The 88,725-nt window shown below is 42.7% G+C and carries 76 protein-coding genes; 33 read left to right on the top strand and 43 right to left on the bottom strand.

Annotated elements, in window-relative coordinates; genetic code table 11:
• Positions 1 to 258: 258 nt before the first annotated feature.
• From fusA to JFC10_RS12495, 4 genes are all read right to left on the bottom strand, one after another.
• Complete coding sequence (fusA, locus tag JFC10_RS12510; RefSeq protein WP_193011377.1) at positions 259 to 2,385, bottom strand: elongation factor G; 2,127 nt, start codon at positions 2,383 to 2,385, stop codon at positions 259 to 261.
• Between the two features lie 348 nt (positions 2,386 to 2,733).
• Entirely contained in the window at positions 2,734 to 3,207 is a 474-nt protein-coding gene (gene rpsG / locus JFC10_RS12505; RefSeq protein ID WP_021814163.1) for a 30S ribosomal protein S7, read from the bottom strand.
• 207 nt (positions 3,208 to 3,414) lie between these two features.
• The gene (gene rpsL / locus JFC10_RS12500) at positions 3,415 to 3,789 is read right to left on the bottom strand and encodes a 30S ribosomal protein S12 (protein ID WP_011281154.1); all 375 of its coding nucleotides are present in this window, start codon (positions 3,787 to 3,789) and stop codon (positions 3,415 to 3,417) included.
• Positions 3,790 to 4,247: 458 nt separating this feature from the next.
• On the bottom strand, positions 4,248 to 5,435 hold the full coding sequence (locus JFC10_RS12495) for an EcsC family protein (RefSeq protein WP_198333102.1): 1,188 nt from the start codon (positions 5,433 to 5,435) through the stop codon (positions 4,248 to 4,250).
• Between the two features lie 522 nt (positions 5,436 to 5,957).
• Between JFC10_RS12495 and JFC10_RS12490 the strand changes: the two genes are divergently transcribed.
• Both JFC10_RS12490 and JFC10_RS12485 read left to right on the top strand, forming a co-directional pair.
• A complete protein-coding gene (locus JFC10_RS12490; protein ID WP_193011379.1) occupies positions 5,958 to 7,193 on the top strand; it encodes a beta-ketoacyl-ACP synthase II in 1,236 nt (411 codons plus the stop codon).
• Between the two features lie 2 nt (positions 7,194 to 7,195).
• Positions 7,196 to 8,902: an anthranilate synthase component I family protein gene (locus JFC10_RS12485; protein ID WP_198333101.1), complete on the top strand. Its 1,707-nt coding sequence runs from the start codon at positions 7,196 to 7,198 to the stop codon at positions 8,900 to 8,902.
• Between the two features lie 124 nt (positions 8,903 to 9,026).
• Here JFC10_RS12485 and hisC read toward each other — a convergent pair whose 3' ends face one another.
• The 8 genes from hisC to JFC10_RS12445 all read right to left on the bottom strand — a co-directional run bounded on the left by hisC (position 9,027) and on the right by JFC10_RS12445 (position 17,355).
• Positions 9,027 to 10,160 carry a histidinol-phosphate transaminase gene (gene hisC, locus JFC10_RS12480; RefSeq protein ID WP_198333099.1) on the bottom strand — a complete coding sequence of 378 codons (1,134 nt, stop codon included), beginning with the start codon at positions 10,158 to 10,160 and terminating at the stop codon, positions 9,027 to 9,029.
• An 88-nt stretch (positions 10,161 to 10,248) separates the two neighbouring features.
• Positions 10,249 to 11,544, bottom strand: a complete 1,296-nt coding sequence (gene hisD / locus JFC10_RS12475; RefSeq protein ID WP_198333097.1) for a histidinol dehydrogenase — start codon at positions 11,542 to 11,544, stop codon at positions 10,249 to 10,251.
• Between the two features lie 276 nt (positions 11,545 to 11,820).
• Positions 11,821 to 12,516, bottom strand: a complete 696-nt coding sequence (hisG, locus tag JFC10_RS12470; protein WP_198333095.1) for an ATP phosphoribosyltransferase — start codon at positions 12,514 to 12,516, stop codon at positions 11,821 to 11,823.
• A 91-nt stretch (positions 12,517 to 12,607) separates the two neighbouring features.
• Positions 12,608 to 13,876 (bottom strand): UDP-N-acetylglucosamine 1-carboxyvinyltransferase, encoded by a 1,269-nt coding sequence (gene murA / locus JFC10_RS12465; RefSeq protein ID WP_193011924.1) that lies wholly within the window; start codon positions 13,874 to 13,876, stop codon positions 12,608 to 12,610.
• Between the two features lie 106 nt (positions 13,877 to 13,982).
• Complete coding sequence (locus JFC10_RS12460) at positions 13,983 to 14,228, bottom strand: BolA/IbaG family iron-sulfur metabolism protein (protein ID WP_025652491.1); 246 nt, start codon at positions 14,226 to 14,228, stop codon at positions 13,983 to 13,985.
• Positions 14,229 to 14,356: 128 nt separating this feature from the next.
• On the bottom strand, positions 14,357 to 15,364 hold the full coding sequence (locus tag JFC10_RS12455) for an alpha/beta hydrolase (protein WP_198333093.1): 1,008 nt from the start codon (positions 15,362 to 15,364) through the stop codon (positions 14,357 to 14,359).
• A 277-nt stretch (positions 15,365 to 15,641) separates the two neighbouring features.
• Complete coding sequence (locus tag JFC10_RS12450) at positions 15,642 to 16,481, bottom strand: BON domain-containing protein (RefSeq protein ID WP_198333092.1); 840 nt, start codon at positions 16,479 to 16,481, stop codon at positions 15,642 to 15,644.
• 388 nt (positions 16,482 to 16,869) lie between these two features.
• On the bottom strand, positions 16,870 to 17,355 hold the full coding sequence (locus JFC10_RS12445; protein ID WP_198333090.1) for a YraN family protein: 486 nt from the start codon (positions 17,353 to 17,355) through the stop codon (positions 16,870 to 16,872).
• A 150-nt stretch (positions 17,356 to 17,505) separates the two neighbouring features.
• On the opposite strand from JFC10_RS12445, the gene rsmI reads away from it, so the two are divergent.
• Together rsmI and JFC10_RS12435 are read left to right on the top strand one after the other, a co-directional pair.
• Positions 17,506 to 18,474 (top strand): 16S rRNA (cytidine(1402)-2'-O)-methyltransferase, encoded by a 969-nt coding sequence (rsmI, locus tag JFC10_RS12440; protein WP_193011932.1) that lies wholly within the window; start codon positions 17,506 to 17,508, stop codon positions 18,472 to 18,474.
• Positions 18,475 to 18,525: 51 nt separating this feature from the next.
• Positions 18,526 to 19,545: an adenosine kinase gene (locus JFC10_RS12435; protein ID WP_198333088.1), complete on the top strand. Its 1,020-nt coding sequence runs from the start codon at positions 18,526 to 18,528 to the stop codon at positions 19,543 to 19,545.
• A gap of 106 nt (positions 19,546 to 19,651) precedes the next feature.
• On the opposite strand, the gene JFC10_RS12430 is transcribed toward JFC10_RS12435, so the two are convergent.
• Positions 19,652 to 20,938, bottom strand: coding sequence for an O-acetylhomoserine aminocarboxypropyltransferase/cysteine synthase family protein (locus JFC10_RS12430; protein WP_198333120.1), 1,287 nt, complete (start codon positions 20,936 to 20,938; stop codon positions 19,652 to 19,654).
• 282 nt (positions 20,939 to 21,220) lie between these two features.
• Positions 21,221 to 21,904: a Fe-S biogenesis protein NfuA gene (gene nfuA / locus JFC10_RS12425; protein ID WP_193011937.1), complete on the bottom strand. Its 684-nt coding sequence runs from the start codon at positions 21,902 to 21,904 to the stop codon at positions 21,221 to 21,223.
• A 502-nt stretch (positions 21,905 to 22,406) separates the two neighbouring features.
• On the opposite strand from nfuA, the gene JFC10_RS12420 reads away from it, so the two are divergent.
• From JFC10_RS12420 to JFC10_RS12410, 3 genes are all read left to right on the top strand, one after another.
• A complete protein-coding gene (locus JFC10_RS12420) occupies positions 22,407 to 23,456 on the top strand; it encodes a bifunctional nicotinamide-nucleotide adenylyltransferase/Nudix hydroxylase (protein ID WP_198333086.1) in 1,050 nt (349 codons plus the stop codon).
• A gap of 133 nt (positions 23,457 to 23,589) precedes the next feature.
• Positions 23,590 to 24,987, top strand: a complete 1,398-nt coding sequence (locus tag JFC10_RS12415) for a nicotinate phosphoribosyltransferase (protein WP_198333084.1) — start codon at positions 23,590 to 23,592, stop codon at positions 24,985 to 24,987.
• Positions 24,981 to 25,823, top strand: a complete 843-nt coding sequence (locus JFC10_RS12410; protein ID WP_198333083.1) for an SGNH/GDSL hydrolase family protein — start codon at positions 24,981 to 24,983, stop codon at positions 25,821 to 25,823. The genes JFC10_RS12415 and JFC10_RS12410 overlap by 7 nt, the downstream gene beginning before the upstream one ends.
• A gap of 124 nt (positions 25,824 to 25,947) precedes the next feature.
• On the opposite strand, the gene JFC10_RS12405 is transcribed toward JFC10_RS12410, so the two are convergent.
• Positions 25,948 to 26,226: a type B 50S ribosomal protein L31 gene (locus JFC10_RS12405; protein ID WP_193011946.1), complete on the bottom strand. Its 279-nt coding sequence runs from the start codon at positions 26,224 to 26,226 to the stop codon at positions 25,948 to 25,950.
• Positions 26,227 to 26,697: 471 nt separating this feature from the next.
• Here JFC10_RS12405 and JFC10_RS12400 point away from each other — a divergent pair, with 471 nt between their 5' ends.
• On the top strand, positions 26,698 to 27,315 hold the full coding sequence (locus JFC10_RS12400) for a YceI family protein (protein WP_198333082.1): 618 nt from the start codon (positions 26,698 to 26,700) through the stop codon (positions 27,313 to 27,315).
• Positions 27,316 to 27,549: 234 nt separating this feature from the next.
• Complete coding sequence (locus tag JFC10_RS12395; RefSeq protein ID WP_198333081.1) at positions 27,550 to 28,638, top strand: peptidoglycan bridge formation glycyltransferase FemA/FemB family protein; 1,089 nt, start codon at positions 27,550 to 27,552, stop codon at positions 28,636 to 28,638.
• 113 nt (positions 28,639 to 28,751) lie between these two features.
• Here the strand turns inward: JFC10_RS12395 and JFC10_RS12390 are convergent, their stop codons facing one another.
• On the bottom strand, positions 28,752 to 29,186 hold the full coding sequence (locus tag JFC10_RS12390) for a COG4315 family predicted lipoprotein (RefSeq protein ID WP_198333080.1): 435 nt from the start codon (positions 29,184 to 29,186) through the stop codon (positions 28,752 to 28,754).
• A gap of 498 nt (positions 29,187 to 29,684) precedes the next feature.
• Between JFC10_RS12390 and JFC10_RS12385 the strand changes: the two genes are divergently transcribed.
• A complete protein-coding gene (locus tag JFC10_RS12385) occupies positions 29,685 to 31,301 on the top strand; it encodes an FAD-dependent oxidoreductase (protein WP_198333079.1) in 1,617 nt (538 codons plus the stop codon).
• A gap of 119 nt (positions 31,302 to 31,420) precedes the next feature.
• Here JFC10_RS12385 and JFC10_RS12380 read toward each other — a convergent pair whose 3' ends face one another.
• Complete coding sequence (locus JFC10_RS12380) at positions 31,421 to 32,098, bottom strand: LOG family protein (RefSeq protein ID WP_193011955.1); 678 nt, start codon at positions 32,096 to 32,098, stop codon at positions 31,421 to 31,423.
• A gap of 287 nt (positions 32,099 to 32,385) precedes the next feature.
• Between JFC10_RS12380 and JFC10_RS12375 the strand changes: the two genes are divergently transcribed.
• The 3 genes from JFC10_RS12375 to JFC10_RS12370 are packed head-to-tail and all read left to right on the top strand — an operon-like array spanning position 32,386 to position 33,549.
• Complete coding sequence (locus tag JFC10_RS12375) at positions 32,386 to 33,021, top strand: alpha/beta hydrolase family protein (protein WP_265089983.1); 636 nt, start codon at positions 32,386 to 32,388, stop codon at positions 33,019 to 33,021.
• A gap of 10 nt (positions 33,022 to 33,031) precedes the next feature.
• Positions 33,032 to 33,259: a hypothetical protein gene (locus JFC10_RS15045; protein WP_265089984.1), complete on the top strand. Its 228-nt coding sequence runs from the start codon at positions 33,032 to 33,034 to the stop codon at positions 33,257 to 33,259.
• Between the two features lie 8 nt (positions 33,260 to 33,267).
• A complete protein-coding gene (locus JFC10_RS12370; RefSeq protein ID WP_198333077.1) occupies positions 33,268 to 33,549 on the top strand; it encodes a hypothetical protein in 282 nt (93 codons plus the stop codon).
• Here the strand turns inward: JFC10_RS12370 and JFC10_RS12365 are convergent.
• A complete protein-coding gene (locus JFC10_RS12365; RefSeq protein ID WP_198333075.1) occupies positions 33,533 to 34,216 on the bottom strand; it encodes a putative quorum-sensing-regulated virulence factor in 684 nt (227 codons plus the stop codon). The two genes, JFC10_RS12370 and JFC10_RS12365, sit on opposite strands and share 17 nt — an antisense overlap.
• Positions 34,217 to 34,411: 195 nt before the next feature.
• On the opposite strand from JFC10_RS12365, the gene JFC10_RS12360 reads away from it, so the two are divergent.
• Positions 34,412 to 35,014, top strand: coding sequence for a M23 family metallopeptidase (locus JFC10_RS12360; protein WP_198333112.1), 603 nt, complete (start codon positions 34,412 to 34,414; stop codon positions 35,012 to 35,014).
• On the opposite strand, the gene phoR is transcribed toward JFC10_RS12360, so the two are convergent.
• From phoR to dtd, 3 genes are all read right to left on the bottom strand, one after another.
• The gene (gene phoR, locus JFC10_RS12355) at positions 35,011 to 36,114 is read right to left on the bottom strand and encodes a phosphate regulon sensor histidine kinase PhoR (RefSeq protein WP_198333073.1); all 1,104 of its coding nucleotides are present in this window, start codon (positions 36,112 to 36,114) and stop codon (positions 35,011 to 35,013) included. The genes JFC10_RS12360 and phoR overlap by 4 nt on opposite strands.
• Positions 36,115 to 36,194: 80 nt before the next feature.
• The gene (phoB, locus tag JFC10_RS12350; protein ID WP_193011963.1) at positions 36,195 to 36,899 is read right to left on the bottom strand and encodes a phosphate regulon transcriptional regulator PhoB; all 705 of its coding nucleotides are present in this window, start codon (positions 36,897 to 36,899) and stop codon (positions 36,195 to 36,197) included.
• 156 nt (positions 36,900 to 37,055) lie between these two features.
• Entirely contained in the window at positions 37,056 to 37,511 is a 456-nt protein-coding gene (gene dtd, locus JFC10_RS12345) for a D-aminoacyl-tRNA deacylase (protein WP_198333072.1), read from the bottom strand.
• Between the two features lie 112 nt (positions 37,512 to 37,623).
• On the opposite strand from dtd, the gene asd reads away from it, so the two are divergent.
• The gene (gene asd / locus JFC10_RS12340; protein ID WP_198333071.1) at positions 37,624 to 38,460 is read left to right on the top strand and encodes an archaetidylserine decarboxylase; all 837 of its coding nucleotides are present in this window, start codon (positions 37,624 to 37,626) and stop codon (positions 38,458 to 38,460) included.
• 115 nt (positions 38,461 to 38,575) lie between these two features.
• Here the strand turns inward: asd and JFC10_RS12335 are convergent, their stop codons facing one another.
• The 6 genes from JFC10_RS12335 to fadB form a co-directional block, all read right to left on the bottom strand.
• A complete protein-coding gene (locus JFC10_RS12335; RefSeq protein ID WP_198333070.1) occupies positions 38,576 to 39,181 on the bottom strand; it encodes a DUF1287 domain-containing protein in 606 nt (201 codons plus the stop codon).
• Between the two features lie 116 nt (positions 39,182 to 39,297).
• Positions 39,298 to 39,927, bottom strand: coding sequence for an HD domain-containing protein (locus tag JFC10_RS12330; protein WP_227685953.1), 630 nt, complete (start codon positions 39,925 to 39,927; stop codon positions 39,298 to 39,300).
• Between the two features lie 461 nt (positions 39,928 to 40,388).
• Positions 40,389 to 40,964 carry an isochorismatase family protein gene (locus tag JFC10_RS12325; RefSeq protein ID WP_193011973.1) on the bottom strand — a complete coding sequence of 192 codons (576 nt, stop codon included), beginning with the start codon at positions 40,962 to 40,964 and terminating at the stop codon, positions 40,389 to 40,391.
• A 202-nt stretch (positions 40,965 to 41,166) separates the two neighbouring features.
• Positions 41,167 to 42,885 (bottom strand): rhomboid family intramembrane serine protease, encoded by a 1,719-nt coding sequence (locus JFC10_RS12320; RefSeq protein WP_198333068.1) that lies wholly within the window; start codon positions 42,883 to 42,885, stop codon positions 41,167 to 41,169.
• Between the two features lie 214 nt (positions 42,886 to 43,099).
• Positions 43,100 to 44,272 carry an acetyl-CoA C-acyltransferase FadA gene (gene fadA, locus JFC10_RS12315; protein WP_198333067.1) on the bottom strand — a complete coding sequence of 391 codons (1,173 nt, stop codon included), beginning with the start codon at positions 44,270 to 44,272 and terminating at the stop codon, positions 43,100 to 43,102.
• A gap of 247 nt (positions 44,273 to 44,519) precedes the next feature.
• A complete protein-coding gene (gene fadB / locus JFC10_RS12310; protein ID WP_198333066.1) occupies positions 44,520 to 46,679 on the bottom strand; it encodes a fatty acid oxidation complex subunit alpha FadB in 2,160 nt (719 codons plus the stop codon).
• Positions 46,680 to 47,437: 758 nt separating this feature from the next.
• Here fadB and JFC10_RS12305 point away from each other — a divergent pair.
• The 3 genes from JFC10_RS12305 to JFC10_RS12295 are packed head-to-tail and all read left to right on the top strand — an operon-like array spanning position 47,438 to position 50,169.
• The gene (locus JFC10_RS12305) at positions 47,438 to 48,508 is read left to right on the top strand and encodes a polyprenyl synthetase family protein (protein WP_198333065.1); all 1,071 of its coding nucleotides are present in this window, start codon (positions 47,438 to 47,440) and stop codon (positions 48,506 to 48,508) included.
• A 41-nt stretch (positions 48,509 to 48,549) separates the two neighbouring features.
• The gene (locus JFC10_RS12300) at positions 48,550 to 49,368 is read left to right on the top strand and encodes a DUF72 domain-containing protein (RefSeq protein WP_198333064.1); all 819 of its coding nucleotides are present in this window, start codon (positions 48,550 to 48,552) and stop codon (positions 49,366 to 49,368) included.
• Positions 49,369 to 49,428: 60 nt separating this feature from the next.
• Entirely contained in the window at positions 49,429 to 50,169 is a 741-nt protein-coding gene (locus JFC10_RS12295; RefSeq protein ID WP_198333063.1) for a DUF4145 domain-containing protein, read from the top strand.
• 82 nt (positions 50,170 to 50,251) lie between these two features.
• Here JFC10_RS12295 and JFC10_RS12290 read toward each other — a convergent pair whose 3' ends face one another.
• Positions 50,252 to 50,881: a superoxide dismutase gene (locus JFC10_RS12290; RefSeq protein WP_198333062.1), complete on the bottom strand. Its 630-nt coding sequence runs from the start codon at positions 50,879 to 50,881 to the stop codon at positions 50,252 to 50,254.
• 541 nt (positions 50,882 to 51,422) lie between these two features.
• On the opposite strand from JFC10_RS12290, the gene rdgB reads away from it, so the two are divergent.
• The 6 genes from rdgB (at position 51,423) to JFC10_RS12260 (ending at position 58,858) form a co-directional block, all read left to right on the top strand.
• Positions 51,423 to 52,091, top strand: a complete 669-nt coding sequence (gene rdgB / locus JFC10_RS12285; protein ID WP_198333061.1) for an RdgB/HAM1 family non-canonical purine NTP pyrophosphatase — start codon at positions 51,423 to 51,425, stop codon at positions 52,089 to 52,091.
• A gap of 396 nt (positions 52,092 to 52,487) precedes the next feature.
• Positions 52,488 to 53,831: a trigger factor gene (tig, locus tag JFC10_RS12280; RefSeq protein ID WP_198333060.1), complete on the top strand. Its 1,344-nt coding sequence runs from the start codon at positions 52,488 to 52,490 to the stop codon at positions 53,829 to 53,831.
• Positions 53,832 to 54,298: 467 nt separating this feature from the next.
• Complete coding sequence (gene clpP / locus JFC10_RS12275) at positions 54,299 to 54,946, top strand: ATP-dependent Clp endopeptidase proteolytic subunit ClpP (RefSeq protein ID WP_287045549.1); 648 nt, start codon at positions 54,299 to 54,301, stop codon at positions 54,944 to 54,946.
• A 116-nt stretch (positions 54,947 to 55,062) separates the two neighbouring features.
• A complete protein-coding gene (clpX, locus tag JFC10_RS12270) occupies positions 55,063 to 56,337 on the top strand; it encodes an ATP-dependent protease ATP-binding subunit ClpX (RefSeq protein WP_193011994.1) in 1,275 nt (424 codons plus the stop codon).
• A 254-nt stretch (positions 56,338 to 56,591) separates the two neighbouring features.
• A complete protein-coding gene (locus tag JFC10_RS12265; RefSeq protein WP_198333110.1) occupies positions 56,592 to 57,578 on the top strand; it encodes an SDR family NAD(P)-dependent oxidoreductase in 987 nt (328 codons plus the stop codon).
• Between the two features lie 329 nt (positions 57,579 to 57,907).
• Positions 57,908 to 58,858 (top strand): c-type cytochrome, encoded by a 951-nt coding sequence (locus JFC10_RS12260; RefSeq protein WP_198333059.1) that lies wholly within the window; start codon positions 57,908 to 57,910, stop codon positions 58,856 to 58,858.
• 105 nt (positions 58,859 to 58,963) lie between these two features.
• Here the strand turns inward: JFC10_RS12260 and JFC10_RS12255 are convergent, their stop codons facing one another.
• The 3 genes from JFC10_RS12255 to argS form a co-directional block, all read right to left on the bottom strand.
• Positions 58,964 to 60,058 carry a PTS transporter subunit IIC gene (locus tag JFC10_RS12255; protein ID WP_198333058.1) on the bottom strand — a complete coding sequence of 365 codons (1,095 nt, stop codon included), beginning with the start codon at positions 60,056 to 60,058 and terminating at the stop codon, positions 58,964 to 58,966.
• A gap of 146 nt (positions 60,059 to 60,204) precedes the next feature.
• The gene (locus tag JFC10_RS12250) at positions 60,205 to 61,020 is read right to left on the bottom strand and encodes an SPOR domain-containing protein (RefSeq protein WP_198333057.1); all 816 of its coding nucleotides are present in this window, start codon (positions 61,018 to 61,020) and stop codon (positions 60,205 to 60,207) included.
• Between the two features lie 102 nt (positions 61,021 to 61,122).
• A complete protein-coding gene (gene argS, locus JFC10_RS12245; protein ID WP_198333056.1) occupies positions 61,123 to 62,952 on the bottom strand; it encodes an arginine--tRNA ligase in 1,830 nt (609 codons plus the stop codon).
• 716 nt (positions 62,953 to 63,668) lie between these two features.
• Here argS and JFC10_RS12240 point away from each other — a divergent pair.
• The gene (locus JFC10_RS12240) at positions 63,669 to 63,887 is read left to right on the top strand and encodes a DUF2788 domain-containing protein (RefSeq protein ID WP_045448016.1); all 219 of its coding nucleotides are present in this window, start codon (positions 63,669 to 63,671) and stop codon (positions 63,885 to 63,887) included.
• A gap of 156 nt (positions 63,888 to 64,043) precedes the next feature.
• On the opposite strand, the gene JFC10_RS12235 is transcribed toward JFC10_RS12240, so the two are convergent.
• The 4 genes from JFC10_RS12235 to cmoA form a co-directional block, all read right to left on the bottom strand.
• Positions 64,044 to 65,162 (bottom strand): DUF1176 domain-containing protein, encoded by a 1,119-nt coding sequence (locus tag JFC10_RS12235; protein ID WP_198333055.1) that lies wholly within the window; start codon positions 65,160 to 65,162, stop codon positions 64,044 to 64,046.
• Positions 65,163 to 65,196: 34 nt separating this feature from the next.
• Positions 65,197 to 66,246, bottom strand: a complete 1,050-nt coding sequence (gene cmoB, locus JFC10_RS12230; RefSeq protein WP_198333054.1) for a tRNA 5-methoxyuridine(34)/uridine 5-oxyacetic acid(34) synthase CmoB — start codon at positions 66,244 to 66,246, stop codon at positions 65,197 to 65,199.
• A gap of 194 nt (positions 66,247 to 66,440) precedes the next feature.
• The gene (locus tag JFC10_RS12225) at positions 66,441 to 68,828 is read right to left on the bottom strand and encodes a hypothetical protein (protein ID WP_198333053.1); all 2,388 of its coding nucleotides are present in this window, start codon (positions 68,826 to 68,828) and stop codon (positions 66,441 to 66,443) included.
• A gap of 117 nt (positions 68,829 to 68,945) precedes the next feature.
• Positions 68,946 to 69,734, bottom strand: coding sequence for a carboxy-S-adenosyl-L-methionine synthase CmoA (cmoA, locus tag JFC10_RS12220; RefSeq protein ID WP_198333049.1), 789 nt, complete (start codon positions 69,732 to 69,734; stop codon positions 68,946 to 68,948).
• A 203-nt stretch (positions 69,735 to 69,937) separates the two neighbouring features.
• On the opposite strand from cmoA, the gene msrA reads away from it, so the two are divergent.
• The 4 genes from msrA (at position 69,938) to JFC10_RS12200 (ending at position 73,773) form a co-directional block, all read left to right on the top strand.
• Positions 69,938 to 70,459, top strand: coding sequence for a peptide-methionine (S)-S-oxide reductase MsrA (gene msrA / locus JFC10_RS12215; protein ID WP_193008512.1), 522 nt, complete (start codon positions 69,938 to 69,940; stop codon positions 70,457 to 70,459).
• A gap of 170 nt (positions 70,460 to 70,629) precedes the next feature.
• On the top strand, positions 70,630 to 71,283 hold the full coding sequence (gene tmpT / locus JFC10_RS12210; protein ID WP_198333042.1) for a thiopurine S-methyltransferase: 654 nt from the start codon (positions 70,630 to 70,632) through the stop codon (positions 71,281 to 71,283).
• A gap of 61 nt (positions 71,284 to 71,344) precedes the next feature.
• Positions 71,345 to 72,058, top strand: a complete 714-nt coding sequence (locus JFC10_RS12205; protein WP_198333040.1) for a DUF1499 domain-containing protein — start codon at positions 71,345 to 71,347, stop codon at positions 72,056 to 72,058.
• A gap of 233 nt (positions 72,059 to 72,291) precedes the next feature.
• Entirely contained in the window at positions 72,292 to 73,773 is a 1,482-nt protein-coding gene (locus tag JFC10_RS12200) for a lytic murein transglycosylase (protein ID WP_198333039.1), read from the top strand.
• A gap of 104 nt (positions 73,774 to 73,877) precedes the next feature.
• Here JFC10_RS12200 and JFC10_RS12195 read toward each other — a convergent pair whose 3' ends face one another.
• The 4 genes from JFC10_RS12195 to JFC10_RS12180 form a co-directional block, all read right to left on the bottom strand.
• The gene (locus tag JFC10_RS12195) at positions 73,878 to 74,177 is read right to left on the bottom strand and encodes a hypothetical protein (RefSeq protein WP_198333038.1); all 300 of its coding nucleotides are present in this window, start codon (positions 74,175 to 74,177) and stop codon (positions 73,878 to 73,880) included.
• Positions 74,178 to 74,564: 387 nt separating this feature from the next.
• On the bottom strand, positions 74,565 to 75,563 hold the full coding sequence (locus tag JFC10_RS12190; RefSeq protein ID WP_227685955.1) for a DUF4062 domain-containing protein: 999 nt from the start codon (positions 75,561 to 75,563) through the stop codon (positions 74,565 to 74,567).
• Between the two features lie 165 nt (positions 75,564 to 75,728).
• Positions 75,729 to 76,763, bottom strand: coding sequence for a glutamate racemase (gene murI, locus JFC10_RS12185; protein WP_406947332.1), 1,035 nt, complete (start codon positions 76,761 to 76,763; stop codon positions 75,729 to 75,731).
• Between the two features lie 141 nt (positions 76,764 to 76,904).
• Positions 76,905 to 77,633, bottom strand: a complete 729-nt coding sequence (locus JFC10_RS12180) for a DUF1285 domain-containing protein (RefSeq protein WP_198333033.1) — start codon at positions 77,631 to 77,633, stop codon at positions 76,905 to 76,907.
• Between the two features lie 547 nt (positions 77,634 to 78,180).
• Here JFC10_RS12180 and JFC10_RS12175 point away from each other — a divergent pair.
• A complete protein-coding gene (locus JFC10_RS12175; RefSeq protein ID WP_198333103.1) occupies positions 78,181 to 79,884 on the top strand; it encodes an electron transfer flavoprotein-ubiquinone oxidoreductase in 1,704 nt (567 codons plus the stop codon).
• 113 nt (positions 79,885 to 79,997) lie between these two features.
• Here the strand turns inward: JFC10_RS12175 and JFC10_RS12170 are convergent, their stop codons facing one another.
• Positions 79,998 to 81,494, bottom strand: a complete 1,497-nt coding sequence (locus JFC10_RS12170; protein WP_198333031.1) for an alanine/glycine:cation symporter family protein — start codon at positions 81,492 to 81,494, stop codon at positions 79,998 to 80,000.
• Positions 81,495 to 82,604: 1,110 nt separating this feature from the next.
• Here JFC10_RS12170 and JFC10_RS12165 point away from each other — a divergent pair.
• The 3 genes from JFC10_RS12165 to JFC10_RS12155 all read left to right on the top strand — a co-directional run bounded on the left by JFC10_RS12165 (position 82,605) and on the right by JFC10_RS12155 (position 85,472).
• On the top strand, positions 82,605 to 82,865 hold the full coding sequence (locus JFC10_RS12165) for a DUF4212 domain-containing protein (RefSeq protein ID WP_198333029.1): 261 nt from the start codon (positions 82,605 to 82,607) through the stop codon (positions 82,863 to 82,865).
• 4 nt (positions 82,866 to 82,869) lie between these two features.
• On the top strand, positions 82,870 to 84,738 hold the full coding sequence (locus JFC10_RS12160; RefSeq protein WP_198333027.1) for a sodium:solute symporter family protein: 1,869 nt from the start codon (positions 82,870 to 82,872) through the stop codon (positions 84,736 to 84,738).
• 188 nt (positions 84,739 to 84,926) lie between these two features.
• Positions 84,927 to 85,472, top strand: a complete 546-nt coding sequence (locus JFC10_RS12155; protein ID WP_198333026.1) for a hypothetical protein — start codon at positions 84,927 to 84,929, stop codon at positions 85,470 to 85,472.
• A gap of 89 nt (positions 85,473 to 85,561) precedes the next feature.
• Here the strand turns inward: JFC10_RS12155 and JFC10_RS12150 are convergent, their stop codons facing one another.
• The 3 genes from JFC10_RS12150 to JFC10_RS12140 form a co-directional block, all read right to left on the bottom strand.
• The gene (locus JFC10_RS12150) at positions 85,562 to 86,167 is read right to left on the bottom strand and encodes a rhomboid family intramembrane serine protease (RefSeq protein ID WP_198333024.1); all 606 of its coding nucleotides are present in this window, start codon (positions 86,165 to 86,167) and stop codon (positions 85,562 to 85,564) included.
• Between the two features lie 39 nt (positions 86,168 to 86,206).
• Positions 86,207 to 87,259: a 5'-nucleotidase gene (locus JFC10_RS12145; protein WP_198333021.1), complete on the bottom strand. Its 1,053-nt coding sequence runs from the start codon at positions 87,257 to 87,259 to the stop codon at positions 86,207 to 86,209.
• Positions 87,260 to 87,580: 321 nt separating this feature from the next.
• On the bottom strand, positions 87,581 to 88,725 hold a 1,145-nt coding region (locus JFC10_RS12140; protein ID WP_198333020.1), incomplete at its 5' end, for a TRAP transporter large permease.

Here is an 88,725-nt window from a genome sequence, read left to right as displayed (position 1 = left end):
GTGGCTTTACGCGTTCAAACTTGGCCTTTGCCATGGGTATTTCCTCTTTTTTTGGGGTCAAATGCTCAGCTCGTATAAATACGATAACAAAGACGATCTTGACCACATTAAGATAATTGTTAAAAGGGTGCACATACTAATGTGCAGATATTATAAGAAAATCACCGCCAATAACAAGTCTTTTAACCAGTTATTGGCGTATTCTTCTATGACAACATAGAGATAATAGCTACATTGTCATATTTTATAGACGATTACTTACTCGTCATCATCTTTATTGTTGAATTTAGAGATGATGTCAGCAGCAACTGATTTTGGAATCTCAGCGTACTTTTGGAATTCCATTGAATAAGTAGCACGGCCTTGTGACATAGAGCGCATTTGCGTGGCATAACCAAACATTTCCGCTAATGGTACTTCAGCACGAATCTGTTTAGTACCGCCAGGTAAATCTTCCATACCCTGTACCAAACCACGACGACGGTTAAGATCGCCCATGATGTCGCCCATGTAGTCTTCAGGCGTTTCAACTTCAACTTTCATGATTGGCTCAAGTAGCGCTGGATCCGCTGCCATGAAGCCTTTTCTGAATGCCATAGAACCAGCCATCTTAAATGATAGCTCATCCGAGTCAACGTCATGGTAAGAACCGTCATACAATGTCGCTTTTACGCCAACCACTGGATAACCAGCAAGTACGCCATTTTTCATGCGTTCTTGGATACCTTTATCAACAGCACCATGGAATTCTTTCGGTACAGTACCACCAACAACTTCTTCAGCGAATTCATACTCAACGTCGCCCGCTGGATCAAGTGGCTCAAGACGTAACCAAACGTGACCGAATTTACCACGACCACCTGTTTGACGTACGAATTTGCCTTCTTGCTCAACCGTGTTACGGATCGTTTCACGATAAGCAACCTGCGGCGCACCGATGTTCGCTTCAACGTTAAACTCACGCTTCATACGATCAACAAGAATCTCTAGATGCAGCTCACCCATACCACTGATGATCGTCTGACCAGACTCTTCGTCAGTATGTACACGGAAAGATGGATCTTCTTTTGCCAAACGACCTAAAGCGATTGACATTCTTTCTTGGTCAGCTTTGGTCTTAGGTTCAACCGCTAGGCTGATAACTGGATCTGGGAATTCCATGCGCTCAAGCGTGATGACATTGCTTTCGTCACATAGTGTATCACCAGTCGTTACATCTTTCATGCCGACCAATGCAGCGATATCACCAGTACGGATTTCTTGCAACTCTTCTTGAGAGTTCGCCATCATCTGTACGATACGACCAACGCGCTCGCGCTTCATTTTAACTGGATTATAAACACTGCTGCCTTGCGTCAAAACACCTGAATAAACACGAACGAAGGTTAAGTTACCAACGAATTTGTCATTCATGATTTTGAATGCTAAAGCTGAGAATGGAGCTTCGTCTGACGCTTCACGAGTGCCTTCAGTTTCATCTTTGTCATCAAGGATACCTTTAATAGCAGGTACATCCATTGGTGCTGGAAGATACTGAATAACCGCATCCAACATCTTTTGTACACCTTTGTTTTTAAAGGCAGTACCACAAAGTAATGGAATGATTTGGTTATCAATAGTCAACTGACGAATAGCAGCGTTGATCTGCTCTACAGACAACTCGCCATTTTCTAGATACTCATTCATGAGTTCTTCTGAAGCTTCAGCCGCATTTTCTACGAGATGTTCGCGATACTCTTCTGCTTTTTCTTGTAACTCAGCTGGTATTTCACGTTCTTCAAACTGCATGCCTTGAGATGCTTCATCCCAATACAGAGCTTTCATCGTAACTAGATCAACAACGCCTTCGAAGTCATCTTCTTTACCAATTGGAATAACCAATGGCACAGGATTACCACCTAGACGAGTTTTGATCTGCTCGATAACGCGATAGAAATCAGCGCCAACGCGATCCATTTTGTTTACGAATGCAAGACGTGGAACTTTATATTTATTTGCCTGACGCCATACGGTCTCAGACTGTGGCTGAACGCCGCCTACTGCACAGTAAACCATGCAAGCGCCATCAAGTACACGCATAGAACGTTCAACTTCAATCGTGAAGTCAACGTGACCTGGGGTGTCAATGATGTTGATGCGATGTTCGTCAAACTGTTTTGCCATACCTGACCAAAAACAAGTTGTCGCCGCTGAGGTAATAGTAATACCGCGCTCTTGTTCTTGCTCCATCCAGTCCATGGTGGCTGCGCCATCATGTACTTCACCAAGTTTGTGACTAACACCGGTATAAAATAAAACACGCTCAGTAGTGGTTGTCTTACCAGCATCGATGTGTGCTGAGATACCAATATTGCGATAGCGTTTTAGGGGAGTTTTACGAGCCATAGTGTTTTCCTAGGAAAAGTCGTGTATATAATAATGTATTGTGTCTCTACCTCATACTCTATGACAAAGCGGTCAGCTTCGTAATATTACTTACTGATTATTGAGCCTAATACGGACAAAAAAAGAGCAAATACTAAGAATAGTGCGGCATCAAATTTGGGATGCTCTCTAGTGACAAGCATACTTAGTTAAGAGAGACATCTTGATAGATGTCCGCCATCTCATTGTGAATAGTGAAAAACTACTTACAACTAGATAGACGATGGCGGCAATCAATAGAATAAATAACAATGTAAGACTAGCTGACTTTAGCCAACTAATCTAAAGCTACTACTAATAGACAGTAGCTTAGAAGCGGTAATGAGAGAATGCTTTGTTAGCATCTGCCATGCGGTGAACTTCGTCACGCTTTTTCATAGCAGCGCCCTTGCCATCAGCAGCATCATTCAATTCGCCTGCTAAACGCAAAGCCATTGATTTTTCAGAACGCTTAGCAGCAGCTTCAGCTAACCAACGCATAGCCAAGGCAGTACGACGGGAGGGGCGTACTTCCATTGGTACTTGGTAGGTTGCACCACCAACACGGCGAGCTTTCACTTCTACCATTGGGCGTACATTTTCTAAAACTTCTTCGAAGAAAGATACTGGATCTTCGATCTTACGTTTTTCGCTTACTGTTTCAAGTGCACCGTAAACGATACGCTCAGCAGTAGATTTTTTACCATGACTCATTACATGGTTGATGAATTTTGCAACAGTTTGGCTACCAAACTTAGGATCCGGTAGGATCTCACGGGTAGCAACGACGCGACGTCTTGGCATAATAATAATCCTTTTCTTCAGGAGTGTCTGACATTCACAATCTCGCACCAATTAATATTGATGGCGTTATATCGAGTTGTCAGTCAGCCTTACTGCATGGCGGTGTGTGATAAAGGTTAATGACTCATTTGGTCAAAAATTACTCACATCAGACCCATGCACAGTTAATGTTTGATACAAAGAAACTTATTTAATAACGGTTAGTTATTAAACTTTAGGCTTCTTAGCACCATATTTAGAGCGACCTTGCTTACGGTCTTTAACGCCTGCGCAATCTAATGCACCACGAACGGTGTGATAACGTACACCTGGTAGATCTTTTACACGACCACCACGGATAAGAACAACACTGTGCTCTTGTAGGTTATGACCTTCGCCGCCGATGTAGCTTGATACTTCATAGCCTGAAGTCAAACGTACACGACATACTTTACGCATGGCTGAGTTAGGTTTTTTAGGGGTAGTAGTATATACGCGAGTACATACACCACGACGTTGTGGGCACGCTTCCAACGCAGGAACTTTTGACTTTTCCTTGATGGTTTTGCGACCTTTACGAATCAATTGGTTAGTTGTTGCCATGAGGCATCCTTCTCCCGTTTGGTATAAAACAAAAAAATAGGGAAACGCACCATCCATCTGACTTTAACGACAGATTTTGGCACACCCATTTTTAGGACAGTGTATTATAAAGAGTTGTTGCTGCTATTTCAACCACTTATGCGTGGTTGTGCTTTACAACATTTGATAGATATGCATTCACCCTACTACTATAACACTTTATCTATTTTCAGTTAAAAATCAGCTAAAAAGTAGGTTGTCATACAGTACATCGAAAGTAGCGTGACGAATGACTTATGATAGGATGTTTAATTATAAATAAATAGCAATTTATAAACACTAAATGGCGATACTATCTAGTTTTTCAAGAGACAGAAGACAATATCGCCAAAATTAGCAGTAGATATCCAGATCATGATCATTAATGACATAAGCTGGCTTAAGAAAGAAAACACTTAGAGGTGATTGTTTAGGTATTCTTATTTACTTTTCTTGTTAACCGTCTTGTTTGCTTTGCTGTCAGAGGATTTATTCTGACTGCTTTTCTTATCATTGTCGTCGTTTTGCTGCGCTTCTTTTACGACCTTTTTATCAGCTTCTTGATGACTGTCTTTTTCTTCGGCAGTATCTTTCTTGTTATCTGTATCCTTGCCTGACTCTTTCTCAGCATCTTTCTGCTTATCGTTGTCAGCGGTTTTGTTTACCTTAGCTTCACTACCGCTATCATCAGTGATTGCACGGTTGGCAAGCTTGGCTTCTGGTGCAAAAGTCGCTTGAGCCACGCCAATCACTTCATCAATGAGCTGGCTATTATAACGCATACCGATAATCACTGCAGTGGCTGGTAAGAAGCGGCGTATCCACGATAAGTTAATTTGATCCAAGTCGATACCGACCTGACTGGCAATACTGTCAACTTGCTCTGCGTAGAAATTTACGTTTTTATTTTTTAGACCTAGGTTTTTGAGCTCATTGTGTAGACCACTGCTTTGGGCATTATCCAGTAAGCCTTTACCGATACCAATACCTGCCAGTAATGCTTGTTTTTCTTGCATCTTGCTCAGATCAGCATTTGCTAGCAGCTCATAAGCCATCTTGACGCCTTGCTTACCTGTGAGGGGTTTATTGTAGACAGCACCCAACTGATAGACGGTACGTAATGACACCAATAACAGCCACAGTGTATCAGCCAGTAAACCAGGCAGCCCAGCCAAACCTGTTAAACCCCCTATTGTTGCCAATGCACGATTCTGATTGGCGATATCAGTGGCTAGTGCATAACGCTCTGCATCGTCTAAGTTTGCGATATTGGCGAAACGATGCTCATCAGGTAAATCAATCTGACTCCAATTAGAGGCAAGATTTGCCAATTGTGCAAAAGCACCATCGACCGTCGACTGAAAAAAACTATTCGGTACTACTTTTTTGGCATATTTACCGTAAGTGGCAAAACGTGGTCCTAATAATTGCTGAGTGGCTTTTAACGTTTGCTCACGGAACAAATCCTGCTGATAATCTTCATCGCCTAGGTTGACGGCTTTGTATTGACGCGGTTTGCCAGTCTTAGCATTCATGCTATCAATCATAGCGCCCATGCGCTCTAAGTTATTGCGAGTAAAAGAGCCAACGGTAGTGATACCTTTAGAGAGAGTGCTACGCTTCGCCATCGTGATGTCCTTAATGTGATGATTCATTTTGTTTTATTGTGAGCGGTTTATAATAATAGATGTGCCATTCTAGTCAATCACTATAATCGATGTCAGTGCGAACAATGTTATTGCAATCACAAATTTTGTATCCAAAAGTATCGCTTAATCTATGATTGGCACCATTATGCCAGCTGCCTTAAATCAAACTTTCTTTTTAGGTAGCTCTAGACAGCAAGTGCGATTTTGTCGTTATTTTGCACTTGTACAAAGATTTTGGGCGCTCGATACGTTATCATGTGCCATAACTCAAAGTACACTTGTACTTCTATTTATAGACAATCAGTTTATAGCTAATCAGTTACAAAGCATATCGTTTTACTATGATCGTCATAATGATTGTAAAATAAGGCTTTGACGCTCAAGACGCTCTTTGAAGAGAAATTATCCTTAAAGAGACTTAATATTAAATAATAGAAATAAATACCTAAAAACGATTACTAAAAGTAATTGTGAAAAATCGTTACTCATAAGGAATAGAATATGCGCCGCGTTGTTATCACTGGAGCAGGGATCGTCTCTTGTATCGGACATGATATGGCCACAGTTACTGCCGCTCTTAAGCAAGGGCAGTCTGGCATTACATTTAATGAGGCCTATGCTGAGCATGGGTTTAAATCACACGTTAGCGGTAGTATCGACCAGTCAACGCTTGATACCAGTGGTATCGATCGTAAATTGAAACGGTTTTTTAGTGATGCCAGTCTATACGCTTATGTCAGTGCTTTAAACGCCATTGAGCAGTCTGGTTTGTCGCTTGAAACTGTCAATAATAATCCACGCGTGGGCGTGGTCGCAAGCTCGGGCGGCGCATCGACAGAGAATATTGTCAATGCCATAGATGCCATGCGTGAAAAAGGTCTGCGCGGTGTCGGCGCGATGGCTGTGCCAAAAACGATGGGCAGCTCAGTATCAGCGGCACTGGCAACAGGTTTAAAAATCCAAGGCGTCTCCTACTCTTTAACCTCTGCTTGTGCCACCTCAACCCATTGTATCGGTCATGCGGCTGAACTTATTCAGTTAGGCAAAGCCGATGTGATACTCGCGGGTGGTAGCGAAGCGGAACATTGGACACAGTCTTGTATGTTTGATGCGATGGGTGCAGTCAGTACGCAGTATAATGAGACACCGCAGCGCGCCTCAAGAGCTTATGATAAAGACCGTGATGGCTTCGTAATTGCTGCTGGTGGTGCGATGGTAGTGGTTGAAAGTCTAGAGCATGCACAAGCACGTGGTGCCAACATATTAGCTGAAATCGTCGGTTATGGTGCCAGCTCTGATGGCGCTGAAATGGTTGCGCCAAGTGGTGAAGGTGCCGTCCGCTGTATGCAACAAGCACTAGCCGAAGCTGGTTTGCAAACTGTCGATTATATCAACAGCCACGGTACCAGCACGCCGTTAGGTGACATCACTGAGCTTAAAGCAATAGCCAAAGTATTTAATAACGATATCAGTAAAGTACCTGCGATCAGCTCTACCAAATCTATGACAGGTCATAGCCTTGGTGCCGTTGGTGCGCAAGAATTAATCTATTGCTTATTGATGCTACAAGAAGGCTTCATTGCGCCCAGTATCAATGTTGATAATTTAGACCCTGCGGCTGAAGGCTTTGATATTGTTACCGAAATGCGTGAAGCCAAGCTTGAGACGCTAATGAGCAACAGCTTTGGCTTTGGCGGTACTAATGCCACATTAATCATCAAAAAGTTTGACGCCTAACTATGCTCGCAGCACATCCTCTCAAAACTGAGCAGACAATTTCTGACCCATCGCCAGCTACTAAACCTAGCTGGCGTTTTGGTGACCTATCGGCTGCAGAATTACTGCCTGTGCTACAGCAGTATTTAATCGCACAAGATACTGAGGCAAACTGGCAATTGGTTTGGCTCAACAATGATGGTCGACCAGTGATTGGCTTATTGCCAAGAGTAAGCTGGTCTGTTTATGATTGCGCTGAAAAAACGTCAAATTCGAACGAACAAGCAGCCCTTTATCAAGTCACAAAGACCTGCCGTGACGCCGTTCACAATGATATCACTATCACTTATATGAGTTATAGCGACTGGCAAGATGAATTAATCAGTTATAGTCAAATGTATGACGGTGCTGCTAACAGTCGCCTTTTAGCTAAAAAAACTGATAAAGCGTCGAATTATCATCATGGCTTGATAGGTTTTATTGGTTATGATATTGCGGCTTATGAGCTAAGCCCAGCCGCCAAAATTGAACGGGCAGCACAGCCTTGTGCCGTATTAGGACATTATGATATTTATCTAACACCTGAAGAAAATCATGGCAATGCGGGTTGGAAATTAACGATAAATGCAACTGTTAACGACTCTGAAAACGACTTTGATGATCAGCAAAAAAACAAAATGATCACGGCACTTGTCTCTTATTTAGATATAGCAGAGAAAAAGCTGGCTGATGACTGTCTCAATAAATCGCAACTTACAACATCACCACTGCCTGCTCCTTTAGTATTAAAATCACGATGGCGCAAACAAGACTATCAACAAGCATTCAATCAAACCCAAAACTATCTACAGCAAGGCGACTGTTATCAAATCAACCTAACCCAAGAATGGCAAGGTTTTTTTGATCATAATCCCAGCGATAATGGCACTTTGCCGATGCTGATTGATTATTTACCTGCTTTGCATCGTAACACCCAAGCACCTTTTGCCGGATACTTAGCGGTTAATCACTTTAACCATGAAATCAAAGACAATACCTCCCAGCATCCGTTTGAATTACTAAGCTGCTCGCCTGAGTTGTTTTTTACATTTACCAAGGATATCGATACTGGCAAGCACCATATCATCACTAAGCCCATCAAAGGGACCATGCCACGCAGCACCAATATTCAACAAGACAATGCTTATAAACAGCAACTGACCAATAGTGAAAAAGATCGCGCCGAAAACGTGATGATTGTCGATTTATTGCGTAATGACTTGGGTAAATATGCCAAGATAGGCAGCGTAAAAGTGCCGAAGTTATTCGCGATTGAAAGCTTTAGTAATGTACATCATATGGTCAGCACCATTACCGCAGAATTACAGACGAACACTCACCCACTCGCCGTTTTGTTTGGTAGTTTGCCTGCTGGCTCGATTACTGGCACACCAAAAAAGCGGGCGGTTGAAATTATATCTGAGCTAGAAACTGCACCGCGCGGTGCTTATTGCGGCACATTAGGCTATATGAACTTTGATGGTACTGGTCAGTGGAATGTACTGATTCGTACGCTGCAAGCTAACACCATGCCAAATAATGAGTTGGATAAAAAAAGACATATCAGCTTATGGGCAGGTGGTGGCATCACTGTCGCCTCTGACTGTGATGCTGAATATCAAGAGTGTTTGGATAAAGTCGGTAACCTGTTAAGTGTTTTAACTCAAGACAATATCAACAAATACACTTAAGGTTTTTCTAAAAGTATGACCAAAGAAATCCATCAAAAAGCCTGCACAACATGAATGTTGGCAGGCTTTTTATCAATACAAGCATCGTAATTCAATTATCAAAATTTAAATCACGAACGAGATACTAATCAGCAATAATATCAGCCTCTTTCTGCAACGCTTGTAAAGCATCTATCAAACGGCTGTTTTGCTCTGCTGTACCGGTAGTGATACGCAAATACTCATTGATGCGTGGTTTGTCAAAATGACGGACGATGATGCCTTGCTCACGTAACGCATTCGCTACCGTATTGGCATTACCATCTTTCGGACGAGCAAAAACAAAGTTGGCATGCGATGGCAACACATCAAAACCTAACACTGTCAGCTCTGCTGTCAGAGAGTGGCGTAAATCGATGACTTGCTGGCAGGTCTGGGTAAAATACTGGACATCCAATACACTGGCAGTCGCACCTGCTTGAGCCAGCTTATCCAGTGGATAGCTATTAAAGCTGTTTTTCATACGTGTTAAGGCTTCAATCAATGAGGCATTGCCAAAAGCCATACCGACACGTAATCCAGCAAGCGAACGTGACTTTGAAAAGGTTTGTGTCACAAGAATGTTGTCAAACTCATTGATTAAACTCACTGCTGAAATTTCTACATCTGAACTGCCGTCAGCTGCCCGCGCAAAATCAATATAAGCTTCATCAATTACAATCACAGCATTGGAATGCTCACTAGCCAGCTTACGAATATCGGCAAGCGATAATAGCAGTCCAGTTGGGGCATTTGGATTGGCAATAATGATACCGCTACAAGGCTGGCGATAAGCATCAGGATCAATACTAAAATCTTCTTCCAAGGCAATTTGTATCAGCTCGATACCAAAGGTCTGCGCATATACGGGATAGAAACTATAGCTGATATCGGGTGCTAAAACAGGTCGCTCTTTTAAGAAAAAGCTGGCAAATACTAGTGCCAATACTTCATCAGAGCCATTGCCAACGAATACTTGGTTGATATCAATATCATAGAGTTGTGCCAATGCGGCACGCAAATCATCAGACTCAGGCGCTGGATATAAACGCAGATCATCCGCTTGCTGCTCTAGAACCTTTGCAATTGCCTCGCCTACTTTTGGTGACGGTGGGAATGGGTTTTCGTTGGTATTTAGTTTGCATAAATTTTCATGTTGAGGCTGCTCACCAGGAACGTAAGGTGACAAATTACGCGCTTTAGATGACCAAAGTCTGGTGTCTATCTTTAACTCACTCATAAGTTATCCTACTATTAGCCACATAAATTATTAAATATAAATCTCAAAAGTACAATTCAAAAGTAAATGCTAAATCACACCACATACATCACTGATAACGATAACGGGCTGAGCGTGCATGGGCTTCTAAGTCCTCACGTTGCGCTAAAATATCTGCGGTCTTTGCCAATGGTTTACTACCAGCTTCAGTACAATAAATAATAGAGGATTTCTTTTGGAAATCATAAACACCAAGCGGTGAAGAAAAACGCGCGGTGCCAGATGTTGGCAACACGTGATTGGGTCCTGCGCAGTAGTCACCAATCGCCTCAGGCGTGTGACGTCCCATGAAAATAGCACCTGCATGACGAATGTCATTGAGTAGCGCATCAGGATGATCAACAGACAACTCTAAATGTTCAGGAGCAACCCGATTAATCACGGCCATACCTTCCGCGCGGTCTTTGACTAAAATAAGTGCGCCACGGTTTTTTAGCGAATCACGAGCGATATCAGCTTTTGGCAATTCTGCTAGCGCTTTTTCAATTTCTGCCGCTACGTCTGCAAGCTGCTGTTTACTGGTCGTAACAAAGATGGCTTGGGCAATGCGATCATGCTCAGCCTGTGACAATAAATCCATCGCCAGCCAATCAGCACGGTCTTGCGCCTCGCCCTCTGCATAGACCAATACTTCAGAAGGGCCAGCAATCATATCAATCCCAACTTGACCAAATACTGCGCGCTTGGCGGCAGCGACATATTTATTGCCAGGGCCAGTGATTTTATCCACGGCTGGAATCGTTTCTGTACCGTATGCCAATGCAGCAACTGCTTGCGCACCACCAATGGTAAAGACACGGTCGACTTGGGCCAAATGTGCGGCGGCTAACACCAATGGATTGAGCACGCCTTTTGGCGCTGGCACCACCATGATGACTTCAGTAACGCCAGCCACTTTAGCAGGAATGGCATTCATCAATACAGAAGACGGATAAGAGGCCAGACCACCAGGTACATAGATGCCTACTCGATCAAGTGCCGTGACTTTTTGACCCAAGCGATTGCCAAGCTCGTCTTCATACTGCCAAGTTTCTTGCACTTGGCGCTCATGAAAAGTCTGCACACGCGTCGCTGCGGTGGTCAATGCTGCTTTCACTGTATCGTCAAGACTCGCAAACGCTTCAGCAAGCGCCTCTTTAGACAGCTCTAGCTCTTGCATCGTCGTTGCTGGATGCTGATCGAATTGCTGAGTTAACGCCAGTACGACCCGATCGCCATCATGACGAACTTGCGCGATGATGTCATCAACGGTCTTTAATAAATCGGCATCATTGACGGTTTCAAAGGCAAGTAACTCTGTCAATTGACTGTCAAAATCGGCATCTTGGGTACTTAGTTGGCGCATGACCTAATCCTATATCTAAGCTGAAAATTAACGATGTAAAAACAAGGCGTATTGAGTATTAATAATAACTGCAAGGGCTGATATACCAGATTTTTATGGTTAGCTGCTTCAGATTATACTAACCTCATACTTTCTGGCAAGCAAATATAACAAAACCAGTTTAGCACGCTATATCTATCTTATAGCGCTAAACTGGTTTAAAAATTTGCATGACAATACTTAAGACTACCAATGATTGACATCGTTCCATAAGGCATTGATTCATTAAGAATTAATTTATGAAGTGCTGGCAATACTGTTTTTGAAGCTATCTAAAATCGGCTCAAGTAATACAAATTTACGCTTGTAGCTGACTTGATTGACGATCAGGCGTGAGGACACATCACAAATATGATCGCGAGCTTCAAGACCATTTGCGCGTAACGTATTACCTGTATCAACCACATCGACAATTAAATCACCCAATCCGACCAACGGCGCAAGCTCCATAGAGCCATACAGTTTAATCACATCGACTTGCTGACCTTGGCTCGCAAAGTAAGCACGGGCGACATTGACGTATTTAGTCGCAATCCGTAGGCGACGATTGGGTAGCGGCGCATCTTTTACACCAGCGGTCATCAGCTTACACTGAGCAATTTTCAAATCAAGCAGCTCATAAACGTGATTGGCACCATGCTCAAGCAACACATCTTTACCCGCCACCCCAAAGTCAGCCGCGCCATGTTCAACGTAGGTTGGCACATCACTGGCACGCAAAATCAATACACGTACATTCGGGTTTGAGGTTGGAAAAATAAGTTTGCGTGAGGCTTCAGGATCTTCTAACAACTCAACACCAGCTGCGCGTAGCAGTGGCATAGTTTCTTCTAGAATACGGCCTTTTGATAAGGCCAGTGTTAAGCCTGAAAACTCATCATTTACTTCATTTAATAAACCATCATTTGGTAGGCTATTGCTTGCGTAAGTCATAATGACATCGTGTCCATGTGCAGTTAACACCCCCGCTGAAGGGGGCTTTTAGTGGTATGTGGCTAAACTTTCCGTATTAGGCCAATCGGTATTAATCGTTAGTATTGATACGTTCGATATTGACCCCAAGCGCACGCAGCTTTTCTTCGACATGCTCATAGCCACGATCGATATGATAAATACGGTCGATCAAGCTTTCACCCTCAGCAGTTGCCGCTGCCATCACCAATGACATAGACGCACGTAAATCAGTCGCCATCACAGGGGCTGCAGTGAAGTTTTCGACCCCTTTTACCACAGCTGTATGACCATCTACTTGGATAGAGGCGCCTAGACGATTAAGCTCAGGGACATGCATATAGCGGTTTTCAAAGATATTTTCGATAAAAGTACTCGTGCCATTCGCTAAACATGCAATCGCCATAACTTGCGCTTGCATATCAGTTGGAAACCCAGGGTGTGGCTGGGTACGAATATCAACGGGTAACGGACGACCTTTCATTTGGGCTCGAATCCAATCATCACCAGTGGTAATCACCGCACCCATATCTTCAAATTTTTCTAACACGGGGGTTAGTAATAGCGCCGACGTGTTTTTGGTCAACACATCGCCACGCGTCATGAGTGCGCCAGCAAGGTAAGAGCCAGTTTCGATACGATCCGGTACCACTGAATATTCACAACCGTGTAAGCGCTCAACGCCTTCGATGGTCATGATAGAGGTACCAATACCGCTGATTTTAGCGCCCATTGCGACCAACATATTGGCCAAATCAACGACTTCTGGCTCAAGTGCACAGTTGCCTAAGACAGTCGTACCTTTGGCAAGTGCGGCTGCCATAATGACGTTTTCAGTACCGCCAACGGTAATCATATCAAAAGAGTAGTTACAGCCAATCAGCTTGCCGCCTTTTGGTGCTTGTGCTTTTACATAGCCATTTTCGACGCTAATCTTAGCACCCATCGCCTCAAAGGCTTTTAGGTGTTGGTCGACAGGACGTGAACCAATGGCACAGCCGCCTGGCAATGACACTTCCGCCTCACCAAAACGTGCCAGCAATGGCCCAAGTACTAAAATCGAAGCACGCATGGTCTTTACTAAATCATACGGTGCATAGAAATTGTCGATACTTTTGGTATCGCACGTGACAGTATCGTCCTGCTTTTGGATTTTAATACCCATACCACCGATCAATTCAATCAACGTGCGCACATCTTGTAACGATGGCACATTGTGCAATGTCGTTGGGGTTTCTGCCAATATCATAGCTGCAAGTAAAGGCAAAGCAGCATTTTTGGCGCCTGAAATAGTGACTTCCCCTGCGATACGACTACTACCAGTGATTAAAAATTGATCCATAGAAGTGACAACCTAGCGATGAGTATTAAAAATAGTGAAAATCAGACCAATCAAACCACGCCAATGTAATGGCCAGTCTAACAAGCCCAATCATATGTATAACGGTCTAGCCTTTTGACTGAACGTCCCATTCAGCAGGCGTCAATGCTTGAATATTGAGCGCATGAATATCGCCACTGGCAATCTTATCATTGACTAACGCATAGATCGCTTGCTGACGTTGCACGGCACGCTTACCTTCAAAACTGGCATCAACCACGCGTACATCAAACTTATTACCTTGATTGGCAGCTTGAATAAAAGCGTCTGGGAAGTGAGTCTGTAAAAATGCAATCAAATCGTCAGCGTTCATGCTCATAGAATATTCTGCCTTAAAGTGTCAGATAGGGTATAGATTTAAAGTGACGACATTATAACAAGAGTTTAAGCATCTTACAGTACTGTCTTACGCAACTGCACCTAACTTCTGATTGCCATCCATTATTTGAGCATTTTATCCAAGTACGTCAGTACTTGCGCGCGTACATCATTGACCCAACGTAGCGGCGGTGCCATCGCACCAATACTGGTCGCATGACTGGCACCTTTTATTTCACCGTTTTCCACGGTGACGCCAGCCTCTTGCAACGCTTTGGTCATTTTAGTAGTGTTGGTCGCATACACCACTTTGTCTTTTTCGGCAGTCAACAATAAATACGGTGGCTGCTCACCTTTAATTTGACGGTCTGGCATCACCTCATCTGGCGTAGCATCAGCAGCAAAGGCGGTGGCGCTATCAAATTTACGGAAGTCATAACTATAAGGACCAGCAATACCAACGACCGCTGTAATATCCTTTGGCTTAATACCATAAGGCGCTAAAAAATCTTCATTGGCGACCGCTGCAACCGCGTTAAATGCACCAGCAGAATGTCCCATTACCGCCAAGCGTTTAGGATCAGCATGTAAGCTAGGAGCATTATTGATACTCCAAGCAATCGCTTGCGCCGTATCTTTGACATAATCAGGGTATACATGCTCAGGCGCTTTACGATAATTAATCACAGCGGTAACATAACCTGCTTGCGCCAAACTCTGACCGACAAAGGCATACTGTTCTTTATTACCACTCTCCCATGAGCCACCGTGGACAAACACCACCATTGGATAGCTGTCGTTAATCGCACTATCAGTGATAGCGTTTTGGGCTTTCATCGCTTGTGCTAATGGCTTGGGATAATAAATATCCAAATCTTGATTGGGTTCATCACCATAGAGAATGTTTTTGCTGACGCCAACGCCGCCACTAGAAGTAATGCCATTGACGATAGCGAGTGGCGATAGGGCCTGTGCATTCTGGGTAGCTAGCGCAACGCTACCTAATGCTAAGGCAGCGACGCCCATGAATTTTAAGATCCCTACTTTGCTAGCAGTATTATTAACCACGCTTTCATTATTTATTTTTTGACTGTTTTTATTATATTGTGCGTGCTTATTTGCATCCTTCATGGCCAGTATTCCTATTATATTTATATATTGATCAAAATTAATAGCATTGCGACAGCGGTTTTATAGAATAAACATTAGGGTCTGTCTTGTCTATTCTTCGCTTTTTATATCTTACTGGCTGGCTCAGGATTTCTCGTGTTTTTCCTGTTAACAGTGTTTAGGCTTCTTGTCATTAAACACGGTTTAAACTGACGGGCCAAATAGCTTACGCTAAAAGCTATTTAGCCACTGTCTTTTTGTTTTACTGGTAAATAATCGCTGTATTTTAGAGCGCTTTTTACTGATCTTCATACAGGTCTATATATGGACTTGATGATGGTTGCTCAACGATTGTTCCATCTTCGGTCACGACAATGGGAGTCGCTGTACCAACGGACGCTGGCGCTTCAGAAGTGTTAATGCTAGCAGCAACCACTCCGTCCACAACGACTGGCGCTAAAGCAGGATTTACCAAGTTATTTTCAGACATAATGTCGTCTTTACCTATCTTTACGCCCCTATCATCAACGACGGTCGTCAGCAATACCAGCTCGGTCACACCAACGGTGCTGTTGGCAATATCGATTAAGTGGCTCTGCTGAGTCGGTGTCATACGTCCCATGATATAAACCACGCCATCATTGGTCACTGCTTTTATCTGGGAAGCTTTGATGCCATCACTCGTGGCTACTTTTGCCAGCAACTTTGAGGTGATATAGCCATCATGAACCGTCGAACTATAGCCTTTAGAAGCGCTGACGTTTAGCTCATTATAGACATGGCGCACATCTGGCATAGAGCTGACGACTTTTTCGACTTCTGCTTTGATGGCCTCAGTTGGTACTTCGCCTGTCAATAACACTTCACTATTAAAGCTATCAATACCCATACGACTGGTTTGTTGCAGGTCTTCTTTTAACCCATAAACATTGATTTTGACGGTATGTTCAATACTGCGATCCAGTAGGCGCTGCGGGATGGTGCGCTCTGTCATCGGTACACCATACGTACCTTCTGTACTGTTGGTCAAATAATTGGTGGTACAGCCCGTAGTGACGATGCTGGTCATTAGCATAACGCCTATCGCGGTGCGGCGTGATGAGCCAAAAATAGCAGTGCGCAAATGCATCCGTGTCATGATTTACCTCTTAGAACATGAGTGTGACGATCGTATAAAATCAATTGATTGAGCCAGTGTTAATCTAATAACGTTTGTTTTGACAACTATTAATTCAGTTAGGGCGTGTCCTTATTTTGAAAATGGTGATAAAAATGAGATAAGTTGCCGTCAAACAAGGAAAATAGCGCAGATAATATCGAGATATTGGTAAGCTATTTGACAATGTTTGGCAAAATTTAGCCATTTTTAGCCCATTTAGATAGTAATCCATTGAATTGAGGACAAGCCCTAATAATAACTTAGCTACTTTACTTAATTTTTACTATCAGCGGTTAGGTTTTTGGTAACGCTCACTCGGTGACAAGTACTTACTACCCTCTAGCTGGGTAGCTTTTACAACCTATTATCACGTATCTGCTATAAAAGCACCTTTGAGCCATTGTGGTTGATTTTCTATATTTTGACCACTGAGCTTAATATGATTACTTACCGTATCATAAGCGATGACATCGAACCGGCAGTCATAATCCTCATATTCAGGATGCTGTTGCAGAAAGTATTGAGCCGTTTTAATCACTTTACGTTGTTTGCTTGTCGTCACGCTCAGTGCAGCACCACCAAAACCTGAGCGCTGCCGTTGACGAACTTCAATGAATACCAATGTCGACCATGCTGAACCTGTCTCCAGCATAATCAAATCCAGCTCACCCACTTTTGGCTGTTGCCAGTTTTTTGCAATTACTGTCAATCCTTGCGATTGTAAAAACTCACATGCCTGATGCTCGAACAGACTGCCTTGGCGCTGCTTTGGTGAAGTGAGGGTCAAAGGTGTATGACTGGACATAAGCTCGATGGGTCTGGTTAACATTTCAGAATTATCATAGCACATCATGCTAAACTAGCCACTTTCACGCGCTCTATCTGTTGTCTGTCGTCAATCTAATCACTCGCTATTTATTTGCGAAAGACCATAGATAGCAACAGTATAAGCAGTGACGCCACATTATATTTTAATTTCCGCTTTTAATACTCCGAGGTTTTCATGTCCAGCCCTACCGCGATGCCAGCTTGTCTATATATCGTTGCCACGCCGATTGGCAATTTAAGCGATATGACGCCGCATGCAATTGATGTTTTAAAGCAAGTCGCCATCATTGCCTGTGAAGACACCCGTACCTCAGGTAAGCTTTTGTCACATTTTGGCATTGATACCAAAGGCAGTAAAGCTGACGATGAAAAAGACTCAGAATCTCCTAACACTAAAAATAATATCGACAATAACGTGACAGGAGCTGATACCGCAACCAAGCAAAAAGGTCATAACAAGCTTTGGGCATACCATGAGCACAATAGTGCCATTCAAACACCCAAAATTATCGAGATGATCGAGCAAGGTCATTCGGTTGCTTTGATTAGTGATGCCGGTACGCCACTCATCAGTGACCCAGGTTATCAACTGGTACAGGCCGCTCATGCCGCAGGCGTTAGAGTCTCTCCTATCATTGGTGCCTCTGCTGCGATTGCCGCACTATCAGTCGCAGGATTGCCCTCAGACCGCTTTAGCTTTATTGGTTTTTTACCCGCCAAAACCCACGGTCGTCAAAAACAACTAGCAGCATTAAACTCACGTACTGAGACATTGATATTTTATGAAGCGCCGCATCGTATTATCACCAGTTTAGAAGACATGGCGGCGGTATTTGGCGCAGATCGTGAAGTCACTTTTTGCCGTGAATTGACCAAAACCTTTGAGACCGTCCATAAAAGCACCCTTGGCGATTTGGTGGAATTTGTCAAAGCTGATGACAATCAGCAACGCGGTGAGATAGTCGTGGTCGTCGCTGGCGTGAATGTGGCGCAGGATGCGGACGACATCAGTATTCATGATAAATTGTTACAACGCTTGCTTGAGGACTTATCGGTTAAAAAAGCCGCTGCATTGGGCGCTGATATCACTGGCGTAAAAAAGAATGCGCTATATCAGCGTCTGCTTGAACTACAAGCTGACTAGTTTTAACTATAAAAAATAGGCATTTATAACTTAATTGAGGAGAAGTGAGCAATGTACAATGTAATGGCAATAGGCAACGCATTGGTCGATCACGAATATGTGCTGTCAGATGCGGCACTAGATGAAACTGAATTGACCAAAGGCAATATGACGCTGGCAGGTATCGACGAGCAACAGCAATTATTGGCGTATTTTAAGCTGGCAGAAATTGAGCCATCAAAGCAGGCTGGTGGTGGCTCAGCGGCCAATACGATGTATGCCTTTGCCAGTTTAGGCGGCAAGCCATTTTATGCGTGCCGCGTCGGTGACGATCAACAAGGCGAGTTTTACCTCAAAGACTTACATGAAGCAGGCGTTGCAACTTCAGAAAAGTCTATCCATGCAGGCGGTGTAACGGGTTCATGTGTGGTCGCAGTGACCGAAGATGGCGAGCGTACCATGCAAACTTATCTCGGTACTTCAAGCGAAATCACCGCAGAGAATGTCGATTTTGATGCGCTGACACAAGCTGACTGGTTATATATAGAAGGCTACTTGGCCATGACTGAAAGTATTCAGCCAGCCATGACTCAGTTGCGTCAACAAGCAGGGATTCATGCTGCAAAAATTGCCATAAGTTTTGCTGATCCTGCCGTGGTAAAGTTTGCTAAAGACGGTTTACTCAACATGTTGGGTAATAAAGTGGCAGTGATATTCTGTAATAGTGAGGAAGCCAAGCTCTTTACGGATAAAAAACAAGTCAAGGCCGCCGCACGCGCACTGCTTGAGTATTGCCAAACGGCAGTCGTCACTGATGGTGCCAATGGTGCAACGATCGCCCATAAAGCTGATGACACATCAGAGATTGAGATTTATGAAGTTGCTACACCAGTCGTTACTAATGTGATTGATACCAACGGTGCCGGTGATAATTACGCAGGCGCATTCTTATACGCGTTGTCGCAGCACTATAGCTTGCCTGAATGTGGTCGCCTTGCCAGCGAAGTGGCGGCGCAGGTGATTCAACAGTTTGGGCCAAGATTAGCCTCACAAGATTATAGAGATATTGCAAAGCGTGTACTATCTGCTTAATCACTGATTACGTCTTTTTAACGCTAATAAAAAAGCCCATATTAAATCGATGTGGGCTTTTTCTTTCTCAACTTAGGGTACTGCTAATAGATTAGAAACTTACAAATTAAGCCGAGGCTAATGCTTGCGCAAGATCTTCTTTAATATCTTCGATGTGTTCGATACCAATTGATAAACGAACCATATCGGTACTCACGCCCGCATTTTCGAGCTCTTGCTCATTGAGCTGGCGATGCGTCGTCGTCGCTGGATGACAGGCTAGTGATTTGGCATCACCGATATTCACCAGACGAGTAATCAATTGCAGCGCATCGATAAAGCGCGCCCCTGCTTCTAGACCACCTTTTACCCCAAAGGTCAAAATAGCAGAAGGCGTACCTTTCATATATTTTTTGGCAAGTTCATGCTCAGGATGATCCGGTAAACCGGCATACTTCACCCACGCCACTTTATCATGGTCACGTAGATATTCTGCGACTGCTTGGGCGTTTTGGACATGGCGCTCCATACGCAAGCTTAGCGTCTCCATGCCTTGCAAGATACCAAAAGCATTTAACGGGCTAAGTGCCGCGCCTGTATTACGCAGAGGTGCCACACGAGCACGAGCGATAAATGCCGCTGCGCCCACGTCTTTGACAAAATTCACTCCGTGATAACTATGATCTGGCGTGTTCAATAAGGGAAAACGCTCAGGATAATCGCCCCATGCGAATTTACCACTATCGACAATCGCCCCACCAATCGACGTGCCTGTACCACTCATATATTTGGTCAATGAATGAATCACGATATCCGCACCAAACTCAAAAGGACGACATAACGCAGGCGTGGCAACCGTACTATCAATCACCACTGGCACACCATATTCATGTGCGATATCACTCAGCGCTTGAATATCAACGATGTTGCCTAATGGATTACCGATACTTTCGGCAAAGACCATCTTGGTTTTATCATCGATCAAATTACGAATCGCTTCTGGGTTTTTATGGTCAAAGAAACGGACTTCGATCCCTTGACGCGGCAACGCATGAGCAAATAAATTATAAGTACCGCCATATAAGGTCGATACAGCAACGATATTATCACCCGCTTCACAGATGGTTTGAATCGCATAAGTGATGGCTGCCATGCCAGACGCCACTGCAAGGGCACCGATACCGCCTTCAAGCGCCACGACACGTTCCTCCAACACAGCGTTGGTCGGGTTCATAATACGGGTATAAATATTGCCCGCGACTTTTAGATCAAACAAATCAGCACCATGCTGAGTGTTATCAAAGGCGTACGAGCTGGTGTGATAAATAGGCACTGCGACCGCTTTGGTCGTTGGCTCAACGCTATAACCGGCGTGAATCGCCAAGGTCTCAAGACGCGGAGTATTGGTCTGCATAGCTGGTTTTCCGTCACTCATACTGTGCTCCTGTTATTCATTTATTCGTTCATTATTAAGTAAATTTTTTATGATTGAGAAATATCTTAAGCAATCCATATTAAGATATTTATCGCTAAACGACAGACATAAAAAAAGCTGAGTTAATCATAACTCAACTTCTTTATGAAAAGAATAGCAAATTATTCATCGCTTAATGACAGAAATTCATAAGCGACAAAACCATTGGTAGACTTGTCAGATTTATGACGATTATTTAGCTTTTAATCATAAAGTCATTTTTTATTTATAGTAAGCGTTTTCAGTACGGGTATGATCCGTCTCATCAATGACTTGCGTCAACTCTGGTATTTGCTGCTTAAGTTGCACTTCAACGCCTTGACGTAAGGTCATGTCAACGGCTGAACACCCTTGGCAACCACCGCCAAATTTTAGTACGGCAGTCAGACCAACGCCTTCTTCATCAATCAACTCAAGCAACTGTACGTCACCGCCATGCGCCGCTAAGCCAGGGTTAATCTCTGACTGCAAGACGTAGTTGATACGCTCTTCGACACTGGCATCCGCACCCACTTTAGGTACTTTAGAATTTGGCGCGCGGAAGGTCAGCTGACCACCAAAACGGTCTTTATTATAATCAATCACCGCGTCTTCTAAATAAGGAACTGACGCCGCTTCGATAAAGGCAGAAAAACTGTCATACGTAAAACGCAAATCAGCGCTGTCCTCTTCGCCAGGTTGGTTATAAGCCATACAGCACTCAGCACGCGGTGTGCCCGGATGTTCAACAAAAATACGGACACCGATACCATCCGTATCCTGCTTGGATAACAAATCTGCTAAGTAGCCTTGGGCTGACTCAGTAATAGTAATATTGCTTTTTGCTTCAGTTTGCTCAGTATCTAGCGCTGATTCATAGTCTGCTGACTGGTCTAGTTGGCTTTCAGCTTGGTTGTGCTCACTCATAATATGTCCTATGCGTTATGACACAAACGCTATATTTGTCATGGCTACTGTGTCGTGAATTTGGATTTTTAAAATTTTTACGGCTTATATCAGTTTGAGAGCCATCAGTGATTGAGGTTTATTATTGTAATGCACTGACAGCAATGGTCATAAATTCTAATCCGTCTATAATGGTCATTATACCTGAATCAGGCAGTAATTCCGACCGCGCTACTATGAATTGAACCGCGACCGTTGCAAATGGTTGTCATTGATTTTTTTAATGGCGCTACTAATCAGTAGATTAGGCATTGTTGGTATAATGACCGATAAGCTACCCTCTATATAAAGACAGCTCTATTATTTATCAAGCAGACTAAATGCAAATAATGCCTACCAAGGATACACCCCTAAACATCTTTATACTTGTCAGCGAGTGATAGGCTGTGTCAGTATTGGCGTCATTACTTTTTACTCAATAAATTTTAACCAATGAAATATCCGTAGTAGGAAAGTGGCGTATATGAGCGAATCATCAGAGCAAAGTTCAGCTAAAAACAATAAACACTATCGTTATTTGGTTTTCATTGGGCGTTTCCAGCCCTTCCATCGTGGACATAAGGCGGTGATCGACGAAGCATTGAAGCGTGCTGATAATGTCATTATGTTGATAGGCTCTGCTAACTTACCGCGTAGTTTACGCAATCCATTTAGCGTCGCTGAGCGTGCTGCGATGATTAAGGGCGCGTATTCAGCAGCAGAAGCGGCACGTATTCACTGCGTTGGTCTAGATGATGCGCTCTACAACGACACGCGCTGGCTACAGTATGTGCAAGCAGGGGTGAAATCTGTCACTGGTGATTTGCAAACTGATATCGGCTTGATTGGTCATTCCAAAGACAGCTCCTCGTATTATTTATCGCTATTCCCCAACTGGGCATCCGTCTCAGTGCCGAACTATCACAACTTATCCGCCACCCCTATTCGTGATAGCTATCTAATGGGCGCGACCCCGACCCCTGAGCGTACCCCTGAATCGACGCGCAAGGTTCTGAACGATTTCAAAAAGACAGACGAATATCAAAATCTGCACGAAGAAGCGGACTTTATTGATAAATATAAAAGACAATGGGAATCAGCGCCTTATCCACCAACCTTTATGACAGCAGACGCACTAATTGTCCAGTCAGGACATATTCTATTGGTTGAGCGCCGCAGCATGCCAGGGCGCGGGCTATGGGCATTACCAGGCGGCTTTTTAAATCCAAAAGAGACATTATTCGATGCCTGCATCCGTGAGCTACGTGAGGAGACTCGCCTAAAAGTCCCTGAGCCAGTATTGCGCGGCTCTTGTCATAGTCAGCATACCTTTGACGACCCATATCGCTCAGCACGTGGTCGTACGATTACCCAAGCCTTTTATTTTCAGCTTAAAAATGATCCAAAAGGTCTGCCGAAAGTAAAAGGCAGCGACGATGCAGCCACAGCTTTTTGGCTACCACTAGCTGAGCTTGATGCCACCATGATGTTTGAAGACCATTATGCGATTATTACCAAAATGGTTGGTTTGTAGGATTTTATCAGACGACTATCTCGTCTTCTATTAATAGTTTTCCATGCCCCAGCTGATAGACAGCAAGGGCTAACCGCCGCAACTGTTCTTTCATTAAAGCAGCTGCGGCATCTCAAAGCAGAGGAGTTCTGTGATGTACACCAGCAATTTAAATAATTTGATCTTAAATAGTGACAGCTATAAAACCTCACATTGGGTGCAATATCCAAGCGGTAGTGAATATCTATCGAGCTACATTGAGGCACGTAAAGGCAATTACGATGTGGTATTTTTTGGTCTACAAGCCTTTATTAAAGAATATCTAAGCACGCCAATCACTCATCAAGACATCGATGAAGCCGAAATGCTCATTCAAGCACATGGTTTAACCTTTAACCGTGCTGGCTGGGAGCGTTTGGTTGATAAACATGGCGGTTATTTACCACTACGTATCGAAGCCATCCCTGAAGGCAGCATCGTTCCAGTATCCAATGTCGTCTGCCAAATTATCAATACCGATCCTGAGTTTTACTGGCTACCAAGCTATATCGAGACTGCCTTGCTTCGTGCCATTTGGTATCCATCAACCGTTGCAAGCGTTTCACACTATTGCAAAGGCATCATTCGTCAAGCGCTGGAAAAATCAGCAGACAATACCGAATCACTCACTTTTCGTTTGCATGATTTCGGCTCACGCGGAGCATCTAGTCAAGAATCTGTCGCGCTCGGCAGCTTAGCGCATTTGGTGAATTTTGCTGGTACCGATTCGATGACAGCGTTGGTCGCTGCCAGCCGTTGGTATCACATGGATAAAGACATGCCTGCCTTTTCTATCCCCGCCGCTGAGCATAGCACCATGACCGCATGGGGTCGTGATGGCGAAACAGCTGCTTTTGCCAATATGATTGAGCAGTTTGGTGGTGCAGGTAAGAGTTTTTCAGTGGTCTCTGACAGCTATGACTTATGGAACGCCATCGATAATATTTGGGGTGGTAGCTTAAAAGATGATGTAAAAAATATGGGTGGGACGCTAGTCATCAGACCCGATAGTGGCGAGCCTGCCAAAGTGGTTCGCGAAGCCTTGGAGCGCTTGGCAGTCAAATTTGGAACGACGATTAATAGTAAAGGTTATAAAGTGCTGCCTGATTATGTACGTGTTATCCAAGGAGATGGTATCAGTCCGCAAAGCTTAAGTAAGATCATTGATGTGGTCATGAAAGCAGGCTTTAGCGCAGATAATGTGACATTTGGTATGGGCGGCGGTTTATTACAGCAAGTCAACCGCGATACCATGAGCTGGGCAATGAAAGCCAGTGCTATCTCTATCAATGGCATATGGAAAGACATCTATAAAGACCCTATTACCAGCCGCTCAAAACGCTCAAAGAAAGGACGTTTGGCTTTGGTTAAAAACAACAATGGACAGCTAAAAACCATCAAGGCTGAAGATCTATCTGCAGACACAGACAACTTACTGCGTGATATTTATGTGGATGGTAAATTATTAATTGAAGACAATCTCACCACGATTCGGGAGCGTGCAGGATGGTAAATACCTATAAAATAGCCTCAGTGGCAAGAGATGTACTGCTTGCCCCTGTATATCTTTATCAAGGTCGCAAAATTAAGCGTGATACGGTACGTCTACCTGAACCCAATGGAGAAAGGCATGGGCAAGTTCAATTAAGTAACGTGCTTGAGTCGCCAAAAGATGCGCGCAAGCAGACATTAAATCTAATGATTGTTGGAGACTCGGCGGCGGCTGGCGTCGGTAGTGAGACGCAGCAAGAGGCTCTTGTCGGTAACTTAATTCCTGTTTTGACGCAGCAGTCTGCTATCCAAAACCAGTTTGATACACTGAACTGGTCATTGCAAGCGACAACGGGGCATACCAGCTTTGATATCTTGCGTAGGCTTTATGTCCTACCCGCGCCTAGCCAGCCTGTTGATATGATGGTGCTAAGTGTCGGCGTTAACGACACCACATCCAAAGTCTCTGTGGATAAATGGCAACAGCAAATTGAGGACATTATCGCTATCGCTCAGCGTAAATTTGGTGTACAAGAGCTGATTTTTTTAAGCTTACCACCGATGGCACAAATGCCTGCGATACCTGCACCATTGAATAACTTTGTTGGTGCTAAAGCCTCTATCCTTGATAAAATATTGCAACAAGTATGTGCGGCTGATGACCGTGTCACTTATATGGCAACTGATTTTCCACGGATGATAGAAGAGCATGCTAATGGTACACCAATCGATATCAAGGTGATGTTTGCCAGTGACGGTTTCCACCCCAGTAGCCTCATGTATGGTTATTGGGCGCAGCAATTATCGGAGTTGATTATACAGTTGTTAGATGCGCCCACTGCATCGTTTACCGATTAGCCTAGTGAGGGAAATTGTTTAGCACAGGCACTTGTCCTACTTCTAAAATTTAAACAAAAAAAACCGCTGATTACTCAGCGGTTTTTTATTGCTTAGCGAAATACATTTACACCATAAGGGTAAATTATTCAGCAGAATCAGCAGCTTTCTTGTTACGGCCACCAAACGCAGCAAAGCGTTTGTTGAAGCTAGCAACACGGCCTTCAGTAGAAGTTTTACGCTGCTCGCCAGTATAGAATGGATGCGACGCACTTGAAATATCAAGTGGGTAGTATGGATATTCTGTACCTTCATATTCACGAGTCGCTTTAGTCTTAACCGTTGAACGAGTTAAGAAAAACACGTCAGCGTTAGTGTCATGGAATAAAACTTCTTGGTAATTAGGATGGATATCTTTACGCATAATAAACTCTCTATGTCCGATGTATATATGACGCTCTTGAACACCATCTTAGACGATGTGTCAAACCAGTCATGACATACGTAACTGAGGCACTAAGGACATTTATAAGTATGGCAGCTGCGTCACTGGCTTATTCCAGCACCCAACACCACTCCTCTGCTCACTTAGCCTTTCCCCAGCGGGAAAATCAAACCGCGATTTTAACGGTTTTTATCACTCGACGCAAGCAGCAGTTGTGAGTGATATATGTGATAAGTTGTCACCAAAACCTCTATTCTGTTGAGACACACACATGATATTAGTATAATATTAAGTTAGTTAAAATAATCAATAGATATATTTACTTTAGATTAATTTAATAGTTAATTTTTAATATTCATCATCTATAAATGATGATGGATACCGTTCTACTTGGCCTCATTAATCAAGCATCCACTATTAACGAACATTCAATTCAATAAGGACAATATCATGATGAATACTGTTATGAAAAATAGCGCAAAAGCACTTCTTATCAGCTCAGCACTGGCACTCACTACTGTTGCAAGTGCGGCTTTACCTAGCCAATGGCAATTAGATAACTCGCACACTCGTGTTGGGTTTTCTGTCAATCATCTAGGGTTTTCGACCACAATGGGTCATTTTAATGACGTCAAAGGGGTCGTAAATTATGATGTCAAAGCACCCAGTAAAACCAATATGAATTTCACCATCGCAACTGATAGTATCGATACCAATTGGGATGCACGTGATGAGCATTTAAGAAAGGCTGAATTTTTTAACGTCGCCAAATATCCAACCATGAGCTTTAAATCAACCAACGTGAAATTTATAAATCCGCAACAAGCCAAGGTCACAGGTGACTTTACTATGCTGGGTCAGACCAAACCACTAACGCTAGATGTGACTTTAAATAAAATCGCTAACAGCCCTCTTACCAAAGAGCCTGTTATCGGTTTCCGCGCAACGGGTAATATCGATCGCGCAGCCTATGGTATGACTGCTTTCGCGGATGGTATCACCACCAATGTCCCTATCCAAATCGATGGTGAACTGGTAGAGAAAAAAGTCAATACGACAAAAAAATAAAATAGCGCTGATTTTAGCAGCAGAAAAAAAGCCTACCCCCTCCAAACATTTAAAAAAAGCAGCCACCAAATGGCTGCTTTTTTGACGATATTGCAGCCACTCCTTTATTGTTGTTGGCATATATTTAATAAATCGCATAAATACGTTCCATTTGCTTGTTAACCTCAAGTTTTATTGTTATATTCATATATACGGATTTACGAATATAACACATAGCGCTGAGGGAGCAGAAAGATGAATACAGTACAGGTAGACTTTACCGAGATAAATACCGAATGGGATCAAGATATCGCCGACTACCACTTTGATATTTATCATTTATCTGGTTGGATTGCTGCATCAGCTATTGTAGATAAAGGAACTCCTCAAGGTGTGATTGCCACTTACAACAATAAAAAGATCTTCTTGCCTATCATCATACGGGAAATTGATTCAGAGCATTGGGATGCCACGTCCACTTATGGTTACGGCGGTCCTGTGATGGATAAGTCTCTAACTGATGCTGAGTTGGACATAATATTGGCAGAAGTAAAAGCCTTTCTCTTGGCAAAAGGTTGCGTGTCTTTATTTATGCGATTGCATCCAATCATCAATAAAGAGTGGCTGCCAACGGTCGGCAAAGCACTCACTCATGGATTGACATTGATGTCTGACTTGAGTAAATCTGAAGAAGAGCACTGGAGTGAGACTCAGAATCGTCATCGCAGAGGTATCAAAAAAGCCTTAAAAATGGATGTCGTGACAAAAATTGAGCGTTTAACCAGAGAAAGTGCGGTGGTCTTTTCTAACATTTATAAAGAAACGATGGCGCATGTGAAGGCCGACCAGTACTACTTTTTTGATGATGATTATTTTTTTAATTTGCTCGAAAATCTGCAAGACAGAATACTACTGATAACTGCCTATCAAGATAATAAAGCCATTGGTTCATCTATCTACACGATCTGCAAAGAATCGGGCATTATGCAGTTCCATCTTGGAGGCACGCTCAACGCCTATACACATCTACAACCTTCCAAACTCATTACTCATGTGGCTCGTGATTGGGGCAGAACCAATCATTATAAATTGCTACACCTTGGTGGCGGTGTAGGCTCCAATCTAGATTCTTTATACGAGTATAAAAAAGGGTTTAGCTCACAAGAGTTATTATTCAAGACTTATAGACTCGTCGTAAATCCAACAAAATACGCAGCGTTAGTCGCCGATAGCTGGTTTACTGAAAATGATTTACGCTCAGACTTTTTCCCTCTATATAGAAAAGAGCCTGCGAAAGAAGGCATCTTGGAGACTGAGCAAGCGGAAGCCTTGGCAGAAGTTTGATAGCTTTATTTTACTAGTCTAACCATTCGCTCAAGCCAATAAAAAAGCAGCCATTACAATGGCTGCTTTTTTGATGCTAATCGTCTTTAACTTCACTACATAATAGGGTTGCTTTACTTGATTTTGACGATATGCCAAACGCCAAGTTTATTGTCGCCATCTTTATCGCCCACCTTTGTATCATTGGCATAGAAATATAAAGGCTTGCCATTCATCGCCCATTGATACTTGCCATCTTCGCGTTGGAACGCCGCAAACTGCCCTGATGCTTTGGCATTACTCGGTGCCATAAATGCTGGCCAAACGAGCAGACAGGCGCTACCGCACTCTGATTTATTCATCGCGTCTTTGTCAAAGGTATATAAGGTCATGTGATTGCTAGCATCGACTAACATGCCGTTTTTACTTGCGACGGGTGCGGTGTTTTTATTGGTGGCTTGCACATCATGCATGCCAGAATCATCCTTACCGACCATATTATTTAGTGTTGAACAACCAGTAAGCGCCAAAACACCGGTGAGAGCCGATAACATAAGCATACGTTTCATAATAACTTCCTTGTCATTGTGATTGTCATCATAAATTTCTATTTAGATTTTTTTCATCGTTTGACGATTTAAGCGGCAAAAAAACACAGCACTGACTTCAAGCAGTTTTAATATAGCATATGCAACAGCGCAGTCGTTTCTATCCATCTATAAATTTACAAATTGGATAAATTGGCACAGTTACTGCTATCAAGCGCCATAGCCATCCATTGACAAAACTCACGTATCTACTTACGTATTTGCCATCATATTAGTTATCATTTTTCGTAGAATACCCCTATAGATATTAAGAATTACTACACAATGACAAATATGACCGTTGCGGCTTCATATACATATTGAACTTGATGCACTTTGCACGCATATCAATAGTTATAAACGGCTTAGAACAAGATCCATTAGAACAAAATTTTTAAAATTAGATTTTTAGAATAAAACATTTAACAAATACACCGAGCATGACCTGCTGTAAATGCTATTAAGGATATAACAACGACAATGACTCACTCTTTCATTAAAAACCCAGTGAAAAACCAAGCGCACTCTGCCAAACGCGTCGGTATTCTTGGTGGTGGTACGGCAGGCGCAACCATTGCTATTCGCCTTGCGGCATTGGGGCTTGAAACTTATGTATTTGAAAAAAACAAATCGCTGATTGATGGCCCACCGATGTGCCACTTGCATGCTGGCGGCAATCTATACCGCGAAATTCCTGATGAAGATTGTGTGGCTCTCCTCAAACAATGTATCGATATACTGCGCCTTTATCCTTATACCATCGATGTTCGCCCGACGGTATTTGCCGTGCCAACCCGCGATGAGGGCTTGCCAGAAGACTTGCTACCACGTCTTGATATCTTGACCGATGCGTATCGTAAGCTTATCGCCGAAGATGCCAATAACAAAGTGTTGGGCGAACCTGAAAACTACTATCAGCTTTATAGTCATGAGCAACTCATTGCGCTGTCTGAACGTGAGCAAGTCACCGTGCCGCAGTCGGTTGATGAATGGTTGATACCAGTCGCTAAGTATTTAGACTTAAATAAAGTCAAGTTTCCACTGATTGTCGTGCAAGAATATGGCTGGAATATTTTTCGCTTGGCAGCCTCTGCGCAATTAGCATTAGCAGATTATGAGCATGCTCACGTCTTTACAGATACGCAGGTTAAGCAAGTCATGCCGGTCGATTGTGAGAATTGCTCAAACGCTGACCACCACGTCACTAAATGGCGTATTGATTATCAGCAAGCTGCCAGCTCTAAAACTAAGCTTGCAACCGAATCTGAGACCAAAAATACAACTGAATCTATCGAAGTGGATTACCTAATCAACGCTTGCGGTTTTCGTACTGGCGTCATCGACGACATGGTTGGGGTAAAAGTCACGCGTATGGTCGAGTTTAAATCTTCTTATATCACCCACTGGGATGATACTGGCGGACAGATACCAGAGATTATCGTTTATGGCAGTCGTGGTACGCCAGAAGGCATGGCACAACTCACGCCTTATCCCGGTGGTTACTTTCAAATACATGGCATGAGTAAATTTATCACGCTATTCGATGATGGCTTGGTCGCCTCGAGCAAAAACAGTGCCCAACCTAAATTGCCGCCGCAGTATGTACACTACATCGAAGATGGCTGGGATAAAGCACCGTTACAAGCACGTAGTCAGCAAGCGATTGATTATGTGGCTGAGTTTGTACCGACTTTCCATAGCGCACGTACGGTCGGTAACGCGCTATATGGTGGGCAGCAAATACCCGGTCAAGACGATACGCTGCGAGTGGCTGATGTGAGCTTGTACTCTAATATTCGCTATGCACGTGCAGAAAACGTCAAAGCCTCATCGACCTTGATTGCTGCCGATCAAATCGTTGATGAATTGACTGAACTTGGCTTAATTGATCATGACACGCCAGCCAATCGCAATCGTTATGCTCATGAGTGGGCGTATTTGACAAAACACGATAGCGTGGCAATTGATGAAGTCGCGCGCACACTCGCTGAGCAACGCGGCTTTCCATTAGCTATGGCTGATGTGAATCACGGTATTGATGAGACACCTTTAGATGATTTAAACGTTGATAATGATTCAAGTGCTACTGAGATTTAACAAACGTTCTATTAAAAATTGAAAAAAAAGGAGAGAACGGCTAACAATCAGCCCTTCTCTCCTTTTTTATGGATAAAGCATTTATAGATAAAAGCATTTATAAATAAAAATATGTGCTCTTAACTACCAGCCATTTTTTCGGTATCGACTGCATCGTCTATTTTTACGACTGTTTTTAATAGGTCAATGGCTTCGTTAATCGTGTTACATACCACCAAACGTTCCAAATCTTCTTGCTTCATAAAACCTTGGTCAGCCGTATATTTTAAGTGCTCGATCATACGATCATAGAAACCATTAATATTCAGAATAATCATCGGTTTTTCATGTTGATATAGCTGACGCCACGTGGCGATTTCCATAATTTCTTCCAATGTTCCAAGCCCACCCGGCAAGGTAATAAAGGCATCTGCGTACTCTGCCATCACGGTTTTACGGGTGTGCATGGTATCGGTTAAATGCAGACGAGTCAGCTGCTCATGGGCAATTTCGTGCTTGAGCATAAAGGTTGGAATCACACCGACCGCTTGCGCGCCGCCTTGAATCACCTCATCTGCAACGGCACCCATCAGCCCGATGCTCGCACCGCCGTACACCAAACCCATGCCATTGTCGGCGAGCGCACTACCCAGCTCGCGGGCTGCCTGCTCGTAGACTTCATTATTGCCCAAACGCGAACCACAATAAACCGCTACCAACGGCATCGTTAATGTTGATTTATCTACTGCTTTTTCAATATTGGTAATGTCTTGACTGGTAATGACTTCATAAGTGTCATTATTAATTTTCATTTGCATATAGCTTCCTTAATTTTTATATCGATTGTTTTTTGTTAAATACTCGTTAAAACCCTGATGGATAGTATCACCCAAGATAAATAGCATAGAACTTGGAAGTCACAATTGAGCGCCTTGCTTACCAGCATTTATCTTAACATAAGCGATGCTATCAGGTGGCTATCAGCTTATTTAAGCTGTTTATCACTACGTAATGACTACATTTTAAGAACGGATTATTGATAAATAATTGCAAATAAATAGCCACTCCATACCGCAAAAAACCATAAAAATATGAAGGTTAAACCATGGAAAATAAACAGCATCAAACGGATACTTATTCACTGAGCATCATGACTGAGCGCAATCGAGCACTGGCAGCGACTGTCTATCGTCCTAAAAATGAGGTGAAAATAGCAGTTATGATAGCACCAGCAACAGGTATCAAACGCCAGTTTTATCACAATTTTGCCACTCACTTAGCAGAAAATGGCTTTGGTGTACTAACCTTTGACAATGAAGGCATCGGTGAATCGCTGTCGTCTGAATTGGCTAAATGCGATGCCTCTTTAATCAGTTGGGGTCGCCATGACATGCCAGCCGTCCTTGATGCGTTGCAAGACGAATTTGCCGACGCTACTTATCATGTAATTGCTCATAGTGCGGGCGGTCAGCTGATTGGTTTGATGCCAAATTATAGTACACTCGCTTCAGTATTCAATGTCGCTTGCTCATCAGGTCGTATCAGAAATATGGACATGCCCTATAAACTCAAAGCGATGGGGTTTATGGATGCCTTTATTCCACTCACTAACTTGATGTTAGGGTACACGCCGTCAGATAAAATTGGTATGGGCGAGCCGCTACCACGCGGCGTGGCTCGGCAATGGCGCAGGCTATATCAAGACCGCTTTTGGCAAAAGCATTCATACCCATTTTTATGATGAGCTTGGCATGCCAGCATTATGGCTTGGCTTTAGCGATGATGATATCGCCAATAGCGAAAACATGGATGACATGATACGGGTATTTACGAACATGCCAATCGAAAAGCGGTTTTTGAATCCTGAAGATTTCGGATTAAATCATATCGGTCACATGCGCTACTTTAGCAGTAAAACCAATGCTAAAGCGCCCGAGCTTTGGCAAATGGCAGTAGACTGGTTTAGTAAAGATGAATAGGATACTTTATGCAAAAGCATACGCAATTTATTAAAGTAGCAAATTCGTGTTTAGATACTTTATTTCTAAATAACGATCCCAAGCTTTTTGATTTACCTTATAAGTTGGAAGCATTATCTAATAGTATTTGGGAAATTGAAGACAATATCGAAACTAAACTTTATAATATTCGTGTAAACAGATTAAAAACGAATTTAATTAAAGAAAGTGATGTTGTAGCTACTTACATTGTTTATTTAGATGAAAACTCAGAATTTGTAGATGAGTTCTTTATTACTCAGCACTTTTAATTTTTTCTGCTTCTATACGCTTTTTTAATGCAGAATACAGTGACGGCTGCATATTATGAATATTACCCAGCATCCATTTTACGTAGCTGATTGGCACGTCTTTGATCAGCGTACCCTTATGTTTACCAAAGGGCATTTTGCTCACTGGATTGGCTTTATTGGCGATAGCATGGACAGCAGCAAAATCCGTCGGTGCAATTGCTAGGCGCTCGCAGCACGCCTGATAAAGCAGATAACACATACGCGCATCACCCAGCGCATCATGAGCGGCAATCGTCATCTTACATGCTTGTTCTTTGCCTAATAATTGCTCGATACATTTGGACTGACCGTAAGCGCTCCATTCTGGAAAGGCGGCACGCGCGAGTCTCACGGTACAAATCAGCTTAGCAGACGGACTGCCAATCACTCGCCAATCAAAGCGGACATTATGACCGATCAAATACTGCGGCAACTCAAACGCCTCTAAATCGAAGCGCTCAAGATCGGCAACACCATCATCGGTGATGCCGTGAATTTTAATCACGACTGGTGATATCGAACGACCACTATTAAAGTACTTCATCCACTCAAAACCCGTCACCACATTAATAGTCGCCACTTGAATCGGACGCGGATCACGACCTTGGTCGGTTTCGGTATCGATAATCAGCGCAGTGTCAGTCATAAAGATTCAGCCATGGAGAGCAACAATAGATAGCAACATTGGTATTTTATATAACGTTTTAAAAACACGTAAACTTTAAAAGAAACGTTATATTTATGGGGATAAAAACCAGAGATAACAATGGTATACAAAGAATAGACAACTTCACTTATATAATATCAATTGAAGTCCATGCAAAAAACTAAAGAGAAATCGATGCTAGCAGATGGCAATAACCCGCAATCGAAACCAAAGAAGAAGCCAACCTTTTTAAGTCGTGTACTCAGTGTGCTCATTAAGGCGGCTGTATTGTTGATGCTATTATTTGTATTTGATAGGCTATTACCCAGTATCAGCCAGCAAACTCAGTCATTTGTGATAGCAAAATGGCAACAGCTCAGTTTATTACAGCAAGAACTACCGACGGAAAACAGCTTACCCAGTCCACTTCCAGAACAACATCTAACAGATACATGGGGCGCTGCACGCAGTCAAGGGCGCAGTCATGAAGGTATCGATATCTTTGCCGCACGAGGCACACCGATACAATCCACAACACAAGGCATCGTCAGCAAAGTTGGTGAAAATACATTAGGCGGTCGTGTGGTGGTCGTGGTTGGACCAGGCGGCGCAGGTCATTATTATGCGCATTTGGAGGATTATGCAGATATTAGCCTGAACGACTGGGTCGATGCTGGTGATATCATCGGCTATGTCGGCGACAGTGGTAATGCAAAAGGCACGCCACCACATGTGCATTACGGTATTTATATCAGCGGCAGTGCAGTGAACCCCTATCCACTTTTACAAAAAAATTAAGGTATCGCAGCTGATCTAACGTGGGCAGCTGGAAATACCATACTGAACGTCGAGCCAACCCCTTCTACTGATTCAATTTTCAGATTAGCCTCATGCTGATATAAGACGTGTTTAACGATTGCCAAACCTAGCCCTGTACCGCCGGTCGCCCGACTACGACCTTTATCAATACGATAAAAACGCTCTGTTAACCGTGTGATATGCTCAGGCGCAATACCAATACCGTTATCTTCAACGGCAAATCGACAACCTTCTGATGTTCTTGTCCAGCTAATGGCGATATTACCGCCCTTGGGCGTGTATTTGATAGCATTAATCACCAGATTGGAGAGCGCACTATTTAGATACATCTCTGAGCCATACAGTCCGTCATAAGTGTCTATCTGCAAGTGAATGGTATGTCCATATTCTTGGTTATACGCTTGCGCATCATCATAGACATGGGTCAGCAGCTTGGTCATGTCAATATAACTGAGCTCATGGGTTTCTTCGATTTCGATGCGAGATAACAGCAATAAGTCATTCACAATTCTATTCATACGCGCAGTCTGTTGGCTCATCAGCTCAAACCCGCGCTTCCAATGCGGCGGCATATCTGGCTGATCCGAAAAATTTTCCAGATAGCCCATCATGACGGTCAACGGTGTGCGTAACTCATGCGAGACATTCGCCACAAAGTCGCGGCGCATCTCCTCCAAATGATGCAAGCGCGTCACATCATAAATGATAAGCAGCTTCTCATCACCAAAAGGCGTGAGCTCACACTTTAGATAACGCTTGGGCTCACGCCACGAGACAATGTGCACACCATCCTGAACCTCATCGTTAGAGTTCGTTGTCGCCTGATAGTACTGAAGAAATTCAGGCGCGCTAATAAAGTCAAAAATGCACTTACCTTTATCTGACAACTGTAACAACAATAAATCTTCAGCGGCCTGATTCCACCATTCAAGCCCATCATTGTCATTGAGCAAAACCACTGCATCACGCAATGCGCGTAGTGCGCTCCTAATTTTTTTGAGTTGATCCGTTGTATTCTGCTGAGTCGCCAGTACTGACTTATCTTGTTGGTCGCCTTGAGCCGATATTAGGGTGTTCATTCATCATCCTTATCACTATTCGCTGTTTTTCACTGTGCTGCGATTAACATGCTGCTTTTATAGCGAATAGAAACCGTCAGTCAAATTGGTTCAATAAAGCTAGAAAATCGATAGCCTGTCCCACGCACTGTCTGTATCAACGTATCACATTGATGCGGTCGTAGTAATGTCCGCAATCGTTTGATATGAACATCAATGGTTCTATCTTCGATATATACATTACCGCCCCATACTTGGTCCAGCAGCTGCGTTCGCGTATAGGCACGCTCTGGATGACTCATGAAAAATGCCAATAATCGATACTCCGTAGGTCCGACATCAACCACTTTACCAGCCGCTGTCACCCGCTGACTTTTGGGATCAAGGCTCAGCTTGCCGATTTCGATAGGTTTATCGCTACTGAGCGCGTTACTACGCCGCAATACTGCTTTGATTCTGGATATCAACTCACGTGTCGAAAAAGGCTTAGTCATATAATCATCAGCACCAGCATCGAGGCCATGCACCTTGCTGTCCTCTTCACTTTTGGCTGTCAACATAATGACTGGTATCTCAGCAAGTAGCTCATCGTTTTTGAGCAACCGGCAAAAATCAATGCCGCTTTTATCTCCGGGCAGCATCCAATCTAGCAAAATCAGCGCAGGGCGGTGATCGACCACTTGTTGGTGCGCCTCAGATACATCCGCTGCCTGCAAACTATCAAAACCCGCCATCTCTAGCGTCATGACGATCATTTCACGAATCGCAGGTTCATCTTCAACAATCAAAATTTGCTCATTATACATACGGCATTCTCAGTGTTAGAGGACCACATTTGGCTGACAAAAAAGGCGATAAATGCTCGCCTGCTGCTCCCTATTAAACGGGGTAATTATGACAGTTTAATGACATTCAACTTTTAAGCTATTCATATTTCTCGTGACGGCTAGTATTTAGTTCACTCAATTCACTTCTAATAAAAAGTTTAGCGGCCCGTCATTGACGCTCGACACTTGCATATCAGCGCCAAACTGACCAGTTGCCACGTTTGGGTGTTGCGTGTTGGCATAAGCAACCAATTGCGCAAACAATGCTTGAGCCGCATCGGGCGCCATCGCACCACCAAAGTCTGGGCGACGACCCTTGTCTGTTTTTGCCATTAGCGTAAACTGTGATACCAATAATAATCCACCACCAACTTGCTGGACATTTTTATCCAGTTTGCCGTACTTGGCAGGATCATCATCATTGTCAAAAATACGATAGGTGAGGATTTTATCCACCATTCGCTGAGCGCTTTTTAGATCGTCATCAGGCCCCAAACCAATATAAGCCAATATGCCTTGCTCAATCATACCAACACACTGCGCATCGACGGTGACACTAGCACCGCGTACGCGCTGTATAAGTGCTTTCATTTACGGATTCCTTACCAATTATGCTCATACAATAAGACGCTGTCCATGATAAAATACGGCCATTCTCTTGCTTATTAATTATTACATCACACCCTATTTTGGTAGCCTCATTATGAATGTATTCACTACTTTACAACAGCTTGTCCCGCAGCAGCAACTGAGTAAAGTTGCTGGGCGTCTAGCCGCTAGCCGCCACCCTTATGTTAAACGCACGTTTATCCGTAGCTTTGCCAAAGCTTACAACGTCAGCTTAGACGAGTATGAGCGCCAAAGTCTCAACGCCTATGAGAGCTTTAATGATTTTTTTACTCGTGAGCTAAAAGAAGACGCGCGCCCTATCGACATGACTATTCATGGTATCGTCAGTCCTGCCGATGGTATTATCTCGCAATTGGGTCAAATTGACGACCATAAATTGCTCCAAGCGAAAGGTCGCTATTATGACGTGGGCCAACTGCTTGCTGACAGTGAAGATGGTCGCTATTTTGCGGATGGGAGTTTTGCGACGGTGTATCTTGCCCCTAGTAACTATCACCGTGTACATATGCCCTTCGCTGGTACTTTGACCAAAACCCGTTATGTACCGGGTACGCTGTTTTCTGTCAACAATACGACGGCGGCGAACGTGCCGGACTTATTTGCGCGTAATGAACGCTTGGTTTGTTTATTTGATACAGAATATGGCAAAGCAGCGGTCGTGATGGTTGGGGCGATGATTGTTGCTGGTATCGAAACGGTAGCAACCGGTAAGATTGCTCGCACTGATGATGTTCAAGAATCTGAGCACAATATAAGCTTGGAGAAAGGCGATGAGCTGGGTCGTTTTTATTTAGGCTCAACCGCTATTGTGATACTGCCAAAAGGCGCAAAAGCCAATTGGCAAGACAGTATGAAGGCCAATAGTGTTGTAAAAATGGGACAACTACTGGGTGTCGCTAACACTCAATAGGCAAGCGATTTAACGACTCAAAAAAGCTCAGTTCAGCATCCTAATTTATGCTTAGCTGAGCTTTTTAGTGTGGGTAATTGTTTTATCGCAGCATAGTAGTTAATAACGAAAGTGGTTAATAACGAAAGTGCTTGAGAATAGGATAAGCAAATAAGATGTTTTCTTCTTGCGTGCCGCGTCCGATATTGTGAATAATCAGCGGTGTACCATCCGCAGCGACTTTATCGGAGACGATGCCCGTGTGCGGCAAATTGCCATTCGGTAATCGCCACGTCACCACATCCCCTGCTTGAAAACTGTCTTTATCAGTCGTCGATAATGTCTTTGCGTGACGCGCAAAAAACACTTCAAGATTGGGCACTCGGCGATGATCGATATTTTTATCGGTTGATTTCAGCCCCCAACTCTTTGGATAAGCCGACCAATTTGACTTCATATCATGGTTGACTAATTGCTGTAGATCTATATTTTGCAAGCGATAGGCGCGAATAATGACATCGGTACAGACGCCAGTTTCTATCGGCACATCGCCACGCGGAAAATCCAACTTGCGGTAAGCAGGATCATAGCTGGTGGTAATGCCGATTTGTTTTTTGGCATCGCCTGCCAATTTATCACCATTGCTAATAGGCTCGGCAGCCTGCGTTAGTTGCGCCAAACTTAATAGGCCAATAAAGACGAGTGATTTAGCAAAAACCTTATAAGTGCCAGTGACTCTCATTTAACGACCTCTCTATGTAATGTACTTAATCGTTCATTTAGCTAACTATGAATGCTTTAATATTTGAAAAATACAGAATATTTGCAAACACTTAAACGGCAAAATAATGGCTTTATTTAAGCATCAACCAACCACCCTTGCTGGGTGGCATATTCAATATTATGTGAGAGCCAATTATGAATGGGAGGAAAGCTGTATTTAATAAAAGCAAGCGCCCCAGCCACTTGCGAGCACGTGACCTGAGACTCAACCCACGTTTTTCCTTCAGTATTGAGATTAAGTAAAAACGGTAACAAACGATCAACCACTCTGAGCAGCTGGCTTTCTTTACTGCTACCAGTTTCTTGCTCCTCCCAAACCTCACTCAAAGCCGCGATGCCGTTACCGCGCTCGGATTGCAGTCTAGCGATGCCAGCGCGTTCTTCAACATGTGCCATGCTACGGCTACTTGCAAACAAGAACGTATCACCAGCGTCAATCTCACCCAAATCATGTACCAGTGCCATCTTTAGCAATTGTTCATGATTGAAATCCAGCTCAAACAGCTCAGCAATTGACCAACATGCCATCGCTAAATGCCAAGAATGTTCGGCAGAGTTTTCTCTGCGATCGGTATCGGTCACGTAACTACGGCGATTCACGCGTTTTAGAGCATCTAGCTCTAATAAAAAATGCGTAACATCGTCAATATCAATTTTTGAGGCGAGGTTTAGGTTGGGTAATGGCATGGGCTTAGTTGCTGACATAACTATCTCTATCATTTAACGAGTGGATTGATCGCGCTTTATCTTACCGTTACGCAAAAGTGGCACTATTATACATTTTATGAGATAAATGATAGAAGACACCAACATCCATAGCGAAACATATCCGTTCATTAGGGCGTGTCCTCATTTTAAAAATGGTGATAAAAATGAGATAAATTGCAGTTAAGCAAGGAAAATAGCGCCGTTAATATCGTGAGATGACCAAGCTATTTGACGATGTTTGACAAAATTTAGCCATTTTTAGCCATTTTTAGCCATTTTTAGCCATTTTTAGCCATTTTTAGCCCATTTAAATGTTCATTGATTGAATGTTCAACATGCCCTAGGGCGTGTTGAACATTCGAGCTTGGCACTGCTGATTATTGCTTTAATTATCAGCACGCCTAAAAAAATAGCGCTTATCGTATTAAGCGCCATCTTTTTAAATCTATAGGAAACGATTATTTAATCAAGTTACTAATGGTTTTAAAAGCAGGGTCTTGACTACTTCGGCATAACTCAAACAGAATGGTTTCGACCGTGGTAATCACGCCACCAGCACGGCGAATACGGCGAATCGCTTGCTTTTTATCATAAGGGAAACGTGAGCCGACCGCATCACCAATGATGACAGGTTGCATACCATTATCTAGCAAATCAAGCGCCGTTTGTAGTACACAGACATGTGTCTCTACCCCAAACAGTAAAACAATACTTCTATTTTGCTGTGCTAAATAATGCCACGAATCATTATTATCACAAGCGCTAAAGGTAACCTTTTCAAAGCTTTTAGCGTTATCGCCTTCTAATACCTCGCGTATCTCAGGTAGCGTATCGCCAAGCCCTTTTTTGTACTGCTCATTGAGCATAATAGGGATATTCAGTGCTTGTAGACCTTTAATAAGTGTCACTGCTTTTTTGACGATATTTTCATGGTCATAAATATGCGGTGTTAAGCGTTCTTGAATATCAATTATCATCGCTTGGGTATTTTCGCGAGCGATTCGATAGGTACGATCGGTAATCATAGTAGACATGGCACACTCCTTGTACGGCGGACTTTATTGTTAAAAGCTATGTTAATTTTATCATTGATATTGTCTTTATTAGCCTTCCTCTCATTTAGTCATAGTTTACTGAGTGCGTCAATGGAGATAGTCTCTAATAATGATTAATAACAATTCATCACGTTTGATTAATACTGCTTAGCGTAGGTTTCTGATTATGAATAGCCAATCACTATATATTATGACGCCTAGCATTGCGTAATAAAGACTGTTTTTGAGTCATGACCATGCCCACACCGAAAGCAACGCCAAAACATAAGGTTAAAAGATAATACACCATATAACTGAGCGTGTTTATAAATGCAAAGAACATGCTGTTTAAAGTAATGATTAATATCGCAGCGATAGTACCGCCGAATAGCTCTCGATATTTTTTATTAAAAATTTTAAAGGCCACCAACGGTATCGCGATACCAAACAAGCCAAATGTAGCACCCCAAACACCTGCCATATCCATATCAAAATATAGCACCCCTAAAACATTAGCGAAAATACCACATATAAAAAACGCAATCGTAAAACGTATAGGACCCAATAGTTTTTCCAAAATATAACCTGTCGCAAAAAGCATCCCTAGACTCATTACTAAATGCATAATTCCTACATGTACAAAAAGCGATGTCACTACCCGCCAATACTTACCAGCTTTCAGCGCGTCCATCGTTAACCCACCTACACTATTTACCTGTCTAGATAAAGGATCAATGATATCCATACCCATGAATAAGGTCAGTATAAATGTACCTATACAGGTCAGTATTAATACCAACGTCGCAGGTCGCTCTTTATTACTTCTAAACCAAACTACTAGGCTTTTTGATAGATCACTTACTGGTGCTCGTTTTTTTACTTGCTTTTGTTTTTTGATAGGTATACGTTTTCGCTTGTCCTTCTTTTCTTGACTATCAAACTCTGCTGCGAGAACGAGCAACAAGCACAGCACCATACCAATAAAAAACGAACCAAACCCCCAAACGAAATCACGACCTAAACTGTCAGTAAGTAATCCTGTTTCAGGCATTAATACCAAGTGTGGCAAATTAGATTGCCTATTAGCCGTAGAAATCGTGTGTAAGTAAGCATTTCTGCTATTTGATGATTTAAGTTTCTTAAAGTAGCTGATATTAGAGAGGTCTTTGGCTTCGTACTTATGGCGCGAGTCGTTAATAAACGCTGAGTATTGACTGTCTTTAATACTTTGGTCTGCGCGATTATCGTATTTCGTGTGGTAGCTAGAACCTAGCCAAATATTCTCAGCGGCTATAAATGGCGTCGCAATGTAATAATCAATATGCAATGTTGAGTCAAAATATCGTCCACTGACTACTTGTGTTTCTATATAAGAAACGCTCTCTAATTTGAGTGGCTCAAAATCATTTACTCTGAAATACTTTTGCTTTGGATAATGACGAATATCATTCAAGCTATTTACTTCAATAACTTCGTAGGCAGCTTTAGACAAATAGTTTTGGCTGAGAACAAGCGGTATCACTAATGCTAAAACCATCGTTATAAAAAAGTAGCCTGAACTACTACGCTCAACCCACTTTAAAGTCAGAAGCTCGTACCTCGGCCACATCCAAATACTAACGACTGAAATAGATAAAAGGAGAGGAATACCAAAATTCCAGTAGCCTTCCTTTAAAGGAAGAACATCTAGATAAATATCAAGCAACCAGCGTAAAGCACCGAAAAGTAGAATGGTCAGGATACTCAAACCCAAATAAGGAAAAAACACCTGCTTTAGTTTTATTTTGGTCGATCCTTTAGTGCGTTGGAGTTTCTGCTCCTTACGCTTAGTAATTCTACGTCTCTCCTGCTTACCTGCTCTATTTCTGCTTCTATTTTTATTCTTATACCTATACTGGCTTCGCTTATTATTATCATCCATACACTATCACCATTCATTTATAGTAAATCAAATTCTAATTTTGATAGCCTTTTTACTCAACCAATAACGGTATGCTAGGGTTTAGCATAATCACTTATATTATTTTACTGTGGGCACAAAAAAACGCCCCTAACGTTAAGTTAGAGACGCTTATTTTACAAGATACTAAAGTATATTAATCAACAAATATCAGTTTATTTAAAATTTCTGAAATTTAAACACGCTCAATAATAGTCGCGATACCTTGACCAAGACCAATACACATAGTCGCAAGACCGATTTCAGTATCAGACTGCTCCATCGCATTTAGCAATGTCACTGTGATACGGGCACCAGAACATCCGAGTGGATGACCCAGAGCAATCGCGCCACCATTGATGTTGACGATGTCTTGCTTGTCCGTCAAGTTCAAGGCTTTTAGGACTGATAAGCCCTGCGCTGCAAACGCTTCGTTTAGCTCGATGGTTTGAATATCATCGATGCTCATGCCAGCACGCTTCAGTGCTTTTTGAGTCGCAGGTACTGGACCGTAGCCCATGATAGCGGCATCACAACCAGCAATAGCCATACTACGAATGCGAGCACGTGGCTTTAGACCTAAATCTTTGGCTTTTTGTGCGCTCATCACTAGCATTGCTGACGCACCGTCAGATAATGCAGATGAGGTTGCCGCTGTTACTGTGCCGCCTTTTGGATCGAAGGCTGGACGTAGCTTTTGCATTTGCTCCATTGTCGCATCTGGACGAATCACTTCATCAACGGTACATAGTTGTAAGCGACCAGCAGCATCATGACCTTCGATACCAATGATTTCATTGTCAAAACGACCCTCTACCGTCGCAGCCCATGCACGGCGATGCGACTCAAGACCAAAGGCATCTTGCTCTTCACGAGTGATGTTGTTCATACGACCCAGCATTTCAGCAGTCAAGCCCATCATATTTGAGGCTTTTGCGTAATGCTTTGACGCTTCAGGGTTAAGATCAACGCCATGCATCATGCCGACGTGACCCATATGCTCGACACCACCGATGATGAAAACATCACCTTGATTGGTCATGATTTGCGCAGCGGCAGTGTGTAGCGCCTGCATAGATGAGCCACATAGACGGTTAACGGTTTGACCGCCAGCAGTCTTAGGAATACCCGCTAGTAGACCGATGTTACGACCGATGTTTAGACCTTGCTCTAGCGTCTGGTTAACACAGCCCCAGATGATGTCTTCTACGTCACGTGGGTCAAAGTCGTTACGCTCAACCAAGGCACGTACTAGCTCAGCTGACAAGCTATCAGCGCGAACGTGGCGGAACATACCGTTTTTAGATTTACCCATCGCTGAGCGTACGCCATCTACGATGACCACGTCTTTTGGACTTAAAACTGTCATACTATCTTCCTTTTCAATTTTTATTGTCAGTGTAGTCAGTCCACTTCAGTGCTATTACATCGTCAATCTCGCTTCAAAGTACAATAGGTACATTTGCGCTCAATTTTCTTGTACTAACATTAAATGAAACTAACTATAATCGTACATCTGCTATTAAAGAATATTGCCATTAAAGAGTATAGATAACTCAATCGCTCTCACTCTCAACAGCAAACGTACGGCACTTTATCCTAGTAATGACTGCCCGTTACGCGGTAGCGTAAAAGGTCTCGCCTGCTGCTGCCATATCGCGAATTTTTTGCGGGGCTTCATAGGCTTTGCCAAGGTACGCATATTTTTCACACAGTGCCAAGTAGTTATCTAGACCCATTTGGTCGATATAACGGCAAGGTCCACCGCGGAATGGTGGGAAACCAACGCCCATAATCATCGCCATATCGGCTTCTGACGGCGTGCTGACGATGTTGTCTTCTAGGCAACGTACAGTTTCATTACAGAAAGCTAGCATGGTACGGTCGATGATGGCTTGATCATCAAAAGTCTGCTTGTCGCTATCAGTCGTGGTTTTTAGCAACTCGTAAGTGGCTTCATCAGCAACTTTCTTTGGCTTGCCGCGCTTGTCCACCTCATACTTATAGAAACCAACGCCGTTTTTCTGACCTAAGCGTTTGTTTTCATATAAAAGCTCAATCGCACCTTTATAATCAGGCTTCATGCGGTCAGGGAAACCTTCTGCCATGACTTCAGCACCATGAACACCAGTATCTAAACCAACCACGTCGATTAGATAAGCAGGACCCATCGGCCAGCCGAATTTTTCCATGACTTTATCGACATGAGCAAAGTCAGCACCTTGCTTAAGTAGCAAGTCAAAGGCACCAAAGTATGGGAACAATACACGGTTGACTAAGAAACCTGGGCAGTCATTAACAACAACTGGCACTTTGCCCATTTTTGAGGCTAGAGCAACGGTAGTCGCGATGGCTTCTTCAGAAGATTTCTCACCGCGGATAACTTCAACGAGTGGCATGCGATGTACTGGGTTAAAGAAGTGCATACCGACGAAGTTTTCTGGACGCTCTAGCGCTTCAGCTAGGAAAGTAATAGAAATGGTCGAGGTATTTGACGCTAGGATGCAGTCGTCTTTAACCAAGCCTTCTACTTCTTTTAGTACCGCACGCTTTACGTTTGGATTCTCTACCACGGCTTCAATGACGATGTCTGTTTCAGCAAAGTCGCCATAGTTAAGCGTTGGACGGATACGGCTTAAGGTTTCGCCCATTTTTGCTGGGGTCATCTTGCCACGTTCGACCATTTTGCCAAGTAGCTTACTGGCTTCGCCCATACCAAGGTCTAATTGCTCAGACTTGATATCTTTCATGATAATTGGCAAGCCTTTACTAGCTGCCTGATAAGCGATACCACCGCCCATGATACCCGCGCCAAGTACTGCCGCCTCATTGATTTCATGTGCTTTTTTGCTGTGCTGCTTCGCTAGCTTTTTAACCAATTGATCATTTAAGAACAGACCAACCAAGCTTTCTGCTTGTGGGGTTTTAGCGGCTTTCGCAAAACCAGCAGCTTCGACTTCAATCGCTTTATCACGTGGTAAATTAACGTGCTTCTCAATTGTCTCGATAGCGATTGCTGGCGCTGGGTACTGCTTAGGATTGGCTTTGGCAAAGATCATACCTTTTGCACTATTAAATGCCATCGCTTGCTCAAGCTGGTTTAGCTTAACAGGGACCAGCTTCTCTTCACGCTTCGCTTTCCAATCAAGCTCACCTGAGATACATTTTTTGACCAGATCAATCGCTGCATCTTGCAAGTCATCAGCAGGTACAGTTGCATCAACGAGACCAAGTTTTAGTGCATCGAGTGGTTTCTTTGGTGTACCAGTCGCAATCAGTTCAAGCGCATTGTCGATACCGATGACACGGGTAGTACGAACCGTACCACCAAAACCTGGGAAGATACCCAATTGGGTTTCTGGTAGACCGATGATGGCTTTGTCGCTCATGACGCGATATTCACAAACCAAAGTCATCTCACAACCACCGCCAAGCGCTGCGCCATTAATAGCAGCAACTTTTGGAAATGGCAGGTCTTCAAAACGATTGAAAGCGTCATTGACATGAATGACCCAATCTTTGATCTCGCTTTCTGATTTTTTGAAAGAAGCCACAAACTCTGTGATATCAGCACCGGCGATAAAGACGCCTTTGCCTGACGTCACGATCAAACCTTTTACGTCGTCAGCTTTTTCTAAAGCAGTAACCGCTTCGCCAAATTGCTTATTGGTCTCAGCATCAAACTTGTTCACGCTCTCATTTTCGGCGTTGTACTGCATGTTGGCGATGCCATCCTCTAGCATTGTCACCGTGATGCGATTTCCTTGGTATACCATTTGGAACTCCTTGCTATATAACGAAAGCTACGTTTTAAAATTAAAATAAATAGCCAGTTATTGTTAGTAAAACGAGTAATAACACTGCCAATATACTGTGTTATAAAGTCAGTATAGCGTAAGCAGTGAAGATGTATTTATTATCCAGCGCTCATGGTTATATATTCATTTTTTATGCTTAATGTTACCGCGTTAGCACAAGTGAATACGGCGCTTCATTTATATATACTGTTACCAGTACTGATATTGAACATACTAAAATTAAAAATACGGACTGAGATTTGAGCAAATTTTCCGCTGAAATAAGCATGCAAATACCCAGCCCTGAATCATCAGATCATTTTTACGTCAATTAGTGTAGGGGATTATGCCCCTGACTGTCACAAGCTAATACCATACTCACAAGTCACTCTTAAATCGGCAGCAGCCCTTTACCTGACTATTAATGTGCTTTAAGTGACGGTTTGTATACTGAAATTGTATACTAAAAACCGGTCTTTTAAAGATTATAATGACAGATGCCTACCATCACGCGCCATCACACGCTTAACTTGATTCTTTATCAAAACATATCCACCGACTAAGTTAAATCACCAATACGTAACGAGGGCTTGTTGTATTATCTCGGCGTGCTTAACCGATTTTTTAACAGTAAGCTACCAAAAACATGGCATTGATGAGGCTCACCCCATAAGCTATATAATCTATCATGCTACACTAGCGATATTTTTATTATTCACCTGATAAATGGTTGGGTTATGACTGTTTCTTCTACACCAAGCTTTATGTCTTTCGATAGTTTTGATAACAACACCGAGCAATTTCACAGTGCCGTGCGCGCCCAACTGGCACAAGATATCGACGTGCTGTTTGCTTATGCCAAACTGCCAAGTCCGCTGATTGATGCCTGCCGTTATGTGATGACGGGTCAAGGCAAACTGGTACGCCCATTATTGGTCGCCAGTGCCTTTGACAGTGTCAATCATAGCAATGCTAATAATACCGCTAACGATGCCAATAAAAGCCCTGATAAAAAAATCAATCAAAATAACGATTTGGAAGGGCTATTAGAAAATGACTCCGATTATGATATGGCACGCCGTGCGGCATTAGCAGTAGAGCTTTTGCATACCTACTCATTGGTGCATGATGATTTGCCATGTATGGACGATGATGATCTACGTCGTGGACAGCCGACGGCGCATATCGTCTTTGAAGAATCAACCGCCCTACTCGCTGGTGACGTATTACAGACGCTAGCCTTCGAAGTATTGACCGCAGAGCTGCCCACTTTTGTGCCGTTCGATGCGGATATCGCAAGCCAGCTCATCGCGATATTTGCTCCGCGTGCACGGCGTATGGTTTCTGGTCAAATGCTCGACCTCAATGCCGAAGCCAGTGCAAGTATCATGCAGGAGGATTTAGAAGCCATTCACCGTGATAAAACAGGTGCGTTAATTGAGGCGGCCATGCTCATGGGCGGCGTCTGTGCTGGTGCAACTGCTCCACAGCGTATGGCATTGCAAGAGTGTGCCCAATATATTGGTCTTGCCTTCCAAGTCCAAGACGACGTGCTAGATGTCACAATGACGACTGACACCCTTGGTAAACCTGCTGGCAGCGATGAAAAACTAGATAAATCTACCTATGTAAAGCTGATGGGTGTCGAAGACGCGACTAGCTATGCGCAATCACTATTTAATGACGGACGCACAGCCATCATTCGTGAACTGAGTCATCATAAATCAAGCAGTTGCGAGCTTGGCAATGACGCAAACAATGATGCTTTACTGGCATTAATAGAATGGCTATGGGCACGTAAAAAATAGCCAAAAATTTAATCATCAAAGAACGGCAGTGAGTGGTCAACATGGACAGTAACCCTATCCCACGTATTTATCTTGGTACTGGCGGCTATAGCGATACCGATTTGCTCGGTACGCTGTATCCAACTGGTACAAAGAAAACGGACTTCTTACGCGAGTACGCCAAGCAATACGGCGCAGTTGAGATTAATAGCACCTTCTACGCGCCCATCGGGCAAAAAGCCTTTGCAGGCATGGTTAATAAAGCCTATGCCGAAGCAAATAGTGAATTGAAATTTGCCGTCAAACTGCATCAAGACTTCACTCATGCGCGCAAAGGCACTGCCGAACATGCACAAGCTTTCCTGACTGCGCTAACGCCACTGATCGAAGCCAATGCTTTAGCGCCTTTACTATTACAATTTCCACATGGCTTTGATCGTACTCGCGAGCATCGTCTTTATCTGGCCAATCTCGTTAGTTGGTTTCAGGACTATCCACTCGCCATTGAGTTTCGTCATAACGGCTGGCATACCCCGCAAGTGATCGATAGTTTTGCACAGCAAGGGCTGATTTGGTGTAGCGTCGATTACCCCAAAGTCAGTGGATTGCCGCCGTCAAGATTGATATTTACCGAGCGTACTGGTTATCTACGTATGCATGGTAATAATTTAAACTGGTGGGATGCGATGAGTGCTGCTGACCGCCATGATTATCGCTATAGTGAGGCGGAGATGCAGGACTGGGCACAAGCGATTGCCAATCAGCGTCAGCACTTTGATACGCTTTATATCTTCTTTCAAAATACCGTTAATGCGCATGCGTATTATAATATTGCGATGCTGCGAGAAGCGTTGGGTAAGTTTGGATTTGAGGTGTTATAGAACAGAGTATAATTTTCTATAGAATACGAATTTATGCATAAACGAGCTATGGAGTAATATATGATACCAAACTACAGAGATAATAAGTTTCAGTGCCCTCATTGCAATACTGTTGCGACCCAAGAATGGTTTGATGCTGATGATGCTGGAAGTACAGCGATCAATATTATTAATCATCTGTATCTCAACTACAGATCAAGTATCGAGAGTTTTTATCAAAAAACCATCATTCAATTTTTGAATGTAATTGATAATGAACTTCAAAAAAACCTTTATCAATTTTGTCCTAAAGGATTTTCAGTGGCAACCTGTTCTTCATGTGAAGAATTTACATTATGGGTGAATGAAGAAATTATCTATCCTAAGAAAACTACAGTTCCAGTACCTAACGAAGATTTAGATGAGGATATCAAAGCTCTTTATATAGAAGCTTCTAATATTTTGATTGATTCACCGAAAGGAGCTACTGCCCTTTTGCGCTTAGCTCTACAAATGCTGTTAAAGCAAATAGGAAAAGATGGAAAGAAAATCAACGTTGATATAAAAGAATTGGTATCAGAAGGCTTAAGTCCTACAATACAGCAAGCTTTGGATTTGTTAAGAGTCATAGGGAATAATGCTGTTCATCCTGGTCAAATAAATCTAGATGATAATGCTGAAATCGCTCAGAAGTTGTTCAGTATTTTAAATTTTATTGCTGATGAGCTGATAACTAAGCCAAAAGAACTAGAAAGTCTCTATGCAGATTTGATTCCATTAGAAACACAAGAGCATATTAAGCAAAGAGATAAGAAAAAATAAATTGTTCGTTCTTAAACTATCACAAAAAAAAAGGACGCCTCTCAGCGTCCTTTTTTCAAATCAAAACCTTAAGTTTTAAAGATTACTCTTCAACGCCAGCATCTTGACCTTTATATTTCGCATTTGCATAGTCCCAGTTCACTAGCTTGTCTAGGAACGTGTCAACATAGTCAGGACGACGGTTACGGTAATCTACATAGTACGCATGTTCCCATACATCACAAGTCAATACCGCGATTTGGTCATGTGCAAGTGGGGTATCAGCGTTAGCAGTTTTAGCGATTGACAATTTGCCACCGACTTTGTCAGCGACTAGCCATGCCCAACCTGAACCAAACTGAGTCAATGCTGCGTTTTTGAACTCTTCACGGAACTTGTCATAGCTACCGAAGTCTTCTTCAATTTTAGCTTTTAGATCGCCAGTAGGTTCGCCGCCGCCATTTGTTGGCGTCATGCAGTTCCAATAGAACGTGTGGTTCCATACTTGGGCTGCTTGGTTGAACATACCATGCTTGCTGTCATCTTTAGCGGTTGCTACGATGATTTCTGACAACGTTTTGTCTTCTAGACCAGAACCTGGTAGCAATTCGTTGAGCTTAGTTACGTATGCATTGTGATGCTTGTCATGATGGTATTCTAGCGTCTCGGCACTGATATGTGGCTCTAGCGCATCTTTTGCATATGGTAGGTCTGGCAATGTAATGTTTGACATAATTATTTTATCCTTGCTGTTTAGCCGTTAGTTTATGAAAACTTATTATAGAGACTGAATTTTACGCTATTTTTACACCGCAAAAAACACTATAAAATAGCGGACTAAATTGGCTGAGTTTATTGTTTGAAATGAACTTTATCGCTTGATACACGGTATTGCTTAGTACAATATCACGTATCATTATGAATCCAAAATTAACCTAGCGGTTACTTATTGCTATTATTCTTAGTCCAAAAGCCAAGTCTTTGACTATATAGACTTTTATTAACTTAATATTCACAAGCTATAAGATATATTTCACTGTAGCTTGTCGCCTATTATAGCAACAGTGACCAATAATATCAGTTACCAAATGTTATAGCCCGTACAATCTGCATAGTAATTGGTTATTTATTTAACGATGACTTTATACCTTATGAAACCACGCGCTATCAATACTGGCACGACTATTAAGATCAATCAATACAGTATCTATAAAAATATCAAAAGACAAAATTAGACTGACTAAATCATCACCTTTACATAACGGAATGACCTTATGAGTACCAATAATACCTCGCTACTCTCTACCCAATTGACATCAGATAACCAGTGGGTACTCGCCAGTAATAATAAAGGCAAACTGGCTGAGTTCAAAAGATTGTTTGCCGAAGCTAACTTAGACGTGACCATTATTCCACAAGGTCAGCTCGATATCGAAGATGCGATTGAGGACGGCCTGAGCTTTGTAGAAAATGCCATCATCAAGGCACGCCATGCCAGCCGTATCAGCGGACTGCCTGCCATTGCTGATGACTCAGGATTGTGTGTGCCTGTATTGGGTAATGCACCCGGCATTTACTCTGCCCGCTATGCTGGCGAGCATGGTAATGATGGCAAGAATAACACCAAGCTCATTGCTGACTTACAGTCTGTCCGCGACCAGCAGGCCGATTCTTCTAACCCTAATACTCCCATCGCAGGTATGTTCGTTTGCGTATTGGCGATGGTGCGCCATGCCGATGATCCGCTACCAATTATCGCGCAAGGTCTATGGCAAGGTGAGGTTTTGCAGGCACCGCATGGTGACGGTGGTTTTGGCTATGACCCATTGTTTTGGTTACCTGAATTGCAAGCCAGTGCGGCGAGTCTAAGCGCTGCTGATAAAAATAGCATCAGTCATCGTGGTCAGGCGATTCAGCAGTTATTGGCACAACTGCCTTTATAGGTGCTCTTATAAAGGTGAGAAACATAAGTAAACATCCCGTTAAAGAGATAATTTTTACTTTAATAAACAGATAGATTATACTGTTCTACTTTTAAAATTTTGTTGAAAGCCGTTATTTGGCTGTATAATTCACCAAAAAGCGTTATTATGCGGTGCATTAACGGTTTATGATTGATATTTGATAGCACTAACAACTTGGGCAAATTTGCCTTTTGGTATCAGCGGCGATTGCTGCTGGTGCTGATTTCGAAGTTGCAGCATTATCGCTATTCCCTATTTATTCCAACGGCAACCCGTGATACATGCCCGTAATTTGAGGCACGGTTTGTCTATTACCATTTAACCCTAAGTACTACTCAATCAAACGTACTATTTAATCTTAAAGGTGTAATGAACATGGCTACAGATTTACAAGTCACAACCAACAAGCTATCTAATAAAGAAACCCAGCTAACGGTTAAAGTACCCGTTGAAAAAATTCAAAACAAAGTTGAAGGCCGTATTCGTCAAGTTGCGAAAACTGCCAAGATTGACGGTTTCCGTAAAGGTAACGTCCCTATGTCACACATCCGCTCACAGTACGGTGCTGGCATTCAACAAGAAGTTATCAACGACGTTATCCGTGATACCGTTTTTGAAGCGATCAAATCTGAAGACATCCGCGCTGTTGGCATGCCTAACATCGATGATGTAAAACTTGAAGATGATTTCTTGGTCTATCAAGCCACTGTCGAAATCTTCCCAGAAGTAGACGTACAAGGTATCGATGAGATCGAAGTTGAGCGTCACACTGCTAAAGTGAGCGAAGAAGACGTCGACACCATGATCGAAAACCTTCAAAAGCAACGTGAAGAGTTCGTTGAGAAAAAAGGCATGGCGGCGAAAGATAACCAAGTGACTTTTGACTTTGAAGGTTCAATCGACGGCGAAAAATTTGAAGGCGGTTCAGCTGAAGACTTCAAACTAATCATCGGTAGCAACCAAATGATCCCAGGTTTTGAAGCTGGTATCAAAGGTATGAAAGCTGGCGAAGAAAAAACTATCGACGTAACTTTCCCAGAAGATTATCAAGCTGAGAACCTAGCTGGCAAAGAAGCACAGTTCAAAATCAACGTAAAATTGGTTGAAAAATCTAAGCTACCTGAAATCGACGATGCGTTCCTTGAGCTATTCGGTGTAAAAGAAGGCGGCGTTGAGAAATTGAAAGAAGATGTACGCAAAAACATGGAACGCGAAATCAAAAACGCTGCGCGTAGCCAAGTTAAGCAAGCAACTTTTGACGCATTGTTAGAAAAGAACGAGTTTGACGTACCAAACGCTATGCTAGAGCAAGAAATCGAGCGTCAACGCAACATGATGATGCAACGTTTTTCTCAGCAGTTCGGTGCCAATGCTGATAGCTTTGATAAAGACATGCTGCCAAATGAGCTATTTGAAGAGCAAGCGCTACGTGCTGCCCGTCTTGGCATCATCGTTGCCCGTGTTATCGACACCAAAGGCTTAGAAGTAGATCAAGAGCGCGTTGAAACCTTCATCAAAGAAGCCGCTGAAAACTACGAAGATCCAGCAGAAGTGATCGAATACTACACCAATGACAAGCAGCAGCGCGCTAACATTGAGTCTGTTGTATTAGAAGACCAAGTGGTTGATTATCTAATCGAGCAAGGTAAAGTGACTGATAAAGAAGTGAGCTACCAAGACTTGCTAGCTGCACAGCAACAACAGCAGCAAGGCATGTAATTTAGTGAGATAACTTGGCAATTTGCCATTCAATGGTACTCATTGCTAATTGCAATCTAAAAATGCTCTGACACAGTGCCCTAACAAATTTGTTAGGGCATTTTTATTGGGGATTTATATGCTATCTTTATGGACCGTTTATAACCAAGCCCCTTGATAAATGGTTACAGACGCCTTATTAATAGGGAGTCACTCATGTTATGAATAGAAAGTCATTTTTCACATTAATAAGTTACTATTGCCTCAATAAAAAAGTTACCATTAGCTCAATTATTTTTAGCGACAGCTGGCGCTTATTATTTCAGCCAGCTAATATTATTAAAAAGCGGCAACATCTAGCATGATGAGCAGCCATACAAGCGTAGCCGCTCGCTAGCTTCAATCCCTTTATTTTATGTACTTATAAATAGGACATCTTTATGACAGATTATGATCGCATCACTGCCAACCCACATTTTGATATGCTGATGAGTGCGCACAATGACGCACAAGGCATGCAATATACCCAAAGCGCCCCTCAAGCTGCGTTGGTGCCAATGGTCGTTGAACAATCCTCTCGCGGTGAACGCTCGTTTGATATTTTCTCACGCCTATTACGTGAGCGCGTTATCTTTTTGACCGGTCAAGTCGAAGACCATATGGCCAATCTAATTGTCGCACAGTTGCTATTTTTAGAAGCGGAAAACCCAGACAAAGACATTCATTTATATATTAATTCACCAGGCGGCTCAGTGAGTGCAGGCTTGGCGATCTTTGATACCATGAACTTTATCAAACCTGAAGTATCGACCATCTGTATGGGCGGCGCTTATAGCATGGGCTCGTTCTTGCTTGCGGCTGGTCAAAAAGGCAAGCGTTATTCTCTTGCCAATGCTCGTGTCATGATTCATCAGCCTTCAGGCGGCGCGCAAGGTCAAGCAACCGATATCGAAATTAATGCTCGTGAAATTCTAAAAACGCGTGCCCGTTTAAATGAGATTTTGGCAGAACGTACTGGTCAACCATTAGAAAAAATCGAAAAAGACGTTGAGCGCGACTTTTGGTTAGATGCTCGCGAGGCTAAAGAGTACGGTCTGGTCGACGAAGTATTAGAGCGCCGCCCTGCTTCTTTATAATTACCGCATAAGAGCAAAAGCTTTGATGGGCATCAAAAGCCTGAGCGTTATACGTTTTGGCTTTGATGTAAAAAATCAAAATATTTGTAAGTTTTAAATTTTAGGAGTGCCTTTATATGGCAGAAGATAACACCCCGCATTGCTCGTTTTGCGGCAAAGCCAAAAGCGATGTACAGCAGCTGATTGCCGCTGACGATGCCAATATCTGTAATGAATGTATTGAGCTATGTACCGATTTAATCGCTGACAGCGCTGAAGATGGCGATGATGACAGTGAAATTGATACCTCTTGGGTCAATAAAAAACTACCAACGCCAAAAGAATTACGTGCCAAGCTTGACGAATATGTTATCGGACAAGACGCCGCCAAAAAAGCCCTAGCCGTTGCTGTTTATAACCATTACAAGCGTCTAAAAGTTAGCCAAACCTTAGCCAAAGACAGTAAAAAAGCGAAGATTGGCGCTGACGATGCCATGGTTGAATTGGCTAAAAGCAATATCTTGCTGATCGGCCCAACTGGCTCTGGTAAAACCTTACTGGCGCAAACCTTGGCGCGTCTGCTTGATGTGCCTTTTGCAATGGCGGATGCGACGACCTTAACCGAAGCAGGTTATGTTGGTGAAGATGTTGAAAACATCGTACAAAAGCTATTACAAGCATCAGATTACGATGTCAGTAAAGCTGAGCAAGGTATCATCTATATTGATGAGATTGATAAAATCAGCAAAAAAGGCGACAACCCGTCTATCACGCGTGATGTGTCAGGCGAAGGCGTACAGCAAGCATTGCTAAAACTCATCGAAGGTACCGTTGCTGCTATACCGCCACACGGTGGTCGCAAACATCCACAGCAAGAGCTGATCCAAGTTGATACGAGCAACATTTTAATCATCGTTGGTGGCGCATTTGCGGGTCTGGATGCGGTTATTCAGCAGCGTACAGAAAAAGGCGGTATTGGTTTTAACGCCGATGTCAGCTCAAAAGATGACAGCCGTCGTAGCTCTGATTTGCTGCAACAAGTTGAACCAGAAGATTTGATTAAATTTGGCCTTATCCCTGAGCTTATTGGTCGTCTACCTGTCATTGCAGCGCTACAAGAGCTTGATGAAGAAGCCTTGGTACAGATTCTCACTGAGCCTAAGAATGCTTTGGTGAAACAGTACAAGTATCTGTTTGATATGGAAGGTGCTGAGATTAACTTTACGCAAGAAGCACTTGATGCCATTGCCAAAAAAGCCATGGAGCGTAAAACAGGTGCACGTGGACTGCGTTCTATTGTAGAAAACGCCTTGCTTGAAACCATGTATGAGTTACCTTCGATGGAAAATGCCAAAACCGTACTGGTTGACGCAGAAGTGATTAATGAAGGTAAAATCCCTAAGATTGCTTAATTCATTACTGGATAAATATCGTTCAGTGTTGTTAATGAGTTATTAAAAAAAGCGTCTGGCTTTATAAGCTAAGACGCTTTTTTATGTCTGGCTATCTTGAATTATAAATGACTTAAAAATGACAGCTGCGTTTATCAATCGTTCACAGCTAAAACCATAAAGCATGCTAAGGTAAATGTGCTAACAACACCTATCACTGATGATACAAAGGACTGTTTATCATGCTTAACAATGTTACTTCTATCGCAACCTCAATGCGTCAATACCTACCTTTTCATACCAATAAAGACCAAGATATTGCGCCTTATTACTGCAACCACGTCGCCGCTATCACCGGTGCTGGCTCTGGTATGGGACGCGAGCTGGCGATCCACTTAGCACAAATGGGTTGTCATGTTGCACTCTCTGATATCAACGCGGTGCAACTGGCACAGACCAAAGAATTGCTCGTCGGTTATGACATCAAAGCGACCATGACGGTACTTGATGTATCAGACCATAAAGCCGTGGAAGCGTGGGCAGACAGCGTCATGGCAGACCATGGTAAAGTGAACTTCATCTTTAATAATGCAGGCGTAGCATTATATTCTACTGTCGAAGGCAGTAGCATTAGCGAGCTTGAATGGGTGATGGACATCAATTTTTGGGGCGTGGTTTACGGCACCAAGGCATTTTTACCGTTGATTAAAAATAGTGTCAAACAAAGCGAAGTAGCAAGTGATAGTAGTGCTAGTAAGGATGGCAAACCACGCCAATTTTCTAAAAATGGTCACATCATTAATATCTCAAGTCTGTTTGGCTTAACCGCGCAGCCGTCGCAGTCTGCGTATAACGCCAGTAAATTTGCTGTACGCGGTTTTACCGAAAGCTTACGCCAAGAGTTAGATATTCAGCGCTGCGGCGTGTCAGCGACCTGTATTCATCCCGGCGGGATTAAAACCAATATTGCCAATAGTGCCCGTGGTAATGACAGTATTAATGATATTGGCATGCGTACTGGCCCCAAAGCCATTCAAAGCTTTAATAAATTTCTGAAGTTTGATGCCAGTGAAGCCGCTTGGATTATTTTGCAGGCTGCCGCGACCAATCAACCACGCTGCCTAATTGGTAACGATGCCAAGATAATCGACGCGGTACAGCGTGTATTTCCATCGACATACAGTCAAATATTGAACGATGTCCATAAGCTCTCTCGTAAGCTAAAACCACGCCGCCATAAAAAATCAAGCACGACAAAGTAATGTATCTTAAGAATACTTGCCCACAAAAAAGCGCTTAAATATTATCAATATTTAAGCGCTTTTTTTGATCGATAGAATTTGAATTTTTTTTCAACACTGTTTTTCCTACCGTATGAAATTAATCCATGTCCAGCTTAAGCCAAAACACTTTATCTATTTATATACTTTAATTATTTAATATTTGGTACAATTATGTTTCTAGCAACTTACAGATTGATTACTCATTCAGATTTTTTGCACAAAAATTAAGATTGCTTCTGTCATCATGACAGTTAAATTATCACATAAATATATTATTACATATTATTTTTGATAATAAGGATATTCCAATGAAAACACTTTTAGGGATTAAACCCTCTTCCTCCTTTTTACTGGCTGCTGTCTTTGCTATTGGTGCGGTTAGCCTGTCAGGCTGTAGTGAAAAAGACACCAAGGCTGTCGATCGTGTCGAAGAAGCTGAAGCATTGGCCCGAGTTAAATCACTTGAGGCACGTGCCGCCGAAATTAAAGACGAAATGGCCTCAAATCCAAGTGCCAAACTAACCGTCAGCATGCCAGATGAGTCTACTATTCCAGATGATGAGTTCGGCGCAGCAGTACGTCGCGGCTTACAAATCGCCAATCATACTTATAAAGAGCTGCCTGACAATGTCGGCAACCAGTTGAACTGTACCAGCTGTCACTTGGGTAATGGCTCAGAGGCCTACGCGGCGCCTTGGAATGGTATGCCGGGCATTTATCCTATTTATCGGTCACGTGCTGGTCGCGTTAATTCAATACAAGAACGCATCAACGGCTGTTTTGAACGCTCAATGAATGGCAAAGCGCTTGATCTGGGTTCAGATGATATGAATGCGATGGTGTCTTATATGAGCTGGCTATCACAGGGCTTGCCTTACGGTGTCTCGCCTGAAGGGCGCGGTTTTGTTAAGGTAGACAAAACTTTAGAGCCAAATACGGACAATGGCAAAAAGCTGTTTGCTGAAAAATGTAGCGTTTGCCATGGTGAAAATGGCGAAGGTCAATATAATGACGATGGCACTTATATCTATCCCGCAGTAGCTGGAGACAAATCCTTCAACGATGGCGCAGGTATGGCGCGAACTTATACAGCAGCGGCCTTTATCAAAGGCAAAATGCCCTTTGGTCAAGGTAACTCACTTAGTGACCAAGAAGCAGTTGATATTGCCGCTTACTTTACCCATCTGCCGCGACCTATCAAAGCCAACAAAGATAAAGATTGGCCAAATGGTGATGCCCCTCAAGATGTACGCCGTTAATTAAAAAAAAGCTCATAATTTATATAATAAAAAAGCCCAACTATTTAAATAGCTGGGCTTTTTCATAATTGATAGTTAGGACAATTTGCGTCCTTTATCTTTAATTTAAGGCAGCTTCATATCACCATCAACCAGCCAGCCCATACGGCGCATCACATAAGCGACTACACCTGCAATTAGGGCAGGTAATACAAACATCAACAGAATAATCGCTGTCCATAATTGACCCGTACTCATGATTTCTTGTGATGCTTCAATCACTCCAAATACGCCGACCAATCCAGCTGTGCCCATGCCTGCACCCGTTGCCGTACATGCCAGTCCAAATCCTACTGTCGCAATAGGGCCAACAACGGCGCTGGCAATCACAGCAGGCAACAACACCAGCGGTTTTTTTAATACATTAGGAATCTGCAACATACTGGTGCCCAGACCTTGAGATATCACGCCACTGACGCCGTTGTCTTTAAAGCTTGCAACGGCAAAGCCAATCATGTGTGCCGCACAGCCTACTACTGCTGCCCCGCCTGCTACGCCGCCAAGCCCAATTGCGATACAAATAGCAGCGCTGGACGTTGGCAATGTCAATAAAATACCCACCACCACTGCAATCACAATACCCATTAACAAGGGCTGTAACTCAGTGGCCGCTTGAATACCTTGGCCAATGGCAGCGACAGCAGCGACGATAGGTGGATTCAGTAGTGCACAAACTGCTAATGCTACCGCGCATACCAATAAAGGAATCAATAGAATATCAAGCTTGGTTTTGCCAGCGACCCAAGTACCAGCACGATAAGCAAATACCGAGGTCAAGTAGGCCCCTATAGGATTGCCCGGTAACGCGGCAAAGGTTGCAGGTCCGCCTACTTGGGGCGTAAATAACGTCCCTGCCATTAATGCTTCAGAGTGTGCGCCAAGCATACCCGCCACCAAACAGCTGAGCATGACGAGTGTTGGTGCTTTAAGGTAATAAGCAATACCCACCCCGATACCTGCACCCATTAGTACTGAGGCAAGCTTGCCCACCGCGACCAATGCGGGCAAAGCTAACCAACCACCGATTTGCGAGATGATTAAACCAGCAATCAATGTGACAAATAGCCCTAACGCCATGCCAGTGAAAGCATCAATAAAATACTTTTGGAAAAATGCTTTAATGAGGCCAGTAGGCGGTGTTGCTGAATGAGAGACTGTCATAGCCACGCTCTTTATGAAATTTTTGATGAGAGATAATAAACCAACAGAAAAAATAACTTTGCTAAAAATTAGAGATAAAAAAAACGTCATTGCGACGCTTTTTTTATTATTAATAAAGAACTAAAACTGCTATCAAATAGCGCAACTTAACGACGCTGTTCAACGATGATGGAATCAATGCCATTATTTTGTAAGCGCTGCTGAGCAGTGGTTACTGCTTGGCGATTATTCATCGGGCGAGAAATAACCTGATAAATTGGCAAACCATTGCCCGTCGTATTCTTAACCACTCTAGCGTCTACACCCGCCATCAGCACTTGGGCACGGCGACGATCTGCCTCATCCGCATCACCGAAGCTATTGATCTGCAAAATGTAAGTTGCAGCAGGCTTTGCGGCCTGAACGCTAGCACTACCTGCGCCTGTATTATTGGTAGAAGTACTATTGCTACTAGCAGGCGTCGATCCATCATAGGTCGCGTCTTCTTCAACGATTACGATGTCGTCGCCGTTATTACTGGTAGCAGCGTTATTGCCACCGCTGGGCGAAATCACCGTATTTTCAGAGATACCAAAGTTACCAGTATCATCATTGCGACTGGCTGAGCCATCTTCAGGTTGAGTCACCACCACATCAGGCTCAAAGGCACTGATATCCCCTATACGATCATTGCCTGTTTCAGCAATATCTTCATCAGGAATAGTCGCCATCTCTTGATTGGGTAAAATATCATAAAACTCATAATCGCCATTATCGGTATCAGTGTCGACACGTGGCTGTACCTGACGATCAGGATCATTACCAGCGGTGCTGTCAGCGGGACTGAAGTCAAATAATGGTGACAAGTATATGAAGACCCCTATCATAAGGGTCAATACAGCCCCGACAAACATCCACAATAAGCCGGATACGCTACTTGTTTTGCGTTTTTCAGTCGCACCTTTAGGTTTTTTGGCTAGCATGGATCTGGTTCTCCCTACTGAATCTAACTATCATCAAATTATGGCTGGCAGTCATCTATACTCATACTACATGTTAGAAAGTTACTATATACTAGAAAAAAACTACATGCTAGATGGTGCCGACAACCCTAATAAACTAAGACCATTGGCCAATACTTGGCGTACTGCTTTGGACAAACGCAAACGGGCTTGCATCAAGTCCATCTCATCCGAGCTTGGTGTCTCACCTGAGGTCAAGCTCACTGGTAAAATGCGATTGCTGTCATACCAACCATGAAATAGCGCTGCCAACTCTTTCAGATAATTGGTCAATACATGCGGCTCATAACCCGTCGCGGCACGCAATAATGTCGCTGGATATCCTGCTAATAATTTAATTAGCTCATCTTCGTTTGGTGCGCTAAGTAAGTTTTGATGTTCTAAACCAATTGCATCGTCTACCACAAGACCACTGTTCTGTAGCTTTTCCAATACTCGGCAAACACGGGCATGCGCATACTGAATGTAATACACTTGATTGTCTTTGCTTTGTGATTTAGCCAGCTCCAAATCAAAATCAATATGCACTTCAGGCTTACGGGCGACATAGTAAAAACGCGCTGCATCATTACCAACTTCGGTACGTAAATCGCGCAGGGTGACAAATTGACCTGAACGCGAGGACATTTGTACTTTTTCACTGCCACGCCATAGTGCAACAAATTGCACAAGCACCACATCTAAACGCTCAGCATCAATACCAAGAGCCAATAAAGCGGCTTTTACGCGTGGCACATAACCATGGTGATCAGCACCCCAAACATTCACCACTTTATCAAAACCACGATCAAATTTGTTTTTGTGATATGCAATATCAGAAGCAAAATAAGTAGATTGACCATTGGCACGGCGCACCACACGGTCTTTTTCATCACCAAAATCGGTTGATTTGAACCAAATATTACCGTCTTTTTCGTATAGGTAGCCTTTTTCATCTAAGGTTTGCAAGACTGGCTCAATCTCGCTATCAATAGAACGTTCGCTAAACCAGCACTCGTAGCGCACACCAAAGTCGTTTAAGTCATCCTTGATATCGGCTAAAATACTGCTCAATGCCGCATTTAAAAACAGCTCATAACCCTCACCAAGTAAGGCTTTACTGTTGGCAATCAAACCATCAATATGCGCTTCTTTGTCACCTGCTAGCAGTGTTTTTTCGCCGTCCGCATTGATCTCAAACTCAGCATCTGCTGGCACATCTTTGGCGATTGCTGCAAAGCTATGAACGTAATGATCGCCGTGTTGCGCTTTTAACGTTTGGGCGATGTCACTGACATAATCACCTTGATAGCCATTAACTGGGAAAATTATTTGCTCGCCATTGGTTTCCAGATAACGCAAATAGGTACTGGTCGCCAAGATGTCCATTTGCCGACCCGCATCGTTGACATAGTACTCACGCGTGACATCATAACCAATCGCTTCAAGCAGGTTTGCCACGCTCATACCGAACGCTGCACCGCGACCATGACCAACGTGCAAACTTGACGTTGGATTGGCAGAGACAAACTCAACCTGAATTTTTTGCCCGTCAAACTGATCGCTTAAACCAAAGCGATCTTGCAATGCAAAGATATCATCTAATACCGCAAACTTGGCTTCCGCATTTAAGAACACGTTAATAAAACCTGGACCTGCGATTTCCACTTGGCGAATGTCTTGGTTTTCAGGCAGCGCATTGACAATTTTTTCAGCAAGCTGACGTGGATTGGCCTTGGCAGCTTTGGCAGCTGTCAGCGCAATATTACTGGCAAAATCACCGTGGCTTAAGTCTTTAGTACGGGTGATTTGGCTATTATTTTGCCAGTCAGCTGGTAGGGTACCATCTGCTTGTAGGGTTTGAATCGCATCGTTAAATAGTGATGCAAGTGTATCAATTTGGGCTTGTGACATAAGGATTTGAACTCGGTTAAATAAACAACAAAAACGGTATAAAAATGTGGCGAATGTGAGCAGCCGATAACTGCCTATTATAATAGCGACCGACATTACAGGGAGTAAAATAATACAAAAAGATAAGTAACCTGTAAATATAACAATCTTTGCCCTGTATTGCACCATTTGCACCAAAATTAGCACTAAAATCTTACGGTTATGACAGTTAATACTAATAATTGAGGTGACTAGGCCGTGTCCTCATTTTAAAAATGGTGATAAAAATGAGATAAATTGCCGTCAAATAAGAAAAGTAGCACAAATAATATTGAGATATTAATAAGCTGTTTGACGAAGTTTGGCAAAATTTAACCATTTAGAGGATAATCGATTGAATTGAGGGCGAGCCATACTAATAGGCTTGTCTGTGCTCTCGTTCACTATAAAGAAGATTGAGATGGACTCAATAGATTGGGATTTAGAACTGATACTGATCAGTCAGCCCTGCAAATTGTAGCGTTACTGTTGCCTCATACTTAGCAGCAGTTTATACCTGCTCGCTTCCACGTTATAATAACGGTTTGTATTGCTGCCTACTTATTTCTTATTTATTTTATAGATTATCGCTTATTTTATGAATGGCGATACATCACTCTGAGGGTAACGATTATCAGAAGAACAATAAAATAATAGAGGTGAATAGAGGCAGCGTTGCTATTTTATAGGATTATGCCATGTTTGCTATTGCTGCTAGTACCGTCACCAGTTGGGGACTGTACGTTTTATTGCCAATCTTCATCGCCTTCTTGTTTTTTATTATGTGGGATATTTCTAAAGAATCTCAAGCTGGGCGCGCGGGGACATTTTGGATCTTCTTAGCATTAGGCGCAGGGTTTGTAGGCTTCTTACTCAAGTTATTGTTGGAAGTCGCTTTTAAAAGATGGTTGATATAATTTTTATATAACTAGGGCGTGTCCTCACTGTCAATGATAGGTAATAAACACCTAGCCTGCCACTGATAAATAGACGGGGAAATGGTCAATTAAAAAATGCATGGCTCATGACGGCTTCACTTTATAGTGTGTCAATCATTCCTATAAAAATATCACTCACTGAGCCTTGCTATCATTTTTTACGACTGCACTCACGTAAGTTGGTAAGTCCCATGCCCCACCAGCAAAACCTCGGCACATGCCCGTCGTTACCTCTTCGCTCTTAGCAAACGTTTTACCATTCCAAATCCATATCGCACGACTCCAGCAATCACCAACGCCTCGATCTTTATGCATCGCCCAAATCTCTCCATCAGAATATTCACTGCCTGCTGTGGTGATAAGTACTGTCTCGCTTGGAGTACGATGATTTATCAGCCAATAACCATAACCTTCGTTATAGGCTCCTTGCCAGCATAGATGGCTAGCAAGCGTATGCTTGGCATCCACGGCTGTAAATTCCCAACCTAATCTACCAGCACCATACTCTTGCATTCGTTGGTACGCTTCAGTTTTTGGATTAACCAACTCACAATCTCCCATATCATCTTCAGAGCCTACAAGTTGCTTAGCGTCAATATCGACCCACTTATTTATATTCTTTTGAAAATATACTAGCTTTGACGAGTCCAGTTGCTTGTTGTCAGCATAGGCATATACTTTTTTAATCACAGGTTTCGCTTTAGCGGATTTGGGTGTCTGCTGATGTGGGCTGCTCTTACTAACCAGTGCCAACGGTGTCCCTACACGACCTTGTGCATCATCGAGCTTGAGCAATACCGCACTCATGCCTTTATCGCTGATTGTCCAACGCTCACTGCCTACTCTTATCTCTATATTCGTATTTAGGCGTGCTTGATTAATCAGGTACTTGGTTTGCTGAGGACTTAAATCATAGACGTAACCGTCCGCATCTGGCTGTATCTCGCCATAGTTCTTACCATTTAACCAAAGCTCAGCCTCGGTATTATTCTGCTTTGGAACCTCTGGTAAAAACTGTACTGTGGCACTTGGTAAAGAAACTTTAGGTAATGCTGTTAGCAATATTGAGGCAGGCGTATCAAACTGATCCTCCTCTGCATAACCTGCTGCTCGACAAGTCAGGGTATTATCACAAACCACTTGCCAATCATCCTGCACAAAGCCCCAACCCTCAAATGGCGTACCGTAACTTGCCATAGCAGGTAGCGATAACAAGCTAATAGTAGTCATAATCACAGTCTTTGATATTTTCATTATCCATGTTCCTTATGGTAATAAAGTAATAACGCTATTTTTTGGCAATCAAGGTCGCACGCATCGGAGCAGGATAGCCTTCAAGAGTTTTGCTAGAGTCATTAGGATCTAAAAAATCTGCTAACGAATGATAAGTCATCCATTCCGTTTTACGCTGCTCTTCCGTCGAGGTCACTGCTACATCCACGCAACGCACCTCTGAGAATCCCGCTTTTTCTAGCCAGCCTGTCAATGCCGCGACTGATGGTAAAAAATACACGTTATTCATCTGAGCATAGCGGTCATTTGGCACCAGTACCGTATGGGCATCACCTTCGATAACCAAGGTTTCAAGCACCAACTCACCGCCTTTGACCAACTGCCCTTTAAGCTGTTGTAAATGCTCAAACGGCGATTGGCGATGATAGAGCACACCCATGCTAAATACGGTGTCAAATAATTGGCTATGCTCGGGCAATGCTTCAAGCGGCACGGGAATATAATGAGTACGATAACGGCCTGTACCATGAGCATGAGTATGAGCGTCTGCTGCGCCAACAAAATGACGAATCGCCATAAACTGATGATAAAACAAGCATGACGGATCAATGATAATGACTGTATCTGCTCCTGCCCCTGCCATACGCCAGCCGTGATAGCCAGAGCCACCACCCACATCTAATACGCGACGACCTTTTAAATTACCCAAATGCGGTGCGACTCGTTGCCACTTCCAATCGCTGTGCCATTCAGTATCAATCAATATTGGATTGCCTTCTTCACTACCAATTTGAAAAGGCCCTTTGCGCCACGGCATGAGCTGCTTTAATAATGCCACTGTTTGTTTGCGCTGAGACTCACTAAGATTTGCCTCAATCGTCAGGACATCACTGTTCAGATCGACGTTATTGACGGTTAGTTCTGGCAAACGAGCGACTGACGCTTGATAAGCAGGTGCATGCGCGTAGTTGGCTTTATCCTTGATGTCATTTAACCATGTTGGTAAGCGCGTCAGCCATTCGTAAGCGCTCGGCTGCTGCTGAGCCAGCTCTAATAAAGTTAAATACAGTTCGCGTTCGGCGTGAGTAATAGTGTCGTTGAGCATAAAAGCAAGTTACCGTATTGATTGTTATTTAAATGAATAAAATTAAAAGAGTTAGAACAAAAGAGGATGAGCCTCAAGGTGGGAGTGCTTTAAAGGTGAGCAAATATGCGTGGCGCTGCTCGATGTTATTTAAAACCTTATTGGCGCCTTTTCCCCTGCTGAGTCAGATCAACCATGGCGCAACTGATCTTAATTTATAGCTTAATATTGTAAAGTCCTTCATGATAAGAAGGCATATTCAAATACAATTCTTGAGTAGCTTCTGCTAACAAAATTAAGTTATCAATATCCATTCTTCTTGTTTTTGCAAGTTCTGCATGTTTTCCACCCTTATCTTCCCATACGTTTGAAAGACTTCCATAACCATCCATAAACAACTCTAAACCAGTTAAAATCATGACGTAGGCTCTAACTTCTTTATTTTTATTATCATAACCACGTCCCCAGTCAGCTAACTTCCTTAATCGCTGAACTTCATCCACCGAAAACTCGTCAAAATTTTTCATCGTTGCAAAAACCAAAATTGGCTTAGGAAATGTTTCTGCTAGAAGTTTCATTTTTTGAATATCAGAATCTTTAAAGGCGTCTTTTGCAAAGCTCTTTGCCTCTCCAAAAACAATATTAGTAGGTTTATTTAAACCTACAATTCCTTCTCTTTGTGCCCATAAGATAAAATCGGCTTCTGCTTTTTCTCCAGACTGAAGCGTTAGTTCTTGTCCACTAGACCATGTAATATTAAGCCTATGAGAATAGCTAACCTTTCTAACGAAAAAATGAATCGCTAATGAAGCAGCATATCCACCTCTGGCATAATCAGGTAAAGCAAAAGCACCAACCACTCTATATGACCATCTTGATAAGCTTGAATTAGAAGGATCCAAAATAGGAAAATTGAAAAACTTCAAGCATCTGTTACATGATAGTTCATAATTTAAGTTATTGATCTCGTACCAATTCCAACTATCACATTTAGAACATTTTAACTCTAAACCAAGCTGTACAATTTTTTGCGAAACCAGTCGACTTGCTGGCTTTTTATTATTTTTCGTATTAATCCTATTTTTAAATTCTTCCGCATGCATGCTCCTCGTCAACGGTTTATTGGCCATATCATTGAGTCGTTCAACAATATTTTTATTTGCCAAACTAGATAACTGAGGAACACCACCAATTGTTTCAATGATTTGTTGAACGGATTTTCCAGCATCGGATACAGTTGCTTTAATCTCATATTTACTTAACCATTGGTTAATAGCTTCTGTACCATTATGTAAATTCCAATATTGTCGATTAATACTTTTAGGAAATATAGTTAAGCCTTCAGTTGTAGGAAGTAAGAAATCTCTATGATAATTAAATTTTGGAAAAACAGGGTTTCTGTAATTAGTAGGAAAGCATGTCAGAGTCCGACTTTGATTTCCCCAGTCTTTAATATTTATCACGTTTGCCCAAAGCGGCTTATGATGATATTTTTTCTTTATGAAATCAGGAGCTATCGTATCAAATTGAATTTGTGGCTTCTCATACTCATATGTTAAAGCAATATCTCTATTAACTTGCTCGCACGTTAATATCGACCTTTGTAAATCCATAGGATTGTCAGATTTATCAACTCTAATATCTGGATACCAAAACTGTAGTAAGGTCTTATTCTCGTTACCAGATAGATATTTGTTATAAATTTCACTACCTTTATCTTCGGAAATGGAACGAGAGAACATGATAGTTGTTCTGAAAAAGTATTCTTCTTGATGCGGACGCGCACGATAGTTATCAGATATGAACTCATTACAGAAGTCTGCTAGCTCTGCTATCCACTGCATAGGTATAGCAACAATATTCTTATAGATAATACGTAAGTTCCAATAATCGATTAGATCTCTAGGAGCTTCTAAGTCAAATATGAATAATCTTGCATCAGGCGATGATTGATGATATTGAATATCTATATCTGCATGAGTGGCATCAAGTGGTGAAAGGTTACTGCCCTGATATAGTTCTATTAATGAAATATCATTCAGCTCTACTTTTTTCGGATCAAAAACATCTATAAAACCTTCTTCGAAATAAGATAATTCAGGTGACTTGCTAAATGAACCGAAAATACAAGATGTAAATAATTGATTCTTCTTATTCTCTGAAGTGACATTTACAATATTTACTTTATGACGTCTTTCGAACTGATACTTCTTTTCGTAAAGATCTACGTATAAGTCATATACTGTAAGCCCATACTTATCATCTAATCCGTGTTCATCAACACTAAGCAAATCATCAATTTGTAAAACCCTTTCTTTATCAAAAACAAAGTCTTTTGTCATACCTTCTTCTGTTTCGACAATAAAATCAGGTTCAAAAAAGTCAAGATAATCATTCAATATTTTCGTTGCGTTGTATGTCTTATGGTCGCTTCCCCACCACTTAGGTACTCTTTTGAAATATGGAACTATAGGATTATATTTTCCACCCCATAACAGCGTATTTATCTGAAACACTTTTTCTAGATTTTTCTTATCGTTAGGTTTTACAAGAAATAAGAATCTTATAGGTCTAAGTTTAATATCTAATCGAATCTCATCCATAGTTTCAACTCAGTAACCCAGTAGAGTGCGCCAAGCCAAGCGCACCGATAAAATAAGTATCTATTCAGATTAACACAATAAAAGTAAGATCAGCTTCTATTGTTTATTCAAACAACCCTACTTAAACACCACAATTGAGACAAAGTTTAAAAACTGAAACCACGTCAGATGACGTTTAAAGCCAACTTGATCTAGCCGTGCATGATGCTCATCTAATGTATCAGTAATAAGAACGTTTTCTAATGCATTACGTTTGCCACTGATTTCCATCTCGGTATACCCATTAGCACGTTTAAAGTCATAATAACGCTCAACCAACCACGCGTCATATTGCTCATCAAAGGCATGGGTTTTTTCAGTCAAGACCAGTATGCCACCTTCGCTTAATGCCGCATAAATTTTCTCTAACACTGCGACTCTATCGGCGGCGGGTAAAAACTGTAAGGTTAAGTTTAAAATCACCATATCGCACGGCTCAAGCTCGACATCACGAATATCCGCAGTGAGGACTTCAATATTATGCTCTGGATAGTTATCAGCCAGTAAAGTAGTCGCTTCGGTCGTCATCGCTGGTGAGATATCAATCGCTTTAATTTGCAAATCTTGCGGCTCAAACTCACCCGCCAACGCCATACTTGCTGCGCCAAGTGAACAACCCAAATCATACACTCGACTGACGCGCTGACCACTATCGCTCTGTTGACGATACTTACAATGACGTCGAGCAAATATGGGCAACATCGCCAGTACCTGACCATAACCGGGAACACTACGACGAATCATATCAGGGAAACAAGCCACCACTTGCTCATCAAAGGAGAAACGCGACGCTTTATCGAGTGGCGTGGTAAATAAGGTGTCATGCTTAACAATAGCAGGCTTAGATTGACTCATGGTGCGACTCATTTTGTGATAATAGAACTTAAATTAGGAGATAATTGATGGTCTTGCTTGTCATTACTAGCTGAAAGCGGCACGACGTAGCAAAAGCTCATTATAACATTACTGTTTGTTACTTATCGCGGTCAGATGCCCTGCTAAGCTAAATAGGTATTGCTAAGTAAACATCACTTGGCTGGTATTTTATATTTATAAAAACAGGAAGAATTATGCAAACCATTATTTTAGGCGGTGGCTGTTTTTGGTGCACCGAATCGGTATTTTTATCCGTAAAAGGCGTGCAATCTGTCGTCTCAGGCTACATGGGCGGTGACGCTGTTTCTGCCAATTACGAAGCGGTCTGTAGTGGCAATACAGGGCACGTTGAAGTCATCAAAGTCGAGTTCGATGACTCTATCGTCCCATTAGAAGTCATACTGGATGTTTTCTTTGCCACCCACGATCCCACCACAATGGATCGTCAAGGCAATGACGTCGGTAGCCAGTATAGAAGCGTTGTGTTCTACACAGATGAAGCCCAAAAACCGACCATTGACCGCACCATCAATAAACTGCGCGATATGGGCATCAATGTGGTCACCGAAGTACACCCAGCCGTTGAGTTTTATCAAGCAGAAGAGACCCACCAAGATTTCTTCAATAGAAACCCAGGACAAGCTTATTGCAACTTTGCCATACCACCAAAACTTGCCAAATTGCGTAAAGAGTTTAGTCAATATATGGTGAGCTAAACCACAAATTGAAGATAATTTTCATTTGGAAAAAGGTTAGCTTAGCATTTCATTATAGCCAAACGCTTATTATATGAGCGTTTGGCTTTTTGATACCTTTAGCATTCTCACTCAAACGGTTATTATAGAGAAACCTCATAATATAAACCTAAACGAATAAAGGCGAAGGTATGAACGCTGAATTTTGGCACAGCCGCTGGCAAGAGAAACGTATTGGCTTTAATCAGTCTGCAGTGAATCCATTATTAATGAAGTACTGTAAGCAGTTAAACCTGCCAGCTGGTAGCCGCGTCTTTGTTCCTCTTTGCGGTAAATCGATTGATATGGCTTGGCTGGCAGCGCAAGGCTACGACGTTGTAGGCGTTGAATTGGTTGAAACAGCGATACAAGCATTTTTTGCTGAGCAGAATATCTCCCCTATTGTGCACCAGCATGCAGACAATCCAGCCATTAAATACTATCAAGGTCAATTGTCAGGACAAACCATTACCCTATGGGTTGCTGATATTTTTGCACTCACGGCTGAGGATATCGGATCTGTAAATGCCGTGTATGACAAAGCCGCATTGATTGCGCTACCAGCCGATATGCGCGTGAAGTATAGTGCGCAAATGTGTCAGCTCAGTGCTAATGCACCACAATTTATCATCACTCTCACTTATAACCAAAGCAAAAAAGAGGGGCCGCCTTTCTCTGTCAGTAGCGAGCAAATACAGCAATATTATGGTAATCACTATCAAATCTGTGAACTGGCAAGTGAACCTGCTTCTATAGGATCTGCACCTGAGCTAGCAGTCTCGGAGCATGTTTGGCTGTTGAAATGAGTCGTTAATAAAGCCGTTTGCGCAGCGATTAATCATTACTAAATCATGATGGAGAAATTGAATGAAAATATTAGTTGGGCTGATAAGTTTAATCTCTATTTTACTAGTCACATTAGCAGGTCCGCTTTACAAGTTTGGCTTAGTAGATTTAGCGACTGCGTTTGCAGGGTTTAAGTTTGGTGTATTTGCTGGCATTGCAGCATTGGTACTATTAGGTATACAGCTCTTATTTAAACGAGATACGGCTAGCCTTAGTAGCGCGTTAACATCGGCAGTGCTTGCTATCACTGCCATTGCTATTCCACTAAGCATGATCAATACCGCCAAAAATGTACCGCCCATTCATGATATTTCTACTGACTTAGTGAACCCACCTGAATTTGTAGCCATTGCCCCACTACGCGCTGATGCACCCAATCCGATAGCCTATGATGGCATCGAGACAGCAGAGCAACAACGCGCCGCCTATCCTGAATTACAAACATTAAATTATCCCCAATCAAAATCCGAGCTGGTTGAGGCGACCAAACAAGCCATCGATAATTTAGGCTGGGAGTTGGTAAATGCCGACGCCGACAAGGGTATTATCGAAGCCACAGATAGGACGATGTGGTTTGGTTTTAAAGATGATGTTGTCGTGCGTATCATTGATAACGATAATGAACGTTTACTAGATATACGCAGTAAATCACGGGTTGGTGGTAGCGATTTGGGCAAAAATGCGGCGCGTATTCATAAGTTTATTGAAGAGTTAGATGGGGTTTTAGGTAAGTGATTAGGGTTTGAAGGAAATGGAAATGATTCATTCCATTTCTTGTTTAGTACTTGATGCATTTTAGCTTATCTATCCTAAACCCTATCCCAACCTCACGCCACCGTCAATTTATAGTAACCGCTTACTTCGATACCTTTTCTTTACCAATGAGATTGGTTACTCTAAGTCCATACTGCCTTAACCAGTTCTGCATCTTCTTTCAATGAGCACTTTGACGTTTATAGGATATTTTCATGCGTTTGACTCCAGTTTCTACTTTATCGTTACTTAGCCTTGCTGTTGGGCTGAGCTTTACTAGCACTGCTCAAGCCGCTCAGCCGCCAGCGCCAAACTTGTCTAATGCCGAGTTTCAACAGTGTTTAGACGGTTTAAAAAACTCTAGTAAATTTCGAGGGGTTGATAGTGCTACTTTTAATAACTATCGCCCTAGCCAGCCTGATCCTAGCGTGATTCAGTCACTCAACTATCAGCCAGAGTTTCAAAAAGATGTCTGGGACTATTTATCTTCACTGGTCGATAAGGAGCGCGTAGAAGACGGCATCCGCGCCAAGCGCCAATGGGCAGATACGCTACGTCAAATTGAATCACGCTATGGGGTCAAAGCCGAGCACGTACTAGGTGTATGGGGCGTTGAGTCCAATTTTGGACAGACATTGGGCAAAAAACCTTTGTTTGAATCTTTAGCGACGCTGTCTTGTTTTGATCGCCGTCAGAGCTACTTCCAAGGTGAGTATGCTAATGCGCTAAAAATTGTGCAAAACGGTGATATCGCGCCAAGTGATATGACTGGCTCATGGGCAGGCGCATTTGGGCAAACGCAGTTTATGCCAAGTACCTTTTTAGAGCTGGCCGTAGATTTTGATGGCGATGGTCGCCGTGATTTGGTCAATAGTGTGCCTGACGCGCTGGCCTCTACCGCCAATTTCTTGGACAATCGTGGCTATCGTACGGGCGAGCCTTGGGGCTATGAAGTCAAATTGCCTGATGGATTTTGGGCAGCGTCTGACCGTAAAAACAAGAAGTCTATTAGCCACTGGCGCAATCAAGGTTTAACCCTTGCTAATGGTAGCCCGCTTCCTTCTGATTTGAGTAGCGCTGGGCTATTATTACCCGCTGGCAAAGATGGTCCTGCTTTCTTAGTCGGTAAAAACTTTGATACGTTTTATTCTTATAATGCGTCAGAAAACTATGCGTTGGCAATTGCGCATTTATCAGATTTAATCACTCGTGAAGACAGCAGCAAAACTGACTTTGTCACTGCATGGCCTACCGATGACCCTGGTATCAGTCGCCAGCAAGCCAAAGATATTCAGCAAGCATTATTGAACGCGGGTTACGATATTGGCGGTGTTGATGGCATCATTGGCGACAATACCCGTACCGCGATTCAGCAATACCAATCTAGTCGTGGTATCTTCCCAGCTGATGGCCGCGCAGGACAGAAATTCTACCGTGCAATCGTTGGAAACGCTGGAAACACAGCCCCGAGAAGCACGCAATACGGCAATCAATACGGGCAGCCGTCGAATAGCCAGCCTTTAAACCCTGCCCCTGCTGATCGTATGGGACAGCTGATTCAGCAGCAAACGAGTACTCCTAATACTTACTCGACGCAGCCTTCTGCGCAATCACCTACCTCTGGTAACGCACGCTATCGCCGTGTCACCGGTAGCGATGGTGTTGTAAAACTCATTCGTGTTGACGAAGGTTCGTAGTATTACGCGGATGTATCTTAGGTTAAGCACATAAAAAAAGCCACGTTAATAATAACGTGGCTTTTTTTATGTGCTTATTCTTTATTTTTTAGTTGGTTTTTAACTTAAACGATAGGTGGTGGGTTTGGTTTACCATTGTCACCATCCCAGTTCTCACGTGCTTTGTCATCTAGATCAGCAGGTGTTTTTGGTTCCCACTTGCCATTTTCTTTCCACGTGGCATCACCCCAGTCTTCATCCTCCGCTTTTCTATCCAAATCCTTATAAGCTTGGCTAGGGTCGATACCGCGACGTTTCATGTCCGCTACCTGCTCTTCTAATGTATGAAATTGCTCGGCATCATGCATAGATTTCTCTAAACTATCAAGCTCTTTTTTTAATGCATCATTTTTAGCGTTACTCATCAGGTGCTCTCCTTAGTCAGTCAGTATTATTATGCGATTTATATGCATTCGATCTAGATGTATATAATTTATAAGTCAGTAATTTATAAGTCAGTAATTTATAAGTCAGTAATTTATAAGTCAGTAATTTATAAGTCAGTAATTTATAAGTCAGTAATTTATAAGTCAGTAATTTATAAGTCAGTAACTTTAATAGAACCAATGTCTTTATTATCAATCTCCGATTAGTCTTAATATTACCAGTCTTAAATGGATTCACAACCGTTGACGCGTATGCTTTGTATTACAAAACGTAGTCATAGGCACACGTATGCTCTGTACATCAGATAGGCTATCTTACTATTTTCAGATTAGGAAGGCAGGATTACTATTAGCGAAGAGTGCGAATCATTGGGATTTATGAGGTATTTCGTTCAAGAGGTTTTTTGCATGGAAGGTCAACTTCCAAAGCTCTTGCGATACGCGAGTGCCATAGGTCGTGAGCTGTATCCAGTTTGCACCTACCAGCTGACGTTGCAGCTGGTTCAAATCATCTTGAGAAATTTGGCAGCGCGAGACGGCATGGACATTCGGCATATCTTTCTTGATGTCTTGCTCAGCTTTTGACGCGATTAAGCGATTCATAGCATTTTGCAAGCCATAGCTCGTAAAGGTCGCCGGTATTTTCATTAAGGCGATCAATATCTCTCGCCATGTTAAGGTCATTGGTCTGAAAACATCCGTCAGGTTACCGCCCTCATAGGCTTGAGCACTATATTGAATTTCAAAAGCTTCTAACAATACAATTGGCTTACTGAAATTATCAGACACAAATTCATCAGCAGTGGGGCTATTTTCCTTGAGAGTTTTGTCAGTGGACAATAGATCCGCAAACCTTTCCGCTACCGTTTGCTTGCTAAATTTGATCGTCTCTTCACTGGCTCTCAGCCATCCACCAACGACCTGATGATTGGACACTGCATTATAGTAAGCTTGTACGAGCAATGGCTCGATATCCGCTTCTGTATCATAATAATATATCTTGTTGTCTTGCCGAGTCACTGAGTTAATAAATTCTTGCAGTTGACGACTGATAATCGCATCTGGATGATGATTTTTGACTAAGATTAATAACGGTTTGAGCTTGGCCTTGGCATTTAAATAGCTCAAATGCATTTGGCTAACGCCATTCCTTTGCACGGTGCCATAACTGTCTCCAATGAGCATCAGCGCATAATCACAAGAGTCGATGCACTGTCGACCATATAGTGATGCTTTTGGCAATTGGCTCGACACATCATAGGTCAAGAAGGCACGCGACTGGAAAAATATCGCCAAGCTGTCCAAGACCAACAATTGATCATTGTCAGCGCATATGATGTGAATATGATAGCGACGGTCTGGCACAATCACCTCTAAGCTTAGGTCGTGACATAAAATAATATGATATAAAATAGAGCACAAATATTTTGTTCTGCACAGCCGAGCATACTCTTGCAGAAATACACTCAATTTATTTTAACTAAATCAATACTACAGGCAAGGGATTGGCGTAAATAGCTTTGCTAGCAATTACTCAGGATAGTATTGCAATACGGTCTCTTTACCAAGTAAGCGCTCAATCAAGGCGCCTAGTCTATCACTATATTTGGTAGCATGGAAAGTTAATGGCAATCCAATATCAACATTTGTCTTATTAATTGCACTCAAATCATGAGTACTTGTAGCGTTATCAAAAGTGGCTGACATCTGATTTGCAACCAATAGCTGCTTGACTCGCTCAGCAATTGCTTGTCCAGAATCAACGACCTGCATAGCCAATCGCTGCTGAGCAATCTCATCTAACAAAAACGTTTTGAAAAATGGATAGTGCGTACAGCCTAGGACCAATTGATCAACACCATCATGAGCAAATAATGTGAGCTGCTGGCGCAATCTCAAAGCAGTATCATCTTGCTCTGGCATCCCAGCCTCTACCCAAGGTACCAATTGTGGATCAAAATACTTAGTCACCACCGTATTGTTGGGTTTGGCAAAGTGATCGATGACCTCATTAAGCAATGTGCCATTCAAGGTAGCCTTAGTGGCTAATACTACCACACGACCACTTTTGCTCGCCGATATGGCCGGCTTTAGCGCTGGTACTAATCCGACGATAGGCAGCTGCGGATAACGCCGTCTGGCTGTTTCCAAAGCGTAGGCTGAAGCGCTATTACAAGCGATGACAATGAGCTTGCAGCCCTGCTCATACAACCAATCAATAGCTATCAAAGTCAAAGCTTCAATATCGGCGCTATCACGATTACCATAAGGTACATTTAAGGTATCTGCATAATAAATATAACGCTCTGCAGGTAACTGCTGTGCCAAATGTAGATAAACAGACAGTCCACCAACACCAGAGTCAAACAGTCCGATTGGCGCATTGTGCTTTTTATTATTCACAACTGTGCCGACATGCGTTTTATGGATATCAGCTTTAGCATTAGTTGCACTCTCAAAATTCTCAACATGGTTACCATCAACGGCACCTGAGCGAATTTTCACTCTATCTAAGATATTACTTGCAGCAATATCCATCACTACTCTACCGCCATTTTTATACACATATCGTCATCTTTATGCTGTTTGCTGTTTGCTGTTTGCTGTTTGCTGTTTGCTGTTTGGCATACTACGGTAAATATCAGGTGACTTATCACTATTTAGGCAGTAAATCATTTAACGGATAGATAGTTTGCAGCCATTCATTTAACTGGCTGGCATCGACAGCTCATAGTATTTTCCGCCACTTTGTAACGTTAGTATCGTCTCACCATTTTGCTCTGTCAATTCACCAATTTCGGTCAAATGATAAAAAGTATTACGCCCAATAAGTGCGTCCAAACCATTTCTAACTGGCATATAAGGACGTACCTGAATATCCGTTGCTGTCTCTTGATGGTTTTCAGTATTTACCGCAGCAGTCGGCTGATCAATCGTATCTTTATCTATAGGATTATACGCCTTTAATGTGATGGCGTGCTCATCATCTAAACGCACCACATCGCCAGTTGTCGTCGTGAACTCTAACCAGCTCACACTGTCTTCATGCACAATACCGACATCGTTAATTAATAAAGGGGCATCTTCAACTTGGATACGGATTTTCTGTACTGGCGTCTTCAAAAAATATTCAATGATACCATTATTGTCTTCTTTCCATAAAATAGTCGCAAATAGGCTCACTAATGACTCTCTGGTCATTTGCCCACCTTCATGCCACCACTCGCCATTTGCTTTTATGACCAGATCCATATCAGCAACGTCTTCAGGATGCCATTGATCCAATGGTGGGATGGCACGTCCTTCACGTTTGCCTACGGTAGACTTTAGATACTGACTGAGTGAATCCATATTATTTAGCTCAGATAGCAGGTCTTTTGGCGGTTCAGCTGCCGTTTCATCGTTTTGAATGGTGTCTTCATTATTGTTATTCATCGTATAATCCTTTACCTAGCATTCAAAGTTTGGCAAATCTATTATTACTATAAATTTTAGTTTCGGGTATGATGAAAACATATCATCTTAGCACCCTCATTAGTTCAATCTTACCTTAACATCGATACTCATAAATGCGTATCGTGTTTGTAGGACTTTTCTTTTATAATGAGTAACGATTTTTTATTGAAATGGTCAAGTTGGTGTTGTGTTAATGACACATTTTACGTGATGTGTTGATATCTTTAAATACATGGATCTCAACAGTAGCGTGGTCAATTGATGTCGCAAAGACAGTTTTTATCAGGCAGCCATATGTCTGAGTAACGTTAGCACCGCAAGTCTATTATTCAATTGTTAAGCTAATGATGCCCTGAGATAAGCCACTAAAAGTTTAGGAGTAGGTATGCAAGAGCAAGACAATCAAAAGCCAGTCATTGATAGTGACACTGTGAATACTGACCCATCAGTAGCGACAGAGACGGCAAATCTAGATAAAGCAGAGCCAGCCGTTGTGGCCCAAGAAGTGCCCGCAGAAACAGTCTCTATGGACAAAGCGCCAGAGCCAGTAGTAGAACCTGTCGTGGCAGAGCCTGAGATTGAACGTGAATCCATGGAATTTGACGTTATCATCGTTGGCGGTGGACCTGCTGGGCTATCTGCTGCTATCCGCCTGCGTCAGCTCGCTATCGCTGCTGGTAATGATGAGTTTATGGTTTGTGTGGTCGAAAAAGGCTCTGAATTTGGTGCGCATACCTTATCAGGTGCTGTCATCGAACCACGCGCTTTGAACGAGCTGATACCAGACTGGAAAGAAAAAGGCGCGCCGCTTAATGTGCCAGCGACCGAAGATCGCTTTTATTATTTAAACTCTGCTACTCGCTCTACTAAAGTACCTGACTCTTTGATCCCAGGGCCGATGCACAACAATGGCAACTATATTGTGTCGCTAGGTAATGTAGTGCGCTGGTTGGCGGTACAAGCTGAAGAGCTTGAAGTCATGATGTTCCCAGGCTTCCCTGCGGATGATATTTTATATAACGATGACGGTTCGGTACGCGGTGTCTTAACGGGCGATATGGGTGTGGCTGCTAATGGCGAAGCCAAGCCTAGCTTTGAGCCAGGTTATGAGCTACTTGCTAAATATACTATTTTTGCCGAAGGCAGCCGTGGTCATTTAGGCAAACGCTTAATCAGCCGTTTTGATCTTGATAAAGACTCAGATCCTCAGCATTACGGTATCGGTCTAAAAGAGCTGTGGGATGTGGTGCCTGAGAAACACGAACAAGGCGTGGTCATGCACGGTCTTGGCTGGCCCTTGACCGAAACAGGCTCTACTGGTGGCTGGTGGTTATATTTCGACGAAAACAACCAAGTAAGTTTTGGTCTTGTCGCTGACCTGTCTTACCACAACCCATATATGTCGCCATTCGATGAGATGCAGCGCTTAAAAACCCATCCCGTCATCAAAAATGTCTTGGAAGGCGGCAAGCGTATCTCTTATGGTGCACGTGCTTTGACCAAAGGTGGCTTAAACTCCCTACCGAAACTCACTTTCCCAGGTGGCGTATTGGTCGGTGATGATGCTGGATTCTTAAACCCAGCAAAAATCAAAGGCACACACACCTCGATGAAGTCAGGCATGCTAGCCGCCGAAGCCATCTTTGAGGCGCTACAAGCAGATCGTCAACATGATGAAGTGGTTGCTTATACGACTATGTATAAAGAATCATGGTTGTACCAAGACAACTATGAATCACGTAACTTCTCACCTGCAATACATCGCATGGGTCTGTTTATGGGCGGTGCATTTACCTTTATCGAGCACAACTTATTGAAAGGTAAGATGCCATTTACCCTACACGATAACCTGCCAGATTATGATCAGTTAGAGCGTGCCAATCATGCTTATCAACCAACCTACCTCAAGCCTGATGGCAAACTGGTATTTGATAAGCTGTCATCGGTATTTATCTCTAATACTAACCATGCAGAAGACCAGCCGGTACATTTGAAACTGACTGACCCAACGGTACCTGTTTCCATTAACTTACCGCTATATGCTGAGCCTGCCCGTTTATACTGCCCAGCTGGTGTATATGAAATAGTAAAAGATGCGGAAGGTGCTAAGTTTGTGATCAATGCGCAAAACTGTGTGCATTGTAAAACTTGTGATATCAAAGATCCTTCACAGAACATCACTTGGGTAACGCCAGAAGGTGGCGGTGGCCCTAACTATCCTAATATGTAAACATAAACAATATTAGGATCCATCGCTCATAACAAAAACCGCCCTTATGAATTCATAAGGGCGGTTTTTTTAACTTCAAAACATGAGACAAGTTTATCTTTAATCAGGTTAGATTAATCTGTCCATGCATCACGATTGGCTTCGTCTTTAAGCTTCACAAAGTCATCAGGATTAAACTTGATTTGATCACCGGTTTTACCCTCTTTAATCTGACGCTCATAGTCGCGTAATATTCTCAGTGCCACTGGAGACAGTAGCAAAATAGCCAATAAGTTGACCAAGGCCATTAGACCCATTGATAAATCAGCGAAGTTCCATATGGCAGGAAGGCTGGCAATAGCACCAACAAATACCATGCCAAGCACCATAAAGCGGAATATCATAATCATAACTTTGGCATTTTTGGCACCAGAGATAAACTCAAGATTCGATTCACCATAACTATAATTGGCAATGATGGAGGTGAAAGAGAAGAAGAAAATAGCAATCGCAACGAAGATAACACCCATATCACCCACATACTGTGACAGCGCTAACTGAGTCAGCTGAATACCTTCTTGCTCAACACTAGGATCGACCACACCGGACAAAATAACAATTGATGCGGTTGCCGTACAAATGACAAGCGTATCCATAAATACACCCAGCATTTGCATAAATCCTTGCACCGCTGGATGATCGGGATAACTCTTCGCCGTTGCCGCCGCATTAGGCGCTGAACCCATACCTGCTTCGTTTGAAAACAGACCGCGCTTGATACCATTAATCATTGCCTGAGCAATACCATAACCAATCACCCCGCCTGCTGCTTGCTCAAAACCAAAGGCTGACTTAACAATCAATACAATCGCCGCTGGGAATTGACTAAAATTCGTCACGATAATGAACAATGCTAATAGGATATAGAGAATCGCCATAACGGGTACGATCTTACCCGCAATACGAGCAACCGAGCGCAAACCACCGAATACCACTGGCGCGACTAATACGACCAATACCAAGCCTGTCATCCACGTTGGCACGCCAAACGCTTCGTTGGTCGCTTGTGCAATGGTATTTGACTGCACGCCATTAAAGGCTAAGCCGAACGCCACCAACAAGCATAATGAGAAAAATATCGCTAGCCAGCGTTGACCGAGACCTTTTTCGATATAATAAGCAGGTCCACCGCGGTAAACATTGTCATTGTGCGGCACTTTATAGGCTTGTGCTAATGTTGATTCGATAAAGCTGGTCGACATACCGACGATCGCAGTCATCCACATCCAAAACACCGCACCCGGACCACCAAGGTAAATCGCAATCGCCACCCCTGCCAAGTTACCCGTGCCGACACGCGCAGCCAATGATGTCATCAGTGCTTCAAATGAGCTGATACCGCCATCTTTACGCCCTTGATTGGAAACGCGCAATAATTGCCACATATGCCCAAAGTGGCGAAACTGAATAAAACGTGTTGCAATGGTAAAATAAAGACCCGCACCAATCAGTACGAACATCAGTAATCCATACCAAGGGTTATTCGCAATCAACCAATCATTGTTGCCCCAAATAATGCTGACACCATAATTTACGATGCTATTAAACCAACCTACTATCCCTTCGTCCATACTGCTATCCCCTCACTTACATTTCATACTGTTAGTATATTTTATGGATTGACGTGATTAATGATATTTCAAAATGCTTACTAAACTCTCTGCCTATTTACGAAACAGTGAATATCTGATCCAAATATGGGCAAAGTAAATCACTCACATCCTGTCGCTACATTTTAACTGACTAAAGATTATTTAACTATTTCAAACCTTTATTCTGTCAATTAAGCAAGCCCAAACTTTTGAAGGGTCTCGCGATAAGTATTAAAACATTATTCTTATAGACGAAATTCTATAGAAAACTTTTAAGACTAAATGCGATAGAGAGAGATTAAAACGTATTTAGATATGTGTCCCTATAAGAAAAATTTTCACTGTCATAATATTTATTTATCAGAGTATTGCCTATATTTACAGAATGGATGACTTTTATTACCAATAATGCTCTAATACCCCTATAAAACTAAATCCTTAATATAAATAGGGTTTTAGCATAGCATCTGAGTAATGGCAGCTTTATTGTCCAATCCTTCTAACATAAGTTGACCATAGTTTTCATGAAGCAAACATTTTGTTACATAAAGTAAATAAAATTTATTTATTGTTAATTAAGGCAATATTGTATATATTCCCAATAAGTTCATAAATATTTCTTGCAATACTTATCGGCATGAATAAGAAGCTGTAATATTAAAAAAATATCATCAGGAAGATGAGCATAATAAGACAGAGGACTGTCGACCGATACCGACCCTCCTTCATAAATACTCATCTTTACATACTATAAATCTAGTCGATCTATACCCTTAAATCTTGTTTGGTAATTGGGTTTTAGTCGATTTAAACCAGTATTTTACAAAATCGTTTTTAGCAATATCGAGTAACTAAGAAGCATTTCTCGCAGCGCTTTGACTGCTAGAAATTTGTTTATTTTTTCGATAATATTGGGTTACTTACTACTGGTTGGTCATTCTGCTTTATCAATCTATAAACTGATTTTATGATCCGATTATAGACAGCGTATCAAACTGCATTCCACCACGTGATACATGCTAAAGCAAAATAACTTGTCAGGCTCAAATAAGTAATCTTGTTTTTATGTTAGGCAAAAGGAGTTGTCCTATGGAAAACCACAACGATCCATCCGGTTATTGGCGTGCCAATGTCCGTCTTATTTTAGGTAGCCTATTTATTTGGGCGCTATGCTCATACGGGTTTGGGATTTTATTACGTCCTCTCTTAGCAGGTATAAAAATCGGTGGTACCGACTTGGGCTTTTGGTTTGCTCAACAAGGATCTATTGGGGTATTTATCATTTTAATTTTCTTCTACGCTTGGCGTATGAATAAGTTAGATAAACAATACGGCGTAGACGAGGAGTAGCCCCATGAGTCAATTTACGATTAATATTATTTTTGTAGGTCTATCTTTCGCTCTATACTTCGGTATTGCGATTTGGGCTCGTGCTGGTACTACGAGTGAGTTTTACGTAGCAGGTGGCGGTGTCCACCCTGTTGTCAACGGTATGGCAACAGCTGCTGACTGGATGAGTGCCGCGTCTTTTATCTCGATGGCAGGTATCCTTGCCGCTGGTGGTTACAGTGCATCAACTTACTTGATGGGCTGGACCGGTGGCTATGTACTACTAGCGATGCTATTGGCGCCTTACTTACGTAAGTTTGGTAAGTTTACGGTTCCTGACTTCATCGGCGACCGTTTTTATTCTAAAACCGCGGCAATGATTGCGGTGGTTTGTTTGATTATCGCGTCAACCACATACGTTATCGGTCAGATGACAGGTGCGGGTGTTGCCTTCTCACGCTTCTTGGAAGTTGAAAACACTACTGGTCTACTGATTGCTGCAGTTGTTGTCTTCTTCTATGCCGTCCTTGGTGGTATGAAAGGGATTACTTACACGCAGGTAGCACAGTATGTCGTTCTAATGATTGCTTACACCATTCCTGCTGTTTTCATCTCACTTGAGTTAACAGGTAATCCAATTCCAGGTTTGGGCTTGTTTTCAAACGATGTAGAAGCAGGTATTCCTATCTTAGCCAAGCTAGATCAGGTGGTTACCGACTTGGGTTTCACGGCCTATACTGCTGACGTCCCTAACAAGCTAAACATGGTGCTATTTACATTATCACTCATGATTGGTACAGCAGGTCTACCTCACGTCATTATTCGCTTTTTTACGGTTCCTAAAGTGGCTGATGCCCGCTGGACTGCTGGTTGGACATTGGTATTTATCTCGCTACTATACTTCACTGCACCTGCGGTTGGTGCGATGGCACGTCTAAACCTTATCGATACAATCTATCCACAGGGTGTTACAGAAGCGCCTTTGGAGTATGACCAACGTCCAGATTGGATGAAGACATGGGAAGATACTGGTCTTATTAAATATACTGATCTTAATAATGATGGTCGTATCCAAATGTACAACGACAGTGGACTTGGTGCCGCTGAACTTGCCTTGTCTGCTGCACAAGCGGATGGTGGCGATGTAGCGGCTGCCACTGCAGCTGTAGAGGCTGCAAGTATTGCACAGAATCTAGAACTTGACGGACGCTTTACAGCAGCAGGCTGGAAGGGTAACGAGCTGGATGTGAATGCGGATATCTTAGTATTGGCTAACCCAGAAATTGCAAACCTTCCACCATGGGTTATTGGTCTTATCGCCGCAGGTGGTTTGGCAGCAGCGCTCTCAACAGCAGCAGGCCTACTACTCGCTATCTCGTCAGCGATCAGTCATGACTTGATTAAACGAAACCTTAATCCAAATATCACTGATAAAGGCGAGTTGAGAGTTGCACGTATTACGATGGGTATTGCAATTGTCGTCGCTACATGGCTCGGTATTAATCCACCAGGGTTTGCCGCACAGGTAGTCGCATTAGCATTCGGTATTGCTGGTGCCTCACTCTTCCCTGCACTGATGATGGGTATTTTCTCCAAACGTATCAACAATGTTGGTGCCATCGCTGGTATGCTAACAGGTCTGATCAGCATCCTTGTTTATATCTTTGTCTTCAAAGGTTGGTTCTTCATTAGCGGTACGGCGAATTTCCCTGATACACCAGAGTACTGGTTGTTTGGTATCTCGCCACTGTCATTTGGTGCAGTTGGAGCATTACTCAACTTTATCGTAGCATTTGCTGTCTCTTATGCTACTGCTCCCCCACCATTATACATCCAAGAGCTGGTTGAAAGTGTTCGCTCTCCACGTGGCGCAGGCGGGGCAGTCGACCACTAAGCGTACTAATGAGGATATATCTTCAGTTACTATATATCACTCACAGGCAGTAGCTGCTTGTGAGTGATTTTTTTATCTTTTATTTATTATAAAAAATGTTAGATTTTTGCTTTATTGAATATACTTTACTAATTATGCTTAGTTAAAAGCACTCAATTAAAAGTGCCTAACGCATTAAGGAAGATTTTATGCTTTTTGAGTTTATCGCTACCATCGCTGCCGCGTTTGGCATGGCTGGTCTAGCACTGATTATAACTCACCTCAGTAAACTGGCTGGCAAACGCGCACCAAAGTGGCTTATCCCTTTGTTTGCGGCGATCGGTATGTTTGCCTTTCAAATACACCAAGAATATAACTGGTATGGTCAGCAAGTGAGCAAGTTACCAGCAGGCGTACAAGTCGTCAAAGTAGCAAAAAGCACCGAGTGGTTTCGCCCATGGTCTTATGTCAAGCCGCAAATATTGCGTTTTATCGCTGCCGATACAGGCAATGCTAGCGTACAGGTAGACAATCCAAATATATATTTGGTCAATTTATATTTGTTTGAAAGACGCAGAAGTGTGCAGAAAGTACCACAAGTTATAGACTGTCGTATTCCTGCACGTGCAGATTATGTAATGCCCGAAAAAGACAGCAAGCTAACGATTGATGAACATGTGAGACAAACAACAGCATGGCGAGAGTTGGCAACAGATGATCCGTTGTTTATTAGTATTTGCACCGATAAAAGCTAATTTCCCCATAAATATATATATATGAAATACTGATAACACATATGATGATTATTAAGGGGTTTAAGTCTGCTTATCTTATAGTCATGTATTCAATTGCGCTGAGAAGTTGACGTATAAGTATGCTTAGAGTTAGCGCCTAGCAGCAAACCAGCACATAACCCACCGAAGTGCGCCGCAAAAGAGATACCTTGTTGCGGCATCAATCCTTGCTTGATAGTCAACCAATAGCCAGTACCCATGACAATACAGGCAAGCAAGTAACCCCAGCGCCGCGCAAATATAGCTCCGCCAATCATATAACCGAGCATCGCGAAGCATAACCCTGATGCACCAATATGAATTGACAATGGCGAGCCAATGATCCAAGTGACCAATCCAGATGCGATAATCAGCTTAATTACCGTTCGATAGGCATTCTTCTCAAACAACCCAAACAAAAATAAAATTTGTAATAACGTCAAGGTGTTACCAAGCAAATGTGAAAAATTACCATGCATCGTCCATGACGCAAATACCCCAATCATACTGCCCACATCTAAGGCACGAGGCACAATCCCAAAGATATTCCACATGCCAAACAATGCCGCTTTATTTAAAAAAAACATGCCCCACATCGGTATTAATACAAAAGCATATAAGCCAATAACCTGCTTTATCCGTATCATAATCAAGCTAAGCAATTGCTGCCAATTCATATCATGCCCTATTTTTTAATCTATATTTTTAGCCATATTTTAGTGACTTAGCGTAGAATTTGAGCGCGTTACAGGTGTAAAATCTAACAATGCAGCATCTTTATCAGTCATCAAATAACTGTCGCTATGTAATAACGACGTCGAGTGGTAAGGCACCAACGCGGTAGGCACAAAGCGACGAGCAGCATCGATATGTTTGATAGAATCATCAAAAAAGATATGAGGTGCAAACGTTCTAAGTACGGCTGTTTTTTCTAGACCTCCTAAGAAAAATGCCATATCAACATTGACGCCCCACTCCCGCAATGTCTTAATCGCACGCAGATCAGCGGGTGCATTGCGAGCCGTTACCAATGCAATTTTTATTGGAGAATATTTGAGACCTGCTGGCAGACGTTCCTGTAAATTTGACAGTTTAATCAATAATTCAGCATAAGGGCCTTTTTCAATCGGTAAATCACGCATTTGTATTTCACGATCATGAAAAGCTCGCAGCCCTTTTTGCTTATAGAGCAGCTCACCTGAATCATCAAACAGCACCGCGTCCCCATCAAAAGCAATACGCAACTGGTCGGTATCTAACTCATAGGTATTGACAGGGGTTGCGTCTAGTATGGCACAAGCACAGATATTGGCATCAGCCACTTGCTGAGCATCTTCACGATTGGTGGTCAGAAACAGATCAACATTGAAGTCTTTGATATAAGGAGCAATAGGACTGCCTGAAATAAATGCCGAACGTGAAATATTGATACCATGCTCTAAAATTGCGTTAAGAACTTGAATACCCGTATCCGGGCTACTTTTTGAGACAATAACGACTTCAACCAAAGGTGTTTCAATTTCTGAATCCTGCTTATCGCCACCATCACAATACTCATTTAAATTTAGCAATGCTTTAATTAATGGATAACCAGCACCAATATTTAAAGGGTCGTTTTCACGCTCGGTCATGTAGTCACGAAACTCTTTGATAGCGCTTGTCGGTCGCTGCGCCAATAGCTGCAATAAATGGTTCTCAGACTCTGTTAAATCAAAAAGCGCGGTTGCAGAAATCGCGACTATGAGAGTGTTACTAAAATCGACTGCCATTATTTTCTCTACTTATAAAATCATCTATTCAGAACTACCAACCAGTTTACTACATTCATAAGCCCTTAGAATGATAAGAAAAGTTATCCACGTATAATATAATTGAGCATAAAAATCACTTAGGCAATCAAAATAACCGCTCAGGAAGTTGTCCCATCGTATGACTTTATGTGGCGTAATTTAACCATAGAATTATTCGACCAACTTTTTCTTTTATCATAAAAAAGCCATATTGCTATGAAAACAATATGACCTTATTAGTGAATCATGCAGATGAGTTATATAACTGTGATCTTTGAAACTTACTTTTATCAATAGAGCTTACGTTAGCAGCACTAAAGATATTGCAGGGAACATAACCAAGATTACTAATCTAACCAAATCCGACACAATAAAAGGCGCCACCCCGCGAAACATATCAGACAGCTTAATATGCGGTGCCATCGCCTTAATCACGAAGATATTCATCCCCATTGGCGGCGTAATCAAACCTAATTCCACCGTCAGCACCGCCACGATACCGAACCATACCGGATCAAACCCTAAGGCTAGAATAATCGGATACACCACAGGAATGGTAATGACCAGCATCGCTAGCGCATCCATAAACAGACCCAGCAAGAAATACATGATCAAAATACAGATCAGCACAATCATCGGACTGACAGCCAAGCCACCGATCCAAGACGCCAGCGTATAAGACAAGCGCGATACAGAGATAAAGTATCCTAATGCCTCTGCACCCAGCAGCATAAAGAACACCACTGCAGAGAGCGCCAAGGTCTCAATCAAAGACTGCTTGAGACCATCCATGCGCATACCTTTCACGAACGCATAGGCCCAAGAGACAAAGGCACCGACGGCCGCCCCTTCTGTTGGCGTAAACAACCCAAAGAAGATACCAGCAATAATTACAATAAAGATAAAGCTAAAAGGGATTAGACCAGTTAATGATACAAGCTTGGCTTTCCAAGACGTTCTCTCACCGCGCTTTGCCAGATGCGGTTTCCAGCGCACCATAATCATCACCGTGATGGAGTACATCACCATCCCAAGCATCCCTGGTAAGAAACCCGCGATAAACATATCGCCAACCGACTGCTGGGTTAGAATGGCATAGACCAGTAAAGCAATACTGGGCGGGATCATGATACCAAGCGTACCACCTGCCGCTAAAATACCGCAGGCAAAGCCGGGTTGATAGCCATACTTCTCCATTTGCGGTAGAGCTACTTTAGTCATAGTAGAGGCGGTAGCGAGTGAAGACCCTGAGATAGATGCAAAGATACCAGAGGAACCGATACCCGCAATACCAAGACTTCCCCTCACCCCACCAAAGATGGTTCGAGTGGCTTCAAACAGTTTCCCTGCCATACCAGAATGAGTGGCAAAGACGCCCATTAAAATAAATAAGGGAATGGCACTAAAGTCATATTTGGCTAGCACATCTACCGGAATATCTTTGA

Origin of the sequence: Psychrobacter aquimaris (assembly GCF_016107525.1) — a bacterium.
Taxonomy (GTDB): Bacteria; Pseudomonadota; Gammaproteobacteria; order Pseudomonadales; family Moraxellaceae; genus Psychrobacter; species Psychrobacter aquimaris.
Note: the sequence above shows the minus strand (reverse complement) of the source record. Positions and strands in the feature narration are given on the sequence as shown.

Coding starts and splice junctions, on each gene's coding strand:
- JFC10_RS12180 (WP_198333033.1), bottom strand. CDS start 77,633: ATGAATAACAATAATGAAGACACCATTCAAAACGATGAAACGGCAGCT.
- JFC10_RS12445 (WP_198333090.1), bottom strand. CDS start 17,355: ATGATGTGCTATGATAATTCTGAAATGTTAACCAGACCCATCGAGCTT.
- JFC10_RS12235 (WP_198333055.1), bottom strand. CDS start 65,162: ATGAAAATATCAAAGACTGTGATTATGACTACTATTAGCTTGTTATCG.
- JFC10_RS12330 (WP_227685953.1), bottom strand. CDS start 39,927: ATGTCAGCAACTAAGCCCATGCCATTACCCAACCTAAACCTCGCCTCA.
- JFC10_RS12200 (WP_198333039.1), top strand. CDS start 72,292: ATGCGTTTGACTCCAGTTTCTACTTTATCGTTACTTAGCCTTGCTGTT.
- asd (WP_198333071.1), top strand. CDS start 37,624: ATGAATGTATTCACTACTTTACAACAGCTTGTCCCGCAGCAGCAACTG.
- JFC10_RS12390 (WP_198333080.1), bottom strand. CDS start 29,186: ATGAAACGTATGCTTATGTTATCGGCTCTCACCGGTGTTTTGGCGCTT.
- tmpT (WP_198333042.1), top strand. CDS start 70,630: ATGAACGCTGAATTTTGGCACAGCCGCTGGCAAGAGAAACGTATTGGC.
- JFC10_RS12160 (WP_198333027.1), top strand. CDS start 82,870: ATGAGTCAATTTACGATTAATATTATTTTTGTAGGTCTATCTTTCGCT.
- JFC10_RS12385 (WP_198333079.1), top strand. CDS start 29,685: ATGACTCACTCTTTCATTAAAAACCCAGTGAAAAACCAAGCGCACTCT.
- JFC10_RS12240 (WP_045448016.1), top strand. CDS start 63,669: ATGTTTGCTATTGCTGCTAGTACCGTCACCAGTTGGGGACTGTACGTT.
- rpsG (WP_021814163.1), bottom strand. CDS start 3,207: ATGCCAAGACGTCGCGTCGTTGCTACCCGTGAGATCCTACCGGATCCT.
- JFC10_RS12150 (WP_198333024.1), bottom strand. CDS start 86,167: ATGAATTGGCAGCAATTGCTTAGCTTGATTATGATACGGATAAAGCAG.
- JFC10_RS12265 (WP_198333110.1), top strand. CDS start 56,592: ATGCGTCAATACCTACCTTTTCATACCAATAAAGACCAAGATATTGCG.
- JFC10_RS12335 (WP_198333070.1), bottom strand. CDS start 39,181: ATGAGAGTCACTGGCACTTATAAGGTTTTTGCTAAATCACTCGTCTTT.
- argS (WP_198333056.1), bottom strand. CDS start 62,952: ATGTCACAAGCCCAAATTGATACACTTGCATCACTATTTAACGATGCG.
- JFC10_RS12395 (WP_198333081.1), top strand. CDS start 27,550: ATGAATACAGTACAGGTAGACTTTACCGAGATAAATACCGAATGGGAT.
- JFC10_RS12450 (WP_198333092.1), bottom strand. CDS start 16,481: ATGACACGGATGCATTTGCGCACTGCTATTTTTGGCTCATCACGCCGC.
- msrA (WP_193008512.1), top strand. CDS start 69,938: ATGCAAACCATTATTTTAGGCGGTGGCTGTTTTTGGTGCACCGAATCG.
- JFC10_RS12155 (WP_198333026.1), top strand. CDS start 84,927: ATGCTTTTTGAGTTTATCGCTACCATCGCTGCCGCGTTTGGCATGGCT.
- JFC10_RS12255 (WP_198333058.1), bottom strand. CDS start 60,058: ATGACAGTCTCTCATTCAGCAACACCGCCTACTGGCCTCATTAAAGCA.
- JFC10_RS12435 (WP_198333088.1), top strand. CDS start 18,526: ATGTACAATGTAATGGCAATAGGCAACGCATTGGTCGATCACGAATAT.
- JFC10_RS12485 (WP_198333101.1), top strand. CDS start 7,196: ATGCTCGCAGCACATCCTCTCAAAACTGAGCAGACAATTTCTGACCCA.
- JFC10_RS12260 (WP_198333059.1), top strand. CDS start 57,908: ATGAAAACACTTTTAGGGATTAAACCCTCTTCCTCCTTTTTACTGGCT.
- fadB (WP_198333066.1), bottom strand. CDS start 46,679: ATGGTATACCAAGGAAATCGCATCACGGTGACAATGCTAGAGGATGGC.
- clpP (WP_287045549.1), top strand. CDS start 54,299: ATGAGTGCGCACAATGACGCACAAGGCATGCAATATACCCAAAGCGCC.
- JFC10_RS12300 (WP_198333064.1), top strand. CDS start 48,550: ATGGACAGTAACCCTATCCCACGTATTTATCTTGGTACTGGCGGCTAT.
- cmoB (WP_198333054.1), bottom strand. CDS start 66,246: ATGCTCAACGACACTATTACTCACGCCGAACGCGAACTGTATTTAACT.
- phoR (WP_198333073.1), bottom strand. CDS start 36,114: ATGAACACCCTAATATCGGCTCAAGGCGACCAACAAGATAAGTCAGTA.
- JFC10_RS12170 (WP_198333031.1), bottom strand. CDS start 81,494: ATGGACGAAGGGATAGTAGGTTGGTTTAATAGCATCGTAAATTATGGT.
- phoB (WP_193011963.1), bottom strand. CDS start 36,899: ATGTATAATGAGCAAATTTTGATTGTTGAAGATGAACCTGCGATTCGT.
- JFC10_RS12195 (WP_198333038.1), bottom strand. CDS start 74,177: ATGAGTAACGCTAAAAATGATGCATTAAAAAAAGAGCTTGATAGTTTA.
- JFC10_RS12295 (WP_198333063.1), top strand. CDS start 49,429: ATGATACCAAACTACAGAGATAATAAGTTTCAGTGCCCTCATTGCAAT.
- JFC10_RS12325 (WP_193011973.1), bottom strand. CDS start 40,964: ATGTCTACTATGATTACCGATCGTACCTATCGAATCGCTCGCGAAAAT.
- JFC10_RS12145 (WP_198333021.1), bottom strand. CDS start 87,259: ATGGCAGTCGATTTTAGTAACACTCTCATAGTCGCGATTTCTGCAACC.
- JFC10_RS12165 (WP_198333029.1), top strand. CDS start 82,605: ATGGAAAACCACAACGATCCATCCGGTTATTGGCGTGCCAATGTCCGT.
- JFC10_RS12430 (WP_198333120.1), bottom strand. CDS start 20,938: ATGCAGACCAATACTCCGCGTCTTGAGACCTTGGCGATTCACGCCGGT.
- dtd (WP_198333072.1), bottom strand. CDS start 37,511: ATGAAAGCACTTATACAGCGCGTACGCGGTGCTAGTGTCACCGTCGAT.
- JFC10_RS12225 (WP_198333053.1), bottom strand. CDS start 68,828: ATGGATGAGATTCGATTAGATATTAAACTTAGACCTATAAGATTCTTA.
- murA (WP_193011924.1), bottom strand. CDS start 13,876: ATGGATCAATTTTTAATCACTGGTAGTAGTCGTATCGCAGGGGAAGTC.
- JFC10_RS12380 (WP_193011955.1), bottom strand. CDS start 32,098: ATGCAAATGAAAATTAATAATGACACTTATGAAGTCATTACCAGTCAA.
- JFC10_RS12320 (WP_198333068.1), bottom strand. CDS start 42,885: ATGGATGATAATAATAAGCGAAGCCAGTATAGGTATAAGAATAAAAAT.
- fusA (WP_193011377.1), bottom strand. CDS start 2,385: ATGGCTCGTAAAACTCCCCTAAAACGCTATCGCAATATTGGTATCTCA.
- hisC (WP_198333099.1), bottom strand. CDS start 10,160: ATGAGTGAGTTAAAGATAGACACCAGACTTTGGTCATCTAAAGCGCGT.
- JFC10_RS12360 (WP_198333112.1), top strand. CDS start 34,412: ATGCTAGCAGATGGCAATAACCCGCAATCGAAACCAAAGAAGAAGCCA.
- fadA (WP_198333067.1), bottom strand. CDS start 44,272: ATGACAGTTTTAAGTCCAAAAGACGTGGTCATCGTAGATGGCGTACGC.
- hisD (WP_198333097.1), bottom strand. CDS start 11,544: ATGCGCCAACTAAGTACCCAAGATGCCGATTTTGACAGTCAATTGACA.
- JFC10_RS12455 (WP_198333093.1), bottom strand. CDS start 15,364: ATGAAGGATGCAAATAAGCACGCACAATATAATAAAAACAGTCAAAAA.
- JFC10_RS12175 (WP_198333103.1), top strand. CDS start 78,181: ATGGACAAAGCGCCAGAGCCAGTAGTAGAACCTGTCGTGGCAGAGCCT.
- JFC10_RS12370 (WP_198333077.1), top strand. CDS start 33,268: ATGCAAAAGCATACGCAATTTATTAAAGTAGCAAATTCGTGTTTAGAT.
- tig (WP_198333060.1), top strand. CDS start 52,488: ATGGCTACAGATTTACAAGTCACAACCAACAAGCTATCTAATAAAGAA.
- JFC10_RS12365 (WP_198333075.1), bottom strand. CDS start 34,216: ATGACTGACACTGCGCTGATTATCGATACCGAAACCGACCAAGGTCGT.
- JFC10_RS12400 (WP_198333082.1), top strand. CDS start 26,698: ATGATGAATACTGTTATGAAAAATAGCGCAAAAGCACTTCTTATCAGC.
- hisG (WP_198333095.1), bottom strand. CDS start 12,516: ATGACTTACGCAAGCAATAGCCTACCAAATGATGGTTTATTAAATGAA.
- nfuA (WP_193011937.1), bottom strand. CDS start 21,904: ATGAGTGAGCACAACCAAGCTGAAAGCCAACTAGACCAGTCAGCAGAC.
- JFC10_RS12375 (WP_265089983.1), top strand. CDS start 32,386: ATGGAAAATAAACAGCATCAAACGGATACTTATTCACTGAGCATCATG.
- JFC10_RS12460 (WP_025652491.1), bottom strand. CDS start 14,228: ATGAACGCTGACGATTTGATTGCATTTTTACAGACTCACTTCCCAGAC.
- JFC10_RS12495 (WP_198333102.1), bottom strand. CDS start 5,435: ATGGCGAAGCGTAGCACTCTCTCTAAAGGTATCACTACCGTTGGCTCT.
- rsmI (WP_193011932.1), top strand. CDS start 17,506: ATGTCCAGCCCTACCGCGATGCCAGCTTGTCTATATATCGTTGCCACG.
- JFC10_RS15045 (WP_265089984.1), top strand. CDS start 33,032: ATGCCAGCATTATGGCTTGGCTTTAGCGATGATGATATCGCCAATAGC.
- JFC10_RS12305 (WP_198333065.1), top strand. CDS start 47,438: ATGACTGTTTCTTCTACACCAAGCTTTATGTCTTTCGATAGTTTTGAT.
- JFC10_RS12415 (WP_198333084.1), top strand. CDS start 23,590: ATGTACACCAGCAATTTAAATAATTTGATCTTAAATAGTGACAGCTAT.
- JFC10_RS12410 (WP_198333083.1), top strand. CDS start 24,981: ATGGTAAATACCTATAAAATAGCCTCAGTGGCAAGAGATGTACTGCTT.
- JFC10_RS12205 (WP_198333040.1), top strand. CDS start 71,345: ATGAAAATATTAGTTGGGCTGATAAGTTTAATCTCTATTTTACTAGTC.
- JFC10_RS12250 (WP_198333057.1), bottom strand. CDS start 61,020: ATGCTAGCCAAAAAACCTAAAGGTGCGACTGAAAAACGCAAAACAAGT.
- JFC10_RS12290 (WP_198333062.1), bottom strand. CDS start 50,881: ATGTCAAACATTACATTGCCAGACCTACCATATGCAAAAGATGCGCTA.
- JFC10_RS12405 (WP_193011946.1), bottom strand. CDS start 26,226: ATGCGTAAAGATATCCATCCTAATTACCAAGAAGTTTTATTCCATGAC.
- JFC10_RS12420 (WP_198333086.1), top strand. CDS start 22,407: ATGAGCGAATCATCAGAGCAAAGTTCAGCTAAAAACAATAAACACTAT.
- JFC10_RS12490 (WP_193011379.1), top strand. CDS start 5,958: ATGCGCCGCGTTGTTATCACTGGAGCAGGGATCGTCTCTTGTATCGGA.
- clpX (WP_193011994.1), top strand. CDS start 55,063: ATGGCAGAAGATAACACCCCGCATTGCTCGTTTTGCGGCAAAGCCAAA.
- cmoA (WP_198333049.1), bottom strand. CDS start 69,734: ATGAGTCGCACCATGAGTCAATCTAAGCCTGCTATTGTTAAGCATGAC.
- rdgB (WP_198333061.1), top strand. CDS start 51,423: ATGAGTACCAATAATACCTCGCTACTCTCTACCCAATTGACATCAGAT.
- rpsL (WP_011281154.1), bottom strand. CDS start 3,789: ATGGCAACAACTAACCAATTGATTCGTAAAGGTCGCAAAACCATCAAG.